This window comes from Nocardioides sp. T2.26MG-1 (genome assembly GCF_950101795.1).
Lineage (GTDB): Bacteria > Actinomycetota > Actinomycetes > Propionibacteriales > Nocardioidaceae > Nocardioides.
This window is the reverse complement of sequence record NZ_CATNLZ010000033.1, coordinates 110,926-220,373: the sequence shown is the minus strand read 5'-3', so window position 1 is coordinate 220,373 and position 109,448 is coordinate 110,926. Positions and strand designations below refer to the sequence as shown.

The following is a 109,448-nucleotide window of genomic DNA, read 5'->3' as shown; positions in this document are numbered from 1 at the left end:
TCCCGCCGGATCCTCGCGCACCTCGGGCACCCGGGTCGGGTCACGACCACCACCGACGTCGCGGAGGCCGTCGCGGACGCGGACGCGGTGCTCCTCCAGCTGCGCGTGGGTGGTCAGGCCACCCGCGACGCCGACGAGACGTGGCCCCTGGAGTGCGGCTGCGTCGGGCAGGAGACCACCGGCGCCGGAGGACTCGCGAAGGCGCTGCGCACGGTGCCGGTCGTCCTCGACATCGCCGAGCAGGTCCGCCGGTCCAACCCGGACGCGTGGATCGTCGACTTCACCAACCCGGTCGGCATCGTCACCCGCGCGCTGCTGCAGGAGGGGCACCGTGCGGTCGGGCTGTGCAACGTGGCGATCGGCTTCCAGCGCCGGTTCGCCGCGATGCTCGACGTCGACCCCGAGCGGGTCGAGCTCGACCACGTGGGGCTCAACCACCTGACCTGGGAGCGCGAGGTGCTGGTCGACGGCGCCGACGTGCTGCCGAGGCTGCTCGAGGAGCGGGTCGCGGACATCGCCGCCGAGATCGAGCTGCCGGTCGAGGTCGTGGACCGGCTGCGGTGCGTGCCGTCGTACTACCTGCGCTACTTCTACGCCCACGACGAGGTCGTGCGCGAGCTGCAGAGCACGCCCTCGCGTGCGAAGGCGGTCGCGGCCATCGAGCGGCGCCTGCTCGACCTGTACACCGACCCGAGCGTGGTCACCAAGCCCGCCGAGCTCGAGCAGCGCGGCGGCGCGTACTACTCCGAGGCGGCCGTCGAGCTGCTCGGGTCGATCCTCGGCACCGACGAGCCGGCGACCCGGGTGGTGAACGTCGCCAACCACGGGACGCTGCCGTTCCTGCCCGACGACCACGTGATCGAGGTCCGCGCCCAGGTCGGCCCGGCGGGTGCCGAGCCGCTGCCGGTGCGCCCGGTCGAGCCGCTGTACGCCGGCCTGATCGGCCACGTCGCGGCGTACGAGCGTCTGGCGCTCGAGGCTGCACTCGAGGGCGGCCGCGACCGGGTGTTCGCTGCCCTGCTCGCCCACCCGCTCGTCGGCCAGGCCGACCGCGCCGAACGGCTCACCGACCTGCTGCTCGCGCACAACCGGGAGTTCCTCGCGTGGGCATGACCGGCGGCGTCCTCGCGATCGACGCCGGCAACTCCAAGACCGACGTGCTGCTGGTCGCCCCGGACGGCTCGGTCGTCGGTCGCGCCCGCGGCGGCGGCTTCCGGCCCCACGACGTGGGAGCGCGGGCCGCCGTCGATGCCCTGCAGCCCCTGGTCGAGGAGGTGGTCACCGGTGGCGTGCCGGTCGCGCACGTGTCGGCCTGCCTGGCCAACGCGGACCTCGCGATCGAGCACGAGCGGCTCCAGAGCGAGATCGAGCGGCACGGATGGGGCGACACGACGTACGTCGGCAACGACACGCTCGCGCTGCTGCGCGCCGGCGTCGAGCGGCCACCCGGGGTGGCGGTCGTCTGCGGCGCGGGCATCAACTGCTCCGGCGTCGGCCCCGACGGCCGGACCGCGGGCTTCGCTGCGATCGGCCGGATCTCCGGCGACTGGGGCGGCGGGACGGACCTCGTCGAGGAGGCCATGTGGTGGGCGGCGCGGGCGGCCGACGGGCGTGGCCCGGACACCGCGCTGGTGCGGCTGCTGCCCGAGCATTTCGGGCGGACCGGCATGGCCGAGCTCATCGAGGCCGTGCATCTCGGCGAGATCCCCGAGGGTCTCCTGTACGACGCGACCCCGGTGCTGTTCGAGGCTGCCCGCGCGGGCGACGAGGTGGCGGTGTCGGTGGTCCTGCGGCAGGCCGAGGAGGTGGTCGCGCTCGCCGTCTCGGTGCTGCGGCGGCTCGAGCTCCTCGACGAGCAGGTCGACGTGGTTCTCGGCGGCGGCGTCCTGACCGGTGGCCACGCGCTGCTGCTCGACGCGATCGGGTCCGGTCTCGCCGCCGCGGCACCGCTGGCCGTCCCCGTGGTGGTCGCCGCGCCGCCGGTGCTCGGTGCCGCGCTCCTCGGCCTGGACCGGATCGGCGCCGCCCCCGCCGCTCACCAGCGACTCCGCGAGGCCTTCGCCTGACCGGGTGCCTGCGGAGGCCGCCCCAGGAGCCCCCGCGTAACACCCAGCAGCCGAACCCCGCAACCGCCCCGCCCCCAGGCCCGTCCGCATGCTGATCCCGCTCTACTGAACGCGATTCAACACCTGGTTGAGTTCGTGCTCGTCAAGGATCGGGCCGAGACGACCGGAGGTCGCGCGCATGGGTGCACTGTCGAGACGAGGGTTCCTGGGGGCGGCCGCAGCCGGTGCCACCGCGGTCGGGGTGGCCGGGCCGGCCCGGGCGGGGATCCTCTCCGCCCCGGTCACCGAGGAGCGCCGCCAGGCGGTGGTGATCGGCTCCGGGTTCGGCGGCGGGGTCACCGCTCGGCGGCTCGGGCGCGCCGGCATCAAGACGCTCGTGCTCGAGCGCGGCATGCGCTGGCCCACCGGCCCGGGGTCCGACACGTTCCCCACGCTGACGAACAACGACCACCGGTCGTCGTGGCTCTCCGCCGTCCCGACGATGCCGGTGCCGCCGACCAACCCCAACGCGTTCATCCCCTACACGGGCCTGATCGAGCGGGTGCGCGGGGTCGGCGTCGACGTCATCTGCGTCGCGGCCGTGGGCGGCGGGTCGATCAGCTACCACGGCATGACCGTGCAGCCGCAGCAGGAGTCGTTCGCGATCACGGTGTCGAGCTCGATCGACTACGACCTGCTCGACCGCGACCACTACCGCCGGGTGGCGCGCGACCTGCACGTCTCGCCGATCCCCGACGACATCCTCGCCGACCCGCGCTACGCCGCCCCGCGGATCTTCGAGAGGCGCGGGCGCGAGGCGGGGTTCGAGACGTTCCGGATCGACTCGCCGACCGACTGGGATGTCGTACGCCGTGAGCTGCGCGGCGAGCTGCCCCCGTCGTACATCACCGGCGACATGACGTTCGGCTGCAACAACGGCGGGCGCTGGTCGGTCGACGTCACCTACCTCGCCCAGGCCGAGGCGACCGGCAACGTGCAGGTCGCGCCGCTGCACCGGGTCGCGGACATCGCCCGCACGCCGGCAGGGGAGTGGCTCGTCGAGTGCGAGCGGATCTCCACCAGCGGGCAGGTGCTCGAGCGCAAGCGGATCACCACTCGCGCGCTGTTCCTCGGGGCCGGGTCGCCCGGCACGACGCGGCTGATGGTCAAGGCCCGCGACAAGGGCCTGATCCCCGACCTGCCCGACGCGGTCGGCACCGGCTGGGGCACCAACGGCGAGCGCGTGTACGCCGCCGTCACCAGCCAGGACAGCCCCGGCGCCTACCAGGCCGGCCCGGTCGCGATGGGTGCCCGCGACTGGTCCGACCCGGCCCGCGCGCTGACGATGACCACGGGCCCGATCCCGCTGCCCGCCGACGTCAACACCTACACGATCGCCGCCTTCATGGTCACCGAGGAGACCGGCCGGTGGCAGTACGACGCCCTGCGCGACGACGCGTTCCCCGTGTGGGACCGCACCAACGAGCTGGACACCAAGCCGGTACTGGACGCGGCGGTCGAGCGGATCACCAGCGACACGCCGTTCCACCTCGACCTCGACTCGAACCTGCTCGACGACACCACGTTCCACGCGGTCGGCGGCGTGCCGTTCGGCTCGGCGGTCGACGACGCGGGCCGGGTGCTGGGTCAGCGCGGCCTCTACGTGATGGACGGCTCGCGGATCGCCGGCTCGTGCGCGGCCTGCAACCCGTCGATGACGGTCGCGGCGCTCGCGGAGTACTCGATGGACGTGGTGCTGCGCCAGGACCTCGACGTGCTCGTGTGAGGCGCGAGGGCTCTCATCCGGCCAGCCGGTCCAGACCGTGGTAGACGAGGAACGCCGGCCAGACGAGGCCCTCGAGGATCGCGAGCACGTACCACCAGAAGCCGTCGGCCTGCTGCCAGAACCACACCCAGGCCCCGAAGATGCCGAGCCCGTAGAGCGCGCCGCTGGCGCCGGAGCTCGCGGAACTGTTGTCACCCACGTCTCCCGACGCTAGTGCCGGCGGGGCGCCCGTGCCCAGGGTCGCAAGACCCAGGTGCGGTGGTGCGCGATCAGGGGCAGGCTGGTGGCATGCCGGGGGCCAGCAGCGAGGACAGGGTCAAGGTCAACGTGCGCTACCGGGCCGAGCTCGAGCTGCTCGCCGGCGAGAGCCTGTGGGCCGCACCGGTCGACGCGCACGACGCCGGCGGCACCTATGCGCTGCAGAACAACTCCTTCTACATCCCGCTCGCCGTGGGCGACGTGGTGCGCGCCGAGCTCAACGGCGACGAGATCCTGCAGGTCGTCGACGTCGTCGAGCCGGCCCCGGTCGTGCTCACCTCGGTCGCGGTCAACGGCGACCACGAGGCGGCCCGCGCGCTGGGCGAGCGGTGGCGCGAGCACGGCGCCAACTGGAGCGAGGGGATGGAGGGCCTGCTCTCCACGGTCTGGAAGGCCGGGGTCGACGCAGAGCAGGTGCTGGCGGCGCTGGCGCCCGACCTCAGTGCGGGGCTGGGCGAGCTGCTGTGGCTGGCCCGGCCCGAGCAGCGCTCGCGCGAAGCACAGACGGCGATCGACTTCGAGCTCGACCGCGTGCAGCACTTCCCTCCGGTCGAGACGAGCTACTGGGCGGCCGACGACCCGTTCTGGCGCGAGGTCGGGCTCGACTCGCCCGACTTCCTCGCCTACCTCCAGACGTTGGCCGGCCGCGACGCGGAGCTGGCCGCGGCCCTCGAGTCCGGCGACTACACCCGGGTGCGCGAGATGCTCTCGTTCATCAACGACGGTCCGCTCTGGTAGCGCCCGGGACGCCGGGTCGTCCGCGACTCGTCACCGGGCCGACACCGGGACGCCGCCCGGCCAGGCCAGCCTGTGTCCATGACTGATCTCGGGCAGCCCCTCCCTCGTCGTACCTTCCTCCGCGCCGGCGCGGTCTCCGTGGCCGGCGGCCTCGCCCTCGGCGCGGCCTCCGGCTCGCTCCGTCCGGCGGCCGCGGCGGCCGGTCTGGTCTCGCGCCGTCTCGAGCTGCCGTCCGGCGTCGCCACCGGCGACGTCACCAGCCGCGGCGCGGTGCTGTGGGCCCGGTCCTCGGACGTCGGCCGGCTCGTGGCCGACGTGCGCAGCGGCCGGACCACCCGCCGGGTCCGCGGACCCTGGGCGACGCCGGACACCGACCACACCGCGAAGATCGTGCTGGACGGGCTGACGCCCGGCCGGGACCACGACGTACGCCTCTCCTTCGAGGACGAGCACGGCCGCACCGGCGAGGCACAGGTGGCCTCGTTCACCACCGCCGGGACCCGCGGCGGGGCGACCAGCTTCGTCTGGACCGGCGACAGCTGCGGCCAGGGCTGGGGCATCAACCCCGACCTCGGCGGGATGGTCGGCTACCGCACGATGCACCGGACGCGGCCCGACTTCTTCCTCCACTCCGGCGACACCGTCTACGCCGACGGCCCGATCGCCGCGACCGTCACCGAGCCCGACGGCCAGGTCTGGCGCAACGTCGTCGCCGAGGGCGTCGACAAGGTGGCCGAGGAGCTCGATGAGTTCCGCGGCCGGCACCGCTACACCCGCCTCGACGCCAACTACCGGGCCTTCGCAGCCGAGGTCCCGATCATCGGGCAGTGGGACGACCACGAGACCCACAACAACTGGTACCCGGGCCAGATCCTCACCGACGAGCGCTACACCGAGCGGCGCGTCGACGTGCTGGCCGCCCGCGCCCGGCAGGCCTGGCAGGAGTACCTCCCGATCGCCGGCTCGCCGTCGCGCGGCCGGATCTACCGCAAGGTCGAGCGCGGCCGGCACCTCGACGTGTTCTGCCTCGACATGCGCACCTACAAGGACCCCAACACCGCCGGCACCGAGGCCGAGCCGACCCACATCCTCGGGCAGGAGCAGACCGACTGGCTGATCCGGGAGGTACGGCGGTCCCGCGCGACCTGGAAGGTGATCGCGGCCGACCTGCCCCTCGGCCTGGTCGTGCCGGACGGGCCGGTCAACCAGGAGAGCCTGGCCAACCGCGACCCGGGCGCCCCGCTGGGCAAGGAGCTCGAGATCGCCGGCGTGCTCAGCGCGTTCAAGCGCCACGGCATCCGCAACGTGGTGTGGCTGACCGCCGACGTGCACTACTGCGCCGCACACCACTACGACCCGGCGCGGGCGGGCTTCACCGACTTCGACCCGTTCTGGGAGTTCGTGGCCGGGCCGATCGCCGCGGGCACGTTCGGGCCAAACGACCTCGACGCGACCTTCGGCCCCGAGGTGGTGTTCACCAAGCACGCGGCGACCCCGAACGAGTCCCCGCGCCGCGGCAACCAGTTCTTCGGTCACGTCGCCATCGACGACGACGGCCGGATGACGGTCAGCCTGCGGGACCTGAGCGGCGCCGTGCTGTTCAGCCAGGACCTCGAGCCGCAGGCCGAGAGGGTCTGAGTCCGGGCCGGGCGTCAGGTGTAGACGTCGACGACGCCGGAGGTCCGGGTCGCGGCGGGAGCGGGCTTGGCTGATGCGGAGCCGGTGCCGGAGGTGGCAGCCGGGGCGGCGGTGGCGTCGGCGGCGGCGGCTGTGGCGGAGGAGCTCGTCGAGGGGCTGAGCTCGTCGTTCTCGAGCGTGAGCGCGGTGGCGGCCCGGGCGACCTCGGCCCGCGCGGCCTCGATGGCGAGCCGGTCGGAGAGGAGGATCTCGTCGGCCGCCTTCCCCGCGAGGTCCGTCGTGAGCTTCTTCTGGGCCTCCTTGAGGCCCAGCAGCGCGGCACGGTAGGCGTCCTGGGCGTTGGTCCCGATCGACGCGCCGGTCACGCCGCCGACCGCCGCAAGGCGTCTCCCGACCGCCTCGACCCTGATACTCATCGCCCTCACCTCGATCCTGCCGATCCGCTACGTCCTGTTCATCGGCAGGCGGCGTGGGGAGGTTGAGCCGGTGTGGGTGAGTTCACAGATCAGGTGCGCACGAGGCGGACCGCGCCCTCCCGCCGCGGGTCGGCGGCCGCCACCAGGTGGCCGTCGGGGCGCACCAGCGTCGCGCCGACCCCGCCGTAGTACATCGACAGGCCCTCCTCGGCCTCGCGCTTGACCACCTCGTCCGCCCGGCCGGCGTGGTGGACGTGCACGCGCGGGTGGTGCACGGCCTCCGCGAGGCCGAGCCCGCCGGCGAAGCCCGCGAGGACCTGGGCGACCGCGGTGGCGATCCGGCCGGCGCCCGGCGAGCCGATCGCGAGCACCGAGCCGTCCGTGTGGCGCCCGACCGTGGGAGCCATGTTCGACAGCAGCCGGGTGCCCGGCGACAGCGAGTGCAGGCCGCCGGGGGTGAGCTCCTGCTCTCCGAGGGTGTTGTTGAGCCAGATGCCGGTGCCGCGGGCGATCATCCCCGAGAAGTAGCCCGAGGAGACCGTGACCGCGCAGGCGCGGCCCTCGGTGTCGGTGGCCGAGCAGTGCGTGGTCGAGCCCGACTCCCGGAGCAGTGCGGGCCCGCGGCCGAGCACCTCGCGCTGCACCCGGACCAGCAGCTCGACGTCCTCCGCGGTCCACGGCCCGTGCGGCCGTCCCCCGAGCAGGCGCAGCATCGCGGCGACGCTCGCGCCGCCGACCGACGGCGGCGGTGTGGTCGCCAGTGTCCACTCGCCGACCCGAGTGGCCAGGGACGTGTGGACCACGGGGCGGTACGCCGCCAGGTCGTCCGGGCCGAGGATCCCGCCGCGGTCCAGCACGTCGGCCGCGATCAGCCGCGCCAGCTCGCCGGTGTGCAGCACCGCCGCGCCCTCGACGGCGATCAGCTCGAGCGAGCGGGCCAGGTCGGGCAGCACGACGAGACCGGTAGTCACCTCGCCCTGGTCGTCGTGCACCGCGGCGCGGCTGGCGTCGTCCCAGCCGAAGATCGAGTCGTGGACATAGTCGAGGTAGTAGCGCGACGCTGCGCTCAGCCGGAAACCGCCGCGGGCCACGTCGAGCGCCGGCGCGACCACGTCGCGCCAGGGCAGTCGGCCGTCGCGGCGGTGCACCTCCTCGAACGCCGCCACCGACCCGTGCGCCGCCACCGAGCCGGGCCCGATGGTGATGTCCACGCCCCCGCCGTACTCCGTGTGGATGTCCCAGGTGCCGCCCCCGAGCGCCCGTCCGCGGCCGGGCATGTCCATCCAGCCGTCGGCGGTGTACGCCGGGCCGCCGGGCGGCTGCACCGTCACGAACCCGCCCGAGCTGAGCGAGACCAGCCCGACCTCGTTGACCATCGTGACCAGCGAGGCGGCCAGCGCGGCGTCGACGGCGTTGCCGCCCGCCAGCGCGACCTGCTCGCCGGCGTCCGCGGCCGCGTCGTTGGGGGCGGCGATCGCGACGTCGGGCATGTCTCGGAGGCTACCGAGGCGGCTGCCGGCGGGGCCGGTCCCGCCACGCAGCGGTGCCCCACAGCGCCCAGAGCACCAGCACCGGCTGGAAGAACAGGCGGACGAACCGCTTGGTGTCGGTGTCGAGACCGAAGGCGTCCTTGTGCTCGGCCCACTGGGCGATGTTGCCGGGGAAGATCGCGACGAAGAACGCCGCCACCACCAGGCCCACGCCGACCCGGCCCCGCGCCCACGCGACCAGCGCGGCGCCGAGCGTGAGCTCGACGATCCCCGAGACCAGGACGACCGGGTCGTCGTCGACCGGGAACCAGTCGGGCACCTGCGCCGTGAAGTCCTCCCGCGCGAACGTCAGGTGGCTGGTGCCGGCGAACAGCAGCACCAGGCCGAGGCCGATGCGGGCCAGGGTGCGGGGCCGCGACGTCGGGGGTGCGCTGAGGAGGCTCATGCGTCGACGCTAGCCGTGAGGTGGTGCTGCTCCTCGGCCTCGGCCTGCGGCCCGGGCACGACGTGGGTCCTGGCCCGGATCACCGGGACGAAGACCGCGACGAGCGCGGCGAGCGCCGAGGTGGCGGCGAGGACGCCGAACCCGTGGGTGTAGCCGGCGTCGACGGGCAGCCCACTGGGCTGGGCGCCGGACGTGACCACCGTGGCCAGGACGGCGGAGCCGATCGCGCCGCCGACCGTGCGGATGTTGGTGTTCATGCCGCTCGCGACGCCGGTCTGGGACTGCGGCACGGCGTCGACGACGAGGTTGGACATCGCCGCGAACGAGAGCCCGAAGGCCAGGCCCAGCACCGTGGTCTCGACGAGCACCAGCCACACCGAGCCGTGCGCGAGCGTCAGGCCGAGGGTGCCGAGCGCGGTGAGCGTGGCGCCGACGACGAGCAGCAGCTTGGAGCCGTAGCGGTGGGCGAGCCGGCCGGCGAGCACCCCGGCGACGAACGACGCCACCGTCTGCGGCAGCAGGAGCAGCCCGGACTCGGTGACCGTGGCGCCGAAGCCGTAGCCGGCCGCTTCGGGGGTCTGCAGGAACTGCGGCAGGAACGCGAACATCGAGTACATGCCGGCGCCGAATAGCAGCGCGACCAGGTTCACGGTCCACACGGTCGGGATCCGCATCATCGTCATGTCGACCAGCGGGCTGTCGCTGCGCGCCTCCGTGACCACCCAGGTGGGCAGGAGCACGGCGGCGGCGACGAACAGGCCGATCACCCGGCCCGAGCTCCATCCCCACGTGTGGCCCTGGCTCACGCCGAGCAGCAGCGCGACCAGCCACGCGGAGAGCAGGAGTGCGGTGCCGACGTTGATCCGACCGGGCGCGCGCTCGGGCGACTCGGGGATGTAGAACGCGGTCGCGACGGTCGCGACGACCGTCATCCCCATCGGGATCCAGAACAGCCAGTGGTAGCTCAGCGCGTCGACGACCGGCCCGGCGATCACCAGGCCGACCCCGCCGCCGACCGCGAGCAGCGCGGCCGCCGTACCGACCGCGCCGGCGACCTTGTCCCGCGGGAACTCGTCACGGATGATCCCGAACGTCAGCGGCAGCACGCCGCCGCCGATGCCCTGGATGATGCGGGCGACGATCAGCACGCCGATCGAGGTCGCCATCGCCGCGAGCAGCGAGCCGACCGCGAGCGCGGCCAGCGCGGCGACGAGCATCCGCTCCTTGCCCACCTTGTCGCCGACGCGCCCGATGATCGGCGTGAACACCGAGGCGGACAGCAGGTACGCCGTCAGCACCCACGTCACCGTGGCCTGGTCGGTGTCCAGCGCCGCCTCGATCGTGGGCAGCACCGGGTTGACCATCGACTGCAGCAGCGAGAACGACGCGACGCCCAGGCAGAGCACCACGAACGTGATGCGGTAGTCGGTGCGGTGGGCAGTCGGGGCCATCGGCGCTCCTCCGGAGTGGGTGGTCCCGGGACGCGCTCCGGGCCTCAGCCCCAACCGCAGGGCCCGACGGTTGATTCCGTCAACGGTCGTCCGATTTCGTGACCTGGGCCACGGTCGGAGCGTCGATCGCCGCCTCGCCCATCGAGAACCCACCGGTGCTCCGGCTGTGCAGCAGGGCCGCCAGCGCCTTCATCGCGGCAGGATGCCGGCGACCGATCTCCACCAGGACCCCTCGCAGCGACGCCTCGCCGAGCGACCCGAGCCAGGAGGTGATCTCCACGAGCTCGCCGTCTCCGACCCCGGAGCGGTTGGTCGGCTCGCCGCCGGTCTGGCCGGACGCCACCAGCGCCGTGGCCACGAGGTGCTTGCAGAACTGACCCTCGGTGCCCACCCCGCAGGTGCAGGACCAGTCGGTCGTGCGGAGCACGACGTGGTACGTCGAGGACCCGTGCGCCACGGCGCGCACCACGCCCGCGGCCGCGGAGACGATCTCGACCCGCCCGCGACGGGCGCAGTCCTCGCCCTCGACGAGCGAGCGCTCGTCGGCGAGGTCGGTCAGCTCGATCCACATGCCTCCAGCATGTCCTACTGCGGCTCGGTGGTGGGTTCTCCACAGGTCGCTCCCGCGCCACTGGCGCCGAGGGCCGCGGCGGCGTTCGCTGGTCCCATGCCGAAATCTCGGGGACGCAAGAAGAAGACGACGCCACCACGACCCGGACGACCGGGCCTGACGCCCCAACAGCGCCGCATGCTCGACCTGATGGCGGCGGCCGATGCAGCCGAGGCGCGGGGGGACGCAGCGGCGGCACTCGAGGTCATGTGTCGCGAGACGATGGACGACAACGGTCGTCTCTTCTGGCGACCCTGGCGCATCTCGAGGCTCGACCAGCTGATCACGCTCGAGCCGCTGCTGCCGCGTTGGGCGATCTCGCGCTGGATCCTCGAGCAGGCGACTCAGGCACTCGATCCGGCGATGCGCTGCGGCCACGCCGCCGCGCGGGCGGTCGCGATCGAGCTGCGCGGTGGTCGCGCCGCGCTGCCCGGGATCGACGAACGCGACGCGATGGCCCGGATCATCGAGAGCGACTGGGTCTACCGCCAGCTCGTTCTCTACGACCACGGTGGGCTCGCGTCGTTCCTGAGGCGGCTGGCGGCGGGCGATCTGGTGGCGGGTGCCGACCGGATCCACGACTGGGTGGGCGTCCCGATGCGCGCCTTCCGGTTCGAGCGACGCGAGCCGACCGTGCTGCACTGGACCGACCTGACCACCGGGGAGCCGGTCACCGTGCCCAACCTGGGCGCTGCCGCACTCGTGCTACCGGGTGAGCATGTGATCGGCCGGCTGGTGCCGACGGCCGAGGGGCGGATGTTCGAAGGCATCCCGCTCGGTGTCCCCGCCGAGGTGGCGGCCGCCGTTGCCGAGGGCGCGGGCGACTGGGTCGGCGCGCTGCGGCGGCAAGCCGCGGACCACCCCGACGAGCTGGCGACGACGATCGTGCGCGGCAATCAGCTGGTCACCGACGTGCCCGACCTGGTCTGGCGCCACGTCGTGCTGGACTCGGCCGGAGATTGGGATCCCCGTTCGGACGGCTGGGAGGTCTTCGTCGAAGGTGCCATCGGGCTGGTCCGAGCCGCGATGACCGGCGGACTCGAGTCACGCGACAGTGACGAGCTCCTGGACCCATGGCCGTGCCTGGGTGCCGTGCTCTGTCATCCACCGACCCTCGAACGGTTGTGGCGTGAGTTCGGGCCTGCGGACGCGCCCGGCCTGCTGGCCCTCGCCGAGCGGATCTTCGGGCCCGGCGGTGCCGTCTGTCGCGAGCTGGCTGCTACGGCCCTGGCTGCGGCCTAGGCCCGAGGCTCCAGGCGGGGTCGTCGCGGGAACAGCATCGGCACGCGGTCGACCACCTCGCGGTACGCCGGGCGCCGCTCGAGGCTGCGCTGCTCCATCATCGGGATGCTGACCCCGAGGAACAGCGCGAGCATCGCGACGGCTCCGACGAAGACCCACCACCAGCTCGACGGGTCTGCGGCCAACCCGAACAGGGCGAGCGACAACCAGAAGGTGATCTCGCCGAGGTAGTTCGGGTGCCGGGTCCACGCCCACAGCCCGCGGTCCATCACCTGACCGGGCTTGCGGGTGCGGAGGAACCGGTGCATCTGGCGGTCGGCGACCAGTTCGAGGGTGACCGCCGCCAGCCCGACCAGGAGGGCGACCCCGTCCAGCCACCCGACGTCGCGCCCGGAGCGCGTGGTGACGACGTACACCGGCACCATGCCGAGGAACACCTGCAGCGTCGGCACCAGGTGGATGCCGCCGAGGTCGACCACCACCGACTCTGCGGTGGGCCGGCCGTCCTTGAGCATCGTGTAGCGCCAGTCCTCGTGGTCGAGGCCGGTGAACGTCTCGACCCAGTTGGCGGTGAGCCGGACCGCCCAGAGCGTGATCAGCCCGATCACCAGCCAGGAACGGGCCTGGTCGACGTCGGGCGTGCTCTCGGCCCACCACCACAGGGCGAGCAGCGGGGGCAGCACGCTCCAGTACGGGTCGTAGAAGCTCGAGTTGCGGTAGCCCCGGCTGAACCCGAAGACCACCAGCGTCGCCAGGACGTCCGCGATCAGGCCGTCCAGCCAGAGCCGCCCGGTGTCCGGTCCGGCGTACAGCCAGGCGGCCGCGGAGGCGAACGCGACGACGTACGCCGCGAGGACGCGCAGCAGCGCGGCGGACCGGGTCATGGCGCCTGACCGTAGTGGCATTCCGCTAGGTTCGGGCGGTGCCTGTGGTCGTGGTGCCCTACTCGTCCGACTGGCCGGTGTGGTTCGAGCGGGTGGCCGCAGACCTACGCGCCGCGCTCGCGGAGGTGCCGGCGGCGGTCGTGGAGCACGTCGGGTCGACCTCGGTGCCTGGACTGGCCGCCAAGCCCGTCATCGACATCGACGTGATCGTGGCCGGCTCCGATGTCGGAGCCGCGATCGCGGCGCTGGAGGCCCTCGGGTACGTCCACCTCGGCGACCTCGGGGTCGCCGACCGGGAGGCGTTCAGGGCCCCCGACGACGACCCGCGCCGGCACGTCTACGTGTGCCGGGCCGGCACCCTGAACGTGCGCAACCATCTGGCGGTCCGGGACGTGCTGCGGGCGCGCCCGGACCTCCGCGACGAGTACGGCGCCGTCAAGCTGGCGCTCGCCTCCGACCCGGCGATGGACATCGACACCTATATCGCCCGCAAGTCCCCGGTGCTGCAGAAGGTCTTGGCGGCCTCCGACCTCACCGACGAGGAGCGGCTAGAGATCCTCCGGCTCAACGACCCGACCGTCTGAGGGCGGCTGGCGCAGCTGTTCCTCGAGTCGGTCGAGGGCGCGTTGGAGCGCCTCGCCGTTGGCGAGGTGGTTGGCGGTGCTGCCGTCGACGACGGTGGTGCCGGTGGGACCGACGAGCCGGTGGAGACCGTGCGGCGTGCGCCAGAGGTACTCGTCGGGGCCGAGCTGACGGAGCCGGTAGTCGCGGTGGGTCTTGGCTCGATGGACCCGCCGCGTGAGGGGTGCGACGTTGTGGTCGCCGGTCTGGCCCGGTGGGCCGCCTCTCGGCGGTGGGAGGTACGGCGTGGGGTGGTCCATGTCGAGGCGGGCCCGGCTGCTGCTGCGGGTGGCGTGTGGGAACACGTCGCCGCCGGTGCGGAGCAGGGTGCGCTCGACGACGTCGGCCGGGTGCGCGTAGGAGTCCACGGTCCGGGTCGTCGCGAGGTCGATCACGCCGGCGCAGCGGACCCGGCTGTGGCGGAGCAGGCGGCGTACCTGGTCGAGGACTATCGGCCCGAGGCCGTCGACCTCGGCGACCGGGCCGACGACGCCGTCGACCGCAGAGCGTGACAGGTGGACGTAGACGACGGCGTCGGTGCGACGCGAGCGGTGCCGACGCGGTGACCCGTCGGAGGCGGGGGCGGTCGAGTGCTCGGCGAGCAGGTCGGCCAGCTGCTCGGGATGGGCCAGCCAGCCGAACGCCTCGGCGCGGAGCTCCTCGGTGCTGACGTCCTCGGGGAGCCCGGTGAGGTCGCGCCGCTCGCGGAGGATCTCGGCCACCCGGGCGACGATCGCATCGATCCACACGGCGTCACCGGGGGTGATCCGGGCGATGACGTGCCGCAGCCCCTGGCCGTCGGTGCGGGACAGTCGGACGTAGCGGGCCCGCAGCGCCGCCTCGATCCGGGCGGCGTGCGCCGCCGGGTCGGCGGCGATGACCGCACCCTCGGCGGCCCGCAGGATGCGGCCCGGCGAGTCGGTGCGGATCACCTCGGCGACCGCGTCGTCGACCAGGGCCGCCTGGTCACGGTCAAGCGCGCGGGTCATCCGGGCGATCTTGCGGGCCACCCACACCTCGCAGGTCAGCTCACGCGTGGCGACCCAGGTGCGCGGCAGCCGGTGCCGCAGGTCCAATGCGTCGGCCATCAGCAGGCCGGCGGCGGAGGTGTGGATCTCGAGCGCTGTCGCGAGCTCGGGCAGGCAGAGGTCCTGGACCAGGGGAGTGCCAGGGCCGCCGTAGTCGATCAGCTGGTCGCCCCCGGCCCACACCGGCACCGCGCCGGGCCGGTCCTGCGGGTCGTCGCCGTGGAGGTCCGCCCAGTGCGCGGCGATCTCGAGCTCCTCGACGGCGGCGCTGCGCCGGGCATGCACCGCCGCGCCCGCGGCGGCCAGCGTGGCCGCCGGGTCGAGCTCGTCGAGGAACGGTTCCATAACGACAGTATATACGAACACAATTGCGAAAACAAGCTAGATTCGAGCGGCCGGAACTGCGAGACTGCGGGACGTGATCGGACGACTTGCCGGCATCGTGATCGACTGTCCCGCACCCCGCGCGTTGGCGGGCAGTGATCGGTTCCGCGCTCCCGACTGGGCCTCCGGGGAGCCGCCGCAGCTGCTGCATCTCGACATCCTGGTCGACGATCTCGACCGGGCCGAGGCTCAGGTCCTCGACCTCGGGGGCACCCTCGTGGACGGCTCCGGCAAGCCGATCGGCTTCCGCGTGTACGCCGACCCGGTCGGCCATCCGTTCTGCCTCGTGACGCCCGAGGGGCTCACGTGCTGAGCGGCGTCGGCCGCCTCACCGCCACGGTGGCGTGTGGCGCGCGACGTACGCCCGGGCGCGCGGCAGCGGGTCGCACCAGTATTGGTCGGGCCGCCGACTAGCGTGCTCGACGCAGTACTCGTCGAGGGTGGACGTGATCGTGAGGCGCTCCAGCGGCCGGCCCTCGAAGTCCGCGTTCACTGCGAGCAGGTCGGTCTCGGAGTTCCACCCCGCGTGGTCGTAGGCCCAGCCGTCCCAGGTGGCGAACGCGTGGAAGGCGTGCGGTTCGCCGACGAACCGGACGCCGGCGAGACCGATCTCCCGGTCGGGGTACGACTCGCGGCACACCCAGGCCAGGACGTGGCAGGCGCCGGCGGCGAAGAACGCCTGGTCGGTCCGCTCCCACGCGACTCGCTGGTCTGATCTCTCGATCGCCGTCCGACGGAAGGTCCCTGCCGCGATCGCCACCATGATGCCGACGCTAGTGGCGGCGATCGGGAGACTGCGACAATCCGGGGATGCCCGGCAGTGTCGTGAAGATCGACTTCAAGAAGTCGCTGGACTCCTACCAGGCTCGCGCCGGCGAGTTCCGGATCCTGCAGGTCCCGCCGCTGCAGTACCTGATGGTCGACGGGCACGGCGACCCGAACACCGCCCCGGCGTACGCCGACGCGCTCGCCGCCGTGTACCCGGTCGCGTACGCGGTGAAGTTCGCGAGCAAGCGTGACCTGGGCCGCGACTACGTGGTCCCGCCGCTGGAGGCCCTGTGGTGGGCCGAGGACCTGGCCGTCTTCACCTCGGCGCGCGACAAGTCCGCGTGGGACTGGACCGTGATGCTCATGGTCCCCGACTGGATCGGACGCGAGCTGGTCGACGACGCCGTCGCGACGGTGGCGGCCAAGGGCCGTCCGCGCGCTCTCGACCGGGTCCGACTGGAGGTGCTCGACGAGCGTACGGCGGTGCAGACGCTGCATCTGGGCGCGTACGACGCCGAGGCCGAGACGCTGGCCGACCTGCACGACCGGTTCATCCCGGAGGCGGGTCTGCGGATGACCGGCAAGCACCACGAGATCTACCTCAGCGACCCGCGCCGGGTCGAGCCGTCGCGCTTGCGGACGATCCTGCGCCAGCCGGTCGAGCCTTCTACCTGGGGCTGAATCGGGCCGAGGGGTTGCGCACCCGACTGCATAAGTCGTAACTTCTATTCGTCATGACTTATAAACCCGACGACGCATGGACCGCCCTGGCCGACCGGACCCGGCGGGCCATCGTCATGGAGCTGGCCGAGGGTGAGCGCACCGTCGGCGAGCTGACCGCCGCACTGCCGGTGAGCCAGCCGGCGGTCTCGCAGCACCTGAAGGTGCTCAAGGAGATCGGCATGGTCACCGACCGTGCCGAGGGCACCCGGCGCTGCTACCGGCTCAACCAGCACGGGGTCGCCGCCCTCCGTGACCAGCTCGACACGTTCTGGCGGCGGGCGTTGGAGAACCTCGAACAGCACATCGACCAGGAGGATCAGCAATGACGCAGGACGCAGTGGTGCAGCGCACCGTCGTGGTGAAGGGGACGCCCGAGCAGGCGTTCGCGGTCTTCACCCAGCAGTTCGACGCCATCAAGCCGCGCGAGCACAACCTGCTCGGCGCGCCCATCGTCGAGACCGTCCTCGAGCCCCGCGTCGGCGGCCGGATCGTCGATCGGGCCGAGGACGGCACCGAGTGCGCCTGGGCGCGTGTCCTCGCGTTCGACCCGCCCGACCGGCTGGTGTTCAGCTGGGACATCGGTCCGACCTGGCAGCTCGAGCCGGATCCGGCGAACGCCAGCGAGGTGGAGATCCGGTTCGTCGCCGACGGCCCGGACCGGACCCGGGTCGAGCTCGAGCACCGCCACCTCGACCGGCACGGCGACGGCTGGGAGTCGGTGCGCGACGGTGTGGCCGACGAGCAGGGCTGGACGCTGTACCTGGAGCGCTACGCGGGCCTGGTGCCGACGGCGTAGCAACACTGCCACTGCCCGAGCATGCGTGTTTCGGGCGGTCACCGGGCACACTGGAAGACATGACGGTGACGGCGACCCAGGCGGAGCCCCGGACGGCGCCCGGCGGGCTGACCCCCGACCAGGTCGACCAACTGGGCCACGAGCTCGACGCGATCCGGCAGGACGTGCTCGACAGCCGCGGCGAACGGGACGCGGCGTACATCCGCCGCGTGGTACGCGTGCAGCGGATGCTCGAGCTCGGCAGCCGCGCCGTCCTGCTGCGCAGCCGGCGCCCGGCCGCGTGGGTGCTCGGCACCGCCGGCCTGACCGTCGCCAAGGTCCTCGACAACATGGAGATCGGCCACAACGTCCTGCACGGGCAGTGGGACTGGATGCGCGACCCCAAGATCCACTCCAGCACCTGGGAGTGGGACTACGTCACGCCGGCCGCCCAGTGGAAGCGCGCCCACAACGTCACCCACCACACCTACACGAACATCGTCGGCATGGACAACGACCTCGGCTACGGCATCATGCGCGTCGACGAGGCGCAGGAGTGGAAGCCGCGCTACCTGGTGCAGCCGGTCTGGAACTTCGTGACCGCGTGCATCTTCGAGTACGGGATCGCGATGTTCGACCTCGACCTCGGCGACCACATCCGCGACAAGCGGAACATGTCGCCGGAGAAGAAGGCCGAGGTCAAGGTGACGCTCGCCAAGGCGGGCCGCCAGCTGACCAAGGACTTCGTGCTCTACCCGGCGCTGTCGGGCCGCGGCTGGCGCTCCACGCTGGCCGCCAACGCGACCGCCAACCTGGTGCGCAACCTCTGGAGCCACTCCGTGATCATGTGCGGGCACTTCCCCGAGGGCGTGCAGACCTTCGAGCAGGAGCAGCTCGACGTCAACGAGTCCCGCGGCGCCTGGTACCTGCGCCAGATGCTCGGCTCGGCCAACATCTCCGGTCCGCCGCTCCTGCACCTGATGACCGGCAACCTGTCCCACCAGATCGAGCACCACATCTTCCCGGACCTGCCGAGCAACCGGTACGCCGAGATCGCGCCGCGGGTCCGCGAGGTGTTCACCCAGCACGGCCTGGCCTACAACGCCCGGCCGATGGTGCGCCAGGTCGCCAGCGCGTGGCACAAGGTGCTCCGGCTCTCGCTGCCGAACGGCTGGCTGGCCGAGACCAACCGCCGCAACCTGGTGCCTCAGCTCAGGCGGCTCGCGGCGCGTCCCGCCTGATCCAGGCCGTCGTCCGGCCGGTCCGGGTCGTCGGGCTCGTCCGCGCTCTCGGGGCCGCCGGACCCGTCGGTGCCGTCGGGCGCCTCCGACTGCTCGGGGCTGCCCGACGGCTCGTCGGCGGTGTCGTCAGCGGTGCCCTCGTCGCCGGTCTCGGTGGGCCCGGAGCCCGGGTCGTCGGAGTCGGGGTCCGAGGCGTCGGCGTCGTGGCCGGTGTCGTCGCCGGTCTGGCTGCCGGATTCATCACCTGGCTCGTCGTCCGGATCCTCGCCCTGGTGTTGTGCCCCACCCGACGTACCGGAGGCGGGAGCGCCGCCTCCGGCCGTGCCGGACGGGGCTCCCGCGGGCACCACGGGGGATGTGCCCGCGGGAGCGTCTGGGGTGTCCTGCGCCGCGTCGTCCGAGGGAGCGGTGGACGGGGCGCCGGAGGCCGGCGAGCGGTCGAGGGGCGCCGGAGGCTGCTCCTGCCGGCCGCTCCCCGGCAGGAGGTGCTGGTGCTGCGCGATGCCGAGCCCGGCGGCGACGGCGGTGCCTGCTCCGATCGCGACCTGGACGCCGAGACCGAGCCCGGCCACGGCCCGCAGCAGGCGGCGCCACCACGCGGGCCCGGCGACCGCGGCGCGGCCGCGGGTGCCGGGGGCCAGCCAGACCTGAAGAGCCGGTGACGGTGCCGGGGCCGGCGTCGCCGCGAGGTCGGACCGATGGGCGGCCAACGCGGCCGCGAGCGGCCGGAGCTCCGCCTGGACGGGCTGCTCGCCGCCCCGGGCGGCGGCGAGGATCGCCTCCGCCTGGTCGTGGGTCAGGAGCGTGGTCATGAGGTCGCCTTGCTGTCGTGGGGGGAGCTGTCGAAGGGGGAGGCGGGGCCGTCCGGGTCGTCGGCCAGCGAGCGGCGCAGCGCGTCGAGTGCCCGGCGCTGCAGCGACTTCACGGTGCCGACCCGCTTGCCCATCACTCGGGCGGTCTGCTCGAGCGAGAGATCGGTGAGCAGGCGGAGCGTGACGACCTCCCGCTGATCGGGGGTGAGCCGGTCGAGGTGGGTGGCGAGGTCGTCGGCGCCGGCCCGGGCGAGCACGTCGTCCTCGACACTCGGCACCGACCGGGCGTCGTCCTCGGCCTGCCACGGGGCGACCGGCACCCGACGAGCCCGCTGGCGCTGCTCGTCGACGACCCGGCGGCGGGCGATCGTCAGCAGCAGCGCGGTGAACCCTGTCTCGTCGCCCTCGAAGCGGCCGATGCCGGAGAACGCCGCCGCGAACACGTCGCTGGTGATCTCCTCGACCTCGACCGCGCCGCGCGACCGCACGAACGCCGCCACCCGGCCCGCATGGCGCGCCCACAGCTCGGCGAAGGCAGCGCCCTCGCCGAGCCGTGCGTCACGCAGCAGGTCTTGGAAGTCCACGGGCTCACATTGTGCAGCGGGTGCCGCGGGTGGTGCCGGGACCGGGACCTGCCGGGCGATCAGACAACCGCGTACCACACGGTGCGGCCGCCCTCGGCCGCCGCACGGTCGCCGTCGTTGCCGGCCTCGCTCCCGTTGTCGTCGTCGTCCTCACCCTCGTCGGCGGTGGAGCAGGCGTCGTCCGCCGCGTCGTCGGCGTCCTCGTCGTCCACGCCGTCCTCGTCCGCGTCCTCGTTGCCGTCAGCGGTGCCGTCCTCGTCGGAGTCGGCGTCCTCGGGGTCGGTGCCGTTCTCGTTCTCGTCCTCGTCGTCGACGCCGTCGGAGTCGCTGTCCGCGTCGTCGGCGACGCACCGCTCGGTGGCGTCGTCCTCGTCCTCGTTGTCGACCTGGTCGTGGTCGGCGTCCTCGTCACCGTCGAGCGTGCCGTCGTCGTCGGTGTCCGCGTCGGCCGGGTCGGTGCTGCGGTAGCCGTCGCGGACCTCGTCGCCGTCGTCGTCGCCGTCGTCGTCGGTGTCCTGGTCACGCGGGTCGAGCCCCCGGCGGAACTCGCCGATGTTGCGCAGCCCGTCGTGGTCGACGTCCCCGCGGGCGTTGGCGCGGTGCGGGTTGAGGTGGTGGGCGACCTCCCACCGGTTCGGCATGCCGTCCCCGTCGCTGTCCCGGCTCGTCTGCGCCGAGCTCGGGCTGCCCAGCGCCAGGGGGGCCGCGATCGCCGCCAGGCCGGCGGCCACGGCCGCCACGCCGCGCCGGTGCGAGAAGTAGGTGCTCACGATGCTGGGTCCTCCCGGTGGGCGCTGCGGTTCAGCGCGCTCATCGAGTAAATCGTCGGCTGCGTCGAGCGGGATACGGGTCTGCCCGACATTTCTCTCGGGGGTGCCGCTGACGCTGCGCCGTGCCGGCTGCTGGCAGGCTGGCGCCATGGAACGTGTGCTGGGTATCGGTGGGTACTTCATCCGGGCGGCCGACCCCTCGGCCCTGAGCGCGTGGTACCGCGAGTGCCTGGGCCTGGACGCCGACGAGAACGGCGTCTGGCACCCGGACGCCGGCCCGACCGTGTTCGCGGCGTTCGACCCCGACACCGACTACCTCGGGTCCCGCGAGCAGCGCACCATGCTGAACTTCCGGGTCGCCGACCTGGACGCGATGCTCGCCCAGCTGCGCGAGCGGGGCGCTGACGTGGCGGCGGAGACCGAGGACATGGACGGCGTCGGCCGGTTCGGCTGGGTCACCGACCCCGAGGGCAACCGCGTCGAGCTCTGGCAGCCCGCCTGACCACCGGCGGATAACCGGCGCCGGTCGGGGTACTGCCCGGCGTGACCGCTGACCTCGTGTACGTCGTCGCCGGGGGCAGCCTGCTCCTGGCGATCGTCCTGCCCGAGCTGCTCGACCGGTGGGCGGTGTCGGCGCCGATGGTGTTGGTGGCGGTGGGCATCGGGCTCGGGCTGACGCCGCTGCCGGACGGGATGCCGCTCGACCCGCAGGCGAACCGGGCCACGATCGAGCACGTCACCGAGCTCGCCGTCCTGGTCGCGCTGATGGGTGTCGGCCTCGCGATCGACCGCCCGCTGAACCCCCGGGTCCGGGCGTCGTGGGCCCGGTGGGGCACCACCTGGCGGCTGCTCGGCATCACGATGCCGCTGTGCATCGGCGCGGTCGCGCTCCTCGCCTGGGGCGCCGGCATCGCGCCCGCCGCCGCGCTGCTGCTCGGCGCGGTGCTCGCGCCCACCGATCCCGTGCTCGCCTCCGACGTCCAGGTCGCCGGACCCCAGACCGGCGACCACGAGGTGGACGAGTCCGACGAGCTGCGGTTCACGCTGACCTCGGAGGCCGGCCTCAACGACGGGCTGGCGTTCCCGTTCGTGTACGCCGCGATCCTGCTGGCCACCGAGGGCGCGGTGTCGGGCTGGGCGCTGGAGTGGGTCGGCCTCTACCTGGTCGCCAAGGTGGCGATCGGGGTCGTCGTCGGGATCGTGGTCGGCCGGGTGCTCTCGTGGATCGCGTTCCGCTCCGCGAGCCGCTCGCTCCGGGTCGCCGAGCGCGGGGAGTCGCTGCTCGCGCTGGCGGCCCTCGTGACGGCGTACGGCGTCGGCGAGGTCGCCGGTGGCTACGGGTTCCTCTCGGTGTTCGTGTGCGCGATGACGTTCCGCTCCGCCGAGCGGTCCCACGACTACCACGCGGCCATGCACGAGGTGGCCGAGCGCCTCGAGCGGCTGCTGACCCTGTTCGTGCTCCTGGTGCTCGGCATCGCGCTGAGCCGAGGCCTCCTGGGCGGGCTGGACTGGCGCGGCGTCGCGATCGGGCTCGCGCTGCTGCTGGTGATCCGCCCGGTGGCCGGGCTGGTGGCACTCACGCCCTGGTCGCAGCAGGAGCAGCCGCCGCTGACCTCGGGGCAGCGCTGGGCCGCGGCGTTCTTCGGCGTCCGCGGGGTGGGGTCGATCTACTACCTTGCGTACGCCGCCGGCCAGGCCGCCGAGCTCGGCTCGGACTGGCTGTGGTCGACGGTGTCGTTCACCGTGGTCGCTTCGGTGCTGCTGCACGGCGTGCTCGCCTCGCCGGTGATGAGCCGCGTGGGCGATCCCGGCACCAGCTGACCCAGGCGGGCGGCCCGGCCGAGGGTCACCAGTCGAGTCGTCGGACCAGGTGGTCCCAGTCGACGGCCGAGCCGGTGCGCACCCCCGGGGCGAGCCGGGTCGAGACCACGGTGGGATCCCGCCGCTCGAGCTCGTCGAGGTAGGCGCCCCGCCGCTCCACCAGCCGGAGCGCCTCGTCGGCCGGCGCCGGTCGGTGCAGCGCGGCCTCGGTGTCCTGCCACTCGTCCCACAGCTGCTCGTCGGTGAGCGTGCTCCACCGCGGCGGTGGGACGTAACCCGGTGCCGCGTAGGCGAGCCACCGGATCACGGTCTCCCAGGCCTTCATGGCTCAGGCCGCGTGGTCGTGCTGAGGCGGGGCAGCGGTATCGGCTCCGTCCAGACCCGCGCGGGGCTCGATGCGGTCCCCGGTGTCGGCGTGCTCGGCCGGCTGACTCGACGGCTGACTCGACGGCCGGCTCGACGGCCGGCTCGACGGCCGGTCCTCGCGGGTGAGCATGCCGGCGGCCGCGAGCGTGCCGGTCGCGAGCACCACGACGATGATGGCCGCGGTCGCGATGAACCAGATCAGGTATCCGAGGTCGGACATGGGGGTAATCTCCTCTCGTTCACTAGAAACAACGATACGCGTAGCGTTTCGTATTCCCCAGGTGGTGTCGATGTCGCCGTCCGAGTCCGCTCCACAGCACCCGCGACGCGGGCGCCCACGTCAGCAGGTGGTCGACGAGCGTCTCGCCGTGGCCGTGCTCGACCTGCTGCGGACCCGCGGGCCGGTGGCCGTCACCATGGAGGCCGTCGCGGAACGGGCGGGGGTCGCCAAGACGACCGTCTATCGCCGCCACGCCAACCGGGCCGAGCTCTTGGCCTCGGTGCTGAGCCGTGCCGTCGGCGACGTGAAGGCGCTGCCGGACGGTACGGTGCGCGACAAGATCCGCGGTGCCCTGGACCAGGTCTGGAGTCACATGGTCGACGTGCTCGGTCCGGGGGGCCTGGCGGCGATGATGACCGACGCGGACCCCGAGTTCACGGCCCTCTTCCGCGCCTCGCTACGCCCCTACGAGGACGCGCTCGTGACCCGCATCCGTGACGACGCGGCGGCCGGACTGCTGCGACCCGACGTCGACGCCGACGGCGTGGTCAGCCTGTTCGTGGGCGCCTACCTGGGCGAGCTGGTCAGACGCGGACGGGTCGCCGACGACTGGCGCGACCGGGCCCTCGAGATGATGTGGACGGTCCTCGCGGCACCGGCCGACGACGATCGCCGGCCGGACCGCTGACCGGCCCCGTTCACCGCAGGTGGATCGTGTGTGCCTGGTGCCTGCCGTTCCTCCCGGTGACGACCAGCAGGGCGTGGTCGATGCGGCCGGCGCGCAATGCGGCGCGGGCAGTGCGGGTGGCGACCAGCCGGACCGTGGAGTGCGCGCCGACGGTCGCCTCTGCCCGGGCGAGCAGCGCTCCCCGGTGCAGGCCGGCGACCCGGTGGCTTGCGACCAACCTCAGCGAGACGTGGCGTCGAACGTCGCTCTCCAGCTGGACGCGCACGCTCGTGCGGCCCGCGGTCGTCGCGACCCAGCCCGCGCCGGAGGTGTCGATGCCGGTCGCGCTCACGGTGAGGCTCGCGGTGGAGGCGTTGTCGAACTGCGCGGCGTCCGGGCTGGTCGTCGACACCGTGGCGGTGTTGTCGACGCGCCGGACCGCCTCCTGAGCGGCGGTGGTCCGCACGTCCAGGCACAGCAGGCCGTAGTCGACCGTGAGCGGGCTCGCGGTGGGGTTGTAGAACCGGAAGACCCGGGTGACCGGCTGCGGGTCGTTGCCCAGCGGCAGGGTGCCGTGCGGGTCGACCCACGCGACGATGCCCTTCGCACCGTCGCGGCACGTGAGGCTCCGCTCTGCGACCGTGCCCGGGTCGACCACGACGTGGCCCGACCGGTCGGAGGTGAGCAGCTCGTGGGTGTGACCCTGGGTGACGCCCAGGGTCGTGCGCAGGCACCGGGCCGTCAGCACGACGAGGGCATCGGTCGTGACGTCCGCGGAGAACCTGCGGCCCTCGGCGGTCGGCCGGCTCTGGACGACGCCGTCACCGCTCAGGATCGCGAAGCCGGGCGCGATCGCGACCGTGCCGGGCCCGCACGAGAGGTCGGCGGTGTGCGGGCCGGCCGACCACGCCTGAGTCGTGGTGAGCACGTCGGAGACGACGACCGGATGCGTGTGGTCCTCGCCGGACACGGTCCGGTCGGTCATGCACACGACGTTGACCTTGGCCTGGACCTGGCCGGTGGCGTCGTTGCGCACGGTGCCGGTCCACCCGCGGCCGTCGGCCGTCGTGGCCGAGGCGAGGACGGCGGCGTCCTCCCACGTGCCGGTGCCCTGGTCGACGTGGTCGAGCCGGACGCTGCCGTCCGTGGCGAGGTAGCCGGCCGGGCACGCCGTGGTCGCCGAGGACGTCTGCCCGGCGGCGACCGAGAGGTGGCTCTCGACCTTGGTGACGTCCACGAGGTGGTCGTGGGTCGTGACCGTGCTCGGCAGCAGGCTGACCCGCACGGTCACGGTCACCGACCGCTCCTCGTCGGGGCCGATCGTGCCGAGCGGGCAGGTGACGGCCGGCGCGGCGTAGGTGCACGCGGGGCTCGCCGAGACGAAGGCGGTGCCGGCGGGCAGGACGTCGGTGACGACCACGTCGCGGGCCTCGCCCGCCCCGCTGTTGACCGCGCGCAGCGTGAAGGTGACCAGGTCGCCGGGGGCGGCCAGCGAGATGTTCGTGGTCTTGACGATCGCCAGGTCGGCCGGCACCGGGGTGCCCGGGCCGGTGGGGACGTCGGCGTCGTCGGCGTCGGACACGTCCGGGCCGTCGGGCGGGGTGCCGGTGGCCGTGGCCAGGTTGTGCACCACGCCGGCGGCCACGTCGGCCGCGGTCACGACGTACGTCGGGGGTGCGAGCAGGGCACAGGTCGTCGCCTCACCGGGGGCGAGCGTCGAGACGCACGGCGCCGCGGCCAGTCCGAGCAGCCCATCGGAGATCGTGACGTCGGTCAGCGTCGTGATGCCGACGTTGGTGACGGTGAAGCCGTAGGTCAGGGTCTCTCCGAGCGAGCCGCGGGCGTCGGCGTCGGGGGAGTCGGTGACGGTCTTCACCAGGTGGATGGCCGGCCGCGTCGGCACGACCGGGTCGCACCCCTCGACCCAGAAGACCTTGGACTTCTTGTCCGCGCCCTGCGAGCCGGGCGTATGGACGGTGAGCTTGACGTGGTAGCCCTGCTGGGCGTGGGGCGCCCCGTGGAAGGCCAGCACGTAGGTCTCCCGGCCGTCGAGGCCGGGGGTGGTGCCGGCGCCGGTGGCCGGGTCGGCGCCCACGAACACCGCGGCCGGGCCCGTCACGTCGAGGACGACGTCGTCGGTGGGCGCCTGCATCTCGAACGTGACCAGCGAGATGATGTCCGGCCCCTGGTCGAAGCCGTACCACTCCACGTCGAAGCTGCAGCCCACGTGCGGGTCGTTGTCCGGCGCGCCGTCGAGGTCGCCGTGCTCGGCGATCTTGACCGTGCCGTTGTTCCCGGGCGGGTCGGTGGTCGCCCGGGCCGGGCCGGCGAACGGAGCGACCGGGACGACGACGAGCGCGAGCGCGACCGCCGTCCCCACAAGCGCGCTGACGGCGACGTGCAGGCGTGCGGTGGTGCTGCGACCAGTCATGACCACGGCTGGATCCCCCTCGTTCCATCGGTGGCGACGGGACGAGGTGGCCGCGTGCGGTTCGTCATGACCCCCGACGCACCTGCGTGCGCCCGGACCCCCCGTCCTGACTCTTCGAGGCTACCCCCGGGAGCGCCCGGCGTCCCCGGAACGACCGTTCACCGGCAGCTGGTGCAGACCGGTGACACGCGCCGCCCCCGTAGCCTGGACCGCGTCATGCTCTGCTCCCACTTCGACGCCGGTCGGTGCCGCTCGTGCACCTGGCTGGGCACGCCGTACGGCGAGCAGCTCGCCGAGAAGCAGCGCCTGGTGGAGGAGCTGCTGGCCGGGCACCCCGGGACGGCCTGGCTGCCGCCGGCCGCCAGCGCCCAGCTGGGCATCCGCAACAAGGCCAAGATGGTGGTCAGCGGCACCGTGGAGGATCCGACGCTGGGCATCCTCAACCCGGCCGGCGCCGGGGTCGACCTGCGCGACTGCCCGCTGCACACACCGGGCATCCAGGCCGCGCTGCCCGAGCTCGCGGCGTTCGTGACCCGGGCCGCGCTGACGCCGTACGACGTCGCGGCGCGCCGCGGTGAGCTGAAGTACCTGCTGGTGACCGAGTCGGCCGACGGTGAGCTGATGGTGCGCTTCGTGCTGCGCTCCCAGGAGCCGGTCGCCCGGATCCGCAAGCACCTGCCCGCGCTGCTCGAGCGGCTGCCGGCGGTCATGGTGGCGTCGGTGAACCTGCAGCCCGAGCACAAGGCGGTGCTGGAGGGCGAGCGCGAGATCGTGCTCACAGGCCAGGAGTCGCTGCGGATGCGCGTCGGTGGCGTGGCCCTGCACCTGCGGCCGCAGAGCTTCTTCCAGACCAACACCGCGATGGCGGCCGAGCTCTACCGGCTGGCCCGCCGCTGGGTCGGCGAGGTCGCGCCGCGGACCGTGTGGGACCTCTACTGCGGGGTGGGCGGCTTCGCGCTCGGCCTGGCGGGCCCCGGCCGCGAGATCCTCGGCGTCGAGATCAGCCGCGAGGCGGTCGCGAGTGCGGAGCGGACTCGGGACGAGGCCGGGCTGTCCGGGGTGCGGTTCGAGGCGGGGGACGCGACGGCGTACGCGCTCGGGAGCGGGGCGCCGCCCGACCTGGTGGTCGTGAACCCGCCGCGTCGGGGCATCGGATCCGAGCTGTCCGGCTGGCTCGAGGCCTCGGGGGTGCGGCACGTCCTCTACTCCAGCTGCAACGCGCAGACGCTGGTGCGCGACCTGGAGTCGATGCCGGCGCTGCGGCCGGTCCGCGGGCAGCTGCTGGACATGTTCCCCAACACCGCCCACTACGAGGTGCTCGTGCTGTTGGAGCGGGCGTGAGCGCGCCCCGCGACCGGCTCGAGGAGGAGCGGCGCCGTACGACGGCGCGGCTCGCCGCGCTGCGCGGCGACTACCGCGGGTTCGTCGACGCCTCCCGCGACACCAACGCCGACGACGAGCACGACCCGGAGGGCGCGACGATCGCGTTCGAGCGCGAGCAGGTCGCGGCGCTGGTGCGCCAGGCCGAGCAGCACCTGGCCGAGGTGGAGGCCGCACTGGCCCGGGTCGAGGACGGTACCTACGGACGCTGCGTGGTCTGCGGGCGGCCGATCCCCGAGGAGCGGCTCGAGGTGCGGCCGACCGCGGCCGCCTGCGTCGGCTGCGCCTGAGGCGCCGGCCGGGCCCTGGTCCGGCGGGCGCTATTTGGGCGGCAGCGTGCGCGCGTAGCCGGCGCCGATCTCGGCCCAGCGCTCGAGCGCATCGTCGTCGGTGACGCCGCCGGGCTCGACACGCAGCCAGCCGCGCATCTCCCGGTCGCGCATCACGAAGGGGCTGGTGTGCGGCTCGCCCAGCAGCTCCTCGGTGCGCTCCGGGTCGGCGCGGAGCAGCAGCCCGCCCTCCCGGCTCGCCGCGACCGCCATGTTGCCGTGGACCAGGAACGCCAGGCCCCCGAACATCTTCCGCTCGCTGAGGCCGGGCTCCCCGGTGAGGATCTCGCGGAGCCGGGCGGCGAGCTGCTCGTCGTACGTCACGGGACCTAAGTCTCGTGCTTTCCGTCCCCGAGCGGGAGCACACTGGCGATATGCGTACGACTCGGGTTGCTACCTCCCTGGCCGCCCTCGCGCTGGTGGCGGGGGCGGCGCCGCCGGCGGGCGCGGAGCCGCCCACCACGCTCACGGTCCAGGACCCGGTCGAGCCCGGCAAGGCCTTCGACGTCGTGTCCGTGACCATCACCTCCGCCCCCGCCGAGGGGCGCAAGGCGACGATCGCGATCCAGCACGACCGGCGCGTGAAGGTCGGGGACGCGATCGACGCGTGGGTCGACACCGACGCCGACTGGGTGCCGGACCTGTTCATCACCGGGCCGTCGTTCTCCGAGTACGCCGTCTACGAGACCGACTCCTGGACCAGCGAGGGCGACGAGATCACCGACCAGGGCTGCGCGTCGCTAAAGATGGACCGGCGCCGCTCGGTGCTGCGCGTCGACCCTAGCTGCCTGGCGCCGTCGAAGCGGTTCTCGGCGTCCGTGCGCTCCTACGTGATGCACAAGCCGGCGCGCACCGACGACTACGTGCCGGCCAAGCACCGGTTCTCCAAGCGGGTGCTGTCCTACCTGCCTCAGTGACCTCCCTGATCGACCGGGCGGGGTGCGTGCCAGACTCGCGAGCATGGAGCAGCGCACCCTGGGCAGGACCGGCCGTCCGGTCTCCGTCGTCGGTCTCGGCACCTGGCAGCTGGGCGCGGACTGGGGTGATGTCACCGAGGACGACGCCCTCGCCGTGCTGGCCGCCTCGACCGACGCCGGCGTCACGTTCTTCGACACCGCCGACGTGTACGGCGACGGCCGCAGCGAGCAGGTGATCGGCCGGTTCCTGCGCGACCATCCCGAGGTCACCGTGGCGACCAAGATGGGCCGCCGCATGGACCAGGTGCCCGAGAACTACACGCTGGACAACTTCCGGGCGTGGACCGACCGCTCGCGGCGCAACCTCGGCGTGGACACGCTCGACCTGGTGCAGCTGCACTGCCCGCCGGGCGCGGTCATCGACGCGGACGCGACGTACGACGACCTCGACACGCTGGTCGCCGCCGGTGCGATCGCGGCGTACGGCGTGAGCGTCGAGACCGTCGACCAGGCGCTGTCGGCGATCGCCCGGCCGAACGTCGCCTCGATCCAGATCATCCTCAACGCGTTCCGGCTCAAGCCCCTCGACCGGGTGCTCCCGGCCGCGGCCGAGGCGGGGGTCGCGATCATCGCGCGGGTGCCGCTCGCGTCAGGGCTGCTCTCCGGCCGCTACGACGAGCACACGACGTTCGCCGCCGACGACCACCGCACCTACAACCGCGACGGCAGCGCGTTCGACGTGGGTGAGACGTTCTCCGGCGTCGACTTCGAGGCCGGGGTGCGCGCGGCGCAGGAGTTCAGCGCGCTGGTTCGCGACCTCGGCGTCACGCCCGCGCAGGCCGCGCTCGCCTGGGTCGTCCAGCAGCCGGGCGTCACCACGGTGATCCCGGGTGCCCGCAACGCCGAGCAGGCCCGCGCCAACGCGGCTGCCGGCAGCATCGACCCGCTGCCCCAGGCCGTGCTCGACGCCGTGACGCGGATCTACGACACCTACTTCCGCGCCGCGATCCACGGCCGCTGGTAACAGTCGGCTCAGGCCTGGGCGTCGGCGAACTCGCAGAATGCGTCGTAGGCGCGGGGGCCGTAGATGGTGGCCGGGCCGCCCTTCATCAGGAACGTGACGCCGATCGCCTCGGCCGCCTCCTGCTTGCTGGCACCGGCCTTGGCGGCCGCCTGCGCGTGCGAGGCGATGCATCCGTCGCAGCCCTCGACCACGCCGATCGCGACCGCGATCAGCTCCTTGATGCGGGTGTCGAGCGCGCCCGCGGCGAACGCGGCGCGGTGCAGCTCGCCGAAGCCCTTGTAGACGTCGGGCACGGCCTGGCGCAGTTGGCGGTGGAGGGGAGAGAGGGCGTCGAGCACGTCCTTGCCGTGGGCGTGCTCGGTCGTGGTGGCGGTCGTCATGCCCGCGACTATATACCCCCGGGGGTATCCGTCGCGAATCCCCGGACCTCCTCAGGCGAGCAGCTTGCGCAGGCGGGCGTGGTGTTGGAACCGGCGGCGGCGGCGCAGGCCGGCCCGGTCGCCGGCGTGCGCCCGGCCGAACTCGTCGACCCGCAGCTGGGCGAGCATGAGAGCGGCGGTCGGGTCGGGGATGGAGATCGAGGCGATCATCGGGTGCTCCTGGCGGGCTCGTGGCTGATGACGCCACGCTGCGCGCCTGAGGTGGGGCGAGGCATCCGGAGATCGCCCTACTTCCGCCGACCAGCTACCTCAGACTGGATGCCACCTGGCTCTAGCCATACCCCGAGGGGGTATGTTACGGTCCTTCACGTGATACCCCCTTGGGGTATATCGTCCGGATCGAACGAGGAGAGAGACATGTCCACCACGCACATCTACCGCGTCAACGGGATGACCTGCGGCCACTGCGTCGGCGCCGTCACCCGCGAGGTGACCGCGCTGGAGCCCGTCACCGAGGTCCACGTCGAGCTCGAGACCGGCGACGTGACCGTCCAGTCCACCCGCCCGCTCACCCACGACGAGATCGCGGCGGCCATCGACGAGGCCGGCTACGAGCTGGTCTCCTGACGCCGAGGACGCACCGATGACCACCACGACCCCGACGACCACCGAGAGCACCCTCGACATCGAGGGCATGACCTGCGCGTCGTGCGTCGGCCGAGTCCAGAAGGCGCTCTCGCGTGTCGACGGCGTCGTGGAGGCCTCGGTCAACCTGGCCACCGAGACGGCCGCGGTCACCTACGACCCCGCGGTCGTCGCCCCTGAGGTGCTGAGCGCCGCCGTCGAGAAGGCGGGGTACGCCGGCACCGTCCGCCCGCCGGCCAAGCCGGCGGGCCCGAGCGCCCCGGACGCACCTGCGCCGGCGGAGGCCGCCGACCCGATCGCCGAGCTCGACGCGCGCCGCGACGTCGAGATCGCCCGGCTGCGACGCAAGTGGCAGGTGACCCTGGTCGTCGGGCTCGCGCTGATGGGCGTGATGTACCTGCCGGTCCACATCGACACGATGGACTGGCTGATGCCGCTGCTCCTCGTGGTCGCGACCGTCACGCAGTTCTGGGCCGGGCGCGAGATCTACCAGCGGGCCTGGCAGAACGCCAAGCACCGGTCGTCGAGCATGGACACGCTGGTCGCGCTCGGCACCGGCGTCGCCTACGCCTACAGCGCGTTCGTGACGCTGTGGCCGGGCCAGGCCGAGCGCTGGGGGCTGCCGCTCCACCTCTACTTCGAGACCGCGCTGATCGTGCTCGCGCTGGTGCTGATGGGCCGGTGGCTGGAGCTCAAGGCCAAGAAGCGCACCGCCGCCTCGATCAAGGCCCTGGTCGGGCTCGCCCCGACGACCGCGCGGGTGCTGCGCGATGGTGCCGAGGTCGACGTGCCCATCGCGCAGGTCGTCGTCGGCGACCAGGTGCGGGTCCGGCCGGGGGAGAAGCTCCCGGTCGACGGCGTGGTCGTCGAGGGCCGCTCGGCGGTCGACGAGTCGATGCTGACCGGCGAGAGCGTCCCGGTCGAGAAGGTGTCCGGGGACGCCGTGATCGGTGCCACCGTCAACACCACCGGCACCCTCGTCGTCCGCACCACCGCCGTCGGCGCGGACAGCACGCTGGCCCAGATCGTGCGGCTCGTCGAGGAGGCCCAGGGCAGCGCGCCGCCGATGCAGCGTCTCGCCGACCGGGTGTCCGCGTGGTTCGTGCCCGCGGTGCTGGTGGTCGCGCTCGCGACGTTCCTCGGCTGGCTGCTCTTCGGCCCCGAGACCGACCGGCTGGTCCTCGCGATCGGTACGACGGTCGCGGTGCTGATCATCGCCTGCCCCTGTGCCCTCGGCCTGGCCACGCCGACCGCGGTCATGGTCGGCACCGGCAAGGCCGCCGAGCTGGGCATCCTGGTCGGCGACGGCGCGGCGCTCGAGACCGCGCGGCGGCTGACCGCCATCGTGCTCGACAAGACCGGCACGATCACCCGCGGCCGCCCCGACCTCGCGGAGGTCACCACGACCGAGGGCTGGGATGCCGACGAGCTGCTCGCGCTGGTCGCGGCGGCCGAGGTCGGCAGCGAGCACCCCGTCGGTGAGGCGATCGTCCGCGGCGCACAGGAGCGCGGGCTCGCGCTGCCGGTCGTCTCGTCGTTCGACTCGGTGCCCGGCCACGGCGTGGTCGCCGAGATCGGCGGCCGCACGGTGCTGGCCGGCAACGCCGCCCACCTCGCCGAGCACGGCATCGACACCGCCTCGCTCGGGGTTGCCGGCGTCTACGTCGCCGTGGACGGCGCCTTGGCCGGGGCCGTGACCGTGGCCGACACCGTCAAGGACTCCTCGGCCGCCGCGGTGGCCGCCCTGCACGACCTCGGCCTCGAGGTCTGGATGGTCACCGGCGACAACGCCGAGACCGCACACGCGGTCGCCGGCCAGGTCGGGATCGACCACGTGATGGCCGACGTACGCCCGGCCGACAAGGCGCAGCGAGTCGCCGAGCTGCAGGCCGCCGGCCAGGTGGTCGCGATGGTCGGCGACGGCGTCAACGACGCGCCGGCCCTCGCCCAGGCCGACCTCGGCATCGCGATCGGCACCGGCACCGACGTCGCGATCGCGGCGTCCGACATCACGCTGGTCGGCGGCGACCTGCACGGCATCGTCTCCGCGATCGAGCTGTCGCGGCGCACCGTCACCACGATCAAGCAGGGTCTGGTCTGGGCCTTCGCCTACAACGTGCTGCTGGTCCCCGTCGCCGCCGGCGCCCTGTACTGGTGGGACGGGCTGCTGCTCGACCCGGTGCTCGCGAGCGCCGCGATGGCGATGAGCTCGGTCAGCGTCGTCACCAACGCGCTGCGGCTCCGCAAGCCCCCCAAGAGCCCCACCGGCTGGGGCCGGGTCATGGACTGGGGCTACCTCGCCGGCATCGCGGTCGTGGCGATCGCCGTCGGTGTCGGCTTCACCTGGCTCAGCCGCACCGACCAGGCCGAGCGCGGGATGAACGGCGTGCTCAGCTGGCAGGAGGGCATGGGCATGCCGATGCGGCCGCTGATGAGCGTGATGGAGGAGGCCGACGTGCCTCCCGTGAGCGCCGAGCACGCCGGGCTCGAGGTGGCGCTGGACGTGCCCGGCGACGTACGCCCGGGCGTGCCGACCCCGATCACCGTGACCGTCCGCGACGCCGAGACGGGCGACCCGGTTGGCGACCTGGTCCGCACCCACCAGGTGTGGATGCACCTGATCGTCACCCGCACCGACCTCGGCACCTTCGCCCACCTGCACCCCGAGCGCACCGACCAGGACGGTGTGTTCACCGTCGACGTGACGTTCCCGACGGCGGGCACCTACGCGCTGCACACCGAGATGCGCCGCGAGGGCCAGCTGTCCGACGTCATCGACGAGCAGGACGTGACCGTCGCCGGTCAGGTGCCGCCCGCCGAGACGCTGCCCGCCGGCGACGTGCGCGAGGCGACCGTCGACGGCGTGCGGATCACGCTGGCCGGCGACGCGCACGTGGACGACGTCAGCGACTTCACGCTCGGCTTCACGGACGCGGCGACCGGCGCCCCGGTCGACGACCTCGAGCCCTACCTGGGCGCCGCGGGCCACGTGGTCGTGATGCGCGAGGACGGCACCCGGTTCGGCCACCACCACGCGGAGACCTTCGACGACGAGGGCCGTCCGGTGCTGGCGCTGCCCGGCACGAAGTTCGGGCCCGAGCTCGACCTGCACGCCAGGTTCGAGGTGGCCGGCGCCTACCGGCTGTGGGCGCAGTTCCGGCTCGGCGACGGGACCGTGGTCACGGCGCCGTTCGTGGTCCACGCGAGCTGAAGTGCCGCCCCATGATGGTGGGAACAAGGGGTAACTCGGGGCTACAGCAGCCGGGCCGGCCTCAGCCGCAGTTGTCGCAGACCCCGGTCGGCGGGATCGCCATGAAGCAGGTGGGGCACACGGTCGGCGCGGCCTCGTCGCGGGCCCGCTTGCGCTCGCGCACGATGCGCTGGTCGAGCCGCGGGGACAGCGCCGGGTGGCCGCCGCTGGCGGGCATCGTCGCGCCGGCCCAGCGGTAGCACTCCATCCGGGCCGCGGCCGCGTGCTTCTCGCGGGCGACCTCGTCGGTGATGGGGTCGGCGCCGGTGAGTCGGAGCACCTCGTCGTAGTCGTCGCCCACGGCGCCGGTCTGGCGGTGCACGACCAGGGCCGTCAGCGGCGGCTCGCCGTCGACGACGTTGACCGCCGCGACCTGGGCGAGCACCCGGCTCAGCCAGTAGTGCGGGTTCTTGCTCGAGTGGATGCCGCTGGCCTCCTGCACCTGGGCGGCGAGCTCGGTGCGGTCGATCAGCTTGTGGTAGGTGCCGGCGACGCCCTTGAGGATGTCGCGGGCCGCCGCGGCCCAGGCGTCCTCGGCCTCGCCCGGCGGGACCGGGTCGGGAGCGACCTCGCTGTCCGTCGGTCGCCAGTGGGTGGTTCGCTCGACAGTCATGCGTTGTCCCGTTCCGGGCCGGGGCTCGTCGTCGTCGTCGTACGCCGTCGCCTCCGGTGTCCTTCTCCAGCCTAGTTCGCCGAACCCCGCCCGGCGATTCCTCGCGGCCCGGACGGTAGGCTGACCCCGATGAGCGACGAGGACTACTGCGAGCTGTGTGACCTGCCGAAGTCCACGTGCATCCACGGCAACCCGCCGGCCCCACCGCCGCCGACGGTGCGCAAGGCGCCGGCCTCCAGGACCGTCGTCCGCAAGTCGGCGACCACCTCCTCCCGCACGTCGGCGCCGGCCGCGCCGGCCCGTCCCGTGCGGCACCGCTGGACCCCGCCGGACGTGTTCAAGCCCGAGATCCTCGCCGTGCTGTCCGAGGCCGGCGGCGAGATGGAGCAGGACGACGTGTTCCTCGAGCTCGAGATCCGGATGGAGGAGCGGCTCACCGACGCCGACCGGGAGTTGACCCCCGAGGGCGAGCTGCGGTGGCGCTACGCCGCCCGCCGTGCCCGGCAGTCGCTGGTCGCCGAGGGCGCGATGGTCAAGGGCCGCCCCGGCATCTGGGCGCTGGCCTGATGTCGGACCTGGCCCGATGCCGGACCTGACCTGATGGAGGAGCTGAACGTCTTCGGGTCGCCGCTGGAGCCGTGCGGCACCGATCCGATGACCGGCTTCTACCGCGACGGCAGCTGCACCTGCGGGCCCGAGGACGTCGGCCTGCACGCGGTGTGCGCGGTGATGACCACGGAGTTCCTCGAGCACCAGCGCGCGGTCGGCAACGACCTGACCACGCCGCGACCCGAGCTCGGCTTCCCCGGCCTGCACCCGGGCGACCGGTGGTGTGTGGTCGCCTCCCGCTGGCTCGAGGCCTACGAGGCCGGGTTCCCCGCCCCGGTCGTGCTGGCCTCCACGAGCTCGCGCGCCATGGAGGTCATCCCCGTGGAGTACCTCGACGAGCAGGCCGTCGACGTGCCCGACGACCCGGGCGCCCTGCTGTAGGGGTCCGTCATCGGTACTCCCTGACGATCGGGCCCTTCGGTATCGATTTCGAGGGCACTTTTCGTCAGGGACTACCCCCCATCAGGGCACCACCGAGGTGCCGGGGGGCAGCGGGCGGCGGCCGGTCAGCGCGAGCAGGACGTCGACGCCCAGGCCCAGGCGCAGCGCGCTCGCGCCGGCCAGGGCGAGCGTGTCGGCGAGGGCCTCGGCCGGTGGCGTGAAGTCGAGGCCCGTGGCCCGGGCGATGTCCAGGGAGTGCACGGTCAGCTCGAAGGTCCGGGTCGGCAGGTAGTCGCTGACCCGCATCCCGCCGGCGGCGGTCTCGACCACCGGGTCGGCGCCCTCGAGCAGGTCGAGCGCCATCTCTGCCTCGTCGCGGGCCTCGCGCAGCGACGCGACCGGGTCGTCGCCGAGCGCGACGCCGGCCTCGATCCCGCGCTGGTGGACCGCGTCGCGGGCGCTCCCATGCACGGTCCGGCTGACCCGGGCGAAGTAGTCGGCGGCGTCCTCGGCGTCGACCTGCGCCGCGCGGATCTGCAGGTAGGTCGTGACGGTGACCAGGGACCGGCCGGTGTGGCCGATGAGCGCGCGCAGGTCCCACGTGCCCAGCCCGGGCTCGGCGTACCTTTCGACGGGCACCCGCTCGGCCAGGTCGAGGAACGCGGTCGCGGCGGCGGTGAAGGTCTGGCGGATCTCACCAAGGTCCATGACCTCATCTTCGGGCATCGGATCCGGCGCAGGCTCTTGACGTGACGACCGTCTCGTGGCAACTTCTGTAATCGATTCCGTAATCGATTACAGAAGGCCTCCTGGTGACCACAGATCGACCCACCGTCGCCCGCGTGGCGCGCCACGCCGGGGTCTCGGTCGCCTCGGTCTCCCGCGTCCTCAACGGCCTCCCCGCGAGTCCGGAGACCCGAGAGGCAGTCGAGCGTGCGGCCGCCGAGCTCGGCTACCGGCCCAACGCCTTCGCCCGCGGGCTCAAGGTCCGCCGTTCCCAGCAACTGGCCCTCGCGGTGGCCGACGTCGGCAACCCCGTGTACGTCGAGATGATGCGCGCGATCGAGGACGAGGCCCGGATCCGCGGCTACCGGCTCCTGGTCTCCTCGACCGGTGGCCGCATCGACGACACGCTCGCCCTGCTCGACAGCCTGGGGCACGGGTACGCCGACGGCCTGGTGCTCAGCCCGGTCCGGGTCGAGCCCGCGCTGCTCGACGCGCTGCGCGGGGCGACCTATCCGGTCGTGGTCATCGGCACCGTCCCGACCGACGTGCGGATCGACAACGTCCGCGCCAACTCCGCCGGCGGCGTACGGATGGCGCTGGAGCACCTGCACGACAACGGCTGCCGCCGGGTCGCGTTCGTCAACGGTCCCGCCGACACCGTGCCCGGCTCGGCCCGCCGGCGGGCCTTCGAGCGGAACGTCCGGGCCCTCGGCCTCGATCCCGACGAGTCGCTGCGCGTCGAGGCCGGCGACTTCACGCTGGCCGAGGGGCGCAAGGCCGCCGAGGCGCTGCTCGCCCGCACCGTCCCCGACGCCGTCCTCGGCGGAAACGACCTGCTCGCGATCGCCACCATGCAGGTGCTCTCCGAGCACGACCTGCGTATCCCCGAGGACGTCGCGGTCGTCGGGATGGACGACACCGAGCTCGCCGGGGTCACCACCCCCACGCTCACCAGCGTCGGGCTCGGTGCGCTCGAGCGTGGCCGTACGGCGGCCCGGCTGCTGCTCGACCGGCTCGAGGACCCCGAGCGCGAGGTGCAGCGGGTCACCGTCCAGCCGCGGATGACCGTGCGCCGGTCCTCGCTGCGTGGCGCGACCGCGGGGGAGGCGCGCTGATGTCCTCGACCCAGCTCGCCGCCCCGGTGTCCGTCGGCGACCCACCGCCGGAGCGCCGTCCCCGCAGCCGTCGACGTGTCAAGGGCGACGCCTGGCCGCTGCTCCTGCCGGCGCTGCTGCCGATCGTCATCTTCAACGTCTACCCGCTGCTCCAGGGCATCTACCTCGGCTTCACCGACTCGCGAGCGGGTCTCAACCAGGTCACTCACTTCACCGGTCTGGAGAACTACCGCGACCTGATGGACAACGAGCTGTTCTGGAGCTCGTTCCGGATCGGCATGATCTGGGCCCTCTCAGTCACCTCGCTCCAGTTCGTCGCCGCGATGGGACTCGCGCTGCTGCTCAACGAGAACCTTCGGCTGCGCTGGCTGGCCCGCACCCTGTCCCTCGTCCCGTGGGCGATGCCGCCGGTGGTGGTCGCGATCATGTGGCGGCTGATGTACGACCCCAACTCCGGACCCGTCAGCGGCGCCTCCCAGGCGCTCGGCTTCGGCCAGCTCAACCTGCTCGGGAACTTCGAGACCGCGCTGCCGGCGGTGATCGTCGTCGGGATCTGGGCCGGTATGCCGCAGACGACCATCACCCTGCTCGCCGGGCTCCAAGGCGTGGACGAGACGCTCTACGAGGCAGCCGCCGTCGACGGCGCCGGGGCCTGGCGCCGGTTCTGGAACGTCACGCTCCCGCAGCTGCGCCCGGTGGTCGTGGCGATCACCTCGCTGAACTTCATCTGGAACATCAACACCTTCGACCTCATCTACGTGCTCACCAACGGCGGGCCGGGAGGCCGCACGATGCTGCCGATGCTGTTCGCCTACAACGAGGGCTTCCGCTACGGCCACTTCGGCGTCGCGGCAGCGATGGGCAACGTCATGGTCGTCATCATCGTCGGCCTGCTGCTCTTCTACCTGCGGTCCCGGCTGAAGGGGACGGGGGCGGACCGATGAGCGCCGCTCGGATCTCCCCCGCCGGGCGCGCGGGACAGTACGCCGCCCTGATCGCCTACGTCGTGTTCCTCGGGTTCCCGCTGCTGTGGCTGCTGTCGACGGCGTTCAAGAACAGCCGCGAGATCGCGCTCGGCGGCAGCGGGTTGATCCCGTCCTCGCCGACGCTGTCGAACTTCGGCGACGCGATCGACCGGGCGAACCTCGTGCACGCCGGGCTCAACAGCCTGCAGGTGGCCGTGGCGACCACCGTGCTGACGGTGCTGTTGGCGCTGCCCGCGGCGTACGGGTTGGCACGCTTCAAGACGTTCCTGCGCCCGGTCACCCTCGGCTGGGTCCTGGTCAGCCAGGTCTTCCCGACGATCCTCGTGATCATCCCGCTGTTCCTCATCCTCAAGCAGTTCGAGCTCATCGACTCGCTGCCCGGACTGACGATCGTCTACGTCGTCTTCACGATGCCGTTCTGCCTGTGGATGCTGATGGGCTTCGTCGCCAACATTCCGCGCGACCTCGAGGAGGCAGCGGCGATCGACGGCGCCAACCGGCTGCGGATCCTGATCAGCATCGTGTTCCCGCTGCTGCGCCCGGGCGTGGTCGCGACGGCGCTGTTCGCGTTCATCTCGTCATGGAACGAGTTCCTCTTCGCCCTGGTGATGATCCAGACCCCCGAGAAGGTGACGCTGCCGCTCACGCTGTCGCGCTTCGTCGGCGCCGAGGGCCAGGTGCAGCTCGGTGCCCTGGCCGCCGGCTCGCTGCTCGCCACCATCCCCAGCCTCGTGTTCTTCGCGCTGATCCAGCGCCGCCTCACCTCGGGACTGCTCTCCGGAGCCGTCAAGGGCTGACCGCCCGCACCCCACCGCACCACTCACGAAAGGCAAGACCTATGAAGCTCCGCACGACCGTGGGCATCGCCACCGCCGCCGCCCTCACGCTGGCGTTCGCCGGGTGTGCGACGTCCTCGAGCTCCGACGACGACGACAGCAAGAGCGGCGACAGCGGCGAGAAGGTGACCCTGCGGTTCCAGAGCCTCGCCTTCCAGGAGCCGACCGTGGAGGCCACCAAGGAGATCGTCGACGCCTGGAACGCCGACCATCCCGACGTCCAGGTGAAGTACGTGCAGGGCAGCTGGGACTCCGTGCAGGACCAGCTGGTCACCCAGTTCCAGGGTGGCACCGCGCCGGACATCATCCAGTACGAGTCCGCCGCGATGAGCCAGTTCGCGCAGCAGGGCTACCTCGCCGACCTCGACGGCGCGTTCAGCGACGACGTCACGTCCGCGGTCTCCGACGAGGTCTGGCAGACCGTGACCGTCGACGGCACGCTGATCGCCGCCCCGACGCTGCTGCAGAGCTACGTGGTGTTCGCGAACAAGACCCTGCTCGAGAAGGCCGGGGTGGAGATCCCGACCGGGGACACCTGGGCGTGGGACGACTTCATGGCCGCGGCGAAGGCGACCACCGGCGACGGTGTGTACGGCGTCGGCTGGGGCCTGTCCTCCCCGACGGCCACGATGCTCAGCCTCGGCCTGAACTACGGGGCGGCGTACTTCCAGGGCACCGGCGCCGACGCCACCATGGAGGTCGGCGACGCCGAGCTCGCCGTCCCCGAACGGATCCACCAGATGACGTACGACGACAAGTCCCTCGACCCCGTCACCCTCACCCAGAGCGGGTCGGACGTGATGTCCGGCTTCCTCAAGGGCAAGTACGCGATGACCGTCCAGGGCAGCTACGCCGCCCAGACGCTCTCGGAGTCCGCCCCCAAGGGCTTCGACTGGGTGGCGATGCCGGTGCTCGCGGGCGACAGCGCCGCCCAGGCCGCCAACCCGCAGACGCTGTCGGTCGCAGCGGAGAGCGAGGACGTCGAGGGTGCCGCGGCGTTCATCGACTACTACATGCAGCCCGAGAACCTCGCCAAGGTCGCCGAGGGCGACTGGCTGATCCCGGCCTCCTCCACGGCCGCCGACCAGGTCGAGACCGACACCGGTGGCGAGAACGGCTGGCCGACGATCCTCGCGGGTGGCCAGTTCTTCGCGGCAGCGCCGTTCCAGTCGGTCACCAACTACCCGCAGTGGAAGGACCAGATCGCCACGCCGGCCTTCCAGCGCTACCTGGCCGACGACATCTCCGCTGACGAGCTGGCCTCCGAGCTGAGCGACGGCTGGGAGTCGGTCAACAAGTGAGCGACACCTCGTTGGACCCCCTGCTCGACCCTCTCTCGGACAAGGCTCTCGGGACGCTGGTCGGCTCCGCCGTGGGCGACGCCCTCGGCGGGGCGACCGAGGGGTGGACCTCGGAGCAGATCCGGGACCGGTACGACGGCTGGGTCACCGGCATCGTCGCGCCGTTCAACCCCGACTGGCGTGACGCGCGGCCGATCGCGCCGTACCACAAGGGCGACGGGCACATCACCGACGACACGTTGATGACCCATGCGCTCGTGGACGTGTACGCCGCGCGCCGCGACCACCTCGACGCCTATGCGGTCGCCGACGAGCTGGTGCCGCGGCTGATCGGTGAGAAGCGGTGGGTGCCGGAGCTGGAGGCCGAGGCACTGCTGCTGCAGCGGATCTTCCTCGCCGAGAAGTGGCTGGTCGCGCGCCTGCACTACGGGCATGTCGACCCCCGCGAGGCCGGCTCGGGCAACATCGTCAACTGCGGGGCCGCCATGTACATGGCCCCCGTGGGCGTGGTGAACGCCGGCGATCCGGCCGGCGCCTACGCGGAGGCCATCGAGGTCGCCGCACCGCACCAGTCGAGCTACGGCCGCGAGGCGGCGGGCGTGCTCGCCGCCGCCGTGGCCGCGGCCTTCGTGCCGGGCGCGACCGCGTCCTCGGTGGTCGAGGAGGCGTTGAGGCTCGCCCACGACGGCACCCGCGCCGCCGTGGCCGCGGTCGCCGACGCGGCCTCGGGCGTGAGCGACTGGCGAGCGGCGATCCCGCGGCTGCGGGAGGCGGTGACGCCGTTCGACACCGTCGGGCCGGCATACCGCGAGCCCGCGATGGACGCGCGTCGGCCCAGCCGGATCAAGTCCATCGAGGAGCTCCCGGTGGCGCTGGGCATGGTGCTCGTGGCCGGCGGTGACTACGAGCAGGCGGTGCTCGGCGGGGTCAACTACGGCCGGGACGCGGACTCGATCGCCAGCATGGCCGGCGCGATCTGCGGCGCACTCGGCGGCCACGCCTCGGTCCGCAGCGACTGGGCGACGCGGGTCGCCGAGGCGAGCCGGACCCCGCTCGAGCCCGCCGGACACACGGTCGCCGAGGTGGCGCGCGAGGTCTTCGCCAAGGACGCCGAGCGCGCGGCCCGACGCGCCGAGCGTCGCGCGCCGCTGCTGGGGGAGGTGGGCCGGTGAGCCGGCTGACCTGGGTCCAGGCACCCGACCTGCTCGCCCACGAGCTGGTCGCGAGCGCCGACGACGGCAAGGACGTCGCCGACGTGCGCCGCCGGTGGGAGGCGGCCGGCGGGCAGCCCGACGCTCCGGCCTCGGGTGTCGGGCAGGAGGGCGACGACGAGCTGGACCGGCTCGCGCTCGAGCTCCTCGACGAGCTCGCCGCGCTGCCCCGGGACCCGAGCCTGGCCGAGCGTGAGCCCGACGACCTCGCCGCCATCGAGGCGACCTGGCCGACCCCGCCGGGCCGCACGATGGTCGGGGACGACCTCGACGATCGGATCCTCGGCGCCTGGTCGGGGCGGGCCGCCGGCTGCCTGCTGGGCAAGCCGGTCGAGAAGATCCCGCGGCACGGGATCCGGGAGATCCTGCAGAGCCAGGGCCGCTGGCCGCTGCGCGACTGGTTCACCGCCGTCGGCCTGCCCGACGACGTCGCGGCCCGATGGCCCTGGAACCGGCGCAGCGCGCCGACCAGCCTCGCCGAGAACATCGACGGCATGCCCGAGGACGACGACCTCAACTTCGCGATGCTCGCCCTCGACCTGCACGAGCGCCACGGGTCGGGGTTCACGACCCAGGACGTCGCCGACAGCTGGCTGGCCAGCCTGCCGGCCGGCCGGGTGTTCACCGCCGAGCGGATCGCCTACCGCAACCTGCTCCTCGGGGAGTCACCGCCGCGGACCGCGACCCGCCACAACCCGTTCCGCGAGTGGATCGGCGCCCAGATCCGAGCCGACGTGCACGGCTGGGCGCACCCGGGCGATCCCGCGGCCGCCGCCCGCGCCGCGTGGGTGGACGCCCGCCTCAGCCACGTCCGCAACGGCGTCTATGGGGCGATGTTCGTCGCCGCCATGTGCGCCCAGGCCGTGGTCAGCGACGACGTCGACGAGGTCGTCGAGACGGGGCTGTGCGTGCTGCCTCCCCGGAGCAGGTACGTCGAGGCGATCCGCCTCGGCGTCGAGGTCGGCCGGTCCGGGCTGCCCACGGACGAGGCGCTCGACCGGCTCTACGCCGCCTACGGGCACCTGCACTGGGTGCACGTGCTGAACAACGCCGCGCTCGTGGCGTACGCGCTCACGGCCGGGGAGGGCGATCTCGAGGCCGGGATCTGCACGGTCGTCACCGGCGGCTGGGACACCGACTCGAACGGCGCGACCGTCGGCTCCGTGTGCGGCGCCCTCGCCGGGCGCCGCCGGATTGCGGAGCGCTGGGTCGCGCCGCTGCGCAACCGGGTAGCGAGCAGCCTGCCGGGGTTCGACGGCGTCGGGCTCGACGAGCTCGCCGACCGCACCCTCGCCCTCGTCCCCCGGGAGGTGCCCGCGTGAGCGAGCCCGCCGTCGTGGTGATCGGAAGCGCCAACCTCGACCTGGTCGCGTCCGTCCCGGCGATCCCCGCCCCGGGGGTGACGGTCCTGGCCGCCGGCCGCGAGGAGCGCGCCGGCGGCAAGGGCCTCAACCAGGCGGTCGCCGCCGCCCGGGCCGGCGCCCCGACCACGCTGGTCGGCGCGGTCGGCGACGACGACGCCGGACGGCGTCTGCTCACCGAGGCGCTGGACGCCGGCATCGACACCGGATGCGTGCGGACGCTGCCCGCCGCGACCGGGACCGCGTGGATCATGGTGCAGCCCGACGGGGAGAACGCGATCGTGGTCGACGGCGGCGCCAACGCCGCGGTCACGGCGCTCGAGGAGTGCGACCTCGACGCGATCTCCCGCGCCCGCGTCGTGGTCGCCCAGCTCGAGACGCCGCTGACCGCGGTCGCGGCGGCGGCCGCGGCGGCGGCGGCGGCCGGCGCGCGGTTCGTCCTCAACGCCGCTCCGGCTCGCGACCTGCCCGAGACCCTCCTGCGCGGCGTCGACGTGCTGGTCGTCAACGAGCACGAGGCCGCCGACCTCGTGAGCCAGCCTGCAGGCGAGCCCGATGTCGAGGCCGCCGCGACCGCGCTCCTCCGACTGGTCGGGTCCGTCGTCGTGACGCTCGGTGCGGCCGGCGCGCTCGTCGGCGATGCCGAGGGGCTGCGCCGCGTGCCCGGCGTACCGGCCGACGTCGTCGACACCACCGGTGCCGGCGACACGTTCACCGGCGTCCTCGCCGCCGCCCTGGCCGCGGGCTCCGGCCTCGACGCCGCGGTCCGCCGCGCGGTCGTGGCCGGCGCGATCGCCGTCGAGTCCTCCGGCGCGGTGCCCTCGATCCCGACCGCCGCGCAGGTGGACGCCCGGCTCGACCCCCACGCGCCGCGGCCGATCGACCTGCCGGCGACGGTGCCGCTCGACCCGGGCGCCGACCTCGCCGTGCTCGACGAGGCGAAGATCCTCGCGGCGCCCGACGACCCGGCCGACCGGCCGGCCTGGCGCGCGGCGTTGCACCGGTGGCGCGCCGATGCTCGGGAGCGCGCGGTGTACGACGCCGCGCTCTACGACGACCCGCAGTGCGTCTGGGCGGCGACCGCATGGAACGTCGCGATGGTCTGGCTCTGGGACGAGGCCGTGCGCGACTGGGAGGCGGAGCGCTTCGACGCCGACCGGCTGCTCGCGGCGTACGCCGGCTTCGGGTCCCTCGACGCCGTCGTCCTCTGGCACGCCTACCCGGTGATCGGCATCGACCCGCGCAACCAGTTCGACTGGTACGACGTGCCGGGGCTGGACGCGCTGGTCGCCGACCTGCACGAGCGCGGGGTCCGGGTCTTCCTCGACTACAACCCCTGGGACATCGGCACCCGCCGCACGGGGCGGTCCGACGCCGCCAACCTCGCCGGGCTGGTCACCTCGCTGGGGGTCGACGGCGTCTTCCTGGACACCCTCAAGGAGGGCGACCCCGAGCTGCTCGCGACCCTGGCGGGGCTGCGGCCGCGGCCAGTGCTCGAGGGGGAGTCCCGGGTCCCGCTCGCCCGGATCGCGGACCACCAGGCGTCGTGGGCGCAGTGGTTCGCCGACAGTCCGGTCCCCGGGGTGCTGCGCGCCCGCTGGTTCGAGCAGCGGCACATGATGCACCACACCCGCCGCTGGAACCGCGACCACGGCGACGAGCTGCGCTCGGCGTGGCTCAACGGCGCCGGTGTGCTGATCTGGGACGTCGTCTTCGGGGTCCGGGTGGACTGGAGTGCCCGCGACCGGGCGACACTGGCCGCGATGCGCGAGGTCTACCGGCGCTTCGGCGACCACATCCTCCGCGGCGACTGGGAGCCGCTGGCCGAGCTCCACCCGGCCGCCTCCGGCCTCGTCGGCTCCCGGTGGCGCCTCCAGGACGTCGACGTCTACACGGTGGTCAACCCGACCGACAGCGACCACACCGGACCGGTCGTCGCCGGCGCCCACCCGCTGCTGGGCGACGGCACCGTGCCCGCCGGCGGAGTGGCGGCCTTCGTCCGCGGCACCCCCGAGCCGCCGCAGCCCGTGCTCGTCGACGTCGGGGCCCCGGTCGAGCGGCCGGTGCCCGTGCGGGTGGCCGCACCGCGTGCGGTCGGCACGCCGGCTCCGGACGCGGTCGTCGTCGAGGCCGGCGAGCGCGACCTCGAGCTGCGCTGGCGCCAGCGCGAGACCGGGCTCTACGAGGACGCGCCGTACGTCGGCGACTGGAAGCCGCTGCCGCCGCGCCTGCACCGGGTGCGCACCGCGCATCGGACGGTCCGGCTCGGGCGGGTCGCCGTCGACGCGGCCGAGGTCAGCAACGCCGAGTTCGCCCGGTTCCTCGCCGACAGCGGCTACCGCCCGGCCGAGAGGCACCGCTTCCTCGCGCACTGGGCCGACGGCGCACCACGGCCCGGCGCCGAGGACGACCCGGTCAGCCACGTGGACCTCGACGACGCTCGGGCCTACGCCCGCTGGCGCGGCGCCCGCCTCCCCACCGAGGACGAGTGGCAGGCCGCGGCCGGGCTGCCCGGCTGGTCGAGGCGCGAGCCGCTGATGTGGCAGTGGACCGAGAGCGAGCACCGCGACGGCCGCACCCGCTGGTGCGTGCTCAAGGGCGGCTCGTGGTTCGCGGCCGAGGGCTCGGAGTGGTACGTCGACGGCGGGCCACAGGACCCCAGCTGGTCGGTGCGCTACCTGCTGACGCAGGCGGGCACCAGCCGCTCGGAGTGCATCGGGTTCCGGTGCGCGGTGGATCTCGAGGAGGAACGATGGCGATCATGAGCAGGCGACAGGCCCTCAGCGCGACCGGCGCGGGGCTGCTGGGCGCCGGCGCGACCGTCGGCGCCACCAGCGGCGCGGCCGGTGTGGCCACCCGCCCCCGGCCGGGGCGGATCGAGTCGGGCAGCGCGTGGTCACCTGCGTTGGGGGAGGAGATCCGCTACCGCGTCTACCTGCCCGCTGGCTACGCCCGGCGCCGCGCCCGCCACGCCTCGGCGTACCTCCTGCACGGGCGCGGCGACGACCTGGACGGCTGGTCGGAGGTCAAGGACACGCTCGACGCGATGATCCACAGGCGTCAGGTGCCGCCGGTGGTCGTCGTGATGCCCGACGCGCCGTGGTCGGAGGGCGGCAGCTGGTACGTCGACTCCGCGTTCACGGGCACCCCGCCCGGCCGCCCGGTCGAGACCGCGCTGACCCGTGACCTCGTCGGTCACGTCGACGCGACCTACCGCACCCGCGCCGATCGGGCGCACCGGGTCGTCGGGGGCTACTCGATGGGCGGGGCCGGTGCGCTGCGCCACCTCCTGGCCCACCCGGACCTGTTCTCCGGCGGCCTCGTGCTCAGTCCGGCCGTCTACGACCCGCTGCCGCCGGCCGACAGCTCGACACGGGAGTTCGGCGCGTTCGGCATCGGCCCTGACCGGTTCGTCGACGACGTCTACCGTCGGCTCGGCTACCAGTCGCTGCTGGCCTCCTTCGACCCGGCCCTGCCGGTCCGCCTGTTCCTCGCCGTCGGTGACGACGAGTGGCCCAACCCGCTTCCCGAGGACCAGCGGCACGACCTCGACCTCGAGACCGCCCTGGTCCACAACGCGGCCAAGCGGGTCGAGGGCGTCGCCTCCCAGCTGAGGGTGCTCGACGGCGGCCACGACTGGGACGTCTGGGTGCCGGCGTTCGTCGAGGGCCTGCCCTACGTGCTCGGCGCCACCGAGGCGGGTCTGCCGTGACCGGACCGCTCGCCGGCCTGCGGGTCGTGGACGCCGCGACGCTGTTCGCCGGGCCGCTGGCCGCGACGTACCTCGGCGACTTCGGCGCCGAGGTGGTCAAGGTCGAGCACCCCCGGCGGCCGGACGCCGCCCGTGGCCACGGCCAGGTCAAGGACGGCCAGGGCCTGTGGTGGAAGACGCTGGGCCGCAACAAGCGCACGCTCACCCTCGACCTCAAGCACCCCGACGGGACGGCCACGATGCGGCGGCTGGTGGCCGGCGCCGACGTGCTCATCGAGAACTTCCGGCCGGGCACCCTGGAGCGGTGGGGGCTCGGCCCGGACGTGCTGCTCGCCGACAACCCCGGGCTGGTGATGGCGCGGGTGACGGCGTTCGGGCAGGACGGGCCGTACGCCGGGCGACCCGGCTTCGGCTCGCTCGCCGAGGCGATGAGCGGCTTCGCGGCCGTGACCGGCGAGCCGGACGGGCCACCGACCCTGCCGCCGTTCGGCCTGGCCGACGGGATCGCGGCGCTGGCCACGGCGTACGCCGTGATGGCCGCGCTGCGGCACCGCGACGCGACGGGGGAGGGCCAGGTCGTGGACCTGGCGATCATCGAGCCGATCCTGATGATGCTGGGCGCGCCGCTGACGGCGTACGACCAGCTCGGCTACGTGCAGCCGCGCACCGGCAACCGCTCGGTCAACAACGCCCCGCGCAACGTCTACCGCACCCGCGATGGGGAGTGGGTCGCGGTGTCCACGAGCTCGCAGAGCATCGCCGAGCGGGTGGTGCGGATGGTGGGGCGGCCGGACCTGGCCGAGGAGCCGTGGTTCGCCGGCGGCGGCAGCCGGGCGGAGCACGCCGACGAGCTCGACGCGGCCGTCGGCGGCTGGATCGCCGAGCGGGACCGCGCCGAGGTGCTCGCCGCGTTCGAGGCGGCCGAGGCCGCGGTGAGCCCGGTGTACGACGTGCGCGGCGTGCTCGAGGACCCGCAGTACCGAGCCCGCGGCACGGCCCTCACCGTCGACGACCCCGACCTCGGGTCGCTGGTCATGCAGAACGTGCTGTTCCGGCTCTCCCAGACGCCGGGGGAGGTGCGTTGGTCCGGCCGCGGCCACGGCGCCGACACCGACGAGGTGCTCGCCGAGCTCGGCCTACCCGCCGACGAGATCGCGCGGCTGCGGGCGGAGGGGGCGGTGTGAGCGTCGTCGCGCTCTACGTCCCCGGGTCGCGGCCCGACCGGTTCGGCCGGGCCGTCGCGACCGGCGCGGAGGTGATCCTCGACCTGGAGGACTCCGTCGCCCCCGACGAGCGCGCCGAGGCCCGCGCCACGGTCGCCGACTGGGTGACGTCGCACGACGGTCCCGTGCAGGTGCGCGTGAACGCCCCCGGCACGGCGGCCTGCGTGGCCGACCTGGCGGCGCTGCCCGCCGGCGTCGCCCTGCGCGTCCCGAAGGTCGAGGACCCCGACCAGCTGGCGCCGTTCGCCGGGCACCCCCTGCACGTGCTGGTGGAGTCGGCGGCCGGCGTGGAGCGGGTGCTGGAGATCGCCCGAGCAGCGTCGGTGGTCTCGATCGCCCTCGGTGAGGCCGACCTGGCCGCCGAGCTCGGGCTGAGCACCGAGGCGGCGTTCGACTGGATCCGCTCGCGGATCGTGGTCGCGGCCGCCGCGGCCGGGCTGCCGGCGCCGATGATGTCGGCGTACCCCGACCTGCGTGACCTCGAGGGCCTCGAGGCGTCCTGCCATCACGGCCGGGAGCTCGGGATGCGCGGGCGCACCGCCGTGCACCCGGCCCAGGTCGAGGTGATCCGTCGCGTGTTCGCGCCCAGCGAGCGGGAGCTCGCGTGGGCGGCCGAGGTGCTCCGCGCCCTCGGCTCGGCCGCCGGCGTCGCGACGCTCGCGGACGGCTCGATGGTCGACGCGGCGATGGCGCGGCGGGCCCAGGCGATCCTCGGCGGGTGAGCGACGCCCGCACCGGGTGTGAGGGTTGACACATCGCCCCACCCTGAGGCACCGTCATGTAACCGGTCTCTGAAACCGGTTACATGACGATCTCGGGAGGTGCGGCCGGATGCGAGCCACGATCCGCGACGTCGCCCGCCAGGCCGGCGTCTCGATCGCCACCGTCTCGCGGGTGATGCGGGACTCCGAGACGGTCCGACCCGAGACCCGCGACCGGGTGCTCGCCGCGGCCGGCGACCTCGAGTTCGTCCCCAGCCACCTCGGCCGCCAGCTCGCCGAGCGCCGCCACGCCGCCAACGGCATCGTGTTCCCCGACCTCTCCGGTCCCTACTACGCCGAGGTGGTGCTCGGTTACGAGGCCGTCGCCGCCGAGCTGGGCCGCTCGGTGCTGATCCTCTCCACCCGTGGCCGCGATGACGCCGACGACGCCGTCCGTGCGATGGCCGAGCGGTGCGACGGTCTCGTGGTGGTCTCGGGCCGGACCGTCGACGACGACGTGGTCGCCCGGCTCGCGGCCCGCGGCACCTCGCTGGTGCTGGTCGCCCGGCCGCCGGTCGACACCGTCGACTCCGTCAACGCCGAGAACGACGCCAGCGCCCGCGCGCTCACCCGCCACCTCCTGGACCTCGGCGCGCGACGCCTGGTCTTCGTCGGCGACCCCTCGACCTCGCCCGACGTGGCCGAGCGCCTGCACGGGGTCCAGGAGGCTCTCACCGAGGCGGACGTCGCCGCGGACGTCGAGATCCGGCACGTGCAGAACCTCGACGAGCAGTGCGGTGCCGAGGTCGTCGGCGACTACCTCGGCCGGGCGCTGCCCGACGCCTTCGTCTGTGCCAACGACGAGCTGGCCCTCGGCATGCTCGGCCGGCTGCGCGCCGCCGGCGTCGATCTCCCCAGCCGGGTCCGGGTCACCGGCTGGGACGACGTGATGGCCGCGCGGTACGCCGGCCTCACGACCGTGCGCCAGCCGATGCGCGAGCTCGGTGCTACCGCCGCCCGGCTGCTCGACGAGCTGATCTCGGGCACGCGCACCCATCCACGCCACGAGCTGCTCCCCACCCAGCTCGTGGTCCGCACCAGCACCACTCTCGGGAAGGAAACCCCATGAAACCCCCCAGGAAAGCCCAGACCATCACCATCGCCTGTCTCGCCGCCGCGAGCCTCGCGCTCACCGCCTGCGGGCGCAGCGACGACCAGGGCGCCGGCGGCGAGGACCAGAGCGGCGCGGTCGACAGTGGCAAGGCCAAGGGCACGATCGAGGTCTGGGCGATGGGCACCGAGGGCGAGATGCTCGGCGACTTCGTCCAGGACTTCGAGACCGACAACCCCGACGCCAAGGTCAAGGTCACCGCCGTCCCCTGGGAGTCCGCGCACGACAAGCTCTCGACCGCCATCGCGGCCGGCGAGGGCCCCGACGTCAGCCTGATCGGCACCACCTGGATGGGCGAGTTCGCCGAGGCCGGCGGGCTGATGCCGACCCCCGAGGGCCTGGTCGACGAGGGCGACTTCTTCCCCGGCGCCTGGGGGTCGACCGAGGTCGGCGGCACGTCGTACGGCGTGCCCTGGTACGTCGAGACCCGCGTCCTCTACTACCGGACCGACCTGGCGAAGAAGGCCGGCTGGGACCAGGCGCCGACCAGCTGGGACGAACTGAAGCAGTTCGCGAAGGACCTGCAGAGCAAGGGCGGCGCGAAGTACGGCCTGAACCTCCAGCCCGGCCAGACCGGGTCGTGGCAGACGATGCTGCCGTTCGCGTGGAGCAACGGCGCGAGCCTCACCAACGAGGACGGCACGGAGTACACCATCGACTCTCCCGAGATGGCGGAGGCGCTCGACTACTACACCTCCTACTTCGACGAGGGCCTCTCGATGGACCGCACCCTCGACCCGGGTGAGCTCGAGAGCGGCTTCGCCGACGGCACGGTGGGCGCGTTCATCTCCGGGCCGTGGCACACCGGCCTGGTCGAGGACGCCGGGGTGTCCCAGGACCAGTACGCGCTGGCGCCGATGCCGAGCCCCGACGGCGACGGCATCGGCACCTCGTTCGTCGGCGGCGGCGACCTCGCGGTCTTCGCGGACTCCGACAACCCCGACGGTGCGTGGAAGCTCGTGCAGTGGCTCTCCGAGCCGGAGACCCAGCAGGCGTTCTACGAAGCGGTCGGCGACCTGCCCTCGGTCCAGGCGGCCTGGGACAGCGGCAAGCTCTCCACCGACCCGCAGCTGCAGGTCTTCGGCGAGCAGCTCGACCACGCCCAGGCCCCACCGTCCGTTCCCACCTGGGAGCAGGTCGCCGGCGAGATCGACAGCCTGGTGGAGCAGGCGTCGCGCGGGGGCATGTCCGGCGAGGACGCGGTCAAGGAGATGCAGTCCAAGGCGCAGTCGATCGGCACCGGTCTCTGAGATGTCCCGACTGGCTCGGCAACGGGTCGTCCACGACCCCACCCGGCGCGGCCAGGCCGTCGCCGGGTGGGTCCTGGCCTCGCCGTTCGTCGTGCTGTTCCTGGTGTTCACCGCCGGCCCGGTGCTCGCCAGCCTCGGCATGAGCTTCACCGACATGCGCATCACCGACATCCGCCAACCGTTCTCGGTGGAGTTCGTCGGCCTCGCCAACTACAGCGACCTCGTCCAGGACCCCCTGTTCCGCAAGGTCACCGTCAACACGCTTCTCTACCTGGTTCTCGGGGTGCCGCTGACGATGGCGATCGCGCTCGCGGTGGCGGTCGGGCTCAACGGGCTGAGCCGCTCGCGCGGCTTCTTCCGGGTCGGCTTCTATCTCCCCGTGGTGACCAGCATCGTCGCGGTCTCGGTGGTGTGGAAGTACATCCTCCGCGACGAGGGCGGCCTGCTGAACGCCGTGCTCGACGTCGTCGGCATCGACGGTCCGGGCTGGCTCGACTCGACCACGACCGCGCTGCCGTCGCTGGTCGTGATGGCCGCCTGGCGCAACTTCGGGACGCTGATGGTGATCTTCCTGGCCGGCCTGCAGACCGTGCCGCGCGAGCAGGTCGAGGCCGCCGAGGTCGACGGCGCCACCGCGTGGCGCCGGTTCCGCTACATCACGCTGCCGGCGCTGCGCCCCGTGCTGCTCTTCGGTGCGGTGATCACCGGCATCGGCTACCTCCAGTTCTTCGAGGAGGCGTTCGTGATGACCAAGGGCGGACCGCTCGACGCGACTCGGTCGGTCACGTACTTCACCTACGACCAGTTCGGCTACGGCAACTACGGCTACGCCGCGGCCGCCAGCTACCTGCTGTTCCTGGCGATCGTGCTGCTCACCTTCCTCCAGTTCCGCCTGCTGCGGACCAAGGACTGATCCCGATGACCCAGACCATGGACGTGCCGGCCCCGGCGGTGTCGGGGGAGAGCCCGCCCAAGCAGCGCCGCGGCGCCGACGGGGTGCGCACCCCGGGCTGGCTGTACGTCGTGATGGCGCTCGGGCTGTTCCTCGTGGTGATCCCGTTCCTCTGGATGGTGGTCTCGTCGTTCAAGCCCGAGTCCGAGGTGCGTGCCGTCCCGCCCACCTGGTGGCCGCAGGAGGTGACGACCGAGAACTACGACCAGCTGTTCACCCGGCTCGACTTCCCGACGTACCTCCTCAACTCCGCGATCGTCGCGATCGCGGTGACCCTCGGCAACCTGGTGTTCTGCTCGATGCTGGGCTACGCCCTGGCCAAGCTGGAGTTCCCGGGCAAGCGGGTGCTGTTCGCGCTGGTGCTCGGCACGCTGATGGTGCCCGGTGTCGTGACGTTCGTGCCGCTGTTCGTGCTGACCACCAACCTCAACCTCACCAACACGCTGCCCGGCATGATCCTGCCGTTCCTCGCCGGCCCGTTCGGCGTCTTCCTCATGCGGCAGTACGTCCTCGGCCTGCCCGACGAGCTGATCCAGGCCGCCCGGGTCGACGGCGCCGGCGAGCTGACGATCTTCGCCCGGGTGATCATGCCGCTGTGCGGGCCGGCGCTCGCGACGCTCGGCGTGCTGACGTTCCTCACGTCCTGGAACAACTTCCTCTGGCCGCTGGTCGTCGCCCAGTCCGAGGACAAGTTCACGCTGCCGGTCGCGCTCGCGCTGTACGCCGTCGGCCAGAACGCCACCCAGTACGGCTTGCTGCTCGCCGGCTCGGTGGTCGTCGTCATCCCGGTGCTCGTGGTCTTCCTGCTCCTGCAGCGCTTCATCATGCAGGGCGTCGCGATGACCGGCATCAAGTAGTCCCCAACCAGTCAGGAGATCCCCATGCGCAACTCGGTGCGCATCATCCTGGTCGCGCTCGTCGCGGCCACCCTCCTCGTGCCGCCTGCCGCCAGCGGGGTTTCGAGGCTCGGCGCTGGCGCGCCTCGCACCTCAACCGCCGCTGGGCTCGGCGCTGGCGCGCCTCGCACCTCAACCGCCGCTGGGCTCGGCGCTGGCGCGCCTCGCACCTCAACCGCCGCTGGGCTCGGCGCTAGCGCGCCTCACACCTCAACCACCGGTGGCTTCACGACAGGCGCCAGGGCGCCTTCCTCAACCACCGGTCAACACCGCACGCTCGAGCGGTACGTTGCGGACACGTGGCGCTCGGTCGCCGCGATGGTCGACCCGCACACCGGCCTGCCGGCCGACAACGTCGGCGGCGACCTCGCCGCCGACACCCGCGCCGGCTACACCTCGCCCACCAACATCGGCGCCTACCTGTGGAGCACGGTCGCGGCCCGCGACGTCGGGCTGATCGGCTCGCGTGACGCCCACCAGCGGCTGGCGCGCACGATCCACACGGTCGCGGGGCTGGAGCGGCACGACGCCTCGGGCATGTTCTACAACTGGTACAGCCCCACCACGGGGGAGAAGCTGCGGACGTTCCCGACCGACGGGAGCACGATCAAGCCGTTCCTGTCCAGTGTCGACAACGGCTGGCTCGCCACCGCCCTGCTGCTGGTCTCGCGCGCCGAGCCGTCGCTGAAGAAGCAGGCCGACGCGATCCGCGACGGCATGGACTTCGGCTGCTACTACAACCCGGCCGAGGGACAGCCCGGCACGATCCCGGGCGGCCAGATCCGGGGCGGCTTCTGGGACGAGGACCCGCACGAGTCCGCCGCGGTCCCAGGCGACTACTGCGGGATGGGCACGGACGTCTGGTACACCGGCCACCACTACGGTGCGTTCAACACCGAGCCGCGGATGGCGTCGTACCTCGGCATCGCCGCCGGGCAGATCCCCGACAAGCACTACTACGGCACGTTCCGCACGTTCCCCGACGACAACTGCGACTGGTCGTGGACCGAGACCAAGCCGGTCGGCGAGTGGCGCACCTACACGGTCGACGGGGAGAGCATCGACGTGTTCGAGGGCGCGCTGCCGTACCGCGGCATGCACATCGTGCCGACCTGGGGCGGCAGCATGTTCGAGGCGCTGATGGTGCCGCTGTTCGTGCCCGAGGAGACCTGGGGCCCGCGCTCGTGGGGACGCAACCACCCGCTGTACGTGCGCGGCCAGATCGAGCACGGTCTGCAGGAGGCCGGCTACGGCTACTGGGGATTCTCGCCGTCCAACAACCCCGCGGGCGGCTACCGCGAGTACGGCGTCGACCAGCTCGGGATGGACGGGGCCGGCTACACCTCCGACCAGGAGCGGACCACGGTCGACCAGCCCTACGAAGGTTGCCGCGAGGGCTCGCCCGCCCCGACGTCGTACGGCGACGGCGTGGTCACCCCGCACGCGTCGTTCCTCGCCCTCCGCTATGCGCCGCAGGCGGCGCTGGCCAACCTCGCCAAGCTGGCCCGCGACTTCGACGCCTACGGCCCCGGCGGGTTCTACGACGCGGTCGCGGTGCGCAGCGGCCAGGTCTCGAAGCGCTACCTCTCGCTCGACCAGGGCATGGTGATGGCGGCGCTCGGGAACGCACTCGCCGGTGACGACATGCGGCGCTACGTCGCCCGGGGTGCGCTCGAGCGGCACCTGCGCCCGCTGATGGAGCAGGAGGTCTTCGCCCGATGACGGACGGTTCCCAGCACGATGCACGGAGCGACTGGGAGTCGCGCATCGGCCAGCGCACCGGCGTCTCCTTCGCCGGCAACGCCCCACGCCTCGACCCACCCGACGGGCTGGTCGCGGTGGCCGGGGGAGCGCAGGTGACGCTCGACTGGAAGCCGGTCGAGGGCGCGGTCGGCTACCAGGTGCACGTCGCCGACGGGCCCGACGGCCCGTGGGCCGAGCTCGACCACGCCGGCCGTGACGTGCTCGCCATCCCGCACCCGCCGTACGTCGACACCACGGGCACGCCCGGCCGGGAGCGGTGGTACGCCGTGTCCTCGCTGTCCGACGTCCACGTCCAGGGTCCGCACTCCGCGGCGGTCTCGGCCGCGCCGCTCGCGTCGGCCGGCCCGGTGACGGTCGTGGTCGACGCGGGCTCCGACCTCGGCGAGCTGCCCCGGCCGTGGCGGCCGATGATCGGCAGCGAGCACCTCTCCCACGCCCTGTCGACCGACACCACGGGTGGGCGGGTCGTGGGCGAGGAGTTGACCTCGGCGTTGCGCGCCGCCCACGAGGAGCTCGGGGTCACGCACGTGCGGGCGCACGGGATCCTCTGCGACGACCTCGCGGTCTACCGCGAGGACAACGACGTCCCGGTCCACGACTTCTCGGGCGTGGACCGGGTCTACGACCACATCCGGTCGCTGGGCCTCTACCCGGTCGTCGAGGTCTCGTTCATGCCGCGCGACCTGGCCAGCGACCCGGCCACGACCGTGTTCGACTACGGCGCGATCGTCTCGCCGCCGAAGGACTGGGGCCGCTGGCACGACCTGGTCCGCGACCTCGCCGCGCACCTGCTGGAGCGCTACGGCGCCGAGGTCGTCCAGCACTGGTCCTTCGAGGTGTGGAACGAGGCCAACCTCGAGGTGTTCTGGTCGGGCACACCCGAGGAGTACCTCCGGCTGTACGACGTCACCGTGGCCGCTGTCCGCTCGGTCGACGAGCGACTGGTCGTGGGCGGGCCTTCCTCGGCGGCCGCCGGTTGGGTCGAGGAGCTGCTAGCCCACGCCGAGGAGACCGGCGTTCCGGTCGACTTCGTCTCCACCCACACCTACGGCTCGCCGCCGCTGGACTTCCGCCCGACGCTGGCGCGCTACGGGCGCGCGGGCACGCCGATCTGGTGGACGGAGTGGGGGGTGACCCCGACTCACTTCAACGAGGTCAGCGACGCGGTGTTCGCCGGCACGTTCCTGCTGCGTGGGATGGCCTCGGCGATGGGCCGGATCGAGGCGCTGTCCTACTGGGTGGTCTCCGACCACTTCGAGGAGCTCGGCCGGCCGCCGGCGCTGCTGCACGGCGGCTTCGGGCTGCGCACGGTCGGCGAGCTGCGCAAGCCGCGATGGTGGGCGCTGGCGATGCTGGAGCGGCTGGGTCCCCGCCGGCACCGGGTGTCGCTCGAGGGCGATGGCGGCGGCTCGCTGGTGGAGGCGCTTGCCGCCTCCGGGCCCGAGGGCACGACCGTGCTGCTGTGGAACCTCACCCTCGACCAGACCAAGGCCGCCGGGTCGGGGCCGTTGGCCCGCGACGTCCGGGTGGAGCTGAGCGGCCTGGAGCCCGGGGCGACGTACACGCTCACGCACGAGCGCGTCGACCAGCACCACTCCAACGTGGCGGGGGCATGGGGGGCGTTGCGGCGCGAGGGCCAGGACTGGCCCGACGACGAGCAGTGGGCCGCGCTGCGTGAGGCCGACCGGCTGGAGGAGCTCGAGCCGGCCCGGACGGTGACCGCCGACGGCAACGGCGCGGTGGCGGTCGAGGTCCAGCTGCCGATGCCGGCGATGAGCCTGCTCACGCTCGCCTGACCGGGCCCGGTCGAGAGAGGTCAGCGAGCGCGGAGGAGCTCCAGGACCTCGCTCATCTGGCTGCCCAGGGTCTCGACCTTGGTGTCGAGGGAGCCGACCTTGGCGTCGAGGGAGTCGAACCTGCCCTCGAGGGAGTCGAACCTGCCCTCGAGGGAGTCGAACCTGCCCTCGAGGGAGTCGACCTTGGCGCTGAGTGCTCCGACGTCCTCACCGAGCTCGTGCAGGCGGTTGGTGTGGCGGGTCTGGGTGCTCTGGATGCCCATCAGCAGCTCGTAGATCGACTGCACGTCGTTGTCGAGCTGGCGGACCTTGCGTTCGACCTCGGCGGGCGTCATGGGCATGGGCGCCAGACTACGTCCGCGGCACGGGCGCCGCGAGGTCCGTGCCGCGACCTGTGGACAGGCGCTCGCACAGGTCGTTGACGGTTAATCGGAAGCGGATCCTCAGGCTGGGTGGCCACCATGGGGGACATGAACCCACCGTCCGTGCGCCGCCGTTCCCGGCGCGCGCCCCGAGGCCAGGACCTGGAGGCGCGCCTGGCCGAGCTGCGCCGCCGCCAGCAGGCCCAGGTCGAGCTCGACCTGCGGCTCCTGCGGCGCTGATCGGCCGGTCCAGTCCGCGGCCGCGATTCCCGGTATGGGGTGCGCCGGGCACCTGGGGCCCTTAGCCTCTGACCCATGACCGAGAGCAATGATCCGACCCCTGTCAGCCCCGAGAGCTCGACTGTTCCGCCGCCCTTCGGCGAGGCCACGCCCGCACCCGCGGCGCCGGCCGCCCCGGCGTACGCCGGCCCCTCCCACGCAGCCCCGGCCGCCGGACCGATCGGTCAGGTCCGCAGCACCGGCACCTGCATCCTGCTGAGCATCGTCACGCTCGGCATCTACGGCTGGTTCTGGTACTACAAGACCCACGAGGAGATGAAGCAGCACACCGGTGAGGGCATCGGCGGCGCGGTCGCGCTGATCCTGGCGATCTTCGTCAGCATCGTGATGCCGTTCCTGTCCTCCAACGAGGTCGGCAAGCTCTACGAGCGCCGTGGCCAGAAGGCCCCGGTCACCGCGATGACCGGCCTGTGGTTCCTGCTGCTGGGCTGGTTCTTCCTGGTCGGCGCGATCGTGTGGTTCGTGAAGACCAACAACGCGCTCAACGAGTACTGGAAGTCGCAGGGCGCCCCGGCCTGACCCACCCTCACCGCTGGACACCGCCGGTCTCGGCGGACAGCATCAGCAGCCGGGTGAGCAGGTCCGCGGCCAGCGCGACCTCGGCGCGCTGACCCGTCACCAACAGGTCGACGAGCAGACCCCGGGCGGCGCCGAGGGCGAGACGCGCATGCGTCTCGGCCTCGGCCTCGGGGACGCCGAGCTCGAGACACAGGGCCGTCACCGACGGCAACCACGCCGCGATCAGCTCCTCACGCAGGACGGCGGCGTGCGCCTTGCCCTGCATGGCGTGTGCCGCGAGCTCGAAGAACAGCGGGCCGTACCGCAGCGTCGCCTCGACCGTCTGCTCCCAGTACGTCGCGGCCGCCTCGCGGGGCGGCAGCCCGGCGTCGTACGTCGCGGTCATCAGCGCGCGCTGCCGCGCCTCGACCTCGCGCGTGACCTCGGCGAGCAGCCCCTCGCGCGACCCGAAGTGGTAGATCAGCATCCGATGGCTGGTGCCCACCGCAGTGGCGATCGCCCGCAGGCTGGTGTCGCCGACTCCGTGGTGGCCGAAGTGGATGATCGTCGCGTCGAGGAGGCGCTCGCGCGGGCCCACGCCCGGCGTCACGCGGCCGGGCTGCCGGTGACGCGCGCGGCCAGGCTCAGGGCCTCGAGCTCGATGTAGCGCTGGGTGAGCCGGCGCCACACCAGGGCGGCGACGGCACCCATCGGCCCGGCCTGCTCGATGCCGAGCGTGACCGTGCTGCCGGTGCCGTCGGCGACCACCTCGTGCCGGCCGATCGTGCGCATCCCGGGGCCGCTCGCCTCCCAGGTGAAGCGCCGCCCGGCCACGAGCTCGGTCACCTCCCAGGTCGCCTTCGGCAGCCGCGGCTGCCGCACCTCGGCCCGGGAGCCGACCGCGAACGGCCCGTCGTCGAGGCGGTGCACGCTGTCGATGGTCGGGGTCCACTCCGGCCAGCGGGCGACGTCGACGAGGACCTCCCAGACCCGGTCGGGGGAGGCGTCGACATGGCGGGAGGTGGTGAACACGCGCAACATGTACCAAATGGTACATAGATCGCCGTCGGCCGTCGAGGCCTACCTGCGCTGAGCGAGCACCTCGATCTCGTCGCTCAGCCGGGCGCCCCGCAGCAGCTCCAGGTCGTCACCCGACCAGAACCTCCCGGGGTCGTAGTAGTTGGTGGGCCGGCGGCCGTCGAGCAGGCCCATCGCGGTGTACGTCGCCGCCACCACCTCGGCGCAGTAGGTCAGCTCGGCCGGCGCCGGGCGGCGGACCCGGCCGCGCGCCCACCGGCCGATCAGGGCGGCGGTGGGCGGAAACGGGGTGCCGTCCAGGCGCGCGATCGTCTGCAGCACCGCGTCCTCCATGGTCGGGGTGACCGACGCGTCGAGCTGGCGCAGCCAGGCCCGCTGCTCGTAGCGGCCGGTCCACTGCTCCACCGCGGAGCGCAGGTCGTGCAGCTGCACGCCGCGGTGGTGGCTGTGGGTCCAGACGTCCAGCAGGCCCTTGCCGAGCTCGGCGTGCCACATCAGGGGCGGCAGGTCGTCGAGCACGACGGCCATGCCGACGTGGTTGACCGGCGCGTTGGTCAGGACCCGGATAGCGTGGTCTGCGGTCGAACGGCCGCGGAACAGCCAGAGGTCGCCGGTGCGGGTCAGGTCGACGGCCTCCTCGAGCGAGAGCGTGGAGCCGGTCGGGCCGCTCGGGTGCGTCCTGGACGTCATGGAGAGGAGTCCCTCGTGAAGCTGTGGAAGTGGCTCGGGCTGGCAGGGGTGGCCGGGGTGGCCGCCACCGGAGCCATCATCGCGCGCGACCAGCGTCAACGCGCGCAACTGACCCCCGAGGAGGTGCGCGACCGGCTCCGGGAGCGGCTCGACGGCAGCCTCACCCAGGGCGGACCTCCGGACGCACCAACGCCTGGACCAGGTGCACCGGGCCGCTGATCACGCCGATCGCGGAGTCGACGATCCCGACCGTCCGCAGGCATGGATGGCCGGACTGGCGACCGGGCGGGTGCCGGCGTGCGTGGTCACGGCGCCGGCGTCCCTCCCACCGGGAGCGAGGCCGGGTCGGCGCCGCCGAGGTCGAGCCGGAACGGCGGGTACTCGTCGGTCATCAGCGCGGCGTACGCCGCCACGCGCAGCACCCAGCGGTTGAGGCCCAGGACCAGGTCGAACACGCTGTGCGGGTAGCGGCCCGTGAACAGCAGCGCGACCGCGGCGACCAGCACCAGCACGCCGATCAGGCCGGCGCCCCACAGGGCGGGGGAGCTGTCGTCCTGGGTGACGTACCAGCCCGAGCCCATGAAGAACCCGATCACCAGGTAGTGCGGGATCGCCAGCAGCCACCACTTCACGAGGACCAGCCCGCGCGAGAGGTGCTCGGGATAGGCGATCTCGAGGTGGGCGGGATAGTCGGGCTCCTCCCGCAGGGAGAACGGCGGGTAGCGGTCCGTGCCGAGGGCGCTGTAGCTGTAGTAGCCGACCCGCCAGCACCAGCGCAGCACGCCGACGTTGAAGTCGAAGATGCCGCGGGGGTAGCGGCCGGTGAACAGGATCGCGAAGAGCGCGACCACGCTGAGGGCCACGAACGCGATCCAGAGGAAGAACAGCACGATGAAGTGCGGGATCGCCAACAGCCACTTCGCGAGCCACAACCCGCGGTTGAGCGGCTCCTGGAGGGTGGCGTCGACGCGGACGGGATAGGCGTGCGTACTCATGGCACCAGCGTGCTGTCCTGGGACCGCACGGCCCAGAGTCCCGGGTCCGCAGGACGTACGGACCTTGTGCCTCGGGGGTTCGCGTGAGTCGCCGGGGACCGGCACCGGGCAGACATCACTCGCCGCCGGCGGCCGTCGGCGGTCGGTGAACGACGGTCAGCTGTCGCCGCGGGTGACCGGCACCTGCGTGTGCGCACGCTCCTCGCCGAGCGGCACGACGACCTCGAGGATCCCGTCGCGGTAGGTCGCCTGGACCGACGACGAGTCCGCCCCGGCGGGCATCCGCAGACTCCGCGAGAACGAGCCGTAGCGGAACTCGCTGCGGTTCTTCTCCCGGACCTCCTCACGGCGCTCGCCGTGGATCGTCAGGTAGTCGCCCTCGACGCTGACCTCGATGTCCTTGTCGGGGTCGACGCCCGGCAGCTCGGCGCGGACCACGTACGACCCGTCCCGCTCGAAGTCCTCGACCCGCACGAAGCGGTCGCCGTCCCTCAACGCGAGGCTCGGTCCCGACTCCAGCCAGTCGACCATGTCGGCGAGGCGGTTGGAGGCACGTACGGCCATGGTGGACATGCCCTGCTCCTTCCTCTCGTGAGCCTTCTCCTGCACCCTCCACAGTGCTGCGCGGTGACCGCGCTCACCAGGGTCCGGGTGCTCGCGGCGCCCGGGCAGAAGGTCACCGGCGGCCCGGTCAGGGCAGCGGGTCCACCTCGTCGTAGCCGCTGACGCCCGCGGCCAGCAGGCCGAGGTGGTGGTCGCCGTCGCCGAGCAGGTGGTCGAGCGCGGTGAGCCGGCTGGTGTAGCTGCCGACGCTGTACTCGGCCGTCATGCCGATGCCGCCGTGCAGCTGGATCGCCTCCTGGCCGACGTGCCGCCCGGCGCGGCTGACCTGCAGGGAGGCGCGTGACGCCGCCACGGACGTCTCCTCGCCGGAGCCGCCGTCGAGCACCATCGACGCCCACAGCGCCATGCTGCGCGCCAGCTCGAGCGACACGTACATGTCCGCGGAGCGGAACGTCAGCGACTGGAAGGTGTTGAGCGTGACGCCGAACTGCTTGCGGCTCTTGAGGTACGACGCCGTCAGGTCGAGCGCGACCTCCATCAGCCCCACGGCCTCGTTGCAGGCGGCCACCCGCGCGGCGTCGAGGACCCGCGCGATGATGCCGGTCCGGTCCTCGGCGGTGCCGAGCGGCGTGGCCGGTGTCGCATCGAGCACGACCCGGGCGGCGCGCCCGCTGTCGTGGGTGCGGTAGCCGTCGCGTACGACGCCAGGACCGCGCACCACGAACAGCCCGGTCCCGCCGTCGGGGAGCGCGGCACTGACGACGAGCAGGTCGGCGCGGGCGCCGTGCGGCACCGGCTCCTTGACCCCGCTCAGCGCCCACCCGGTCCCGGCGCTCTCGGCGCGCACCGCCTCCGCAGTCGGGGTCCAGCGCGACCCGGGCTCGGCGTGCGCGAACGCGAGCACGAGGTCGCCGGACGACAGCCCGCCGAGCAGCTCGGCCTTCTGCTCCTCAGACCCGGCCGCGGCGACCAGCCCGCCGGCGAGCACCACCGAGGTCAGGAACGGCTCGGGCGCGAGCACGCGGCCGAGCTCCTGGGCGACGATCCCCACCTCGACCGCGCCGGCCCCCATGCCGCCGTACTGCTCCTCGAACGGCAGCCCGAGCACGCCCATCTCGGCGAGCTGGAGCCAGACGGTCTCGCTGAACCCGGGGTCCTCGGCCACCGCCCGGCGGCGGTTCTCGTAGTCGGAGTAGGCCTTGCCGACCAGGCCGCGCACGGCCTCGCGCAGGGCCTGCTGCTCGTCGTCGTAGGTGAAGTCCATGTCGGTTCCTCTCCGGCGCTCTCAGAGTCCGAGGATCGTGCGGGCGATGATCTGGCGCTGCACCTCGTTGGAGCCGCCGTAGATCGAGGCCTTGCGGAAGTTGAGGTAGACCGGCGTCGAACGGCGTGTCCACCACGGCAGGTCGGAGTCGTCGCCGGCGCCGCTCGCCAGCGAGGCGGGCCCGGCCAGGTCGACCACCAGCTCGGTCACGGCCTGCTGCAGCTCGGTCCCCTTGAGCTTGAGCACCGACGACGCCGGGTGCGGCTTGCCGTCGGCGGAGTGCGCGACCACGCGCAGCGCGGTCAGCTCGAGCGCGAGCAGCTCGTTCTCGAGCTCGGCGACGCGGGCGGCGAGCAGCGGGTCCTCCAGCAGCGGCCCCGCCCACTCCTTGGCCTGGGCCAGGAGCCGCTTGGTCGCGCCGACCGGGGCGACGCCGACCCGCTCGTTGCCGAGCAGGAACTTCGCGTAGTCCCAGGCCCGGTTCTCCTCGCCGACCAGGTTGTCGAGCGGCACCCGGACGTCGGTGAACCACACCTCGTTGACCTCGTGGCCGCCGTCGATCAGCTCGATCGGGCGCACCTCCACCCCGGGGGAGGTCATGTCGATGAGCAGCATCGAGATGCCGGCCTGCTTCTTGGCCTCGGGGTCGGTGCGCACCAGCATGAAGATCCAGTCGCCGTACTGCCCGAGCGTGGTCCAGGTCTTCTGCCCGTTGACGACGTACTCGTCGCCGTCGCGGACCGCGGTGGTGCGCAGCGACGCGAGGTCGGAGCCGGCGTCGGGCTCGGAGAAGCCCTGCGACCACCAGATGTCGAGGTTGGCCGTCGCCGGCAGGAACCGCTGCTTCAGCTCCTGCGAGCCGAACTGCGCGATCACCGGCCCGATCATCGTGGCGTTGAACGCGAGCGGCGCCGGCACGAACGCCCGCTGCATCTCCTCGTGCCAGATGTGGCGGCGCAGCGGCGACCAGTCGCGGCCGCCCCACTCGACCGGCCAGTTCGGTACCGCGAGGCCGTGCTCGTTGAGGATCCGCATGCTCGTCACGAGGTGGTCCTTGGTCAGCTCGCGCTGGTCCCGGACCGCGTCGCGGATCTCCTGGGGGATCTCGGTGGTGAAGAACTCCCGCATCTCGTCGCGGAACTCGGCGTCCTCCGCCGACAGCGCCAGCTGCATCCGTACCTCCGTTGGTCGGGCGTGGGTGGGGCAGAGGCTACCGGCAGGTACGCCGGGCCGCCCGGTGCGTCGCCGCAGCGACGCCCTCCGCGCTGCCTAGGCTGGTCGGGTGCGCCGACTCATCCCCTCTCCCGCGATGCTCGTGGCCTGCCTGGCCCTCGTGCTCTCGATGGGCGGGGTCAGCTATGCAGCCACCCGGATCGGCACCAAGGACATCGCCAACAGCGCGATCACCAGCGTGAAGATCAAGGACGGCGCGGTGAACCCCGCCGACCTGAGCGCCGGCTCGCGCGCTGCCCTGTCGGTGCGCGCCTACGCCTACGTCCCGTGGGACGGCACCGTGGACCTCGACCCGGCCCGCAGCCGCGGCTTCGCCTCGGTCACCAAGCCCGCCACCGGCGTCTACTGCCTGACCTTCACCGACCCGTCCCTCGACCCGGCCACGGTGGCCCCCGTGGTGACGGTCGACTGGGACAAGTCCGCCGGCGCCAACCTCACGGCCTACGTCAGCGTGTCCGCACACGACTGCCCCGCGGGCAGCGACCTCGGCGTGCGGACGTTCTCGTTCACGGCCGGCAAGCCCTACAAGCCCTCGGACACGGTCGGGTTCACGGTCTTGGTGCCCTGACGGCGTGCGTCCGGCCCGGTCTGGGTACGAGCGCGCCATGTCCGCTCTCGACGCTCCGGCGCACGCCCTGGCCTCGGCCGGTGGGACGCTGCTCGCCGCCACCACCCGCGCGGTGGCCGCGGTGCGGCCCGCCGCCAAGCCGCTGCACCCGCGCGGGGAGGTGACCCAGGGCCGGGTGTTCCGCACCGGTGCCGTGCCGGCGACCGGCGTCGCGTGGCTCGACGAGCCCGGGGTGGACGACGTCCTGGTCCGGCGCTCTCGCGCGATCGGGCTGCCCGGGTCCGTGCCGGACATCCACGGCCTCGCGGTGCGGGTGCCGCGGCCCGATGGAGGGTATGGCGACCTGCTGCTCGCCTCCACGGGGTGGGGCCGGCTGACCCGCTTCCTGCTCACCGCGAGCCGGTCGCCGCGGCACCGCCCGATGACCACGCTGCTGCCCTACCGCACCGGCCGCGGTCCGCTGCTCCTCGGCGCCCGGGCGACCGGCGAGGAGTCCTTCGAGCTGGCCGTGGCCACCCCCGAGGGCGAGTGGGCCCGCTTCGCCGAGCTGCGGCTCTCGGCGCTGCCCGCCGACGACCCCGACATCTCGTTCGACCCGGTGACGAACCAGCTCCCCGGGCTCGAGCAGTACGACGCGGTCGAGCGGTTGCGGGAGCCGTCGTACCAAACTGCTCGTGGCACCCGCTCCGAATAGTGTCGTGACCCGCGCCCAGCTGATCGACAACAGCGTGCCCCGCCGCCCGTCCGGGGTGGTGCTGGTGCTGCACGGCGGCGCCAGCCGGACGGGCCGGCCCGAGGTGAGCCCCGCCCAGCTGTCCGTGCTGCGGATGCTGCCGGTCGCGGGCCGGATCGCTCGCGCCGGCCGGGGCCGGCTCGCGGTGCTCCGCCTGCTGAACTCCTCCCGTGGCTGGGACGCCGCGCACACCCCGGTCGACGACGTGGCCTGGGCCATGGCGCGGGTCCGCGAGCGGCTCGGCGACCTGCCCGCCTGCCTGGTCGGGCACTCCCTCGGCGGCCGCGCCGCGCTGCTCGCCGCCGGCGAGCCGGAGGTCCGCGGGGTCGTGGCGCTCAACCCGTGGCTCTACCCGGACGACCCGCGCGTGCCGGTCGACCTCGCCGGCCGCCGGGTGCTGTTCGTCCACGGCACCGACGACCGGGTCGCGCCACCGGAGCGGTCCCGGCTGGTGGCGAGCAGGCTCGAGCGGCGCAGCGACGTCACGTCCGTCGAGTACGTCGAGGTGCCGGGCGGCCGGCACGCGATGCTGCGCCACGGCGCGGCGTTCGAGCGTGCGGCCGCGGACTTCGCCGTCGACACCCTGCTCGGTGGGTCGGAGCTCAGGCCTGCTGCTCTGCGCGCACCGCGGCGGCGGCCTCGTCGATGATCTCCCGCATCGCCCGCTCGGCCGTGGCGCCGTCGCCCAGGCGGATCGCCCGGGCGACCTCGTCGTGCAGCGCGATCGCCTCCGGCTTGGGCCGGTCCGGCATCATCCCGTGGTGGGTGCGCCCGCGGAGCACCTCCTCGACGACGTCGTCGAGCGCCCGGAGCATCTCGTTGCCGCTGGCCGCGAGCAGCGTGCGGTGGAACAGCGCGTCCGCCCTCAGGTAGGCGTCCAGGTCGCCCGAGCGTCCGTGGACGACCATGTCCGAGACGGCCGCGGCCAGGACCCGGCACTGCTCGCCGTCCGCCCGCTCGGCGGCCAGCGACGCGGCGACCGGCTCGATGCCCCGGCGCAGCTCGGAGAGCGAGAGCAGCTGCTCGGTGCGGTCGCCCCCGTCGAGTCGCCACCGGATCACCCGGGGGTCGAAGACGTTCCACCGGTGCCGGGGCTGGATCGTGATGCCCACGCGACGGCGGGAGGCGACCAGGCCCATCGACTCCAGCACCCGGATCGCCTCGCGGGCGACGCTGCGCGAGACGGCGTAGTCGGCGCCGACGCCCTCGAGGGTCAGCACCTGCCCGGTCGCGAGCGAGCCCGAGGCGATCCGCGCCCCGAGGGCGGACAGCACGCTGGCGTGCTGGCCGGCGGGCGGGGTCGTGGTCACGCAAACATCATCCCACCGTGACGTGGGTGCATGAATAGTCAGCCGATTGCAAGATGGGTATTGCAAAAGTATGACGAATGAGTGCACCATGTGAGGGCAGCCACACGCTGGCCCCCGTCCTCAGGGAGTACCCCATGTCCCACCACCCATCCGGTCCCCTCGTCGTGATGGGCGTGTCCGGTTCGGGCAAGTCCACGATCGGCGCCGCGCTCGCCCAGCGGCTCGGCGTCCCGTTCGTGGACGCCGACGACCTCCACCCCGAGAGCAACATCGCCAAGATGTCGCGCGGGGAGCCGCTGGACGACGACGACCGGTGGCCCTGGCTGGAGGCCATCGGCCGCTGGCTGGCCGACCATCCTGACGGCGGGGTCGTGAGCTGCTCGGCGCTGAAGCGGAAGTACCGCGACCAGCTGCGCGGGCACGCGGCCGGGCTGAGGTTCCTGCACCTGCACGGCGGCCGTGAGGTCATCGAGCGCCGCCAGGCCAGCCGGCCCGGGCACTTCATGCCCGCCTCGCTGCTCTCGTCGCAGTTCGCGACGCTCGAGCCGCTCGCCCCCGACGAGGACGGAGTCGTGATCGACGTCGACCAGAGCGTCGACCAGATCGTCCAGGCCTACGTCGACCAGCTCCCCGACGGAGCCGGCACCACCCCCCAGGAGGAGAACTGATGTCCGCACTGTCCGCCGTGCTGCCCCTGGCCGGCACCGACCTCGTCGAGCCGGTCGCGGCCGGCTGGCAGCTGATCACCGCGGCCCTGGTCGCGATCGCGCTGCTGGTCGTGCTGATCACCGTGCTCAAGGTGCACCCGTTCGTCGCGCTGATCCTGGGCGGCCTGACCGTCGGCATCATCGCCGGGCAGAACGTCAACGGCGTCATCACCTCGCTCACGACCGGCTTCGGGTCCACCGCGGCCGGGGTGGGGGCCCTGATCGCGCTGGGCGCGATGTTCGCGATCCTGCTCGCCGACTCCGGGGGCGCCGACCAGATCGTCGACACGATCGTCGGTCGTGCGTCGGGGCGCGCGCTGCCGTGGGCGATGGCCGCGGTCGGCGCGATCATCGGGCTGCCGATGTTCTTCGAGATCGGCCTCGTGCTGCTGATGCCGGTGATCTACCTGGTGGCCCGGCGGGCGCAGGTCTCGCTGATCACCGTCGGCATCCCGGCGCTCGCCGGCCTGTCGGCGATGCACGGCTTCGTGCCGCCGCACCCCGGCCCGGTCACCGCGATCGACTACCTGGGCGCCGACCTCGGCGTCACCCTCGGGCTGGGCATCCTGGTCGCGGTGCCGACGATCATCGTCGCCGGCCCGCTGTTCGGCACGATCGCGGGTCGCTGGGTGGTCGTCGAGCCGCCGCACACCTGGGAGGCCGAGGAGCGTGACACCACCCAGCGCCCCTCGTTCGGCGTCACCATCGCCACCGTGCTGCTGCCGATCGTGCTGATGCTCGGCAAGGCCGTCCTCGACATCGTGATCAACGACTCCGAGGACACCGTCCAGCAGGTCGGGGACGTGATCGGCAACCCGTTCATCGCGCTGCTGATCGCGGTCCTCGTCGCGATGTACACCTTCGGCTTCCGCGCCGGGATGGACAAGGACCGAGTGTCCGAGACCATCGGGCGGGCCCTGCCGCCGATCGCGGGCATCCTGCTGATCGTGTCCGCGGGCGGGGGCTTCAAGCAGGTGCTGGTCGACACCGGCATCGGGACGCTGCTCGCCGACTGGGCCACCGACGCGAACGTCTCGGTGCTGCTGCTCGCCTGGGTCGTCGCGGTGCTGATCCGCCTGGCCACCGGCTCCGCCACCGTGGCCACGATCACCGCCAGCTCGCTGATGATCGCGCTCGTGGAGGGCATGTCGACCGGCGAGACCTCGCTCGTGGTGCTCGCCGTCGGCGCCGGCTCGCTGTTCTTCTCCCACGTCAACGACGCCGGGTTCTGGCTGGTCAAGGAGTACTTCGGCATGAGCGTCGGCCAGACCATCAAGACCTGGTCGCTGATGGAGACCGTGCTGTCGGTGACCGGACTCGTGGTCGTGCTGTTCCTCGGCATCTTCATCTAGGGACGGCATCGAGAAGCCGTGCGGCGCCCCGACCGGAATCGGGGCGCCGCGTGCTGCGTTGACACCCACATGAGCGAGAAGCAGGTGCTGGTGCCCGACGAGCGGCACCCGATCACGGTCACCCCCACCGACGGGCGGGTCGTCGTCACGGTCGGTGAGCGCACGGTGGCCGACACGACGGCCGCGCTGACCCTGCAGGAGGCGAGCTATCCGGCGGTGCAGTACGTGCCGCTGGCCGACGTCGACCCGCAGGTGCTCGAACGCACCGACCACGCGACGTACTGCCCCTACAAGGGTGACGCGTCCTACTACAGCCTCGTCGTCGACGGGGACACCCGGGCGAACGCCGTGTGGACCTACGAGGCGCCGTACGACGCGGTCGCCGAGATCGCCGGCCACGTGGCGTTCTACCCGGACGCGGCGGACGTGCGGACCTACCCGAGCGCCTCACCGAGCGTGTAGAGGTAGCGGCTGGTCGGCACCAGGTCGAGGTCGCGGTCGGCCCCGATCCGCGCGACGCTGGCCATCAGCTCGGTGAGCCGCCGCTGCAGCTCGGCGTCGTCCCCGCCGCTGCCGTAGAACGCGTGCATGTCGGTGATGCCGGCACTGGGGAACAGCTCCTCGACGAACGCATCCACCCGCGGGGCGCCGTCCGTGACCGGCCCGCGCACGACGTTCTGCACGTAGCCGAACGTCGCCTGCGTGCGGATCGCGACCGGGGTGTGGTCGACCATCCAGCGGCGCAGCCACTCCTCGTGGGTCAGCTCGGCCGGGCGGCGCAGGATCGCGACGTTGCTCAGCGCGTCGGCGCGGCTGCCGTCCCACGCCTCGGGCGGATCCAGCCGCCGGCGCTCGTCGACCCGCCAGCCGTGCACGGCGGTCGCCGCCGTCGCGAGGATCCGGGCGACCGGACCGGGCTCGACGTCCCACACGCTCACGACGGCGGCCACCGGCTCCCCGGTCGGGATCCGCATGGCGGCCGCGACGTGATCGTCGTCGACGTTGACCTGCAGCCGCCGCACGCCGGCCGCGGCGAGCGCCTCGTGCAGCGCCGGGTCGTGGAGGCTGCGCCCCACACCCCACAGCGCGAAGACCAGCTTGTCGCCCGGCACGCCCATGAGCGCACACCGTAGGGCATCAGGCCGAACGTGGCAGCCCGACCTCGTCGAGGGGGAGCGGCACCACGTCGGTGTCGGTGGCCAGGTGCACGACCTCGACGCGCACGCCGGCGGCCCGGCCGGCGGCGTACAGGAACGCCGCCCAGGCCCGGTCGTCCGGGACGACGCCGCCGGCGCCGGGGCGCGAGCGCAGGAACGCGAAGCTGCCGCCGGGGTCGTCGGCGTCGAGGTGGCGCAGGAGGTCGCCGAACGGCTCCGGCTCCTCGGGGGCGAGCTCGGCCTCGGCGATCTCGAGCAGGCTCGGGACGGCCTGCCGGTCGGAGTCCAGGCGGAGCATCCAGATGCTGGCGCCGGCGAAGCCCAGCGGTTGCATCAGCGTGCGCCAGACCAGCTCGAGGTCGGCCTGGGTGCGGACGGTGGGACGGTAGGGGTGATCAGTCATGCTCGGCAGCGTTCCCCGTTCGTCCTCGGCCCCGATCCGTTCTCCACAGCCCCCGGACGAGTCGCCGCACCGCGTTCGGGGGTAGTCCCTGACGATGGGGCCCCGTGGGAGCGATTCCATGGGCCCGATCGTCAGGGAGTACCTCCCAGAGCCGACCGGTAGACCTCCACGGTGCGCTCGGCGATCGACGGCCAGCTGAAGTCCGCGATCGCGCGGGCCCGGCCCGCGCGGCCCATCTCGTCGGCACGCGCCGGGTCGGAGACGACCTCGGTGAGCGCGGCGGCGAAGTCCGCGACGTACCGATCCGGGTCGAGCGGCGTGCCGGTGCCGTCTCCTGCCTGGTCGATCGGAACGAGCAGGCCGGTCTCGCCCGGTACGACGACCTCGGGGATGCCGCCGGTCGCGGTCGCGACCACCGCGGTCTCGCAGGCCATCGCCTCGAGGTTGACGATGCCGAGCGGCTCGTAGATCGAGGGGCACGCGAACGCCGTCGCGGCGGTCAGCAGCGCCACGACGTCGCGCCGGGGCAGCATCTCCGGGATCCACACCACGCCGGCGCGGGTGGCGCGCAGCCCGTCGACCAGGCTCTCGACCTCGGCGAGGATCTCGGGCGTGTCCGGGGCGCCCGCGCACAGCACGATCTGCACGTCCGGTGGCAGCGCCGCGCAGGCGCGCAGGAACAGCGGCAGCCCCTTCTGGCGGGTGATCCGGCCGACGAACACCACCGACGGCCGGTCCGGGTCGACGCCGAGCTCGCGCACCCGGTCGGGGTCGCGCGCCGGCTGCCAGTCCCCGGTGTCGATGCCGTTGTGCACCACGTGGACCCGGGCCGGGTCGATGCGGGGGTACGACGCAAGCACGTCGTCCCGCATGGCGGCCGACACCGCGATCACCGCGGCCGCGGCCTCGTAGGAGGTCCGCTCCGCCCACGACGAGATCGCGTAGCCGCCGCCGAGCTGCTCGGCCTTCCACGGCCGCAGCGGCTCGAGCGAGTGCGCGGTCACGACGTGCGGCACGTCGTACAGCAGGGCGGAGAGGTGGCCGGCGAGGTTGGCGTACCAGGTGTGCGAGTGCACGAGGTCGGTGCCGGCGCAGCCGTCGGCGATCGCGAGGTCGACGCCGAGGGTGCGCAGCGCGGCGTTCGCGCGGGACAGCTCCGCGAGGTCGGCGTACGACGAGGTCCGGTCCTCGGACCGCAGCGCACCGAACGCGTGCACGTGGGTGGTGAGGTCGTCGCGGGCCCGCAGTGCCCGGACCAGCTCGGCCACGTGGACGCCGGCACCGCCGTAGACCTCGGGCGGGTACTCCTTGCTCAGCACATCGACTCGCACAGGTGCGAACCTACTCGCCCCCGTCCCGAGGTCCCTGGCGCTAGCGTGACCCCATGGTCTCGATCTCCCGCAAGAACGTGCTCGTCATCTGTCTTGCCGGAGGGGAGGGCAAGCGGCTGATGCCGCTGACCGCCGACCGGGCCAAGCCCGCGGTGCCGTTCGCGGGCATCTACCGCCTGATCGACTTCGCGCTGTCCAATGTCGTCAACTCGGGCTATCTCAAGATCGTGGTGCTCACCCAGTACAAGTCGCACAGCCTGGACCGGCACGTCACCCAGACCTGGCGGATGTCGACGATGCTCGGCAACTACGTCACCCCGGTGCCGGCACAGCAGCGGGTCGGCAAGCACTGGTACCTCGGCTCGGCGGACGCGATCTACCAGTCCTTGAACCTGATGCGCGACGAGCGGCCCGACTACGTCGTGGTGGTGGGCGCCGACCACGTCTACAGGATGGACTTCCACCAGATGGTGAAGGCGCACGTGGCCAGCGGCGCGGCCTGCACGGTGGCGGCGATCCGGCAGCCGATCGAGCTGGCCGACCAGTTCGGCGTGATCGACGTGCACCCTGACGACCCCTCGAAGATCCGCGAGTTCCTCGAGAAGCCCACCGACCCGATCGGCCTGCCCGACAGCCCCGGCGAGGTGCTGGCCTCGATGGGCAACTACGTCTTCGACGCCGACGCGCTGGTCGAGGCGGTGACTCGCGACGCCACCGAGATCGGCTCCAAGCACGACATGGGCGGCGACATCGTCCCGGCGTTCGTGCGCCGCCAGCAGGCCGCGGTCTACGACTACAAGGACAACGACGTGCCCGGGTCGACCGACCGCGACCGCGGCTACTGGCGCGACGTCGGGACGATCGGCTCCTTCTACGCCGCGCAGATGGACGTCGTCTCGCCGCTGCCGGTCTTCAACCTCTACAACTTCGACTGGCCGATCTACACCTCCTACGGCCCCCAGCCGCCCGCCAAGCTCGTCCAGGGGGCGACCGGGGACCGGCCCGAGGCGGACGAGGCCGTGCTCTCGCCCGGTGTCGTGATCACCGGCGGCAAGGTGCGGCGGTCGGTGCTGTCCCCGTCCGTGCGCGTCGAGACCGGCGCCGAGGTGACCGGGTCGGTGCTGATGAACGGCGTGTACGTCGGGCCCGGCGCCGTCGTCCGCAACGCGATCCTCGACAAGAACGTGGTCGTCCCGGCCGGCGCTCAGATCGGCGTCGACGCCGAGGCCGACCTGGCGCGCGGGTTCGTCGTCGAGGACGGCCTGACCGTGCTCGGCAAGGACCAGCCCTTCCCGGAGTGACGCTCAGTCCTGCGGGATGTCGGTCGTGACCGCGAGCGCGCGTCCGGCCTCGAGGTCGTCGGCCAGCGCCTCGAGCCGCGCGCCCGCGAGCTGGTAGGAGTCCGAGCCCAGCAGCTGGTGCATCGGAGCGTCTCGGGTGACGGCCACCTCGATGATGGCCGCCGCAGCACGGGTCGGGTCGCCGAGCTGGGTGCCCGGCATCGCCAGGTGGGTCTCGGTCATCGACCGGATCGCGTCGTAGCCGTCCGCCGTCGTGGTCGGCAGGCCGAGGGAGACCGGGCGCAGGAAGTCGGTGCGCATGTAGCCCGGCTCGACGAGGTTCACCGCGATGCCGTGCTCGGCGACCTCGGCCGCCAGCGACTCGGTCAGCGCGCCGAGGGCGGACTTGGCGGCGCCGTACAGGCCCCAGCCGGGGAAAGGCGTCAGGGCGACGATGCTCGAGATGTTGATGATGTGCCCGGCGTGCTGGCGACGCAGCATCGGGAGGACGGCACGCAGCACGTTCCACGAGCCGAACACCTGCACGTCGAACATCTGCCGCGCGTCCCGGTCGCTGACCTCCTCGACGGCGGCGAGGTAGCCGTAGCCCGCGTTGTTGACGACGACGTCGATGCTCCCGAAGCGCTCGGCGGTCGCGCGGACGGCGTGGGCCACGGACTGCTCGTCGGTGAGGTCGACCTCGAGGGGCAGCAGTTGCGAGGTGTCGGTGGTGCCGAGCGCCTCGCACAGACGCTGGATCGAGCGCGTCGTGGCAGCGACGCGGTCGCCGCGCACGAGGAGCCGGCGGACCAGCTCGAGGCCGAGGCCGCGCGAGGTGCCGGTGACGAACCAGGTGGCGGGACGGTCGGTGGGGTAGGTCATGGGACTCTCCTGTGGTCGGGTGGCGCCCTGGTGGCGCCGACCTCTCGAGTCTTGGCCGCCGTACGCCGCTGCAGGGGCGGTCCGTGAGCCCTCCGATGCCGAGGACTCGGCGTCCTAGGCAGGCCCACCCGAGCCGTGCTCGCGACTGCGACGATGGGGGCATGGCCGAACGCAACACCGAGCTCGCGGACTTCCTGCGGCGTGCCCGGGCCCGCGTCGACCCGTTGCGTGCCGGCCTGCCCGCCGACGGCCGGATCCGCCGGGTGCCCGGGCTGCGGCGCGAAGAGGTCGCGCTGCTCGCGGGGGTGTCGACCGACTACTACGCCCGGCTCGAGCAGGGCCGTCCGATCGCGCCGTCGCCGGCGGTGGTCGACGCCGTCGCGCGCGCCCTCGCCCTCGACGCCGCCGGCCGCGAGCACCTCGACCACCTGCTCGGTGGGACGCGGCAGCGCGGCCGACCCGCAGCGCCGTCGGTGCAGCGGGTGCGCCCCGGGCTCCACCAGTTCCTCGACGACCTCGACGGCCAGCCCGCCCTGATCCTCGGCCGGCGTTCGGAGGTGCTCGCGAGCAACGCCCTGGCTCGTGCGCTGTTCACCGACTTCGAGCGGATGCCCGCCGCCGAGCGCAACTACGCCCGCTGGATCCTGCTCGCTCCCGACGCCCGGGCGTTGTTCCTCGACTGGCCCGACCAGGCGCGGACCGTGGTCGAGTCGCTGCGCCTCGCCCACGGCTCCCACCCCGACGACCGCGGTCTGCAGGAGCTCATCGCCCTGCTGCTCGAGGAGAGCGCGGAGTTCCGCACGTGGTGGGCCGAGCACGGCGTCTACCAACGCACGCACGGCCGCAAGCACCTGCGGCACCCCGTCGCCGGCGAGGTCGTCGTCGACTACGAGACCCTGCTGCTCCCCGGCGACCCGGACCAGACCCTTTTCATCTTCACGACCGAGCCCGCCAGCCCGTCGCGTGACGCCCTGCGTCTCCTGGCCAGCTGGACCGCCACCAGCCGGCAGCTCGAGACCCCTGAGGGGCGAGCGCAGCACGGTGGTTGAGGGGGTTGCGCAGCAACCGTCTCGAAACCACCCCGCAGGTCGGCGCGCGTCGGCCTGCGGGTCTGCTCGGGTCGTTGTGGTCGAAGAACGAGGGAGCGTGGTCGCCGTTCGCTGTGGTCACCCGAGGGTGGTCTTCGTGGTCTGTTGGCACGAGGTCGGCTTGTGGTCGCCGTGCTGTGGTCGTCGTCGTTGACCCGGGATTCCTCCTGCCGATCAGCCCACCTGGACCGGCGCGCGATTCTAATTCGGATTGCCCAGGGCCCTGTGGATACAGCGTTCTGGGCCCTTCGGATGTCGGTGGGCTCTGCTGGGATGGGTACATGGCAGCCACCCCGCTCGAGCACCTCGGACCGGACACCCCGGCCGAGGTCCTGGCTGCCCTGGAGTCGACCCACTCGGTGCTCACCGACGCCGAGGTCGGCCAGTTCCGACTCGCCGCCGAGTGGGCCGCCGCCCACCCGGTCGACGCACTGGACGACGCCGCCACCGTCGAAGGCACGGAGGGTGAGCTCGCGATCGCCGGACCCGGCGCACCGTTGGTCGCGGAGTTCTGCGTCGCCGACTTCGCCCTCGCGGTCGCGATGACCACCGACGCCGGCCGCTCGTACTTGGGTGACGCGGTCGAGGTCAGGTACCGGCTCCCGCGGCTGTGGGCACGCGTGATGGCCGGGCAGGTCGCGGTGTGGCGGGCCCGCAAGATCGCCGACCGGACCATGTCGCTGCCGGCCGACGGGGCTGACCACGTGGACCGGCACGTCGCCCCGGTCGCGCACCGGCTCACCTGGGCCCAGCTGGACCGCACCGTCGAAGCAGCCCGCGCGTTGTTCGACCCGGTCGAGGCCGAGCACCGCCGCCTCCTGGCCGCCGAGGGCCGGTTCCTCGACGTCGACACCCACCACCCCTCACTCGACGGCACCGCGACGGTGCGCGGGGAGCTCGACCTCGCCGACGCCCTCGACCTCGACCACGCCCTCAGGGCAGGCGCTCAGCAGCTGGCCGACCTCGGCTGCGAGGAGTCCCTCGACGTCCGGCGCGCGATGGCCGCCGGCGCCCTGGCCCGCGGAGACCTGATGCTCGCCCCCGACACCGAGTCAGAGCTGCCGCGACGGTCGCAGCGTCAGCTCGTGATCTATACGCACCTCTCCGAGAGTGCGCTGGCCGGAGTGGAGAACACCGGGAGCAACGTCCTGGTGGGACAAGTCGAGGATTGGTGCTCGACCGCCACCGGCCAGGTGGTCATCCGGCCCGTGGTCGACCTGGGCGAGCACATCGAGGTCCCCGGCTACACCCCCTCACCGCGCCTGCGGGAGCAGGTGCTTCTCACGCACCCGACCTGTGTCTTTCCGGGATGTTCCAGACCCTCGCGCGGCTGTGATCTCGACCATGTCGTCGCCTGGGCCGACGGCGGACCCACCTGCTCGTGCAACCTCGTCCCCGAGTGCCGATTCCACCACCGCTTGAAGACCCACGGCGGCTGGACCCTACAGAGGGTCGGGCATCGGTTGATGGTGTGGACCAGCCCGATGGGTCGGACCTACACCCGACATATCGACTGGCACGACCCCGCCGGCCGCGGCCGACGGGGCCACACCCATGACCGGGAGTCATAGATCGAGCAGCGCGGGCCCCCCGGCCCGAGAGCCCGTCGAGATCCCCGCAGCCCCACGCGCCCGCGGCGATCAGCTCGAGCCGTGGTGGTGCCTCAACCGTCGTGCGTCAGCACGACCAGCTGCTGCGTGGCGCGGGTCATGGCGACGTAGCGGTCCACGGCACCCTCGATGCCCTCGCCGAAGGCGTCAGGATCGACGAGCACCACGAGGTCGAACTCCAGTCCCTTGGCGAGCTCGGGCGTCAGCACTCGGACGCGGGACGACGCCGGCAGTGCGACGTCGAGCGGCCCGGTGCTGATCACACACGCGATGCCCTCGGCGTGCTCGGCCAGCCAGGACGTCACGATCGACGGCAGGTCCGCCACGGACCCGTGGCGCACCGGCACGCCGGTGCTGCGCACCGACGTCGGCACGTTGGCGTCGGGCAGCGCGGCCCGGATCACCGGCTCGGCCGCGGCCATCACCTCGGCCGGCGTCCGGTAGTTGATGCTCAGCGACGCCACCTCGACGTGGTGGAGCCCGACCCGCGCCAGCCGGTCCGCCCAGGACTCGGCGAAGCCGTGGCCCGCCTGGGCGCGGTCACCGACGATCGTCAGGCTGCGGGAGGGGCAGCGGGCGAGCAGCATCTGCCACTCGGCGTCGGTCAGCTCCTGCGCCTCGTCGACCACGACGTGGGCGAACGGCCCGGCCAGCCGGTCCGGGTCGGGCCGGGGCGCGGCGTCCTCGTCGACCAGTGCGCCCTGCAGGTCCTCCACGCGCAGCATCGACATCACCATCATCTCGGAGTCGTCGGTGGCGACCAGGTGGTCCACGACCCGGTCCATCTCCTCCCGCGCAGCGGCCAGCGCCGCCTCGCGGCGGCGCCGCTGCCGGGAGACGTCCGGGTCGCCGAGCCGCTGGCGCGCCGCGTCGAGGAGCGGCAGGTCGGACAGCGTCCACGCGTGCGGGTCCGCGCGCTGGAGGCGGCGTACGTCCTCGGGCGCGAGCCAGGGAGCGCAGCGGCGGAGGTACGCCGGCACCGACCACAGGTCGCCCACCAGCTCGGTGGCCTCGACCAGCGGCCAGGCCCGGGTGAAGGCGTCCACGAGGTCGGCGTTGCGCACCAGCGCGCGGCGCAGGCCGTCGCCGGGGACCTCCTCACCGGCCTCGTCGGCGTGCTTGTCGGCCAGGATCGCGAGCAGCGCCTCCCAGACCTCGTCGCGCGCCTCGTTGTGCGGGGTGCCGGGCGCGGGCGACTCGAACGCCTCGGCCCAGTCCTCGGCACTCAGCGGGACGTCGGCCCACGGGGTCTCGACGAGCATCGGCTCGGTGGGCGGCTCCTCCCAGATCCGCACCGCCGGCTCGATCGCGCGCACCAGGTCCGCGGACGCCTTGAGTGCGGCGACCGCGGGGTCGGTCTCGGGTGCGGCGGTCGCGCCCTCCGGCAGCAGGTCGCGCAGCGTGCAGGTCTGCACGCCCTCCTCGCCGAGGCTCGGCAGCACGTCCGCGACGTAGGCCAGGTAGGGCTCGTGCGGGCCGACGAACAGCACGCCGCCGCGGCGGTGGCCGAGCCTGGGGTCGGCATAGAGGAGGTACGCCGTGCGGTGGAGCGCCACGACGGTCTTGCCGGTGCCCGGGCCGCCGTCGACGACCAGCGCGCCGCGCGAGCCCGCGCGGATGATCGCGTCCTGGTCGGCCTGGATGGTGCCCAGCACGTCCCGCATCCGCGGCGACCGGCTTGCGCCGAGGCTCGCGACGAACGCGGACTGGTCGTCGAGGGCAGCGTGGTGCCCCTCCAGGCCGTCCGCGGTGAAGACCTCGTCCCAGTAGTCGGTGACCCGGCCCCGGGTCCAGCGGTACCGGCGGCGGCTGACCAGGCCCATCGGGTGCGCGTGGGTGGCGGCGAAGAACGGCTCGGCCGCCGGGGAGCGCCAGTCGATCAGCAGTCGCCGGCCCGAGCGGTCGGTGAGCCCGAGACGTCCGACGTACGTCGGCTCCGGGTCGTCGGCGCCGACCACGTGTCCGAGGCACAGGTCGAGGCCGTAGCGCCGGAGCGTGCGCAGGCGTGCGGTCAGCCGGTGCACCTCGAGGTCGCGGTCCATGGCCTCCTGACCGGTCCCGCCGGCCTGCCGGCGGGCGGCGTCGAGCCGCTCGGTGAGGTCGTCGACGGCCTCCTCGATCGCCTGGCCGATCGCGGCGAAGTGCCGCTGGTCGCGGCCGATCAGGACCGGGTCGGCCTTGGCCTCGAGCCCCTCGGCCAGGTCGAACGCAGTGTTGGTCGTCGGGCTGGTCGTCGGGCTGGTCGTCGGGCTGGTCGTCGGGCTGGTCGTCGGGCTGGTCGTCGGGCTGGTCGTGCCTCTGGTCATGCGTGAGATCCCCCTGTTGACGGCGTCGGCCGGTGATTCTGCGGCCTCACCGGGGCCTTGCCGCAAGCCCCCACCTGCGCTATACGTTGGAAGTGGAGAGGAGCGGGTGCTCCTCTCCTTCGTCGTCTCCCGAGGATCGACCGGGGCCCAGGACATAGGCCTCTACCCGGGTCCGGGCCCGCCCGCCAGCATGGTGGCGGGCGGGAGTGGCCGCCACGGGAGGGTGAGCGCCATGACGACATGGCATTCGTCGGACGACCAGGGGCTGGTGGAGATCGCGGAGCCGCCCGAGGGCGCGATCCAGATCCACCTCGAGGAGGTGGGCCGGCACTCCTGGAAGAGCGCGTTGTTCGGCGCGGTCATGGGCGCCGGCGGTGGCCCGGTGTACCGGTTCGTCGCGGCCGCCCCCATCCCGGCGCACCAGGAGAGCGACCACGCGGCCGCGAGCGTGCGGTTCCCGCTGCCGTTCCTCCAGGACCTCGAGGACGAGGGGGACGACAAGTGGACCGAGCTCGCCCGCCAGCGTCTCGCCGAGCTCGACGCCGAGCTGGTCCGCATCGGCTGGCGGCGGCGCCCCGACCGGGGGCCGCACTGGTGGTCGCTGCGCTACGAGTGGTGAGCGCGCAGGCCGTCGGCGATCTCGGCCAGGGCCGTTGACAGGTCGACGGTGGGCTGCCAGCCCCACCCGCGTGCGCGGTCGGCGCGGATCCGCCCGGTCCACGCCGGGCCGTCGTCCCAGACCGGCGTCACCCCCAGAGCACCGGTGACGGTCCCGTAGTAGTCACGCGCCGTGCCCGGGGCGGCCGCCAGGTTCACCGCCGTGCACCCGCCGGTGACGGGCCCGGCCTCCGGGTCGGTGCCCGCAGGGACCCGACCGGCGGCGACGTCGGCGACGAACGCGGCGAGGTCGTCGACGTGGACCCACGAGAACGTCTGGTCGGGCGCCACCCGCCGGGCGCTCTCGTCGTCGCGGATCGCGGCGGGGCGGAGCGTGTTCCAGACCGAGCTGTCGCCGCTCCCGAGGATCGCCGGCGGCCGGACCAGCACCCGGGTGGGGCCCGCGACCGCCGCGAGCTCGGCGTCCGTGTCCCGCTTCGTCACGGCGTAGTCGTTCGCGTCGTCCGTGACGAGCGCCGCCGACTCGTCGACGTCCCCGACGCCCGGGGACCGGTCGTAGACCGCCGCGGTCGAGACGTGCACCAGCCGCTCGACGCCGGAGGCCGCCGCGGCCCGGGCGAACGTCGCCGTCGCCTCGACGCCCACCCGGCGCTGGGTCTCGAGATCGCTGCCCATCGGGTGCACGGTCGTCACCGCCGCGGTGGCGCCCTCGGCCACGGCGGCGGCGAACGCCGGGTCCCCGAACGCACCGACCCGCTCCTCCACGCCCGGCAGGCGCGGCGCGGAGCCGGCTCGGCGTACGACGGCGCGCACGGTGGCGCCCCGCTCGGACAGGGCCGCGCAGACCCGCGAGCCGACCAGGCCGTTGGCCCCGGTCACGACCACGATCGGTGCGGTGGCAGCGGAGGTGTCGCTCATGGGCCCCACGATGGCACGCGTGGCGAAGCGCCTCAGATGACGCCCGCCGCCCGGGCCGCGTCGGCGTACGCCGCAGCCAGGGAGGCGACCGTCTCGTGGGCGTTGAGGCCGCTCGGGTTGGGCACCACCCACAGCTCGGCGCCGGCGAGCGGCTCGGGCTGGCGTCCGAGGACCGCCCGCCGCTGTCCGAAGGCGGCCCGGTAGGCCGTGATCCCGGCGATCGCGACCACGCGCGGCGTCGTACGCCGGACCGTCTCCACCAGCGCGACCCCGCCGGCCCGCAGCTCCTCGTCGGTGAGCTCGGAGGCGCGGGCGGTGGCCCGGCGCACGATGTTGGTGATGCCGATGCCACGGCTGCGCAGGTGGTCGCGGTCCGCGTCGGTCATGCCCGCCGAGGGGCTGATCGGCTCGGTGATGATCCCGGCGGCGAGCAGCGCGGGGTAGAAGCGGTTCACCGGGTGTGCGAAGTGCGTCTGCGTGGCCGCGGTCCACAGACCCGGGTTGATGCCGACGAACAGCAGCCTGAGCCCCGGGCCCACCAGGTCGGGGACCTCGGCGTCGCGGTAGGACTCGAGCTCGGCGCGGGTGAAGCGGGGCACGCCCCGAAGCCTGCCACGCACCGGGACCCGAGCCGGAACCCCGGCCGGGCGGCTACCGTCCCATGGTCATGCGACGGATTCTCGGGACGACGATCCTCCTCACCGCCCTCGCGCTCCCGGTCGGGTGCGGGTCGGACGACGCGGGCGCCGGCCGAGGCGACCGCACCCCCTCGGCGGTGGATCCGTGCGACGAGGGTGCCGGCGACTGCTACGTCGCGCCGACGCTGGTGTCCGGGACGGCGGGTGGGGGCGAGGTGTCCCGGCGAGCGACCGAGCTCGACGACGCCGCCGCGGTGGCGGCGTACGTCGCGGAGTTCAGCGACTCCTTCGCCGCGAAGGTCACCCGAGCCGCGGGCCGGGTGGTGATCCCCGAGGGGAACACGCTCGTCGCGGCCGTCGTCTCCATCGGCTGTGACGTGCCGCCCGGCGCGGACGTCACGCGCGCCGGGGGCGGCATCGAGATCACCCCGCAGAAGGTCCCCTCGCCGATGAAGGAGTGCCTGGCCCCGGTGACGACCGTGGCGCTCGCGCCCGTTCCTGCCACGTCGTAGGGCGAGGCCTAGGAGGACGGCGGGGTGTAGGTCACCTCGATCGCGTTGGCGACCCAGCGCTGGAAGCCGTCGGATGGGTCGTTGAGCACCGCCATCCTGCCGTTGCGGTTCTTGGCGATCATCGTCGAGGAGCCGCCGCCGTCGAGGTTGACCGCCTCGTCGGCACCCAGGTCGATCATCAGGTTGGCGAGCTCGACCATCGTGTAGCCGCGGCTGTCGTCCTGCCGGCCGTCGACCACCAGCAGCAGCACCTCGCCGGTGTCCGCGTCGACGCCGACCGCGGTGCGCGGGTGCATCTCGCGGTCGTCCACGACGCGGATGATCCCCTCGTGGACCAGGAAGCGGTTGCCGCTGATCGCCATCTGCGGCCGCTCCGCGAGCGACCACCGGACCTTGAGCCGGGTGCCGACCGGCAGCTGGCGCAGCACCGAGGCGCCGTCGCCACGGCCGACGAGCAGCAGACCCTCGATCGGCTTGTCATTGCTGAGCCTGGGGCGGTTGGTGCTCACCCGTCCGTTGACGACCGTCACCGCCCGCACGTTCTTGGTCTGGCCCTGGGTGACGCCGTACCCGGCGGTCCGGCCCCAGCGGGGGGTGTAGATGCCGATGCCGCCAGGGGTGACGAACGGCGAGTTCAGGTTCGTGATCTTCAGCCGGGGGTGGTAGGGCACGGTCGCGGTCATCGGCAGGTCGCCGATGCCGGCCCGGCCGTTGCGGTTGATGAAGAACGCGTTGTTCCAGCCGTCTTCACGGGCGTGCAGCAGCCCGCGCTGGCGGTCCTTGCCGAGACCGAGCGGCGCGCCGGTGTGGCCGATGTCGTAGAAGTCGCCGTTGACCCCGGCGATCGCGTGGTCGACGGCCAGGATGTGGCGCACCGGCGCGACCCGGCGTACGGAGCCCATGCTGGCGTAGTCGATCTTGAGCCCGGGCGTGCTCGGGTCGATCGTAAGCAGGTGGGCGGTGATCGGACCGCGGGCGTCGGTTTGGCTCCAGCGGGTGAACGACACCCCGGGGGCGACCTGCCAGCTGACCCGGCTGGTCTGGGTCGTGGTGCGCCGCGCGTACGGCGGCAGGGGCGTCGCGAGCTCGCCCTCCTCCCCTCCGGAACTGTGCTGCGGGTGGAGGGTGCGCGGCACGTCCGGCCGGTGTCCCTCGCCGCCGTGCTCTCGCGCAGCGGGCGCGTCGCTGCCCGGGTCGCCCGCGAGGGCGGGACCCGTGGCCGCGAGCAGGCATGCGGCGAGACTGACCGAGAAGAGGCGGGTACGCACCTCTCCAAGGCTATGCCTCCCACCTGCCGACGATGGGGAGGTGGGTGGCCGTGTCCCCGGAGCCCAGCCGTCGGCCAGGCGTGGCTCAGCGGCAGGGCCCGCTGCCGAGCACGGCCAGTCCGGCCAGGTCACCGGCGCCGAGGTGCCGCTGGCCGGTCGTCTGGGCGTACATGAGCTGGGCGGGGTCGTCGACGTGGTCGAGGCCGAGGACGTGGGCCAGCTCGTGCTCGACCACCGCGCGCTGGAGCTCGGGCCCGCCGGGCCGCGCGCCGATCTCGGCGAACCCGTCCCGGTCGAGCGCGACCATCCCCGTCACGTAGACGAGCCGATCGGGGGTCAGCGACCTGGCCTCCGCGCCGCCGACCCCGGCGACGTCACCCGCGAGCTCGGGGACCTCGTCGGGTGTCGCCCAGGCCACGAGCACCGGGGGCGCGGACCCGAAGGGTCCGGACCGGTGCCCGAAGTCGCGGTCGTCGGTGGGGCCGGCGTACCGGAGCCGCAGGCCGCTGGCCCGCTCGAGGTCGGCGGCCGCGGCGGCGACCTGGGCCAGGTGTCCGGCCGGCGCGCCTGCGGGGTTGACGACGTAGGAGATCTCGCGGCAGCCGTCCCACATGACCGGGCTGCGGCCGTCGGGCTGCATCATCGCGAACGCGTAGCCCAGGCCCCCGGGATCGCTGATCGTGAACGTCAGGTCCTGGCCGAGGCCGAGCATGCCGCGCAGCCGCTCGCCGGTGGAGGTCGGGTTGAAGGTGACGACCAGCACGGTGAGCACCAGCGCGAGCAGCATCGAGGTGTGGGTGCGGGCACGGTGCCCGGAGCTGCCCGGCCAGCCCCGTGCGCGCGGCGTACGCTGCGGCCGCCGCTCGAGCCGCTCCAGGTCCCGCAGCAGCCCGCGGATCTCGCGGTCATGCCGGCGCTGGGCCCGTCGCTGGGCCCGGCGCTGGGCCCGTCGCTGGGCCAGGCGCGCCGAGAGGATGCGGAACACCCCGCGATTGTCCGGTGGCCGGGCCGGCGTCCGTGGCGTTTCGGCGATCTTCGCGCGGCGTCCCGCGGTTAGGGTCGGGCCGTGGCCGGGCCGTGGAACCTCTTCGTCGAGGGCGACAACCTCGACGTGCTGCCTCGCGTGCCGGCACTGCTCGGCGGCCCGGTCGACCTCGTCTACATCGACCCGCCGTACAACACCGGCAACGACTTCGCCTACCGCGACGACTTCGCGGGCCACGACGCCTGGGTGGCGATGATGCGGCCCCGGCTGGCGGCGGCGCGCGAGGTGCTGGCCGAGACCGGGGCGATCTTCGTGAGCATCGACGACCACGAGGTCGCGCAGCTGCGGCTGCTGATGGACGAGGTGTACGGCGCTCCCAACTTCCTCGCCCAGGTCGTGGTGAACCTCAACCCCAAGGGACGGCAGCTCGGCAAGGGCTTCGCCACCAGTCACGAGTACCTGCTGGTCTACGCACGAGATGCCGCCCGCACCGCGCTCGATGCGTCCACGACGGAGACCGTGGACCCCGCCGACTTCCCGCTGGAGAGCCCGGAGGGCCGGCGGTACCGGCACCTGCCGCTGCGCAACACCAACAAGAAGTTCAACCCGGTCACCGCACGGACCCTGCACTTCACCGTGTGGGGCGACCCGGACAGCGGCCGCGTCGCGACCGCGCCGTTCGAGGGCGCGGTCGAGATCGGCCCGGTCTTCGGCGACGGGCGGCCCGCCGTGTGGCGCTGGAGCCGGCCGCTGATCGACCAGCGGCCCGGCGACCTGGTGTGCCGGAGGGTCAAGGGCCGGGAGGGGGAGCGGGTCGACGTCTTCCAGAGGGACTGGCTGCACCCGGTCACCGCCGGGGAGACCCCGGGCGTGCGTCGCAAGAAGCTGCGTACGATCTGGCTGGCCGAGGAGATCGGGTCGACCGACACCGCGGTCGCCGAGCTCAAGGACGTCGTGGGCCACGTCTTCGAGTCGCCGAAGCCGACCGGCCTGGTCCGGCGGATCCTCGGCACCATGCCCGACGACGCGGTCGTGCTCGACTTCTTCGCCGGCAGCGGCACCACCGGCCACGCGGTCGCGCTGCAGAACCTCGCCGACGGCGGCACCCGCCGCTGCCTGAGCATCAACTCCGCCGAGCCGACCCGCGAGGGCTCCAACGCCCGCGCCGCCGGGCTGCTCACGGTCGCCGACATCACCCGGACCCGGCTGCGGGCGGTCGCCGAAACCGTCGGTGGTGGGTTCGGGGAGCCCTAGATCCCGGCCGCCTTCTCCATCGCCCGGACCTCGTCGTCGAGGTGGGCGAGCAGCCGCTGCAGGTGCGGGACGGTCCGACGGCAGCCGATCAGGCCGAAGCCCATGTTGCCGTCGTACGACGTGCAGGTGATGTTCAGCGCCATCCCGTTGATCGGGATCGAGAGCGGGTAGTTGCCGACCAGCTTGGCGCCGTTCCAGTAGTGCGTGCTCCGCGGCCCCGGGACGTTGCTGATGATCAGGTTGTACGGCGGCCGCACGACGCCCTGCATGCGGAGCATCGGCGCGACGATCGCGGGCGCCTGGCCCAGCGCGCTCATCACCAGGATCTGGGTGGGCGTCATGCTCGCGAGGGCGTCCTTGCCCTCCTGCATGGACCGATGGATCGCGGTCAGCCGGTCAGCGGGGTCGGCCAGGTCCGTGCCGAGCCGGCACATGACCGCGCCGATGGCGTTGCCGCCCTCGACCGAGGCGACGTGGGACTCCTTGGCCTTGAGCCCGATCGGCACCATCGCGACCAGCGGAGTGTCGGGGAGCGCCTCCTGCTCGAGCAGGTAGGCACGCACCGCGCCGCTGCTCATCGCCAGCACCACGTCGTTGATCGTGGTGCCGGTCGCCTTGCCGATCGCCTGGAGCCGCTCGATCGGCCAGTCCTGGGCCGCGAACCGGCGTGACCCGGTGATCTTCTGGTTGAAGATCGTGCGCGGAGCGTGCAGCGAGATCGCGGAGGTCTCGTTGCGCACGCCCTTGGTGATCGTCCGCACGAGTGCGCCGGGCATGCCGGCCGCCTCGGCGACGATCCCCAGGCCCTGGTGGAGCGCCTCACGGACCACCTGGGCCGGCATCTCGGCGAGGCTGGTGCCGGAGCCGCCGCCGGTGGCGCCGGTACGGCGGTCGCGGGTGCGGGCGTCCCACGGAGCGGGCATCCCGCGCCGGGTGGGGTCGGTGGTGAGCACGCCCTGCAGCAGCCGCATCGCGGAGATGCCGTCGACCAGCGCGTGGTGGGTCTTGGTGTACAGCGCCACCCGGCCGTCGCGCAGCCCTTCGATGACGTGCGCCTCCCACAGCGGCCGCTCCCAGGCGAGGCGGGTGCTGTGCAGCCGGCCGGCCAGGTCGAGCAGCTCGCGCACCCGGCCCGGCCGGGGCAGGGCGCTGTGCCGCACGTGGTGCTCGATGTCGAACTGCTCGTCCTCGACCCAGACGAGCTGCCCGGCGGTCGCGATCGACCGGTGCGGCCGCTTGATGAACAGCGGGGCGACCTCGGAGACGTCGCGCATCGCCTCGAACATCTGGCGCCCGTAGTCCCGTCCGGCGCCCTCCGGCTTCTCGAAGAGCTGCAGCCCACCGACGTGCATGGGCATGCTGCGGTTCTCGGCGAGCAGGAACCCCGTAGCCGTCGGATCGATCGGTGAGACCACGCGCGTCCCCCACTTCCTTGTCGTGGCGTCCGACTATGACCGGTCGTGACGAGCGCCACAAGGGCGGTCTCAGCGGGTCGGCTCAGTGGCGCTTCTTGCCGTGCTGGGGCGGCTTGGCATGCTTCGGCTTCGCGTGACCCTTGCCGTGGCTCGCGGTCGGCCCGTGGCCGCGGGCCTTCCCACGCGGGCCCGCGTCGGTCTGCTGGGGCGCGGGCGCGGGCGCAGGCGCGGTCGCGGTCGCGGTGGGCTCCGGTACGTCGGGCACCACCCACAGGGTCACCTGGGCGGCGGTGCCGGCGTACGGTCCCGGGTCGGGTGACTGGTCGACGACCTCGCCGGGCCTGCCGGTCGTCCGGGTGGTCTCCTGCGCGTCCTCGACCACGACCTCGAAGCCGGCCGCGCGCACCAGCCGGGTGGCCCGGTCGACGGGCAGCCCGACGACGGACGGGACCGCGAGCTCGGACGCGCCGGCTGTCGGCACGTCGCGCCGCTGCAGGGCGAGCAGCCCGACGGTGCCGGCCAGCAGCACGGCGGCGACGGCGATCGCCAGCAGACGTTGCCGGTTCCACCCGGCCCGGACCGGCGGCGCGACCGCGGGCGCCGCCGCCGGCGGCGGCATCGGCGGCAGCACCGGACCCGGGCGGGCGGCCGTCGTGGACCGCTCGGCGACCTCGGCCGCCGTCGGGCGGTCGGCCGGGTCGCGAGCGAGCATCGAGGCGATCAGGCGACGCAGGGGCGCCGGCACCGAGCCGGGCAGCTCGGGGGCGTCCTCGTGCAGGCGGGCGAGCACGGTCGCCGCCTGGGTGTCGCGGTGGAACGGCGAGGTGGCACTGAGGCACTGGTGGGCGACCACGCCGAGACCGAACACGTCGGAGGCGGCCGTGGCCCGCTGCCCCTGCACCTGCTCGGGGCTGAGGTAGTCGGCGCTGCCGATGATCAGGCCGGTCTCGGTCAGCGGCTCCATGGTGTCGGAGCGGGCCACCCCGAAGTCCACGAGCACGGCCCGGCCCTCGGGGGTGACCAGGATGTTCGACGGCTTCAGGTCGCGGTGCACCACGCCCGCCGCGTGCGCGGCCTGCAGTGCCTGGGCGACGTCGCCGACGAGCTCGGCGGTCCGGGCGGGCGACAGCGGGCCCTCCTCGCGCAGCACGTGCGAGAGCGGCGTGCCCGCGACGTACTCCATGACGACGAACGGCGCCACCCCGTCCGGGCGCGGATCCTCGCCGTAGTCGAAGACCTGGACGACTCCGGGATGGCGGACGGTCCCGGCCAGCCTCGCCTCGACGCGCAGCCGGGCCCGGGTGACGTCGTCCACGTCGCGCCCCTCGTGCAGCACCTTGACCGCCACCGGGCGGTCCAGCCGGGTGTCGTGTGCCCGGTAGACGGCGCCCATGCCGCCCGCACCGATCCGCTCGGCCAGCCGGTACCGGCCGCCGAGGAGCTCCCCTGCATCCACGACCGGGACGTACCCACGCCTCGGTGGCCCGAACCTCACCCTTATGGGTCCCCAACCGGGTCCCGCTGAGGAACCGTTGCGGTTTGGTCACCAACGACAGAGATTCCGCCCCGGAGGCTGCGGTTGGTGACCAGACGACACCGGCCGGCAGCCGGTGGGCGGACCTGAGGGTTCCGTCGGCAGAACCACCTGCGCGGTGCCACGCGCCCGACCGGGGCGTGCCACCATCCCTCCAGGACCCGGGACCGTCCCGGAGAGTTCCGTCCCGGTCTCCTTGCCACCCGGGGCGGTCTCCACGAGGGTCGACGTACCACCCACCCGTCCGTTGCACCGTCGACCACCTTCTCGGGAGTCCTCATGGTTCGTCGTCCGCTGCTCGCGCTCGTGTCCGTCACCCTCGCCGTCGCCGGCGTCGTCGCGGTGCCGTCCGCGGCGCTCGCCTCCGACTACTCCGCGCCGCTGACCCAGGCCATCGCCGACCTGCCGACCGCGACCGAGTCGCGCACCGGCTACTCGCGCGACCTGTTCCGGCACTGGGTCGACGCCGACGGGGACGGCTGCGACACCCGCGACGAGGTGCTGATCGCCGAGGCGGAGGAGGCGCCGAGCGTGGGCGCGGGCTGCGCGCTGACGGGCGGTCGCTGGTACTCCTACTACGACGGCGTCTCCCAGACGAGCGCGTCGGCGCTCGACATCGACCACCTGGTGCCGCTGGCCGAGGCGTGGGACTCGGGTGCGGGCAGCTGGTCCAACGCGACCCGCGAGGCCTACGCCAACGACCTCGGCGACCGCCGGACCCTGGTCGGGGTGACCGCGTCGGTCAACCGGTCCAAGGGCGACCAGGACGTCGCCGAGTGGCTGCCCGCCCAACAGCGGTGCCGCTACCTGCGCGAGTGGGTCGCGGTGAAGCACCGTTGGCGGCTGTCGGTCGACAGCGCGGAGAAGAGCGCGATGAGGTCGCTCGCCGACGGGTGCACCGACAGCACGATCACGGTCACGCTGGCGCGCTGACCGGCCCGCTCTCCGTCCACAGCGCGCCCTTCGTCGGCGGTCTCCCCAGGCAGCTTGGCGCGCGGCCCCCGCCGTCGCCGCCCGCTCCTAGCGTCGCTCGTGCGCCGGACCTCCCGGCGACACGAACCCTCGGGAGCTGCCCATGAAGACCACCGTCCTCCTCACCGCCGTCGCCACCGTCGCGTTCGCCTGCGGGGGGCTCGGCGCCGCCGCGGTCGGCGCCGTCGACGAGCCCCCGGGCGACACGATCGTCGAGGTCACCGGTGACGCCGCGAACGGCTTCGAGATCCAGCACTACGACGGCACGGCGGAGTTCCCGCCCACCGACTCCGAGGCCGCCGCGGAGTGCGCCGAGTACGACACCCGCGTCGCGCGGGTGCGCTGCCGCACGCAGGTCCGCACCTGGTACCGCGACCTCGCCGACCTGAAGCAGGCCCTGGACTGGGCGCACGCCGGATGAGGGGGCCGGCCGTGGCAGGATCGCGGCCATGGAGGGGCCGTTCGACCGGATGTGGGACCGCGGTCGCACCTCGGCCCGCGCCCGGGTCCGGCGCTGGCAGTCCAAGTCCTGGCAGATCGGCCAGTGTGCGCTCGCCGCCGCGGTCGCCTGGCTGATCGCCGCCGACGTCCTCGGCCACCCCACGCCGTTCTTCGCGCCGGTGGCGGCAGTGGTCGCGCTCGGCACGTCGTACGGCCAGCGGCTGCGGCGGGTCGCGGAGGTGACCGTCGGGGTCGCCGTGGGCGTCTTCCTCGCCGACCTGCTCGTGGCCGGGCTCGGGTCGGGCTGGTGGCAGATCGGGCTGATCGTGGCGCTCGCGATGTCGGCGGCGTTCCTGCTCGACGGCGGTCAGCTGTTCGTCACCCAGGCCGCGGTCCAGTCGATCGTGGTCGCCTCTCTGGTGCCCGACCCGGGCGCGGCGTTCACCCGGTGGACCGACGCGGTGGTCGGTGGTGCGGTGGCCCTGGTCGCGGCCACCGTGGTGCCCGCGGCGCCGCTGCGCCGGCCTCGGGAGCAGGCGGCGGTCGTGATGCGCAAGACCGCCGCGCTGCTGCGGGCCGCGGGCGAGGTGATGACCGACGGCGAGGCGGCGCGGGCGATGGAGCTGCTCGCCGACGCGCGGTCGACCGACTACCTGATCCGCGAGCTGAAGGACGCCGCGGACGAGGGGCTCTCGGTCGTCGAGTCGTCGCCGTTCCGGGTGCGGCACAAGGGTGACCTGCGCAAGATGGTCGACCTCGTCGACCCGCTCGACCGGGCGCTGCGCAGCACGCGGGTGCTGGTGCGGCAGACGGCGGTCGCGGCCTACCGACGGCGCCCCGTGCCGCCGTCGTACTCCCTGCTGGCCCTCGACCTCGCCGACGCGGCCGACCAGGTCGCCGACGAGCTCGGCGAGGACCGGATGGCGACCGCCGCGCGGGCCGCGCTGCTCGCGGTCGGCGAGGCCACGGGCCTGGTCGAGCGCACGGACCTGCTCACCGCCGAGGCCATCTTGGCCCAGCTGCGGTCGGTGGTGGTCGACCTGCTCATGGTCACGGGGCTCGACCAGCTCGAGTCGACCGAGGCGCTGCCCCCGCCACCGCGATGAGCGCGCCGAGCACTCCGAGAGCGGGCCCGGGCTGGGTGCTGCACGTCGACCTCGACCAGTTCATCGCGGCCGTCGAGGTGCTGCGGCGCCCCGAGCTCGCGGGGCTCCCGGTGGTCGTCGGCGGGCGGGGCGACCCGACGGAGCGCGGCGTGGTGGCCACCGCGTCGTACGAGGCCCGCGCCTTCGGGGTGGGCTCGGGAATGCCGCTGCGGGTGGCCGCGCGCCGGTGCCCGGACGCCGTGTTCCTGCCGGTGGACAAGGACGCCTACGACGCGGCGTCGGCGGAGGTGATGGCGACGCTGCGGGGCCTGGAGTGGGGCGGGGTGCCGGTCGTGCTCGAGGTCCTCGGCTGGGACGAGGCGTTCCTCGCGGCGGGTCCCGGTCACGGCGACCTCGGCGACCCGCGGGAGTTCGCCGAGCACCTGCGCGGGGAGGTGCTGGCCGCGACCCGGCTGCACTGCTCGGTCGGCATCGGCGACAACAAGCTGCGCGCCAAGATCGCGACCGACTTCGGCAAGCCGCGCGGGGTGTGGCAGCTGACGGAGGAGAACTGGTTCGCGGTGATGGGCGAGCGTCCGACCACCGCGCTGTGGGGGATCGGCGGCAAGACCGCGAAGAAGCTCGCGGCGCTCGGCATCGACACCGTCGACCAGCTCGCCCGCTCCGACGCCCGGGTGCTCGCGGCCGAGCTGGGCCCGACGATGGGCCCGTGGTTCCACCGGCTCGGCCGTGGGGTCGACACGAGCCCGGTCGACGCGACGCCGTGGGTGCCGCGGGCGCACGGCCGCGAGGAGACCTACCAGGAGGATCTCGAGGACTGGTCTCGGGTCACCGAGGAGGTCCGGACGCTCGCCCGCCGGGTGGTCGCCGACCTCGACCGGGAGGGGCGGCCGGCCGCCCGGGTGGGCCTCAAGGTCCGCTACCGCCCGTTCGTGACCGTCAGTCGCAGCCTCACGCTGCCCGAGCCGACCAACGACCCGGCCGTCCTCGAGGCGGCAGCGGTGTCGCTGTTGGACCGGGTCGAGCAGGGCCGCCCGGTCCGCCTGCTCGGCGTCCGCCTCGAGATGGTCGACCCGCCCGCAACTGAGCGTTGACCCGCCCGAAAGTTACGGGCGGGTCAACGGTTGAGCCCGTCGCTCAGCTCGCGCACCACCGAGTCGACGACGGCGACCAGGTCGCCGTCGGTGCGCTCGGCGACGGCGCGCTGGCGCTGGTACGACGCCCCGCGCTCCGGGATGCAGGCGACGAGGGCGAGCTCCTCGCTGCACCCGAGCCGGTCGGCGGTCGGTGCGAGCCGCTACAGCAGGTCGGTGAGGTCCTCGGTGACCAGCCGCTCGGCGGAGTCGGCGTCGGTGATCACGATCGCGTCGAGGCCGTAGCGGGCCGCGCGCCACTTGTTCTCCTGGACGTGCCAGGGCGGCATCGTCGGCAGCGTCTCCCCGGCGGCCGCCCGGGTGTCGAGGTCGACGACCAGACAGTGCATGAGGGCGACCAGAGCGGACAGATCGGTGATGTCCGAGACGCCGTCGCAGATCCGGTTCTCCAGGGTGCCGAGGCGCGGCGCCGGGCGCACGTCCCAGCGGACCTCGGAGATCTCCTCGATCACCCCGGTGACGAGCTCGTCGTGGACGAACGACTCGAACTCCGACCACCGCTCGAACTGGAAGGGCAGCCCCGCGGTGGGGAGCTGCTGGAACATCAGGGCCCGGTTGGACGCGTAGCCGGTGTCGATCCCGGCCCAGATCGGCGAGGACGCCGAGAGCGCCTGCAGGTGGGGGTGGTAGTTGAGGAGCGAGGACAGCACCGGCATCACCCGCTCGCGCTCGGGCATCCCCACGTGCACGTGCACGCCCCAGATCAGCATCTGACGCCCCCACCACTGGGTGCGGTTGATCAGCTCCTCGTAGCGGTGGCCCTCGGAGAGCTGCTGCACGGTCCACGACGCGAACGGGTGGGTGCCGCCGCCGTACAGGTCGAGGTCGAGCGAGTCCCCGGCCGGCACCACCACCTCGAGCGTGCGGCGCAGGTCGGTCATCGCCTCGCCGACCGTGTGGCACACCCCGCTGACGACCTCGATGGTGTTGCGCAGCAGCTCCTTGTGGAGCTTGTCGGGGTCCGGCAGCCGCGGCTTGGCCCGGGCGAAGAGGTGCGTGGCGTCGTTGCGCAGGTCGCGGGTGCGCCGGTCGACGAGCGCCAGCTCCCACTCGACACCGAGCGTGGGCTCGGGGGAGGAGTGGAAGTCGATGCGCATCGCACCAGCGTTCCACAGGTCAACCGCGGCGCAGAGAGCCCAAGCGGGTGAGCCACGCCTCAGCGGTTCCGTCGTACGGCGCGGCCTCGGCCGCGACCGCCGCGTGCACGCGCTCGCACGAGGCCAGCGCCGCCCGGGCCAGCTCGTCGGGGTAGTGAAGGGCGACCCGGTGGTCGGCGAACTCGTCCTCGTCGTCCACCCACACCCGGCCGGTGTTGCCTCGGACGACGTCGAGGTCGAGGTCCACGGCGCGCAGCACCGGGCCGTCCCACACGGGCGGGGTGGTGATGTCGACGTAGACCCGCACGGGCCCGGCCGCCGCGTGGAAGGTCGCCAGCCACCCGCGCTCGTCGTCGGGCCCGGGGGCCGGTGCGAGGCCGACCTGGTCGGTGGGGGCGACGTACGTCGCTCCGGGCCGCGACATCCGGGTGCCGGCGGGGATCCCGAGCCAGTCGCCGTGGTGGTCTCGGCCGAGGTAGGTCGCGGTGAACTCCCAGTGGGGTCCGTCACGCCACTTGGTCATCACCACGCGCACACGGTCGCCGGGGTCCGGGGGCACAGCCGGGGTCATTTGGATTGTCTACCAGCCGGGCTGCCACCATGGCGGCCATGCCCGAACGCCAGCTCAACCTGACCCTGGACTTCTGTCTGCGGGTCGGCGAGCTGTTGCTGTCCTCGGGCGCCGGCGCGGCCGACGTCATCGCGACCATGAAGTCGCTGGCGTGGCATCTGGGAGTGCGCAACCCGGAGATCGACATCACCTTCACGTCGCTGTCGATGAGCTACCAGCGCGACCCCGAGGAGCCGGCCGCGGTGTTGCTGCGCCACGTCAAGCAGCGCGACATCGACTACGAGGACCTCACGCTGGTCGACCACCTGGTGCGCGACGTGCTGCGCGGCGAGGTCGACCTCAAGGAGGCCCGCAGCCGCCTGGCGCGGATCGTCTCCTCGGGGCACCTGACGCCGCGGTGGGCGGTGACCCTGGGTTGGGGCCTGATGTGCGCGGGCGTCGGTCTGCAGCTCGGCGGCGGTCCGGCCGTGGTGGCCGTCGCGTTCGTGGCGGCCGCCTGCATCGACCGGCTCCAGCTCGTGATGGCCCGGCGCCGGCTGCCGTTCTTCTACCAGCAGGTGGCCGGCGGCGGGGTCGCGACGATCATCGCCGTCGCTGCGGCGGCCGCCATGCCGGACCTCGACCCCTCCGTCGCCGTCACCGCGAACATCATCATGCTGCTGGCCGGCATCGGGTTCATGGGCGCGCTCCAGGACGCCCTCTCCGGGTTCTACGTGACCGCCGGTGCCCGGCTCACCGAGGCGCTGCTCGCGACCGCCGGCATCATCGCCGGCGTGAGCGGCGGACTGACGCTCGCCGACGTCCTCGGCGTCGACGTCGGCCGGCTCAACCCCGGCGCGGCCGAGGGCCTGAAGGCGGTCTCGCTGATGGCGCTGGGCGCCGCGATCTGCGGCGCGTCGTTCGCGTTCGCGTCGTACGCGCCCCGGCGATCCCTGCTGCCGGTGGGGGCGGTCTCGGCGGCGGCGATGGTGATCGCCCAGACCGGCAGCATCGGGGACGTGGGCCGGACCTGGCCGACCGCGCTCGCGGCGTTCTTCGTGGGCGTCGTCAGCTACACCGTCGCCGGCCGGTTGCGGGTGCCGCCGCTGGTGGTCGTGGTGCCCGCGATCGTGCCGCTCCTGCCAGGTCTGTCGATCTACCGCGGCCTGAGCCTGCTCACCGAGGGCGGCGCGCAGACGTCGGAGGGACTGCTCGCGATCATCACGGCCGCGTCGGTGGCGATCGCCCTGGCCTCGGGCGTGATCCTCGGCGAGTTCGTCGCGCAGCCGCTCAAGCGCGAGGCGCACCGGCTGGAGAGCCGGCTCGCCGGGCCGCGGCTGGTGGGCCCGCTGCGCACCCGGACCTCGCGGCGCGCCCGGCGCGAGGAGCGGGGCCAGGACGCGTGAGGTGGCTCAGACCACCGTGGTGTGGTCGGGCAGCACCCGCTTGCCGGCGCGGGCGACGATGTCCTGGTAACGAGAGCCGGTGAGCTTGGCGAGGTGGTGCACCGCGTGCGCGTCGAGCCCGACGAGGACCCGCGCCCGGTTGTGCAGGATGCCGCGGACGATGATCTCCGCGGCCCGCTCGGGGGTCATCTTCGCGAGCTTCTCGTCGAAGAGCTTCGCGGTCTTCTCCTTGTCCTCGCGCGCGGAGACGCGGGCGTTGCGCGCGATCGCGGTCTTGATGCCGCCGGGGTGGACGACGGTGACACCCACCGGGTGACCGGCGATCAGCATCTCCTCGCGGACCGCCTCGGACATGCCGCGCACGGCGTACTTCGAGGCGTTGTACATGCTTTGCCCCGGCATCGACACCAACCCGAAGAGCGAGGAGATGTTGACCAGGTGGCCGTCGCCGGAGTGGATCAGGTGCGGCAGGAACTCCTTGGTGCCGTGCACCACGCCCCAGAAGTTCACGCCGATGATCCAGTCCATGTCGGCGTACTCGAGGTCCTCGAGGTTGCCGGCCAGTGCGACGCCGGCGTTGTTGACGACCACGTTGACGCGGCCGAAGTGGTCGGCGACCGAGGCGGCGTACGACGCGAACGCGTCGCGGTCGGCCACGTCGAGGTGGTCCGAGCGGACCTCGCGGCCACCGGCCGCGCGCACCTGGTCGACGGTGGCGGCGAGCCCGGCGTCGTCGACGTCGCTGAGCGCCAGCAGCGCACCGCGGCCCGCGAGGTTGAGCGCCAGCGCGCGGCCGATGCCGGACCCGGCGCCGGTGACCACGCAGACCTTGTCCTCGAGCGTCTTCATGCGGTCACGTCCTCTTTCGCGGGGGTGGGGGCGGGCAGGGAGGGGCGCAGGTCGTAGGCCTCGGTGTCGAAGCGGGCGAGCTGACGGCGCAGGGTGACCGTCGACTTCGGCCACAGCGTGGTGTTGCGGCCATGCTCGTCGAGGTACCAGCTGGAGCAGCCGCCGGTGCTCCACACGGTGCGCCGCATCCGTCGCTGGAGGCCGGCGTTCCAGGCGTCGTGGGCGTCCCGCTGCGGCTCGACCGCGCCGTACTCCCCGCGGCGCATCGCCCGGACCGCGCCGCGGAGGTACTCCACCTGCGACTCGATCACGAACACCATGCTGGAGTGGCCGAGCCCGGTGTTGGGGCCGACCAGCATGAAGTAGTTGGGGAAGCCGGGCACCGTGGTGCCCTTGTACGCCGCCATCCCGGACTCGCGCCACACCTCGGCCAGCGTGCGGCCGTCGCGGCCGGTGACGTGCTCGGTGATCGGCAGCTCGGTCGTGTAGAAGCCGGTGGCCACCACGAGGACATCGACCGGGCGCTCCACGCCGTCGGCGGTGACGACGCCGGTGCGGGTCACCTCCGCGATCGGGTCGGTGACCAGGTCGACGTTGTCGGCGGCGAGCGCGGGGTAGTAGGTGTTGGAGATCAGGATGCGCTTGCAGCCGATCTCGTAGTGCGGCGTGACCTTCGCGCGCAGCCCGGGGTCCTGGATGCCGCGGGCGATGTTGGCGAGCGCGGCCTTCTTGGCGGGCAGCGCGATCTTGGGCTGGATCGTGAACGCCGGCACGTAGGTCTCGCGCGCCCAGTAGATGCCGGTGCGGTAGAGCCGCTGCAGCCCCGGCACGTGGCGCAGGGCGGCCCGCTCCCACGCGGGGTAGCGGCGGTCGTTGCGGGGGATCACCCACGGCGCGGTGCGTTGGTAGACATCCAGGTGTCCGCCCGTCGCCTCGAGCTGCTGCTGCAGCTCGGGGACGATCTGGATCGCCGAGGCGCCGGTGCCGATCACCGCGACCCGCTTGCCGGCCAGGTCCACGTCGTGATCCCACCGGGCCGAGTGGAACAGCTCGCCCTGGAACGTCTCGATCCCCTCGATCGCGGGCAGCTTGGGCTCCGAGAGCCCGCCCGCACCGACGACCAGCGTCGTCGAGACGACCGTGCGCTCGCCGTCCGGGCCGACAAGGCGGCTGTGCCAGTGCTGGCTCGTCTCGTCCCAGCGGGCGTCCTCGAGCCGGGTGTCGAACACGAAGCGGTCGAGCGTGCCCGACTCCCGCGCGACCCGGCGCAGGTAGGCCCAGATCTCCGGCTGCGGGGAGTAGGACATCGACCAGTCGGGGTTCGGCGCGAACGAGAACGAGTAGAGCTGGCTGGGGACGTCGCACGCTGCGCCGGGGTAGGTGTTGTCGCGCCAGGTGCCGCCGACGTCGCCGGCCTTCTCGACCACGAGGAAGTCGGTCTCGCCGTCCTGCTGGAGCCGGATGGCCGCGCACAGCCCGGCGAAGCCGGCGCCTACGATCAGGTGGTCGACGTGCTGCTCGGGGATGGGCGTGCCGGTCGCGCTCATGGCGCCGACCGTACTGGCGTTATTGAAAAAGTGTCAATAGAGTGAGGACCGTGACGACGAGCACCCAGGGCGCCCAGCCCGCCCAGCGCACCCGGCTGACGCCCGACCAGCGGCGCTCGCAGCTGCTCGACCTCGGCGTCCGCCTGCTGGCCACCCGCTCCCTCGACGAGCTGTCGATCGACCTGCTCGCCGAGGAGGCAGGCATCTCGCGCGGCCTGCTCTACCACTACTTCGGCAACAAGCACGACTTCCACGAGGCGGTCGTGCGCCGCGCGGCCGACGACCTCATCGAGCAGACCGCGCCGCCCGCCGAGGGCGAGCCGATGGTCCGGCTGGTCACCTCGCTCGCGGCGTACGTCGACTACGTCGTGGCCAACCACGAGGGCTACCTGTCGCTGGTCAAGGCGGCCGCCGGCGGCAACGAGACCCTGCGTGAGATCTACGAGGAGGCTCGCGAGGCGCTCAACGGGCGGGTCTTCCGCGAGGACGACCACGGTCAGATCCTCCCCGACACCCCCGCGACCCGGCTGGTGGTCCGCGGCTGGTCGGCGATGACCGAGGAGCTCGTGCTGTCCTGGATCGCCGACCCCTCCGGCCTCACCCGCGAGCAGCTCCTCGACGTCCTCGCCGCCTCGCTGCCCGCGATCGTCGGCACCGTGCCGGAGCGGTAGTCCCTGACGATCGGGCCCCCTGGGAGCGCTCTCAAGGGGCCCGATCGTCAGGGACTACCCCGGAAGGCGCACGTCGAGGGTCGTGTCGCCGGGGGAGGACGAGAGTCGGACCGAGCCGCCGTGGGCGGTGACGATCGCCTGCACGAGGGCCAGCCCGAGGCCGACACCGACCTCGCCGGTTCGGGTGCGGGCCGCGTCGCCGCGCGCGAAGCGCTCGAAGGCGTGCTCGACCAGCCCGGGCGGGAAGCCCGGTCCGTCGTCGTGCACCGCGAACCCGTCGCGCCGCACGGTGACGGTCACCGTGGTGCCGGCCGGGGTGTAGCGGCGGGCGTTGCTGAGCAGGTTGGTGACCACCTGGTGGAGCCGCAGCTCGTCACCGGTCACCTCGTACGGCGCGTCCACGGCGTCGTCGGGCACGTCGAGCCGCCAGCGGTGGTCGGGGGCGACCACCCGCGCGTCGGAGACCGCCTCGAGCAGCAGCCGGGTCAGGTCGACCGGCGCCTGCTCCAGTGGCCGGCCGGCGTCGAGCCGGGCGAGCAGCAGCAGATCCTCGACGAGCGCGGTCATCCGGTCCGACTCCTCCTCGACCTTGTCGAGTGCGGTGCGCGCCCCGGCGGTGTCGTCGGGACGACGCCGGGCCAGCTCGGTGTAGCCGGCGATCGTCGCCAGCGGCGAGCGCAGCTCGTGGGAGGCGTCCGCGACGAACTGCCGCACCTGCTGCTCGCTGCGGTGCCGCGCCGCGAGCGAGGTCTCGACGTGGGCGAGCAGCGTGTTGAGCGCGGCCCCGACCTGGCCGACCTCGGTGCGGGCGTCGGTGAGGTGGTCGGGCACCCGCTCGGTGATGTCGATGTGGCCCGACTCCAGCGGCAGCTCCGACACGCTGTGCGCGGTCGCGGCCACCTCGCGCAGCGGACGCAGCTGGCGGCGTACGACGATCAGCGCCGCCCCACCCGCCGCCGTCACGGCGAGCAGCGCGAGGAGCACCTCCCACCAGATGACGTTGGCGACCGCCGCGTCCACGTCGCTCGTCGGCAGTCCGGCCGCGATCGAGACGCTCTCGGAGAGAGCGACGACCTCGACCCGGTATGACCCCACTCCGGGCACGTCGATCGTCGCGGCCTCGTTGGTGCGCAGGTTGCCGAGGGCGGTCAGAGTCTTCTGGGGCAACGCCTTGGTCGAGATCTCGCCGGTGGAGCGCTGCGTTCCGACCTGGCCGGACGCCTCACCTGCGGAGGTCCAGATCGCGTTCAGGGTGCCTGGAGGGCCGTCGCCGGCGATCCGGATCCTGGTCCCCGCATCGGGCGCGACGCCGGCCGGACCGCCGGTCACCTCGAAGGCATAGCGCCGTGCGGCGTCGTGGACATCCTGGTCGAGCTGGTCGGTGAGGTACGACCGCACCGCGAACGTGGTCGCTGTGCCGATCAACACCGACACCAGCAGCACGAGCAGCACCGTGGTGACGACCAGCCGGGAGGTGAGCGAGGCGAGCGCGTCGCGCACCCGCTGCCAGGCGGTGCGGATCATGGCGCCGGCTTCAGCACGTACCCCGCGCCGCGCATGGTGTGGATCATCGGCTCGTGGCCGGCGTCGATCTTCTTGCGCAGGTAGGAGATGTAGAGCTCGACCACGTTGGCCTGGCCGCCGAAGTCGTAGTTCCAGACCCGGTCGAGGATCTGCGCCTTGCTCAGCACCCGCCGCGGGTTGCGCATCAGGAAGCGCAGCAGCTCGAACTCCGTCGCGGTCAGCGACACCTCCGCGCCGGCGCGGAACACCTCGTGGCTGTCCTCGTCGAGGGTGAGGTCGCCGACCACCAGCAGGGACGCCGTCGCGGCCTGCTGCGCCCCGGACCTGCGCATCAGCCCGCGCAGCCGGGCCACCAGCTCCTCCAGCGAGAACGGCTTGGTCACGTAGTCGTCGCCGCCGGCGGTCAGCCCCGCGACCCGGTCCTCGACCGCGTCGCGGGCGGTGAGGAACACGACGGGTACGTCGGGGTCGACCGCGCGCATCCGGCGCAGCACCTCCATGCCGTCGAAGTCGGGGAGCATCATGTCGAGCACGACCGCGTCCGGCCGGAACTCCTTGGCGGCCGCGACGGCCTTCGAGCCGGTGTGCGCCGCCGCGACCTGCCAGCCCTCGTAGCGCAGCGCCATCGAGACCAGCTCGGCGATGTTCACCTCGTCGTCGACGACGAGCACGCGCAGCGGGGTTCCGTCCGGTCGGGTCAGCTCCATGCCGCTCACCCTGGCGACGCTACCTGTGCCACTCCTGTGAACGCGCTGTGTCGCTGTGAGGAGTCTGTGAGTCGCCCGTCGACCGGCGTCAGAGGTCGCGGACGGCCAGCGAGGCGAACACCATCGCCGAGCCGAGCGGCGCACCGGGCCCGGGGTAGACGGCGCCGAACACCGACGCGGCGGAGTTGCCGGCGGCGTACAGGCCGGCGATCGGCGTCCCGTCCTCGCGCACAACCCGGCCGCGCTCGTCGGTGACCAGGCCGCCCTTGGTGCCGAGGTCGGAGAGCACGAAGCGCGCGGCGTGGAACGGCGGCTCGGTGCAGGGCGTCAGTGCCTTGTTGGGGCCGGTGCCACCTGCGAAGAACGTGTCGTACTCGTCCGCGCCGCGGCCGAAGTCCTCGTCGACCCCGGTGTCGCAGAACCCGTTGAACCGCTCGACGGTCGTGGCCAGCGCCTCCGCCGGTACGCCGATGAGCGCGGCGAGCTCGGCCAGCGTGTCCGCCCGCACCCAGGTGCCGGCCTCGAGGTGGGCGGCGGGGTCGCCCTCGGGCATCGCGATCGCCGGCAGCCGGCCGCCCTCGCGCGAGTCGAAGACGAACCACGACGGGATCCGGTCCGGCGCCGCGGCCATCTCGCGGCCGAACCGGTCGTAGGGCAGGCACTCGTTGGCGTAGCGCCGGCCGTGCTGGTCGACCATCAGACCGGAGCGGAAGCCCAGCGTGAACGATCCGCAGCCGTCCGGCTGCTCCAGGCCGGGGCAGAACCACCCGACGCCGCGGTAGTCGGTCGCGGCGCCGATGGCCGCACCCGCCTGGATCGGCTCGCCGGTGTTGGTGCCCGCGGGCGCCATCGTCCACGCGACGTCGCCGGGCACGCCGTGCTCCTCCCGCAGCGCGGCGTTCCCCTCGAAGCCGCCGGCCGCCAACAGCACCCCACGCCGGGCGCGCACCTCCACCGGACCCTCGGGGGTCATCGCGGCCACCCCGGCCACCCGGTCGCCGTCGAGCACCAGGCCGGTCACCGGCAGCTCGGTCAGCACGGTGCCGCCGTCGCGCAGGAAGCCGCCCAAGAGCCGCGCGATCAGCGCCTGGCCGCCGCTGAGCGTGTTGCGGCCACCCTCGCCCGCCCGGTCGCGCTCGACCGGCGGCCGCACCAGCTCGCCGACCCGCTCGGGCAGGTCGCCGCGCTTGACGTTGGTCGGCTGGATGGACCGGCCGAACGGCACCCGGCCGGGCGCGTCGTAGTACTCCGGGAACGGCAGCCACTCGAAGTCCAGTGCCGGGTCCGCCTCGAGCTCGGCGACCAGCTCGGGGGCGTGGGCGAGGAACGCCTCGACCCGCACCTCGTCGGGGTCGACCAGGATCGCCTCGAGGTATCCCGTGCCGACTCCGTCGAGTCGGGGATCCCGGCGCGCTGCTGCACCGCGCTTCCCGGAAGCCAGCAGGCGCCGCCGGAGTAGGCCGAGGTGCCGCCCAGCAGCGACGTCTTCTCGACCACCGCGGTGGACAGACCGGCCTGCTGCGCCAGGAACGCGCCGGTCATCGCCCCGCCCCCCGACCCGACCACGACGACGTCGTACTCCCGCACCTCGCTCATGCCCGGATCCTAGAACACGTTCTAGATCGGTGGTTTCGAGGCTCGGGCCTGGCGGCCCTCGCACCTCAACCACCGATGCGGTGGTGGAGGTGCGAGCGCAGCGAGCCGACCTCGGTGGTTGAGGTGCGAGCGCAGCGAGCCTCGAAACCACCGAGCACCGACAGCCACCCGCCGGGCAGAATGGACCGGTCATGACCGAGCTCCAGATCGCCTACCCTCCGGAGCTGCCGGTCACCCAGCGCCGCGAGGACATCGCCGCGGCGATCCGCGACCACCAGGTGGTGATCGTCGCGGGGGAGACCGGGTCGGGGAAGACCACCCAGCTGCCGAAGATCTGCCTCGAGCTCGGCCGCGGCCGGAGGACGAAGTCCGGAGGTGGGCTGATCGGGCACACCCAACCCCGCCGGATCGCCGCGCGTTCGGTCGCGGAGCGGATCGCCAGCGAGCTCGGGACCGAGCTGGGCGACCTGGTCGGCTACCAGGTGCGGTTCACGGACCGTACGTCGCGGGCCAGCCGGGTCAAGCTGATGACCGACGGCATCCTGCTCGCGGAGCTGCAGCGCGACCGGATGCTGCGCCGCTACGACACGATCATCATCGACGAGGCCCACGAGCGCAGCCTCAACATCGACTTCCTGCTCGGCTACCTCAAGCGGCTGCTGCCCAAGCGGCCCGACCTCAAGCTGATCATCACCTCGGCCACCATCGACGTCGACCGGTTCGCGAAGCACTTCGAAGCCCCCGTGGTCGAGGTGTCCGGGCGTACCTACCCCGTCGAGATCCGCTACCGCCCGCTGATGGCCCTTCGAGACGGCTCGTCCCTCGCCTCCTCAGGAACCGAACTCGTCGACGGGGAGGGTGAGCTGATCGTCCGCGACCAGACCGAGGCGATCGTCGACGCGGTCAAGGAGCTGTCGGCCGAGGGCCCCGGCGACGTCCTGGTGTTCCTGCCCGGCGAGCGCGAGATCCGTGACACCGCCGACGCTCTCGCGGATCTCGACAAGCTCGATCACCGGGGGAGGCTCGAGATCCTGCCGCTCTACTCGCGGCTCTCGGCCGCCGACCAGCACCGGGTGTTCTCGTCGCATGGCAACGCCACCCGCCGGGTCGTGCTCGCGACCAACGTCGCGGAGACGTCGCTGACCGTGCCGGGCATCCGGTACGTCGTGGACACCGGTGTCGCGCGGATCAGCCGCTACTCGGTGCGGACCAAGGTCCAGCGGCTGCCGATCGAGCCGATCAGCCAGGCATCCGCCAACCAGCGCTCCGGCCGGTGCGGGCGCGTCGAGGCCGGCATCGCGATCCGGCTGTACTCACAGGAGGACTTCGAGGGCCGCCCGGAGTTCACCGACCCCGAGATCCTGCGCACCAACCTGGCCAGCGTCATCCTGCAGATGACCAGCCTCGGGCTCGGCGACATGGCGCGCTTCCCGTTCGTCGAGCCGCCCGACCGGCGCAACGTCCAGGCCGGCGTGCAGCTGCTCGAGGAGCTCGGCGCGCTGGGCTCGGGCAAGCTCACCAAGATCGGAGGCCGCCTGGCGCGGCTGCCGATCGACCCCCGGCTCGCGCGGATGATCCTCGAGGCCGAGCGGCTCGGCTGCGTCCGCGAGGTCGTGGTGATCGCCGCCGCGCTGTCGCTGCAGGACCCGCGCGAGCGGCCCGGCGCCGACCGCCCCAAGGAGCAGGCCCAGGCCGACCAGCTGCACGCGCGCTTCAAGGCGGAGGGCAGCGACTTCCTCACCTGGCTCAACCTCTGGCGCTACCTCAAGGAGCAGCAGCAGGAGCTGTCCTCCTCGGCGTTCCGCCGGATGTGCCGTCGCGAGTTCCTCAACTACCTCCGGGTGCGGGAGTGGCAGGACTTCGAGTCCCAGCTGCGCCAGGTCTGCAAGGAGATGGAGATCAAGGTCGGCCAGCCCGCGGACAACCCCGACCACGACGGCATCCACCAGGCGCTGCTGTCGGGCCTGCTCTCCCACATCGGCCTGCTCGAGGAACGCGAGAAGGAGCGCCGCGGCCCGCGGGAGTACCTCGGCGCCCGCGGCGCCAGGTTCGCGGTCTTCCCGGGCAGCGTGCTGCACCGCAAGAACCCCCAGTTCCTGATGGCCGGCGAGCTCGTCGAGACCAGCCGGCTGTGGGCGCGGCAGAACGCCGCGATCAAGCCGGAGTGGGCCGAGCGCCTCGGCGCGCACCTGGTCAAGCGCACCTACTCCGAGCCGCACTGGAGCAAGAAGCGCGCGTCCGTGATGGCCTACGAGCGGGTCACGCTGTACGGCGTGCCGCTCGTCGCCGACCGGCCCGTGGGCTACGGCAAGGTCGACCCCGTCCTGTCCCGCGAGCTGTTCATCCGGCATGCCCTCGTCTACGGGGAGTGGTCGAGCCGGCACAAGTTCCTCGAGACCAACCGGCGGCTGCTCGAGGAGGCCGAGGAGCTCGAGCACCGCGCCCGGCGCCGCGACATCGTCGTCGACGAGCACACGCTGTTCGACTTCTACGACGCGCGGATCGGCGCGGACGTCGTCAGTGGCGCCCACTTCGACCAGTGGTGGAAGCGGGAGCGCCAGCGCAACGGCCGGCTGCTGACCTTCGACCCCTCGATGCTCACCCACGACACGGTCGAGCAGATCAGCGAGGCGGACTACCCGGAGGTCTGGGAGGGCGAGGGCCTGACGTTCCCGATCAGCTACCACTTCGAGCCCGGTGCCGCCGACGACGGCCTGACCATCGACGTCCCGGTGGCCACGCTCAACCGGGTCGAGGCCGAGGACTTCTCGTGGAACGTCCCCGGCCTGCGCGAGGCGCTGGTCACCAGCCTGATCCGCAGCCTGCCGAAGAACCTGCGGGTGAGCTTCGTGCCCGCCCCCAACACCGCCCGGGACTTCCTGGCCGCGGTGCCACCGGGCGAGGAGCCGCTGCTCGACGCGCTCGAGCGCTGGTGCCGGTCCACCACCGGCGTGGTCGTGCCCCGCGAGGCGTGGGACTGGTCCAAGGTGCCCGAGCACCTGCGCCCGACGTACCGCGTCGTCGACGACGAGGGCCGCGAGCAGGCCCGGGGCAAGGACCTCGAGGCGCTCAAGGCGCCGCTGCGCCCGAAGTTCGCCGAGGCGATCGCCGAGGTCGCCAGCGAGAGCGGGCTGGCGCGCACGGGGGCGACCACGTGGGAGTTCGGCACGATCCCCGCCACCCACACCGAGCGGCGGGCCGGCCACGAGGTCCAGGTGTTCCCGGCGCTCGTCGACGACGGCGCGACCGTCGGCCTGCAGGTCTTCGGGTCGGCCGAGGAGGCCGACGCCCGGCACCGCCTCGGCGTACGGCGGCTGCTGCTGCTCGAGCTCGCCTCGCCGGTCAAGCAGGTCCTCGACGGCCTCACCAACGCCGAGAAGCTCGGGCTCGCGGGCTCGCCGTACCCCAGCGTCGCCGAGCTGCTCGACGACTGCCGCGCGGCCGTCGTCGGCGCCGCGGTCGACGCGCGCCCGCCGGTGCGCGACGAGGCGGCCTACCTGGCGCTGCGGGCCGAGGCGGCCCGCGACCAGGAGGCGCACCTGCGCGCGGTGATGGGCGACGTGATCCGGGTCCTCGACGCCTGGCGCCGGGCGGAGAAGGCGCTCAGCGGCCGGGCGGACATGGCGGCGCTGCCCGCGCTCACCGAGATGCGCGCCCAGCTGGGGCGCCTGGTGCACCGCGGGTTCGTCGGCGAGGCCGGGCCGGCCCAGCTGCGCCGCTACCCGGTCTACCTGGCCGCGCTCGAGCAGCGCCGCGAGCGGCTGTCCGGACAGGTCAACCGCGACCGCCAGCTGATGGACCAGCTCACCGACCTCCAGGACGCCTACCTGCACCGCGTCGAGGCGCTGCCGGCTGGGCGCCCTCCCGGCGAGCACCTGCGACAGGTCCGCTGGATGCTCGAGGAGTACCGCGTCTCGCTGTGGGCGCAGCAGCTCGGCACGCCGTACCCGGTCAGCGACCAGCGCATCCGACGTAGCCTGACGCGGTGACAGACCGACCGCACCACCGTCCGATGACCCCGGGCGGCGGCTTCTTCGAGGCGCTGGTCGGCGGGACCGACCCGGCGCTGGTGAGCGAGGCCGCCGACCGGGCCGCGACCCTGCTGGTGCGCGGTGCCCGCGCCTCCGACGACGCCGCGGTCGCCGACCGGCTGCTGCACCTCGCCGACACCGAGGGCATCGAGACGATCGCCGAGGTCTGGTCCGGCGCGCCCGCCGACTCGCTCGCCGGCTGCCTGTGGCGCCTCTACCTGCTGCGCTCGTGGGTGTACGCCGAGCCGGTCGCGGTGTCCCGGGAGTTCGAGGCGGGCCGCCGCAGCGCGCAGGTCGCGCGGGTCGTGGCCGGCGTCGCCGACCCTCCGGGTCCCGAGCAGCTCAAGGCGATGGTCGACCAGGTCCTGCGCGGCATCGCCGCCGGCGACTTCGCCGACGTACTGCTGCGTGCCGCGGCCTTCGCCCGGGTGGTCGCGACCGGCCGGGCCTCGCTCGGCGAGCGGAACGCCGCCGAGGTGCAGCGGATGCTGGTCCTCTCCGAGCAGCTCGAGGCGGCGGGTCACGCCGAGCTGGAACACGAGTTGGCGTGACGCGGTTACACTCGACGAGTACGCCGGACCGTGGCAGCCCCGGGTCCCAAAATCAGCCGCTACGAGCGGCCACGCGCCGTGAGGCGCTCCCGGTCCGGTGTACATCTCTCTCGTAGTCTCGGCGCATGAGATCACTGCGCCGGCTGCTGCGCCGGGCCCGTTCGACAGCGCGTCCGACGGCCCGTCCGACCGGCCGGTCGGCGCCGTCCGCCGGGACGGCCACGTCGTACTCCCCGAAGGCCGACGGCCGGCCCGACCCCGGGGAGGTCGTCTGGGGCTGGGTGCCCTACGAGGACGACCCGCAGCAGGGCAAGGACCGGCCGGTGCTGCTCATCGGGCGGCGCGAGGAGCTGCTGCTCGGGCTGATGCTGACCAGCAAGGACCACGACCGCGACGCCGCCGACGAGGCCCGCTGGGGCCGGCACTGGATGGACGTCGGCACCGGAGGCTGGGACCGCGAGCGGCGGCCGAGCGAGGTGCGGCTGGACCGGCTGCTCGAGCTCGCGCCCGACGCCGTACGCCGGGAGGGCGCCGCGCTCGACCGCGCCGTCTTCGACCGTGTGGTCGCCGAGGCGGGGCGGTTCCACACGCTGTAGCGACAGGTGCCGGGTCGGCGCTGGGCTGGCAACCGATCTGAGGTGGGAGAAGGTTGCTGGGGCACCGCCCGCCGGAGTGCCGCGGCTAGAAGGTTCGGGCGACCCGTCGGGCTGCGACCCGGGCCGGGTCCCACCCGGTGGGGTAGTGCTCGGCTCCCGCAGCGACCTCGACGAGCGTCAGGAAGCTGCCGGTGCGCAGGATCGCGAGTCCGGCGGCGCGCTTGCGCGCGTCGGTGCGATAGCTCTCGCCGGTGCCGGACCGCACGTCGAGCGGCCGGAGCGGACCGACGTCACTGCCGTCGACACGGTCGGCGCAGTCGTCGCGCCACGCGACCAGCACCTGGTGCGCCCGCCACGCCGACCGGGAGTCGGCGAACCGGGCGACCACCTGGGTGGCGGCAAGGCGGCCCGGAGCGGTGAACGTGCGGCGGACCGTCTCCACGGCGCCGATGGGGCCGAGCAGGGTCTTCTGGCACGTGCCGACCGTGCCGTCGCGCTCGGGATCCTCGGGTCCGGTGGCCGCGACCTCCCACGAACCGTCGCCCAGTGGAGGCAGCGACTCGGCGTCGAGGAGGTGCGCGGCGGTGGTCAACCGCATCCGAGGCGCGAGCCTGCCGACCTTGTGCCCACGGGGCTCGCGGGTCGGCCCGGCGGAGGTCGTGGGCTCGCTCGCGGACGGCGCCGCCGTCGCGGTGCGCGAGGCGCTGGGGCTCGCCGTCGGCGAGGGCGTGCGCGACGCGGCATCCCGACCGTCACCGTCCGCTCCGCAACCGGCGAGCACGACGGAGGTCGCCAGGCACAGGGCGGCCAGGGCGGAGGTCTGGACGCGAGGCACGACCGCCATCGTAGGGATCTCGGGCCGTGGCTCGTGGTTGCGACATGCGGTCGCCACTCGGCTCCCGGCAATGGATCTCCCCGCAGATGGATAGGGTGGTCCGGGCCCCGGTCGCGACCGGGCCGGCAGGTCAGCAGACAACGCGTGCGAGGAGGATGCCGGTGAGGGCGAGTCGGGGGCGCCGGGCACTGCTCTGTGCCGTGAGCGTGGTCGCACTGACGCTGTCGGCAGCGGGCTGCACCGACGACGGATCCGCCCCCCGTCCGGGCCCGACGCCGGCGGCGACGACGCAGACGGTCGACCACCTGACCTTCGGTGTGTACGGCCCGGAGGACGAGGTCTCGGCGTTCCGCGCCATGGTCGACGCGTGGAACGCCGCGGGCGAGGACCGCCCCCCGGTCAAGCTGCGCGCCTGGCCCAGCGAGGCCGCCATGCGCGCCGACATCGACTCCGGCGCCGAGGTGCCGGACGTGTTCCTCGCCTCGCGCACCGACCTGAGGTGGCTGCTGGACGAGCGTCACAACCAGCCCGTCGACGAGCTGCTCGACGAGCGGGGCGTGGAGTTCGGCGACGGCTACTCTCGCGATGCCCTCCAGGCGTTCAGCGCCGACGACCGCCTGCAGTGCATCCCCTACGGCGTCTCGCCGATGGTCATCTACTACAACCCGGCGCTGGTGAACTTCGACCGGATGCGTGCCCGCGGGCTGGAGGCTCCCGGCGAGGACGCGTCGAGCTGGTCCTTCGAGCAGTTCGCGGCAGCCGCGGACTTCGCTGCCCGGCCACGCCGCGGCACCAAGGGCGTGCACATCGCGGCGACGCTGTCGGGGCTCGCCCCGTTCATCAACTCCGGGGGCGGCTCGGTCTTCGACGACTTCGGGTCTCCCACGTCGTTGGCGTTCTCGAGCGACGGGTCCCGCTCGGCGCTCGAGCGCACCCTCGAGCTGCTGCGCAACCCGCAGGTCACTCTCGACGAGGACCAGCTCGCCGAGGCCAGCCCGCTGACCTGGTTCGAGCGTGGCCGGCTCGGCATGATCGCCGGCTACCGTTCGTTGGTGCCGGAGCTGCGGAAGGTCGACGGCCTCGACTTCGACGTGATGTCGATGCCCGTCCTCGACGGGTCCTCCACGGTGGGCGACGTGACCGGGATGTGCCTGTCGCGCACCGCGGCGAGCACCCCCCTGGCCGCCGACTTCCTGGTCCACGCGATCTCCGCCGAGTCGGTCAGCCGGGTGACCCGCACCGGCTACCTCGCACCCGCCAACCTCGAGGTCGCGCTCTCCGAGACGTTCCTCCAGTCGGGCCGCCGGCCGCTCCACGCGTCGATCTTCAACACCAGCGTCCGCTCGATCAGCCTGCCCCCGCTCATCGACACGCTCGACAAGGTCGAGGCGGCGGTGCACCCGACCCTGGAGCAGCTCGTCTACGGCGTCGGTGTCCTCGACCTGGACGCACTCACCGAGCAGATCGACGAGGAGTCGCGCGCGATCCTCAGCCCGCCGGAGCCGTCGGGGTCGCCGAGTGGCTCACCGGGGGAGTCCGAGTCGCCCACCGAGTGAGGCCGGCCGGGCGAATCCCGCGGATTCGGAGGGATCGTCTCCGGTTGCTTGGTACGGTGGGACGGTGACGATGCGCGCGGACGCCCGACGCAACCTGGAGCAGCTCCTCGACGCGGCCCGGCAGCTGGTCGCCGAGAAGGGTCCCGGCGTGGCGCTCGAGGAGATCGCCGACCGCGCCGGCGTCGGCATCGGCACGCTCTACCGGCGCTTCCCCGACCGCACCGCCCTGCTCCGCGCGGTCGTGCTCGACGCGTTGGCCCGGACGGCCGCCGCGGCCGAGCAGGCGGCCGGCGAGAGCGACCCCTTCGAGGCCCTGGCCGGCTACCTGCGCGCCGCCCTCGAGACCCGGGTGTCCGCGGTGATCCCGCAGGTGCTGGACGCGCTCGACCTCGACGAGCCCGAGCTCGCCGCCGCGCGGGACGCGTCGGCGCGGGCCGTCGAGCAGCTGGTCGCGGCCGCCCACGAGAGCGGCGACCTGCCCCAGGACGTCACCTTCCTGGACGTCGGGATGATGCTGGTCCGCATCGCGCGGCCGCTGCCGGGCCCGCTGCCGGACGAGACGAAGCACGAGCTCGCCCGCCGGCACCTCGAGCTGTTCATCCGCGGACTGCGGGCGGGTGGGGACCGCCTGGCCGGGCCGGCGCTGTCCCGCAGCGAGCTGACCGGTCTCGTCGACCGCCGCTGAGTCGAGGCGGAGGGCCGC

113 protein-coding genes and 1 pseudogene (1 of these 114 running past the window's edge) are annotated in these 109,448 nt (G+C 73.1%); 65 read left to right on the top strand and 49 right to left on the bottom strand.

Annotated elements, in window-relative coordinates; all coding sequences use genetic code 11:
• The 3 genes from QQZ14_RS19180 to QQZ14_RS19170 all read left to right on the top strand — a co-directional run.
• Positions 1-1,113, top strand: the 3' portion of a protein-coding gene (locus QQZ14_RS19180) for a 6-phospho-beta-glucosidase (protein ID WP_284536009.1). The gene continues 144 nt to the left of window position 1, outside the view; only the last 1,113 of its 1,257 coding nucleotides appear in the window; the start codon falls outside the window, past its left edge; the stop codon is at positions 1,111-1,113.
• Positions 1,110-2,066 carry an N-acetylglucosamine kinase gene (locus QQZ14_RS19175; RefSeq protein WP_284536221.1) on the top strand — a complete coding sequence of 319 codons (957 nt, stop codon included), beginning with the start codon at positions 1,110-1,112 and terminating at the stop codon, positions 2,064-2,066. The genes QQZ14_RS19180 and QQZ14_RS19175 overlap by 4 nt, the downstream gene beginning before the upstream one ends.
• A 178-nt stretch (positions 2,067-2,244) precedes the next feature.
• A complete protein-coding gene (locus tag QQZ14_RS19170) occupies positions 2,245-3,831 on the top strand; it encodes a GMC oxidoreductase (protein WP_284536007.1) in 1,587 nt (528 codons plus the stop codon).
• A gap of 13 nt (positions 3,832-3,844) precedes the next feature.
• Here the strand turns inward: QQZ14_RS19170 and QQZ14_RS19165 are convergent, their stop codons facing one another.
• Positions 3,845-4,030 (bottom strand): hypothetical protein, encoded by a 186-nt coding sequence (locus tag QQZ14_RS19165; RefSeq protein ID WP_284536006.1) that lies wholly within the window; start codon positions 4,028-4,030, stop codon positions 3,845-3,847.
• A gap of 89 nt (positions 4,031-4,119) precedes the next feature.
• Between QQZ14_RS19165 and QQZ14_RS19160 the strand changes: the two genes are divergently transcribed.
• Positions 4,120-4,827, top strand: a complete 708-nt coding sequence (locus tag QQZ14_RS19160; RefSeq protein WP_284536005.1) for a hypothetical protein — start codon at positions 4,120-4,122, stop codon at positions 4,825-4,827.
• Between the two features lie 78 nt (positions 4,828-4,905).
• A complete protein-coding gene (locus tag QQZ14_RS19155; RefSeq protein ID WP_284536003.1) occupies positions 4,906-6,465 on the top strand; it encodes an alkaline phosphatase D family protein in 1,560 nt (519 codons plus the stop codon).
• Between the two features lie 14 nt (positions 6,466-6,479).
• Here QQZ14_RS19155 and QQZ14_RS19150 read toward each other — a convergent pair whose 3' ends face one another.
• The 5 genes from QQZ14_RS19150 to QQZ14_RS19130 all read right to left on the bottom strand — a co-directional run bounded on the left by QQZ14_RS19150 (position 6,480) and on the right by QQZ14_RS19130 (position 10,838).
• Positions 6,480-6,881: a hypothetical protein gene (locus QQZ14_RS19150; protein WP_284536002.1), complete on the bottom strand. Its 402-nt coding sequence runs from the start codon at positions 6,879-6,881 to the stop codon at positions 6,480-6,482.
• Positions 6,882-6,970: 89 nt separating this feature from the next.
• Positions 6,971-8,371, bottom strand: a complete 1,401-nt coding sequence (locus tag QQZ14_RS19145) for a gamma-glutamyltransferase (RefSeq protein WP_284536001.1) — start codon at positions 8,369-8,371, stop codon at positions 6,971-6,973.
• Between the two features lie 10 nt (positions 8,372-8,381).
• Positions 8,382-8,816 (bottom strand): DoxX family protein, encoded by a 435-nt coding sequence (locus tag QQZ14_RS19140; RefSeq protein WP_284536000.1) that lies wholly within the window; start codon positions 8,814-8,816, stop codon positions 8,382-8,384.
• The gene (locus QQZ14_RS19135) at positions 8,813-10,267 is read right to left on the bottom strand and encodes an MFS transporter (protein WP_284535999.1); all 1,455 of its coding nucleotides are present in this window, start codon (positions 10,265-10,267) and stop codon (positions 8,813-8,815) included. Before QQZ14_RS19135 ends, QQZ14_RS19140 begins: the two co-directional genes overlap by 4 nt.
• Positions 10,268-10,346: 79 nt before the next feature.
• A complete protein-coding gene (locus tag QQZ14_RS19130; protein ID WP_284535998.1) occupies positions 10,347-10,838 on the bottom strand; it encodes an SWIM zinc finger family protein in 492 nt (163 codons plus the stop codon).
• Between the two features lie 96 nt (positions 10,839-10,934).
• On the opposite strand from QQZ14_RS19130, the gene QQZ14_RS19125 reads away from it, so the two are divergent.
• Positions 10,935-12,119, top strand: a complete 1,185-nt coding sequence (locus tag QQZ14_RS19125; RefSeq protein WP_284535997.1) for a hypothetical protein — start codon at positions 10,935-10,937, stop codon at positions 12,117-12,119.
• On the opposite strand, the gene QQZ14_RS19120 is transcribed toward QQZ14_RS19125, so the two are convergent.
• A complete protein-coding gene (locus QQZ14_RS19120; RefSeq protein WP_284535996.1) occupies positions 12,116-13,003 on the bottom strand; it encodes a DUF1295 domain-containing protein in 888 nt (295 codons plus the stop codon). The genes QQZ14_RS19125 and QQZ14_RS19120 overlap by 4 nt on opposite strands.
• A 38-nt stretch (positions 13,004-13,041) precedes the next feature.
• Here QQZ14_RS19120 and QQZ14_RS19115 point away from each other — a divergent pair, with 38 nt between their 5' ends.
• Complete coding sequence (locus tag QQZ14_RS19115) at positions 13,042-13,587, top strand: GrpB family protein (RefSeq protein ID WP_284535995.1); 546 nt, start codon at positions 13,042-13,044, stop codon at positions 13,585-13,587.
• Here the strand turns inward: QQZ14_RS19115 and QQZ14_RS19110 are convergent.
• Entirely contained in the window at positions 13,552-14,997 is a 1,446-nt protein-coding gene (locus QQZ14_RS19110) for a hypothetical protein (RefSeq protein ID WP_284535993.1), read from the bottom strand. The genes QQZ14_RS19115 and QQZ14_RS19110 overlap by 36 nt on opposite strands.
• A gap of 73 nt (positions 14,998-15,070) precedes the next feature.
• Between QQZ14_RS19110 and QQZ14_RS19105 the strand changes: the two genes are divergently transcribed.
• Entirely contained in the window at positions 15,071-15,349 is a 279-nt protein-coding gene (locus tag QQZ14_RS19105) for a VOC family protein (protein ID WP_284535992.1), read from the top strand.
• 15 nt (positions 15,350-15,364) lie between these two features.
• Here the strand turns inward: QQZ14_RS19105 and QQZ14_RS19100 are convergent, their stop codons facing one another.
• A complete protein-coding gene (locus QQZ14_RS19100) occupies positions 15,365-15,799 on the bottom strand; it encodes a hypothetical protein (protein ID WP_284535991.1) in 435 nt (144 codons plus the stop codon).
• A 47-nt stretch (positions 15,800-15,846) separates the two neighbouring features.
• On the opposite strand from QQZ14_RS19100, the gene QQZ14_RS19095 reads away from it, so the two are divergent.
• The 4 genes from QQZ14_RS19095 to QQZ14_RS19080 all read left to right on the top strand — a co-directional run bounded on the left by QQZ14_RS19095 (position 15,847) and on the right by QQZ14_RS19080 (position 18,543).
• A complete protein-coding gene (locus tag QQZ14_RS19095) occupies positions 15,847-16,485 on the top strand; it encodes a GyrI-like domain-containing protein (protein ID WP_284535990.1) in 639 nt (212 codons plus the stop codon).
• A gap of 53 nt (positions 16,486-16,538) precedes the next feature.
• Positions 16,539-16,853 (top strand): ArsR/SmtB family transcription factor, encoded by a 315-nt coding sequence (locus QQZ14_RS19090; RefSeq protein ID WP_284535989.1) that lies wholly within the window; start codon positions 16,539-16,541, stop codon positions 16,851-16,853.
• Complete coding sequence (locus QQZ14_RS19085) at positions 16,850-17,323, top strand: SRPBCC family protein (protein WP_284535988.1); 474 nt, start codon at positions 16,850-16,852, stop codon at positions 17,321-17,323. The genes QQZ14_RS19090 and QQZ14_RS19085 overlap by 4 nt, the downstream gene beginning before the upstream one ends.
• A gap of 65 nt (positions 17,324-17,388) precedes the next feature.
• Positions 17,389-18,543 (top strand): fatty acid desaturase family protein, encoded by a 1,155-nt coding sequence (locus QQZ14_RS19080; protein WP_446740507.1) that lies wholly within the window; start codon positions 17,389-17,391, stop codon positions 18,541-18,543.
• On the opposite strand, the gene QQZ14_RS19075 is transcribed toward QQZ14_RS19080, so the two are convergent.
• Genes QQZ14_RS19075 through QQZ14_RS19065 form a run of 3 tightly spaced genes read right to left on the bottom strand, consistent with a single transcriptional unit; the run spans position 18,510 to position 20,709 of the window.
• A complete protein-coding gene (locus QQZ14_RS19075) occupies positions 18,510-19,355 on the bottom strand; it encodes a hypothetical protein (protein ID WP_284535986.1) in 846 nt (281 codons plus the stop codon). The two genes, QQZ14_RS19080 and QQZ14_RS19075, sit on opposite strands and share 34 nt — an antisense overlap.
• On the bottom strand, positions 19,352-19,939 hold the full coding sequence (locus tag QQZ14_RS19070; RefSeq protein ID WP_284535985.1) for an RNA polymerase sigma factor: 588 nt from the start codon (positions 19,937-19,939) through the stop codon (positions 19,352-19,354). Before QQZ14_RS19070 ends, QQZ14_RS19075 begins: the two co-directional genes overlap by 4 nt.
• Before the next feature lie 59 nt (positions 19,940-19,998).
• Positions 19,999-20,709, bottom strand: a complete 711-nt coding sequence (locus QQZ14_RS19065; protein WP_284535984.1) for a hypothetical protein — start codon at positions 20,707-20,709, stop codon at positions 19,999-20,001.
• 148 nt (positions 20,710-20,857) lie between these two features.
• Here QQZ14_RS19065 and QQZ14_RS19060 point away from each other — a divergent pair, with 148 nt between their 5' ends.
• Positions 20,858-21,211 carry a VOC family protein gene (locus tag QQZ14_RS19060; RefSeq protein WP_284535983.1) on the top strand — a complete coding sequence of 118 codons (354 nt, stop codon included), beginning with the start codon at positions 20,858-20,860 and terminating at the stop codon, positions 21,209-21,211.
• A gap of 41 nt (positions 21,212-21,252) precedes the next feature.
• Positions 21,253-22,530: a cation:proton antiporter domain-containing protein gene (locus QQZ14_RS19055; RefSeq protein ID WP_284535982.1), complete on the top strand. Its 1,278-nt coding sequence runs from the start codon at positions 21,253-21,255 to the stop codon at positions 22,528-22,530.
• 25 nt (positions 22,531-22,555) lie between these two features.
• Here the strand turns inward: QQZ14_RS19055 and QQZ14_RS19050 are convergent, their stop codons facing one another.
• Complete coding sequence (locus QQZ14_RS19050) at positions 22,556-22,855, bottom strand: hypothetical protein (RefSeq protein ID WP_284535981.1); 300 nt, start codon at positions 22,853-22,855, stop codon at positions 22,556-22,558.
• 3 nt (positions 22,856-22,858) lie between these two features.
• On the bottom strand, positions 22,859-23,116 hold the full coding sequence (locus QQZ14_RS19045) for a hypothetical protein (RefSeq protein ID WP_284535980.1): 258 nt from the start codon (positions 23,114-23,116) through the stop codon (positions 22,859-22,861).
• A gap of 127 nt (positions 23,117-23,243) precedes the next feature.
• Between QQZ14_RS19045 and QQZ14_RS19040 the strand changes: the two genes are divergently transcribed.
• The gene (locus tag QQZ14_RS19040; RefSeq protein WP_284535979.1) at positions 23,244-23,804 is read left to right on the top strand and encodes a TetR/AcrR family transcriptional regulator; all 561 of its coding nucleotides are present in this window, start codon (positions 23,244-23,246) and stop codon (positions 23,802-23,804) included.
• Positions 23,805-23,814: 10 nt separating this feature from the next.
• On the opposite strand, the gene QQZ14_RS19035 is transcribed toward QQZ14_RS19040, so the two are convergent.
• Positions 23,815-26,214: a DUF7507 domain-containing protein gene (locus QQZ14_RS19035; RefSeq protein ID WP_284535978.1), complete on the bottom strand. Its 2,400-nt coding sequence runs from the start codon at positions 26,212-26,214 to the stop codon at positions 23,815-23,817.
• 216 nt (positions 26,215-26,430) lie between these two features.
• Here QQZ14_RS19035 and rlmC point away from each other — a divergent pair, with 216 nt between their 5' ends.
• Together rlmC and QQZ14_RS19025 are read left to right on the top strand one after the other, a co-directional pair.
• On the top strand, positions 26,431-27,555 hold the full coding sequence (gene rlmC, locus QQZ14_RS19030; RefSeq protein ID WP_284535977.1) for a 23S rRNA (uracil(747)-C(5))-methyltransferase RlmC: 1,125 nt from the start codon (positions 26,431-26,433) through the stop codon (positions 27,553-27,555).
• Positions 27,552-27,884: a TraR/DksA family transcriptional regulator gene (locus tag QQZ14_RS19025; RefSeq protein ID WP_284535976.1), complete on the top strand. Its 333-nt coding sequence runs from the start codon at positions 27,552-27,554 to the stop codon at positions 27,882-27,884. Before rlmC ends, QQZ14_RS19025 begins: the two co-directional genes overlap by 4 nt.
• 30 nt (positions 27,885-27,914) lie before the next feature.
• On the opposite strand, the gene QQZ14_RS19020 is transcribed toward QQZ14_RS19025, so the two are convergent.
• On the bottom strand, positions 27,915-28,247 hold the full coding sequence (locus tag QQZ14_RS19020; RefSeq protein ID WP_284535975.1) for a TfoX/Sxy family protein: 333 nt from the start codon (positions 28,245-28,247) through the stop codon (positions 27,915-27,917).
• A 50-nt stretch (positions 28,248-28,297) separates the two neighbouring features.
• Here QQZ14_RS19020 and QQZ14_RS19015 point away from each other — a divergent pair, with 50 nt between their 5' ends.
• Positions 28,298-28,840, top strand: a complete 543-nt coding sequence (locus QQZ14_RS19015) for a hypothetical protein (RefSeq protein WP_284535974.1) — start codon at positions 28,298-28,300, stop codon at positions 28,838-28,840.
• Between the two features lie 43 nt (positions 28,841-28,883).
• The gene (locus QQZ14_RS19010) at positions 28,884-29,864 is read left to right on the top strand and encodes an aldo/keto reductase (RefSeq protein ID WP_284535973.1); all 981 of its coding nucleotides are present in this window, start codon (positions 28,884-28,886) and stop codon (positions 29,862-29,864) included.
• 8 nt (positions 29,865-29,872) lie between these two features.
• Here the strand turns inward: QQZ14_RS19010 and QQZ14_RS19005 are convergent, their stop codons facing one another.
• Positions 29,873-30,244, bottom strand: coding sequence for a carboxymuconolactone decarboxylase family protein (locus tag QQZ14_RS19005; RefSeq protein WP_284535972.1), 372 nt, complete (start codon positions 30,242-30,244; stop codon positions 29,873-29,875).
• 51 nt (positions 30,245-30,295) lie between these two features.
• Positions 30,296-30,454 carry a hypothetical protein gene (locus QQZ14_RS19000; RefSeq protein ID WP_284535971.1) on the bottom strand — a complete coding sequence of 53 codons (159 nt, stop codon included), beginning with the start codon at positions 30,452-30,454 and terminating at the stop codon, positions 30,296-30,298.
• A gap of 207 nt (positions 30,455-30,661) precedes the next feature.
• On the opposite strand from QQZ14_RS19000, the gene QQZ14_RS18995 reads away from it, so the two are divergent.
• Positions 30,662-30,871, top strand: coding sequence for a heavy-metal-associated domain-containing protein (locus tag QQZ14_RS18995; protein WP_284535970.1), 210 nt, complete (start codon positions 30,662-30,664; stop codon positions 30,869-30,871).
• 16 nt (positions 30,872-30,887) lie between these two features.
• On the top strand, positions 30,888-34,100 hold the full coding sequence (locus QQZ14_RS18990) for a heavy metal translocating P-type ATPase (protein ID WP_284535969.1): 3,213 nt from the start codon (positions 30,888-30,890) through the stop codon (positions 34,098-34,100).
• 61 nt (positions 34,101-34,161) lie between these two features.
• Here QQZ14_RS18990 and QQZ14_RS18985 read toward each other — a convergent pair whose 3' ends face one another.
• Positions 34,162-34,752 (bottom strand): hypothetical protein, encoded by a 591-nt coding sequence (locus tag QQZ14_RS18985; protein WP_284535968.1) that lies wholly within the window; start codon positions 34,750-34,752, stop codon positions 34,162-34,164.
• Between the two features lie 129 nt (positions 34,753-34,881).
• Here QQZ14_RS18985 and QQZ14_RS18980 point away from each other — a divergent pair, with 129 nt between their 5' ends.
• Together QQZ14_RS18980 and QQZ14_RS18975 are read left to right on the top strand one after the other, a co-directional pair.
• Positions 34,882-35,319, top strand: coding sequence for a hypothetical protein (locus tag QQZ14_RS18980; protein ID WP_284535967.1), 438 nt, complete (start codon positions 34,882-34,884; stop codon positions 35,317-35,319).
• Positions 35,320-35,352: 33 nt separating this feature from the next.
• Positions 35,353-35,742, top strand: coding sequence for a DUF2237 family protein (locus tag QQZ14_RS18975; protein ID WP_284535966.1), 390 nt, complete (start codon positions 35,353-35,355; stop codon positions 35,740-35,742).
• Positions 35,743-35,823: 81 nt separating this feature from the next.
• Here the strand turns inward: QQZ14_RS18975 and QQZ14_RS18970 are convergent, their stop codons facing one another.
• Positions 35,824-36,450 (bottom strand): maleylpyruvate isomerase N-terminal domain-containing protein, encoded by a 627-nt coding sequence (locus QQZ14_RS18970; protein ID WP_284535965.1) that lies wholly within the window; start codon positions 36,448-36,450, stop codon positions 35,824-35,826.
• Positions 36,451-36,554: 104 nt separating this feature from the next.
• Here QQZ14_RS18970 and QQZ14_RS18965 point away from each other — a divergent pair, with 104 nt between their 5' ends.
• From QQZ14_RS18965 to QQZ14_RS18890, 16 genes are all read left to right on the top strand, one after another.
• Positions 36,555-37,583, top strand: coding sequence for a LacI family DNA-binding transcriptional regulator (locus tag QQZ14_RS18965; RefSeq protein ID WP_284535964.1), 1,029 nt, complete (start codon positions 36,555-36,557; stop codon positions 37,581-37,583).
• Entirely contained in the window at positions 37,583-38,527 is a 945-nt protein-coding gene (locus QQZ14_RS18960) for a carbohydrate ABC transporter permease (protein ID WP_284535963.1), read from the top strand. Before QQZ14_RS18965 ends, QQZ14_RS18960 begins: the two co-directional genes overlap by 1 nt.
• Entirely contained in the window at positions 38,524-39,366 is an 843-nt protein-coding gene (locus QQZ14_RS18955) for a carbohydrate ABC transporter permease (RefSeq protein WP_284535962.1), read from the top strand. The genes QQZ14_RS18960 and QQZ14_RS18955 overlap by 4 nt, the downstream gene beginning before the upstream one ends.
• A gap of 41 nt (positions 39,367-39,407) precedes the next feature.
• Entirely contained in the window at positions 39,408-40,706 is a 1,299-nt protein-coding gene (locus tag QQZ14_RS18950; RefSeq protein WP_284535961.1) for an ABC transporter substrate-binding protein, read from the top strand.
• Positions 40,703-41,878: an ADP-ribosylglycohydrolase family protein gene (locus QQZ14_RS18945; RefSeq protein ID WP_284535960.1), complete on the top strand. Its 1,176-nt coding sequence runs from the start codon at positions 40,703-40,705 to the stop codon at positions 41,876-41,878. The genes QQZ14_RS18950 and QQZ14_RS18945 overlap by 4 nt, the downstream gene beginning before the upstream one ends.
• Positions 41,875-43,239, top strand: coding sequence for an ADP-ribosylglycohydrolase family protein (locus QQZ14_RS18940; RefSeq protein WP_284535959.1), 1,365 nt, complete (start codon positions 41,875-41,877; stop codon positions 43,237-43,239). Before QQZ14_RS18945 ends, QQZ14_RS18940 begins: the two co-directional genes overlap by 4 nt.
• On the top strand, positions 43,236-46,043 hold the full coding sequence (locus QQZ14_RS18935) for a PfkB family carbohydrate kinase (protein ID WP_284535958.1): 2,808 nt from the start codon (positions 43,236-43,238) through the stop codon (positions 46,041-46,043). Before QQZ14_RS18940 ends, QQZ14_RS18935 begins: the two co-directional genes overlap by 4 nt.
• Positions 46,040-46,990 (top strand): alpha/beta hydrolase, encoded by a 951-nt coding sequence (locus QQZ14_RS18930; RefSeq protein ID WP_284535957.1) that lies wholly within the window; start codon positions 46,040-46,042, stop codon positions 46,988-46,990. Before QQZ14_RS18935 ends, QQZ14_RS18930 begins: the two co-directional genes overlap by 4 nt.
• On the top strand, positions 46,987-48,174 hold the full coding sequence (locus tag QQZ14_RS18925) for a CaiB/BaiF CoA transferase family protein (protein WP_284535956.1): 1,188 nt from the start codon (positions 46,987-46,989) through the stop codon (positions 48,172-48,174). The genes QQZ14_RS18930 and QQZ14_RS18925 overlap by 4 nt, the downstream gene beginning before the upstream one ends.
• Positions 48,171-48,935 (top strand): HpcH/HpaI aldolase/citrate lyase family protein, encoded by a 765-nt coding sequence (locus QQZ14_RS18920; RefSeq protein WP_284535955.1) that lies wholly within the window; start codon positions 48,171-48,173, stop codon positions 48,933-48,935. Before QQZ14_RS18925 ends, QQZ14_RS18920 begins: the two co-directional genes overlap by 4 nt.
• A gap of 109 nt (positions 48,936-49,044) precedes the next feature.
• Positions 49,045-50,043 (top strand): LacI family DNA-binding transcriptional regulator, encoded by a 999-nt coding sequence (locus QQZ14_RS18915; RefSeq protein ID WP_284535954.1) that lies wholly within the window; start codon positions 49,045-49,047, stop codon positions 50,041-50,043.
• Positions 50,040-51,335 carry a sugar ABC transporter substrate-binding protein gene (locus QQZ14_RS18910; protein ID WP_284535953.1) on the top strand — a complete coding sequence of 432 codons (1,296 nt, stop codon included), beginning with the start codon at positions 50,040-50,042 and terminating at the stop codon, positions 51,333-51,335. Before QQZ14_RS18915 ends, QQZ14_RS18910 begins: the two co-directional genes overlap by 4 nt.
• A 1-nt stretch (position 51,336) precedes the next feature.
• Positions 51,337-52,248: a carbohydrate ABC transporter permease gene (locus QQZ14_RS18905; protein WP_284535952.1), complete on the top strand. Its 912-nt coding sequence runs from the start codon at positions 51,337-51,339 to the stop codon at positions 52,246-52,248.
• 5 nt (positions 52,249-52,253) lie between these two features.
• The gene (locus QQZ14_RS18900; protein ID WP_284535951.1) at positions 52,254-53,144 is read left to right on the top strand and encodes a carbohydrate ABC transporter permease; all 891 of its coding nucleotides are present in this window, start codon (positions 52,254-52,256) and stop codon (positions 53,142-53,144) included.
• Positions 53,145-53,168: 24 nt separating this feature from the next.
• Positions 53,169-54,905, top strand: a complete 1,737-nt coding sequence (locus QQZ14_RS18895; RefSeq protein WP_284535950.1) for a glucoamylase family protein — start codon at positions 53,169-53,171, stop codon at positions 54,903-54,905.
• The gene (locus QQZ14_RS18890) at positions 54,902-56,743 is read left to right on the top strand and encodes a GH39 family glycosyl hydrolase (RefSeq protein WP_284535949.1); all 1,842 of its coding nucleotides are present in this window, start codon (positions 54,902-54,904) and stop codon (positions 56,741-56,743) included. The genes QQZ14_RS18895 and QQZ14_RS18890 overlap by 4 nt, the downstream gene beginning before the upstream one ends.
• Positions 56,744-56,763: 20 nt before the next feature.
• Here the strand turns inward: QQZ14_RS18890 and QQZ14_RS18885 are convergent, their stop codons facing one another.
• Positions 56,764-57,084, bottom strand: a complete 321-nt coding sequence (locus QQZ14_RS18885) for a hypothetical protein (RefSeq protein ID WP_284535948.1) — start codon at positions 57,082-57,084, stop codon at positions 56,764-56,766.
• Positions 57,085-57,213: 129 nt separating this feature from the next.
• Between QQZ14_RS18885 and QQZ14_RS18880 the strand changes: the two genes are divergently transcribed.
• Complete coding sequence (locus tag QQZ14_RS18880; RefSeq protein ID WP_284535947.1) at positions 57,214-57,345, top strand: hypothetical protein; 132 nt, start codon at positions 57,214-57,216, stop codon at positions 57,343-57,345.
• Between the two features lie 75 nt (positions 57,346-57,420).
• On the top strand, positions 57,421-57,924 hold the full coding sequence (locus tag QQZ14_RS18875; protein ID WP_284535946.1) for a DUF4234 domain-containing protein: 504 nt from the start codon (positions 57,421-57,423) through the stop codon (positions 57,922-57,924).
• 7 nt (positions 57,925-57,931) lie between these two features.
• On the opposite strand, the gene QQZ14_RS18870 is transcribed toward QQZ14_RS18875, so the two are convergent.
• The 3 genes from QQZ14_RS18870 to QQZ14_RS18860 are packed head-to-tail and all read right to left on the bottom strand — an operon-like array spanning position 57,932 to position 59,631.
• A complete protein-coding gene (locus tag QQZ14_RS18870) occupies positions 57,932-58,513 on the bottom strand; it encodes a TetR/AcrR family transcriptional regulator (protein ID WP_284535945.1) in 582 nt (193 codons plus the stop codon).
• On the bottom strand, positions 58,510-58,944 hold the full coding sequence (locus QQZ14_RS18865) for an SRPBCC family protein (RefSeq protein WP_284535944.1): 435 nt from the start codon (positions 58,942-58,944) through the stop codon (positions 58,510-58,512). The genes QQZ14_RS18870 and QQZ14_RS18865 overlap by 4 nt, the downstream gene beginning before the upstream one ends.
• A gap of 39 nt (positions 58,945-58,983) precedes the next feature.
• Entirely contained in the window at positions 58,984-59,631 is a 648-nt protein-coding gene (locus QQZ14_RS18860; protein ID WP_284535943.1) for a hypothetical protein, read from the bottom strand.
• 15 nt (positions 59,632-59,646) lie between these two features.
• On the opposite strand from QQZ14_RS18860, the gene QQZ14_RS18855 reads away from it, so the two are divergent.
• Positions 59,647-59,850: a hypothetical protein gene (locus QQZ14_RS18855; RefSeq protein ID WP_284535942.1), complete on the top strand. Its 204-nt coding sequence runs from the start codon at positions 59,647-59,649 to the stop codon at positions 59,848-59,850.
• Between the two features lie 86 nt (positions 59,851-59,936).
• Here QQZ14_RS18855 and QQZ14_RS18850 read toward each other — a convergent pair whose 3' ends face one another.
• The 4 genes from QQZ14_RS18850 to QQZ14_RS18835 all read right to left on the bottom strand — a co-directional run bounded on the left by QQZ14_RS18850 (position 59,937) and on the right by QQZ14_RS18835 (position 63,627).
• Positions 59,937-60,626 carry a DUF4389 domain-containing protein gene (locus tag QQZ14_RS18850; protein ID WP_284535941.1) on the bottom strand — a complete coding sequence of 230 codons (690 nt, stop codon included), beginning with the start codon at positions 60,624-60,626 and terminating at the stop codon, positions 59,937-59,939.
• A 156-nt stretch (positions 60,627-60,782) separates the two neighbouring features.
• Positions 60,783-61,199, bottom strand: coding sequence for an Hsp20/alpha crystallin family protein (locus QQZ14_RS18845; RefSeq protein WP_284535940.1), 417 nt, complete (start codon positions 61,197-61,199; stop codon positions 60,783-60,785).
• 118 nt (positions 61,200-61,317) lie between these two features.
• Complete coding sequence (locus QQZ14_RS18840) at positions 61,318-62,454, bottom strand: acyl-CoA dehydrogenase family protein (protein ID WP_284535939.1); 1,137 nt, start codon at positions 62,452-62,454, stop codon at positions 61,318-61,320.
• A gap of 21 nt (positions 62,455-62,475) precedes the next feature.
• On the bottom strand, positions 62,476-63,627 hold the full coding sequence (locus QQZ14_RS18835; protein ID WP_284535938.1) for an acyl-CoA dehydrogenase family protein: 1,152 nt from the start codon (positions 63,625-63,627) through the stop codon (positions 62,476-62,478).
• A gap of 109 nt (positions 63,628-63,736) precedes the next feature.
• On the opposite strand from QQZ14_RS18835, the gene QQZ14_RS18830 reads away from it, so the two are divergent.
• From QQZ14_RS18830 to QQZ14_RS18820, 3 genes are read left to right on the top strand one after another with little or no spacing between them, the layout of a single operon-like run.
• Positions 63,737-64,255 (top strand): hypothetical protein, encoded by a 519-nt coding sequence (locus QQZ14_RS18830; protein ID WP_284535937.1) that lies wholly within the window; start codon positions 63,737-63,739, stop codon positions 64,253-64,255.
• 37 nt (positions 64,256-64,292) lie between these two features.
• Entirely contained in the window at positions 64,293-64,949 is a 657-nt protein-coding gene (locus tag QQZ14_RS18825; protein ID WP_284535936.1) for a hypothetical protein, read from the top strand.
• 4 nt (positions 64,950-64,953) lie between these two features.
• Entirely contained in the window at positions 64,954-65,637 is a 684-nt protein-coding gene (locus QQZ14_RS18820; protein ID WP_284535935.1) for an alpha/beta hydrolase, read from the top strand.
• Here the strand turns inward: QQZ14_RS18820 and QQZ14_RS18815 are convergent.
• Positions 65,591-66,298, bottom strand: coding sequence for a FadR/GntR family transcriptional regulator (locus QQZ14_RS18815; RefSeq protein WP_284535934.1), 708 nt, complete (start codon positions 66,296-66,298; stop codon positions 65,591-65,593). The two genes, QQZ14_RS18820 and QQZ14_RS18815, sit on opposite strands and share 47 nt — an antisense overlap.
• A 134-nt stretch (positions 66,299-66,432) precedes the next feature.
• Between QQZ14_RS18815 and QQZ14_RS18810 the strand changes: the two genes are divergently transcribed.
• From QQZ14_RS18810 to QQZ14_RS18800, 3 genes are all read left to right on the top strand, one after another.
• Positions 66,433-66,966 (top strand): gluconokinase, encoded by a 534-nt coding sequence (locus QQZ14_RS18810; protein ID WP_284535933.1) that lies wholly within the window; start codon positions 66,433-66,435, stop codon positions 66,964-66,966.
• On the top strand, positions 66,966-68,357 hold the full coding sequence (locus QQZ14_RS18805) for a GntP family permease (protein ID WP_284535932.1): 1,392 nt from the start codon (positions 66,966-66,968) through the stop codon (positions 68,355-68,357). The genes QQZ14_RS18810 and QQZ14_RS18805 overlap by 1 nt, the downstream gene beginning before the upstream one ends.
• Before the next feature lie 69 nt (positions 68,358-68,426).
• Positions 68,427-68,819, top strand: coding sequence for a DUF427 domain-containing protein (locus QQZ14_RS18800; RefSeq protein WP_284535931.1), 393 nt, complete (start codon positions 68,427-68,429; stop codon positions 68,817-68,819).
• On the opposite strand, the gene QQZ14_RS18795 is transcribed toward QQZ14_RS18800, so the two are convergent.
• The 3 genes from QQZ14_RS18795 to glgA all read right to left on the bottom strand — a co-directional run bounded on the left by QQZ14_RS18795 (position 68,792) and on the right by glgA (position 71,248).
• On the bottom strand, positions 68,792-69,475 hold the full coding sequence (locus tag QQZ14_RS18795; RefSeq protein WP_284535930.1) for an EthD domain-containing protein: 684 nt from the start codon (positions 69,473-69,475) through the stop codon (positions 68,792-68,794). The genes QQZ14_RS18800 and QQZ14_RS18795 overlap by 28 nt on opposite strands.
• Positions 69,476-69,494: 19 nt before the next feature.
• A complete protein-coding gene (locus QQZ14_RS18790; protein WP_284535929.1) occupies positions 69,495-69,917 on the bottom strand; it encodes a hypothetical protein in 423 nt (140 codons plus the stop codon).
• Positions 69,918-70,048: 131 nt separating this feature from the next.
• On the bottom strand, positions 70,049-71,248 hold the full coding sequence (gene glgA, locus QQZ14_RS18785; RefSeq protein WP_284535928.1) for a glycogen synthase: 1,200 nt from the start codon (positions 71,246-71,248) through the stop codon (positions 70,049-70,051).
• Positions 71,249-71,301: 53 nt separating this feature from the next.
• On the opposite strand from glgA, the gene glgC reads away from it, so the two are divergent.
• Positions 71,302-72,549 (top strand): glucose-1-phosphate adenylyltransferase, encoded by a 1,248-nt coding sequence (gene glgC, locus QQZ14_RS18780; RefSeq protein WP_284535927.1) that lies wholly within the window; start codon positions 71,302-71,304, stop codon positions 72,547-72,549.
• A 3-nt stretch (positions 72,550-72,552) separates the two neighbouring features.
• Here the strand turns inward: glgC and QQZ14_RS18775 are convergent, their stop codons facing one another.
• Entirely contained in the window at positions 72,553-73,410 is an 858-nt protein-coding gene (locus tag QQZ14_RS18775; RefSeq protein ID WP_284535926.1) for an SDR family oxidoreductase, read from the bottom strand.
• A 161-nt stretch (positions 73,411-73,571) separates the two neighbouring features.
• On the opposite strand from QQZ14_RS18775, the gene QQZ14_RS18770 reads away from it, so the two are divergent.
• Both QQZ14_RS18770 and QQZ14_RS18765 read left to right on the top strand, forming a co-directional pair.
• On the top strand, positions 73,572-74,459 hold the full coding sequence (locus QQZ14_RS18770) for a helix-turn-helix domain-containing protein (RefSeq protein ID WP_284535925.1): 888 nt from the start codon (positions 73,572-73,574) through the stop codon (positions 74,457-74,459).
• A 320-nt stretch (positions 74,460-74,779) separates the two neighbouring features.
• Positions 74,780-76,069 carry an HNH endonuclease signature motif containing protein gene (locus QQZ14_RS18765; protein ID WP_284535924.1) on the top strand — a complete coding sequence of 430 codons (1,290 nt, stop codon included), beginning with the start codon at positions 74,780-74,782 and terminating at the stop codon, positions 76,067-76,069.
• A 92-nt stretch (positions 76,070-76,161) separates the two neighbouring features.
• Here the strand turns inward: QQZ14_RS18765 and helR are convergent, their stop codons facing one another.
• Positions 76,162-78,414, bottom strand: a complete 2,253-nt coding sequence (helR, locus tag QQZ14_RS18760) for an RNA polymerase recycling motor ATPase HelR (protein WP_284535923.1) — start codon at positions 78,412-78,414, stop codon at positions 76,162-76,164.
• Between the two features lie 232 nt (positions 78,415-78,646).
• On the opposite strand from helR, the gene QQZ14_RS18755 reads away from it, so the two are divergent.
• Positions 78,647-79,033, top strand: coding sequence for a hypothetical protein (locus QQZ14_RS18755; protein WP_284535922.1), 387 nt, complete (start codon positions 78,647-78,649; stop codon positions 79,031-79,033).
• On the opposite strand, the gene QQZ14_RS18750 is transcribed toward QQZ14_RS18755, so the two are convergent.
• Both QQZ14_RS18750 and QQZ14_RS18745 read right to left on the bottom strand, forming a co-directional pair.
• The gene (locus QQZ14_RS18750; protein WP_284535921.1) at positions 79,021-79,950 is read right to left on the bottom strand and encodes an NAD-dependent epimerase/dehydratase family protein; all 930 of its coding nucleotides are present in this window, start codon (positions 79,948-79,950) and stop codon (positions 79,021-79,023) included. The genes QQZ14_RS18755 and QQZ14_RS18750 overlap by 13 nt on opposite strands.
• A gap of 32 nt (positions 79,951-79,982) precedes the next feature.
• Complete coding sequence (locus QQZ14_RS18745; protein ID WP_284535920.1) at positions 79,983-80,549, bottom strand: mismatch-specific DNA-glycosylase; 567 nt, start codon at positions 80,547-80,549, stop codon at positions 79,983-79,985.
• A 68-nt stretch (positions 80,550-80,617) separates the two neighbouring features.
• Between QQZ14_RS18745 and QQZ14_RS18740 the strand changes: the two genes are divergently transcribed.
• A complete protein-coding gene (locus QQZ14_RS18740) occupies positions 80,618-81,100 on the top strand; it encodes a hypothetical protein (RefSeq protein ID WP_284535919.1) in 483 nt (160 codons plus the stop codon).
• Positions 81,101-81,108: 8 nt separating this feature from the next.
• Here the strand turns inward: QQZ14_RS18740 and QQZ14_RS18735 are convergent, their stop codons facing one another.
• Together QQZ14_RS18735 and QQZ14_RS18730 are read right to left on the bottom strand one after the other, a co-directional pair.
• A complete protein-coding gene (locus QQZ14_RS18735) occupies positions 81,109-82,368 on the bottom strand; it encodes a phosphodiester glycosidase family protein (protein ID WP_284535918.1) in 1,260 nt (419 codons plus the stop codon).
• A gap of 85 nt (positions 82,369-82,453) precedes the next feature.
• Positions 82,454-83,353 (bottom strand): matrixin family metalloprotease, encoded by a 900-nt coding sequence (locus tag QQZ14_RS18730; protein ID WP_284535917.1) that lies wholly within the window; start codon positions 83,351-83,353, stop codon positions 82,454-82,456.
• A gap of 81 nt (positions 83,354-83,434) precedes the next feature.
• Here QQZ14_RS18730 and QQZ14_RS18725 point away from each other — a divergent pair, with 81 nt between their 5' ends.
• Positions 83,435-84,607 carry a site-specific DNA-methyltransferase gene (locus QQZ14_RS18725; RefSeq protein WP_284535916.1) on the top strand — a complete coding sequence of 391 codons (1,173 nt, stop codon included), beginning with the start codon at positions 83,435-83,437 and terminating at the stop codon, positions 84,605-84,607.
• Here QQZ14_RS18725 and QQZ14_RS18720 read toward each other — a convergent pair.
• Both QQZ14_RS18720 and QQZ14_RS18715 read right to left on the bottom strand, forming a co-directional pair.
• On the bottom strand, positions 84,604-86,022 hold the full coding sequence (locus tag QQZ14_RS18720; protein WP_284535915.1) for a WS/DGAT/MGAT family O-acyltransferase: 1,419 nt from the start codon (positions 86,020-86,022) through the stop codon (positions 84,604-84,606). The two genes, QQZ14_RS18725 and QQZ14_RS18720, sit on opposite strands and share 4 nt — an antisense overlap.
• Before the next feature lie 82 nt (positions 86,023-86,104).
• Complete coding sequence (locus QQZ14_RS18715) at positions 86,105-87,478, bottom strand: serine/threonine-protein kinase (protein ID WP_284535914.1); 1,374 nt, start codon at positions 87,476-87,478, stop codon at positions 86,105-86,107.
• Positions 87,479-87,835: 357 nt separating this feature from the next.
• Between QQZ14_RS18715 and QQZ14_RS18710 the strand changes: the two genes are divergently transcribed.
• From QQZ14_RS18710 to QQZ14_RS18695, 4 genes are all read left to right on the top strand, one after another.
• A complete protein-coding gene (locus QQZ14_RS18710) occupies positions 87,836-88,489 on the top strand; it encodes an HNH endonuclease family protein (protein ID WP_284535913.1) in 654 nt (217 codons plus the stop codon).
• A gap of 142 nt (positions 88,490-88,631) precedes the next feature.
• Complete coding sequence (locus tag QQZ14_RS18705; protein WP_284535912.1) at positions 88,632-88,949, top strand: hypothetical protein; 318 nt, start codon at positions 88,632-88,634, stop codon at positions 88,947-88,949.
• Between the two features lie 28 nt (positions 88,950-88,977).
• Positions 88,978-90,075 carry an FUSC family protein gene (locus QQZ14_RS18700; RefSeq protein ID WP_284535911.1) on the top strand — a complete coding sequence of 366 codons (1,098 nt, stop codon included), beginning with the start codon at positions 88,978-88,980 and terminating at the stop codon, positions 90,073-90,075.
• Positions 90,072-91,169, top strand: a complete 1,098-nt coding sequence (locus QQZ14_RS18695; protein ID WP_284535910.1) for a DNA polymerase IV — start codon at positions 90,072-90,074, stop codon at positions 91,167-91,169. Before QQZ14_RS18700 ends, QQZ14_RS18695 begins: the two co-directional genes overlap by 4 nt.
• Positions 91,170-91,372: 203 nt before the next feature.
• Here the strand turns inward: QQZ14_RS18695 and QQZ14_RS18690 are convergent, their stop codons facing one another.
• Positions 91,373-92,326 (bottom strand): glutamate--cysteine ligase, encoded by a 954-nt coding sequence (locus tag QQZ14_RS18690; RefSeq protein WP_284535909.1) that lies wholly within the window; start codon positions 92,324-92,326, stop codon positions 91,373-91,375.
• A gap of 19 nt (positions 92,327-92,345) precedes the next feature.
• Positions 92,346-92,897 carry a DUF402 domain-containing protein gene (locus tag QQZ14_RS18685; protein ID WP_284535908.1) on the bottom strand — a complete coding sequence of 184 codons (552 nt, stop codon included), beginning with the start codon at positions 92,895-92,897 and terminating at the stop codon, positions 92,346-92,348.
• 38 nt (positions 92,898-92,935) lie between these two features.
• Between QQZ14_RS18685 and QQZ14_RS18680 the strand changes: the two genes are divergently transcribed.
• The gene (locus tag QQZ14_RS18680; protein ID WP_284535907.1) at positions 92,936-94,282 is read left to right on the top strand and encodes a threonine/serine ThrE exporter family protein; all 1,347 of its coding nucleotides are present in this window, start codon (positions 92,936-92,938) and stop codon (positions 94,280-94,282) included.
• A gap of 6 nt (positions 94,283-94,288) precedes the next feature.
• Here the strand turns inward: QQZ14_RS18680 and QQZ14_RS18675 are convergent, their stop codons facing one another.
• Together QQZ14_RS18675 and QQZ14_RS18670 are read right to left on the bottom strand one after the other, a co-directional pair.
• Positions 94,289-95,131 (bottom strand): SDR family NAD(P)-dependent oxidoreductase, encoded by an 843-nt coding sequence (locus QQZ14_RS18675; protein ID WP_284535906.1) that lies wholly within the window; start codon positions 95,129-95,131, stop codon positions 94,289-94,291.
• Positions 95,128-96,678, bottom strand: a complete 1,551-nt coding sequence (locus tag QQZ14_RS18670) for a flavin-containing monooxygenase (protein ID WP_284535905.1) — start codon at positions 96,676-96,678, stop codon at positions 95,128-95,130. The genes QQZ14_RS18675 and QQZ14_RS18670 overlap by 4 nt, the downstream gene beginning before the upstream one ends.
• Before the next feature lie 50 nt (positions 96,679-96,728).
• Between QQZ14_RS18670 and QQZ14_RS18665 the strand changes: the two genes are divergently transcribed.
• Entirely contained in the window at positions 96,729-97,349 is a 621-nt protein-coding gene (locus QQZ14_RS18665; protein WP_284535904.1) for a TetR/AcrR family transcriptional regulator, read from the top strand.
• A gap of 54 nt (positions 97,350-97,403) precedes the next feature.
• Here QQZ14_RS18665 and QQZ14_RS18660 read toward each other — a convergent pair whose 3' ends face one another.
• The 4 genes and pseudogenes from QQZ14_RS18660 to QQZ14_RS18645 form a co-directional block, all read right to left on the bottom strand.
• Positions 97,404-98,873, bottom strand: coding sequence for a sensor histidine kinase (locus tag QQZ14_RS18660; RefSeq protein ID WP_284535903.1), 1,470 nt, complete (start codon positions 98,871-98,873; stop codon positions 97,404-97,406).
• A complete protein-coding gene (locus QQZ14_RS18655) occupies positions 98,870-99,580 on the bottom strand; it encodes a response regulator transcription factor (RefSeq protein ID WP_284536220.1) in 711 nt (236 codons plus the stop codon). Before QQZ14_RS18655 ends, QQZ14_RS18660 begins: the two co-directional genes overlap by 4 nt.
• 88 nt (positions 99,581-99,668) lie before the next feature.
• Positions 99,669-100,922: an FAD-binding protein gene (locus tag QQZ14_RS18650; RefSeq protein ID WP_284535902.1), complete on the bottom strand. Its 1,254-nt coding sequence runs from the start codon at positions 100,920-100,922 to the stop codon at positions 99,669-99,671.
• 92 nt (positions 100,923-101,014) lie between these two features.
• Positions 101,015-101,122 (bottom strand): annotated as a pseudogene (locus QQZ14_RS18645) (FAD-binding protein); the annotation flags it as partial.
• A 245-nt stretch (positions 101,123-101,367) separates the two neighbouring features.
• Here QQZ14_RS18645 and hrpA point away from each other — a divergent pair.
• The 3 genes from hrpA (at position 101,368) to QQZ14_RS18630 (ending at position 106,354) form a co-directional block, all read left to right on the top strand.
• Complete coding sequence (hrpA, locus tag QQZ14_RS18640) at positions 101,368-105,165, top strand: ATP-dependent RNA helicase HrpA (RefSeq protein WP_284535901.1); 3,798 nt, start codon at positions 101,368-101,370, stop codon at positions 105,163-105,165.
• Positions 105,162-105,758, top strand: coding sequence for a hypothetical protein (locus tag QQZ14_RS18635; RefSeq protein WP_284535900.1), 597 nt, complete (start codon positions 105,162-105,164; stop codon positions 105,756-105,758). The genes hrpA and QQZ14_RS18635 overlap by 4 nt, the downstream gene beginning before the upstream one ends.
• Before the next feature lie 125 nt (positions 105,759-105,883).
• Positions 105,884-106,354, top strand: coding sequence for a type II toxin-antitoxin system PemK/MazF family toxin (locus QQZ14_RS18630; protein ID WP_284535899.1), 471 nt, complete (start codon positions 105,884-105,886; stop codon positions 106,352-106,354).
• An 85-nt stretch (positions 106,355-106,439) separates the two neighbouring features.
• Here QQZ14_RS18630 and QQZ14_RS18625 read toward each other — a convergent pair whose 3' ends face one another.
• Complete coding sequence (locus QQZ14_RS18625; protein WP_284535898.1) at positions 106,440-107,189, bottom strand: hypothetical protein; 750 nt, start codon at positions 107,187-107,189, stop codon at positions 106,440-106,442.
• Between the two features lie 161 nt (positions 107,190-107,350).
• Here QQZ14_RS18625 and QQZ14_RS18620 point away from each other — a divergent pair, with 161 nt between their 5' ends.
• Together QQZ14_RS18620 and QQZ14_RS18615 are read left to right on the top strand one after the other, a co-directional pair.
• On the top strand, positions 107,351-108,745 hold the full coding sequence (locus QQZ14_RS18620) for an ABC transporter substrate-binding protein (protein WP_284535897.1): 1,395 nt from the start codon (positions 107,351-107,353) through the stop codon (positions 108,743-108,745).
• 70 nt (positions 108,746-108,815) lie between these two features.
• Positions 108,816-109,430, top strand: coding sequence for a TetR/AcrR family transcriptional regulator (locus tag QQZ14_RS18615; RefSeq protein ID WP_284536219.1), 615 nt, complete (start codon positions 108,816-108,818; stop codon positions 109,428-109,430).
• Positions 109,431-109,448: the final 18 nt, after the last annotated feature.

What these genes read in the sequence shown, in the direction of transcription:
- QQZ14_RS19000 (WP_284535971.1), bottom strand. Translation starts at nt 30,454, where the DNA reads ATGATCGCCTCGATCTCCATCCCCGACCCGACCGCCGCTCTCATGCTC.
- QQZ14_RS18750 (WP_284535921.1), bottom strand. Translation starts at nt 79,950, where the DNA reads ATGAGCGACACCTCCGCTGCCACCGCACCGATCGTGGTCGTGACCGGG.
- helR (WP_284535923.1), bottom strand. Translation starts at nt 78,414, where the DNA reads ATGACCAGAGGCACGACCAGCCCGACGACCAGCCCGACGACCAGCCCG.
- QQZ14_RS18710 (WP_284535913.1), top strand. Translation starts at nt 87,836, where the DNA reads ATGGTTCGTCGTCCGCTGCTCGCGCTCGTGTCCGTCACCCTCGCCGTC.
- QQZ14_RS18845 (WP_284535940.1), bottom strand. Translation starts at nt 61,199, where the DNA reads ATGTCCACCATGGCCGTACGTGCCTCCAACCGCCTCGCCGACATGGTC.
- QQZ14_RS18615 (WP_284536219.1), top strand. Translation starts at nt 108,816, where the DNA reads ATGCGCGCGGACGCCCGACGCAACCTGGAGCAGCTCCTCGACGCGGCC.
- QQZ14_RS19170 (WP_284536007.1), top strand. Translation starts at nt 2,245, where the DNA reads ATGGGTGCACTGTCGAGACGAGGGTTCCTGGGGGCGGCCGCAGCCGGT.
- QQZ14_RS18930 (WP_284535957.1), top strand. Translation starts at nt 46,040, where the DNA reads ATGAGCAGGCGACAGGCCCTCAGCGCGACCGGCGCGGGGCTGCTGGGC.
- QQZ14_RS18860 (WP_284535943.1), bottom strand. Translation starts at nt 59,631, where the DNA reads ATGACGTCCAGGACGCACCCGAGCGGCCCGACCGGCTCCACGCTCTCG.
- QQZ14_RS18985 (WP_284535968.1), bottom strand. Translation starts at nt 34,752, where the DNA reads ATGACTGTCGAGCGAACCACCCACTGGCGACCGACGGACAGCGAGGTC.
- QQZ14_RS18660 (WP_284535903.1), bottom strand. Translation starts at nt 98,873, where the DNA reads ATGATCCGCACCGCCTGGCAGCGGGTGCGCGACGCGCTCGCCTCGCTC.
- QQZ14_RS18910 (WP_284535953.1), top strand. Translation starts at nt 50,040, where the DNA reads ATGAAACCCCCCAGGAAAGCCCAGACCATCACCATCGCCTGTCTCGCC.
- QQZ14_RS18775 (WP_284535926.1), bottom strand. Translation starts at nt 73,410, where the DNA reads ATGACCTACCCCACCGACCGTCCCGCCACCTGGTTCGTCACCGGCACC.
- QQZ14_RS18790 (WP_284535929.1), bottom strand. Translation starts at nt 69,917, where the DNA reads ATGACTGATCACCCCTACCGTCCCACCGTCCGCACCCAGGCCGACCTC.
- QQZ14_RS18805 (WP_284535932.1), top strand. Translation starts at nt 66,966, where the DNA reads ATGTCCGCACTGTCCGCCGTGCTGCCCCTGGCCGGCACCGACCTCGTC.
- QQZ14_RS18795 (WP_284535930.1), bottom strand. Translation starts at nt 69,475, where the DNA reads ATGGGCGTGCCGGGCGACAAGCTGGTCTTCGCGCTGTGGGGTGTGGGG.
- QQZ14_RS18915 (WP_284535954.1), top strand. Translation starts at nt 49,045, where the DNA reads ATGCGAGCCACGATCCGCGACGTCGCCCGCCAGGCCGGCGTCTCGATC.
- QQZ14_RS18685 (WP_284535908.1), bottom strand. Translation starts at nt 92,897, where the DNA reads ATGACCCCGGCTGTGCCCCCGGACCCCGGCGACCGTGTGCGCGTGGTG.
- QQZ14_RS18670 (WP_284535905.1), bottom strand. Translation starts at nt 96,678, where the DNA reads ATGAGCGCGACCGGCACGCCCATCCCCGAGCAGCACGTCGACCACCTG.
- QQZ14_RS18900 (WP_284535951.1), top strand. Translation starts at nt 52,254, where the DNA reads ATGACCCAGACCATGGACGTGCCGGCCCCGGCGGTGTCGGGGGAGAGC.
- QQZ14_RS18675 (WP_284535906.1), bottom strand. Translation starts at nt 95,131, where the DNA reads ATGAAGACGCTCGAGGACAAGGTCTGCGTGGTCACCGGCGCCGGGTCC.
- QQZ14_RS18880 (WP_284535947.1), top strand. Translation starts at nt 57,214, where the DNA reads ATGAACCCACCGTCCGTGCGCCGCCGTTCCCGGCGCGCGCCCCGAGGC.
- QQZ14_RS18840 (WP_284535939.1), bottom strand. Translation starts at nt 62,454, where the DNA reads ATGGACTTCACCTACGACGACGAGCAGCAGGCCCTGCGCGAGGCCGTG.
- QQZ14_RS18765 (WP_284535924.1), top strand. Translation starts at nt 74,780, where the DNA reads ATGGCAGCCACCCCGCTCGAGCACCTCGGACCGGACACCCCGGCCGAG.
- rlmC (WP_284535977.1), top strand. Translation starts at nt 26,431, where the DNA reads ATGCTCTGCTCCCACTTCGACGCCGGTCGGTGCCGCTCGTGCACCTGG.
- QQZ14_RS19125 (WP_284535997.1), top strand. Translation starts at nt 10,935, where the DNA reads ATGCCGAAATCTCGGGGACGCAAGAAGAAGACGACGCCACCACGACCC.
- QQZ14_RS18865 (WP_284535944.1), bottom strand. Translation starts at nt 58,944, where the DNA reads ATGTTGCGCGTGTTCACCACCTCCCGCCATGTCGACGCCTCCCCCGAC.
- QQZ14_RS19100 (WP_284535991.1), bottom strand. Translation starts at nt 15,799, where the DNA reads ATGGTGGCGATCGCGGCAGGGACCTTCCGTCGGACGGCGATCGAGAGA.
- QQZ14_RS19140 (WP_284536000.1), bottom strand. Translation starts at nt 8,816, where the DNA reads ATGAGCCTCCTCAGCGCACCCCCGACGTCGCGGCCCCGCACCCTGGCC.
- QQZ14_RS19155 (WP_284536003.1), top strand. Translation starts at nt 4,906, where the DNA reads ATGACTGATCTCGGGCAGCCCCTCCCTCGTCGTACCTTCCTCCGCGCC.
- QQZ14_RS18975 (WP_284535966.1), top strand. Translation starts at nt 35,353, where the DNA reads ATGGAGGAGCTGAACGTCTTCGGGTCGCCGCTGGAGCCGTGCGGCACC.
- QQZ14_RS19050 (WP_284535981.1), bottom strand. Translation starts at nt 22,855, where the DNA reads ATGAAGGCCTGGGAGACCGTGATCCGGTGGCTCGCCTACGCGGCACCG.
- QQZ14_RS19150 (WP_284536002.1), bottom strand. Translation starts at nt 6,881, where the DNA reads ATGAGTATCAGGGTCGAGGCGGTCGGGAGACGCCTTGCGGCGGTCGGC.
- QQZ14_RS18740 (WP_284535919.1), top strand. Translation starts at nt 80,618, where the DNA reads ATGCGACGGATTCTCGGGACGACGATCCTCCTCACCGCCCTCGCGCTC.
- QQZ14_RS18700 (WP_284535911.1), top strand. Translation starts at nt 88,978, where the DNA reads ATGGAGGGGCCGTTCGACCGGATGTGGGACCGCGGTCGCACCTCGGCC.
- QQZ14_RS18825 (WP_284535936.1), top strand. Translation starts at nt 64,293, where the DNA reads ATGTCCGCTCTCGACGCTCCGGCGCACGCCCTGGCCTCGGCCGGTGGG.
- hrpA (WP_284535901.1), top strand. Translation starts at nt 101,368, where the DNA reads ATGACCGAGCTCCAGATCGCCTACCCTCCGGAGCTGCCGGTCACCCAG.
- QQZ14_RS18755 (WP_284535922.1), top strand. Translation starts at nt 78,647, where the DNA reads ATGACGACATGGCATTCGTCGGACGACCAGGGGCTGGTGGAGATCGCG.
- QQZ14_RS18990 (WP_284535969.1), top strand. Translation starts at nt 30,888, where the DNA reads ATGACCACCACGACCCCGACGACCACCGAGAGCACCCTCGACATCGAG.
- QQZ14_RS19010 (WP_284535973.1), top strand. Translation starts at nt 28,884, where the DNA reads ATGGAGCAGCGCACCCTGGGCAGGACCGGCCGTCCGGTCTCCGTCGTC.
- QQZ14_RS18835 (WP_284535938.1), bottom strand. Translation starts at nt 63,627, where the DNA reads ATGCAGCTGGCGCTGTCGGCGGAGGACGCCGAGTTCCGCGACGAGATG.
- QQZ14_RS19135 (WP_284535999.1), bottom strand. Translation starts at nt 10,267, where the DNA reads ATGGCCCCGACTGCCCACCGCACCGACTACCGCATCACGTTCGTGGTG.
- QQZ14_RS18905 (WP_284535952.1), top strand. Translation starts at nt 51,337, where the DNA reads ATGTCCCGACTGGCTCGGCAACGGGTCGTCCACGACCCCACCCGGCGC.
- QQZ14_RS19060 (WP_284535983.1), top strand. Translation starts at nt 20,858, where the DNA reads ATGGAACGTGTGCTGGGTATCGGTGGGTACTTCATCCGGGCGGCCGAC.
- QQZ14_RS18950 (WP_284535961.1), top strand. Translation starts at nt 39,408, where the DNA reads ATGAAGCTCCGCACGACCGTGGGCATCGCCACCGCCGCCGCCCTCACG.
- QQZ14_RS18890 (WP_284535949.1), top strand. Translation starts at nt 54,902, where the DNA reads ATGACGGACGGTTCCCAGCACGATGCACGGAGCGACTGGGAGTCGCGC.
- QQZ14_RS18800 (WP_284535931.1), top strand. Translation starts at nt 68,427, where the DNA reads ATGAGCGAGAAGCAGGTGCTGGTGCCCGACGAGCGGCACCCGATCACG.
- QQZ14_RS19130 (WP_284535998.1), bottom strand. Translation starts at nt 10,838, where the DNA reads ATGTGGATCGAGCTGACCGACCTCGCCGACGAGCGCTCGCTCGTCGAG.
- QQZ14_RS18885 (WP_284535948.1), bottom strand. Translation starts at nt 57,084, where the DNA reads ATGCCCATGACGCCCGCCGAGGTCGAACGCAAGGTCCGCCAGCTCGAC.
- QQZ14_RS18895 (WP_284535950.1), top strand. Translation starts at nt 53,169, where the DNA reads ATGCGCAACTCGGTGCGCATCATCCTGGTCGCGCTCGTCGCGGCCACC.
- QQZ14_RS19045 (WP_284535980.1), bottom strand. Translation starts at nt 23,116, where the DNA reads ATGTCCGACCTCGGATACCTGATCTGGTTCATCGCGACCGCGGCCATC.
- QQZ14_RS18995 (WP_284535970.1), top strand. Translation starts at nt 30,662, where the DNA reads ATGTCCACCACGCACATCTACCGCGTCAACGGGATGACCTGCGGCCAC.
- QQZ14_RS19145 (WP_284536001.1), bottom strand. Translation starts at nt 8,371, where the DNA reads ATGCCCGACGTCGCGATCGCCGCCCCCAACGACGCGGCCGCGGACGCC.
- QQZ14_RS18850 (WP_284535941.1), bottom strand. Translation starts at nt 60,626, where the DNA reads ATGAGTACGCACGCCTATCCCGTCCGCGTCGACGCCACCCTCCAGGAG.
- QQZ14_RS19095 (WP_284535990.1), top strand. Translation starts at nt 15,847, where the DNA reads ATGCCCGGCAGTGTCGTGAAGATCGACTTCAAGAAGTCGCTGGACTCC.
- QQZ14_RS19035 (WP_284535978.1), bottom strand. Translation starts at nt 26,214, where the DNA reads ATGACTGGTCGCAGCACCACCGCACGCCTGCACGTCGCCGTCAGCGCG.
- QQZ14_RS18690 (WP_284535909.1), bottom strand. Translation starts at nt 92,326, where the DNA reads ATGCGCATCGACTTCCACTCCTCCCCCGAGCCCACGCTCGGTGTCGAG.
- QQZ14_RS19110 (WP_284535993.1), bottom strand. Translation starts at nt 14,997, where the DNA reads ATGGAACCGTTCCTCGACGAGCTCGACCCGGCGGCCACGCTGGCCGCC.
- QQZ14_RS19015 (WP_284535974.1), top strand. Translation starts at nt 28,298, where the DNA reads ATGCGTACGACTCGGGTTGCTACCTCCCTGGCCGCCCTCGCGCTGGTG.
- QQZ14_RS18705 (WP_284535912.1), top strand. Translation starts at nt 88,632, where the DNA reads ATGAAGACCACCGTCCTCCTCACCGCCGTCGCCACCGTCGCGTTCGCC.
- glgC (WP_284535927.1), top strand. Translation starts at nt 71,302, where the DNA reads ATGGTCTCGATCTCCCGCAAGAACGTGCTCGTCATCTGTCTTGCCGGA.
- QQZ14_RS19005 (WP_284535972.1), bottom strand. Translation starts at nt 30,244, where the DNA reads ATGACGACCGCCACCACGACCGAGCACGCCCACGGCAAGGACGTGCTC.
- QQZ14_RS18630 (WP_284535899.1), top strand. Translation starts at nt 105,884, where the DNA reads ATGAGATCACTGCGCCGGCTGCTGCGCCGGGCCCGTTCGACAGCGCGT.
- QQZ14_RS19085 (WP_284535988.1), top strand. Translation starts at nt 16,850, where the DNA reads ATGACGCAGGACGCAGTGGTGCAGCGCACCGTCGTGGTGAAGGGGACG.
- QQZ14_RS19120 (WP_284535996.1), bottom strand. Translation starts at nt 13,003, where the DNA reads ATGACCCGGTCCGCCGCGCTGCTGCGCGTCCTCGCGGCGTACGTCGTC.
- QQZ14_RS19090 (WP_284535989.1), top strand. Translation starts at nt 16,539, where the DNA reads ATGACTTATAAACCCGACGACGCATGGACCGCCCTGGCCGACCGGACC.
- QQZ14_RS18810 (WP_284535933.1), top strand. Translation starts at nt 66,433, where the DNA reads ATGTCCCACCACCCATCCGGTCCCCTCGTCGTGATGGGCGTGTCCGGT.
- QQZ14_RS18655 (WP_284536220.1), bottom strand. Translation starts at nt 99,580, where the DNA reads ATGGAGCTGACCCGACCGGACGGAACCCCGCTGCGCGTGCTCGTCGTC.
- QQZ14_RS18875 (WP_284535946.1), top strand. Translation starts at nt 57,421, where the DNA reads ATGACCGAGAGCAATGATCCGACCCCTGTCAGCCCCGAGAGCTCGACT.
- QQZ14_RS19160 (WP_284536005.1), top strand. Translation starts at nt 4,120, where the DNA reads ATGCCGGGGGCCAGCAGCGAGGACAGGGTCAAGGTCAACGTGCGCTAC.
- QQZ14_RS18770 (WP_284535925.1), top strand. Translation starts at nt 73,572, where the DNA reads ATGGCCGAACGCAACACCGAGCTCGCGGACTTCCTGCGGCGTGCCCGG.
- QQZ14_RS18970 (WP_284535965.1), bottom strand. Translation starts at nt 36,450, where the DNA reads ATGGACCTTGGTGAGATCCGCCAGACCTTCACCGCCGCCGCGACCGCG.
- QQZ14_RS19075 (WP_284535986.1), bottom strand. Translation starts at nt 19,355, where the DNA reads ATGACCACGCTCCTGACCCACGACCAGGCGGAGGCGATCCTCGCCGCC.
- QQZ14_RS18695 (WP_284535910.1), top strand. Translation starts at nt 90,072, where the DNA reads ATGAGCGCGCCGAGCACTCCGAGAGCGGGCCCGGGCTGGGTGCTGCAC.
- QQZ14_RS19175 (WP_284536221.1), top strand. Translation starts at nt 1,110, where the DNA reads ATGACCGGCGGCGTCCTCGCGATCGACGCCGGCAACTCCAAGACCGAC.
- QQZ14_RS18680 (WP_284535907.1), top strand. Translation starts at nt 92,936, where the DNA reads ATGCCCGAACGCCAGCTCAACCTGACCCTGGACTTCTGTCTGCGGGTC.
- QQZ14_RS18960 (WP_284535963.1), top strand. Translation starts at nt 37,583, where the DNA reads ATGTCCTCGACCCAGCTCGCCGCCCCGGTGTCCGTCGGCGACCCACCG.
- QQZ14_RS18980 (WP_284535967.1), top strand. Translation starts at nt 34,882, where the DNA reads ATGAGCGACGAGGACTACTGCGAGCTGTGTGACCTGCCGAAGTCCACG.
- QQZ14_RS18955 (WP_284535962.1), top strand. Translation starts at nt 38,524, where the DNA reads ATGAGCGCCGCTCGGATCTCCCCCGCCGGGCGCGCGGGACAGTACGCC.